At 68.6% G+C, this 109,873-nt stretch carries 104 protein-coding genes and 6 tRNA genes (2 of these 110 cut by a window edge); 68 read left to right on the forward strand and 42 right to left on the reverse strand.

The features are described from left to right. The 5 genes from AC1Q6E_RS22280 to AC1Q6E_RS22300 all read left to right on the forward strand — a co-directional run. Window positions 1-853 carry the final stretch of a YadA-like family protein gene (locus AC1Q6E_RS22280; RefSeq protein WP_492573534.1) on the forward strand. Its footprint begins 3,068 nt before the window's first position, so the window shows 853 of its 3,921 coding nt (coding positions 3,069-3,921); its start codon lies off the left edge, out of view; it ends in the stop codon at window positions 851-853. 5 nt (window positions 854-858) lie between these two features. After that, the gene (locus AC1Q6E_RS22285) at window positions 859-1,803 is read left to right on the forward strand and encodes an OmpA family protein (RefSeq protein ID WP_296559538.1); all 945 of its coding nucleotides are present in this window, start codon (window positions 859-861) and stop codon (window positions 1,801-1,803) included. Window positions 1,804-1,976: 173 nt separating this feature from the next. Beyond that, the gene (locus AC1Q6E_RS22290; RefSeq protein ID WP_152798755.1) at window positions 1,977-2,315 is read left to right on the forward strand and encodes a protein tyrosine phosphatase family protein; all 339 of its coding nucleotides are present in this window, start codon (window positions 1,977-1,979) and stop codon (window positions 2,313-2,315) included. Window positions 2,316-2,327: 12 nt separating this feature from the next. Further along, entirely contained in the window at window positions 2,328-6,086 is a 3,759-nt protein-coding gene (locus tag AC1Q6E_RS22295) for a DUF748 domain-containing protein (RefSeq protein WP_492573535.1), read from the forward strand. 208 nt (window positions 6,087-6,294) lie between these two features. Continuing rightward, window positions 6,295-7,497 (forward strand): MFS transporter, encoded by a 1,203-nt coding sequence (locus tag AC1Q6E_RS22300; RefSeq protein WP_492573536.1) that lies wholly within the window; start codon window positions 6,295-6,297, stop codon window positions 7,495-7,497. Here AC1Q6E_RS22300 and AC1Q6E_RS22305 read toward each other — a convergent pair. Beyond that, window positions 7,494-10,232 (reverse strand): bifunctional acetate--CoA ligase family protein/GNAT family N-acetyltransferase, encoded by a 2,739-nt coding sequence (locus tag AC1Q6E_RS22305; RefSeq protein WP_492573537.1) that lies wholly within the window; start codon window positions 10,230-10,232, stop codon window positions 7,494-7,496. The genes AC1Q6E_RS22300 and AC1Q6E_RS22305 overlap by 4 nt on opposite strands. 133 nt (window positions 10,233-10,365) lie before the next feature. On the opposite strand from AC1Q6E_RS22305, the gene gltX reads away from it, so the two are divergent. From gltX to AC1Q6E_RS22355, 10 genes are all read left to right on the forward strand, one after another. Beyond that, window positions 10,366-11,793 carry a glutamate--tRNA ligase gene (gene gltX, locus AC1Q6E_RS22310; protein WP_296559529.1) on the forward strand — a complete coding sequence of 476 codons (1,428 nt, stop codon included), beginning with the start codon at window positions 10,366-10,368 and terminating at the stop codon, window positions 11,791-11,793. A gap of 32 nt (window positions 11,794-11,825) precedes the next feature. Then, window positions 11,826-11,901: transfer RNA gene (locus tag AC1Q6E_RS22315), tRNA-Ala, on the forward strand. Window positions 11,902-11,936: 35 nt separating this feature from the next. Next, window positions 11,937-12,012 (forward strand) — tRNA-Glu (locus AC1Q6E_RS22320). A gap of 37 nt (window positions 12,013-12,049) precedes the next feature. After that, a tRNA-Asp gene (locus AC1Q6E_RS22325) sits at window positions 12,050-12,126 on the forward strand. A gap of 125 nt (window positions 12,127-12,251) precedes the next feature. After that, window positions 12,252-12,725, forward strand: coding sequence for a type II toxin-antitoxin system HicB family antitoxin (locus AC1Q6E_RS22330; protein ID WP_492573538.1), 474 nt, complete (start codon window positions 12,252-12,254; stop codon window positions 12,723-12,725). A 130-nt stretch (window positions 12,726-12,855) separates the two neighbouring features. Further along, a tRNA-Ala gene (locus tag AC1Q6E_RS22335) sits at window positions 12,856-12,931 on the forward strand. A gap of 23 nt (window positions 12,932-12,954) precedes the next feature. After that, a tRNA-Glu gene (locus tag AC1Q6E_RS22340) sits at window positions 12,955-13,030 on the forward strand. A 37-nt stretch (window positions 13,031-13,067) separates the two neighbouring features. Beyond that, window positions 13,068-13,144 (forward strand) — tRNA-Asp (locus tag AC1Q6E_RS22345). Window positions 13,145-13,382: 238 nt separating this feature from the next. Further along, complete coding sequence (locus tag AC1Q6E_RS22350) at window positions 13,383-14,414, forward strand: serine hydrolase (protein WP_492573539.1); 1,032 nt, start codon at window positions 13,383-13,385, stop codon at window positions 14,412-14,414. Window positions 14,415-14,432: 18 nt separating this feature from the next. Continuing rightward, window positions 14,433-15,353, forward strand: coding sequence for a LytTR family transcriptional regulator DNA-binding domain-containing protein (locus AC1Q6E_RS22355; RefSeq protein ID WP_492573540.1), 921 nt, complete (start codon window positions 14,433-14,435; stop codon window positions 15,351-15,353). A 33-nt stretch (window positions 15,354-15,386) separates the two neighbouring features. On the opposite strand, the gene AC1Q6E_RS22360 is transcribed toward AC1Q6E_RS22355, so the two are convergent. Continuing rightward, window positions 15,387-15,845 carry an ion channel gene (locus AC1Q6E_RS22360; RefSeq protein ID WP_152794141.1) on the reverse strand — a complete coding sequence of 153 codons (459 nt, stop codon included), beginning with the start codon at window positions 15,843-15,845 and terminating at the stop codon, window positions 15,387-15,389. 191 nt (window positions 15,846-16,036) lie between these two features. Here AC1Q6E_RS22360 and AC1Q6E_RS22365 point away from each other — a divergent pair, with 191 nt between their 5' ends. Next, window positions 16,037-16,855, forward strand: coding sequence for an META and DUF4377 domain-containing protein (locus AC1Q6E_RS22365; protein WP_296559105.1), 819 nt, complete (start codon window positions 16,037-16,039; stop codon window positions 16,853-16,855). 15 nt (window positions 16,856-16,870) lie between these two features. Here the strand turns inward: AC1Q6E_RS22365 and AC1Q6E_RS22370 are convergent, their stop codons facing one another. Beyond that, the gene (locus AC1Q6E_RS22370) at window positions 16,871-18,124 is read right to left on the reverse strand and encodes an Hsp70 family protein (RefSeq protein ID WP_492573541.1); all 1,254 of its coding nucleotides are present in this window, start codon (window positions 18,122-18,124) and stop codon (window positions 16,871-16,873) included. A gap of 209 nt (window positions 18,125-18,333) precedes the next feature. On the opposite strand from AC1Q6E_RS22370, the gene AC1Q6E_RS22375 reads away from it, so the two are divergent. The 5 genes from AC1Q6E_RS22375 to AC1Q6E_RS22395 all read left to right on the forward strand — a co-directional run bounded on the left by AC1Q6E_RS22375 (window position 18,334) and on the right by AC1Q6E_RS22395 (window position 23,428). After that, window positions 18,334-19,149, forward strand: a complete 816-nt coding sequence (locus tag AC1Q6E_RS22375; RefSeq protein ID WP_492573542.1) for a class I SAM-dependent methyltransferase — start codon at window positions 18,334-18,336, stop codon at window positions 19,147-19,149. 20 nt (window positions 19,150-19,169) lie between these two features. Beyond that, entirely contained in the window at window positions 19,170-20,090 is a 921-nt protein-coding gene (locus tag AC1Q6E_RS22380) for a LysR family transcriptional regulator (protein ID WP_152794149.1), read from the forward strand. A gap of 113 nt (window positions 20,091-20,203) precedes the next feature. Next, entirely contained in the window at window positions 20,204-21,181 is a 978-nt protein-coding gene (locus tag AC1Q6E_RS22385) for a Bug family tripartite tricarboxylate transporter substrate binding protein (protein ID WP_152794152.1), read from the forward strand. Beyond that, complete coding sequence (locus tag AC1Q6E_RS22390) at window positions 21,178-22,113, forward strand: amidohydrolase family protein (protein WP_152794154.1); 936 nt, start codon at window positions 21,178-21,180, stop codon at window positions 22,111-22,113. Before AC1Q6E_RS22385 ends, AC1Q6E_RS22390 begins: the two co-directional genes overlap by 4 nt. Before the next feature lie 10 nt (window positions 22,114-22,123). Next, window positions 22,124-23,428, forward strand: a complete 1,305-nt coding sequence (locus AC1Q6E_RS22395) for an LVIVD repeat-containing protein (RefSeq protein WP_296559111.1) — start codon at window positions 22,124-22,126, stop codon at window positions 23,426-23,428. 85 nt (window positions 23,429-23,513) lie between these two features. On the opposite strand, the gene AC1Q6E_RS22400 is transcribed toward AC1Q6E_RS22395, so the two are convergent. After that, window positions 23,514-23,708, reverse strand: a complete 195-nt coding sequence (locus AC1Q6E_RS22400) for a PhlB family protein (RefSeq protein WP_296559113.1) — start codon at window positions 23,706-23,708, stop codon at window positions 23,514-23,516. Window positions 23,709-23,995: 287 nt separating this feature from the next. Continuing rightward, the gene (locus AC1Q6E_RS22405) at window positions 23,996-24,886 is read right to left on the reverse strand and encodes a LysR substrate-binding domain-containing protein (protein ID WP_296559116.1); all 891 of its coding nucleotides are present in this window, start codon (window positions 24,884-24,886) and stop codon (window positions 23,996-23,998) included. A 94-nt stretch (window positions 24,887-24,980) separates the two neighbouring features. Here AC1Q6E_RS22405 and AC1Q6E_RS22410 point away from each other — a divergent pair, with 94 nt between their 5' ends. From AC1Q6E_RS22410 to AC1Q6E_RS22435, 6 genes are all read left to right on the forward strand, one after another. After that, window positions 24,981-25,811 (forward strand): HpcH/HpaI aldolase family protein, encoded by an 831-nt coding sequence (locus AC1Q6E_RS22410; protein WP_152794163.1) that lies wholly within the window; start codon window positions 24,981-24,983, stop codon window positions 25,809-25,811. After that, window positions 25,795-26,772, forward strand: a complete 978-nt coding sequence (locus tag AC1Q6E_RS22415; protein WP_152794165.1) for a tripartite tricarboxylate transporter substrate binding protein — start codon at window positions 25,795-25,797, stop codon at window positions 26,770-26,772. The genes AC1Q6E_RS22410 and AC1Q6E_RS22415 overlap by 17 nt, the downstream gene beginning before the upstream one ends. A gap of 29 nt (window positions 26,773-26,801) precedes the next feature. Beyond that, window positions 26,802-27,686, forward strand: coding sequence for an amidohydrolase family protein (locus AC1Q6E_RS22420; RefSeq protein ID WP_492573543.1), 885 nt, complete (start codon window positions 26,802-26,804; stop codon window positions 27,684-27,686). Next, complete coding sequence (locus AC1Q6E_RS22425) at window positions 27,683-28,795, forward strand: hypothetical protein (protein WP_492573544.1); 1,113 nt, start codon at window positions 27,683-27,685, stop codon at window positions 28,793-28,795. The genes AC1Q6E_RS22420 and AC1Q6E_RS22425 overlap by 4 nt, the downstream gene beginning before the upstream one ends. Then, window positions 28,792-29,976 carry a DUF5624 domain-containing protein gene (locus tag AC1Q6E_RS22430; protein WP_492573545.1) on the forward strand — a complete coding sequence of 395 codons (1,185 nt, stop codon included), beginning with the start codon at window positions 28,792-28,794 and terminating at the stop codon, window positions 29,974-29,976. The genes AC1Q6E_RS22425 and AC1Q6E_RS22430 overlap by 4 nt, the downstream gene beginning before the upstream one ends. A gap of 65 nt (window positions 29,977-30,041) precedes the next feature. Next, window positions 30,042-31,004, forward strand: a complete 963-nt coding sequence (locus tag AC1Q6E_RS22435; protein ID WP_492573546.1) for a Bug family tripartite tricarboxylate transporter substrate binding protein — start codon at window positions 30,042-30,044, stop codon at window positions 31,002-31,004. Between the two features lie 25 nt (window positions 31,005-31,029). On the opposite strand, the gene AC1Q6E_RS22440 is transcribed toward AC1Q6E_RS22435, so the two are convergent. From AC1Q6E_RS22440 to dctP, 6 genes are all read right to left on the reverse strand, one after another. Next, entirely contained in the window at window positions 31,030-31,461 is a 432-nt protein-coding gene (locus AC1Q6E_RS22440; RefSeq protein WP_492573547.1) for an acyl-CoA thioesterase, read from the reverse strand. A gap of 54 nt (window positions 31,462-31,515) precedes the next feature. Further along, complete coding sequence (locus AC1Q6E_RS22445; RefSeq protein ID WP_492573548.1) at window positions 31,516-33,033, reverse strand: indolepyruvate oxidoreductase subunit beta family protein; 1,518 nt, start codon at window positions 33,031-33,033, stop codon at window positions 31,516-31,518. Continuing rightward, window positions 33,023-35,209: a thiamine pyrophosphate-dependent enzyme gene (locus AC1Q6E_RS22450; RefSeq protein ID WP_296559133.1), complete on the reverse strand. Its 2,187-nt coding sequence runs from the start codon at window positions 35,207-35,209 to the stop codon at window positions 33,023-33,025. The genes AC1Q6E_RS22445 and AC1Q6E_RS22450 overlap by 11 nt, the downstream gene beginning before the upstream one ends. A gap of 101 nt (window positions 35,210-35,310) precedes the next feature. Further along, the gene (locus tag AC1Q6E_RS22455) at window positions 35,311-36,621 is read right to left on the reverse strand and encodes a TRAP transporter large permease (protein ID WP_152794182.1); all 1,311 of its coding nucleotides are present in this window, start codon (window positions 36,619-36,621) and stop codon (window positions 35,311-35,313) included. A 9-nt stretch (window positions 36,622-36,630) separates the two neighbouring features. Beyond that, entirely contained in the window at window positions 36,631-37,146 is a 516-nt protein-coding gene (locus tag AC1Q6E_RS22460) for a TRAP transporter small permease (RefSeq protein WP_152794184.1), read from the reverse strand. Between the two features lie 9 nt (window positions 37,147-37,155). Further along, window positions 37,156-38,160 (reverse strand): TRAP transporter substrate-binding protein DctP, encoded by a 1,005-nt coding sequence (gene dctP, locus AC1Q6E_RS22465; RefSeq protein WP_492573549.1) that lies wholly within the window; start codon window positions 38,158-38,160, stop codon window positions 37,156-37,158. 246 nt (window positions 38,161-38,406) lie between these two features. On the opposite strand from dctP, the gene AC1Q6E_RS22470 reads away from it, so the two are divergent. Beyond that, window positions 38,407-39,351: a LysR family transcriptional regulator gene (locus AC1Q6E_RS22470; RefSeq protein WP_296559139.1), complete on the forward strand. Its 945-nt coding sequence runs from the start codon at window positions 38,407-38,409 to the stop codon at window positions 39,349-39,351. A 22-nt stretch (window positions 39,352-39,373) separates the two neighbouring features. Here the strand turns inward: AC1Q6E_RS22470 and AC1Q6E_RS22475 are convergent, their stop codons facing one another. After that, window positions 39,374-40,192 carry a ChbG/HpnK family deacetylase gene (locus tag AC1Q6E_RS22475; protein ID WP_492573550.1) on the reverse strand — a complete coding sequence of 273 codons (819 nt, stop codon included), beginning with the start codon at window positions 40,190-40,192 and terminating at the stop codon, window positions 39,374-39,376. A gap of 24 nt (window positions 40,193-40,216) precedes the next feature. Between AC1Q6E_RS22475 and AC1Q6E_RS22480 the strand changes: the two genes are divergently transcribed. Continuing rightward, entirely contained in the window at window positions 40,217-40,612 is a 396-nt protein-coding gene (locus AC1Q6E_RS22480; protein ID WP_152794192.1) for a GtrA family protein, read from the forward strand. On the opposite strand, the gene AC1Q6E_RS22485 is transcribed toward AC1Q6E_RS22480, so the two are convergent. From AC1Q6E_RS22485 to AC1Q6E_RS22495, 3 genes are all read right to left on the reverse strand, one after another. Continuing rightward, entirely contained in the window at window positions 40,566-42,116 is a 1,551-nt protein-coding gene (locus AC1Q6E_RS22485; protein WP_152794194.1) for an ArnT family glycosyltransferase, read from the reverse strand. The genes AC1Q6E_RS22480 and AC1Q6E_RS22485 overlap by 47 nt on opposite strands. A 4-nt stretch (window positions 42,117-42,120) precedes the next feature. Beyond that, on the reverse strand, window positions 42,121-43,173 hold the full coding sequence (locus AC1Q6E_RS22490) for a glycosyltransferase family 2 protein (protein WP_296559145.1): 1,053 nt from the start codon (window positions 43,171-43,173) through the stop codon (window positions 42,121-42,123). Between the two features lie 108 nt (window positions 43,174-43,281). Beyond that, entirely contained in the window at window positions 43,282-44,223 is a 942-nt protein-coding gene (locus AC1Q6E_RS22495; RefSeq protein ID WP_152794198.1) for a LysR family transcriptional regulator, read from the reverse strand. Between the two features lie 127 nt (window positions 44,224-44,350). On the opposite strand from AC1Q6E_RS22495, the gene AC1Q6E_RS22500 reads away from it, so the two are divergent. Genes AC1Q6E_RS22500 through AC1Q6E_RS22515 form a run of 4 tightly spaced genes read left to right on the forward strand, consistent with a single transcriptional unit; the run spans window position 44,351 to window position 48,362 of the window. After that, entirely contained in the window at window positions 44,351-45,331 is a 981-nt protein-coding gene (locus AC1Q6E_RS22500; RefSeq protein ID WP_296559150.1) for an isocitrate lyase/PEP mutase family protein, read from the forward strand. A 46-nt stretch (window positions 45,332-45,377) separates the two neighbouring features. Then, complete coding sequence (locus AC1Q6E_RS22505; RefSeq protein ID WP_152794202.1) at window positions 45,378-46,346, forward strand: Bug family tripartite tricarboxylate transporter substrate binding protein; 969 nt, start codon at window positions 45,378-45,380, stop codon at window positions 46,344-46,346. 34 nt (window positions 46,347-46,380) lie between these two features. Continuing rightward, entirely contained in the window at window positions 46,381-47,397 is a 1,017-nt protein-coding gene (locus tag AC1Q6E_RS22510; protein ID WP_152794204.1) for a dihydrodipicolinate synthase family protein, read from the forward strand. Beyond that, window positions 47,394-48,362, forward strand: coding sequence for a Bug family tripartite tricarboxylate transporter substrate binding protein (locus AC1Q6E_RS22515; RefSeq protein WP_492573551.1), 969 nt, complete (start codon window positions 47,394-47,396; stop codon window positions 48,360-48,362). Before AC1Q6E_RS22510 ends, AC1Q6E_RS22515 begins: the two co-directional genes overlap by 4 nt. A 19-nt stretch (window positions 48,363-48,381) precedes the next feature. Here the strand turns inward: AC1Q6E_RS22515 and AC1Q6E_RS22520 are convergent, their stop codons facing one another. After that, window positions 48,382-49,506 carry an MFS transporter gene (locus tag AC1Q6E_RS22520; protein WP_492573552.1) on the reverse strand — a complete coding sequence of 375 codons (1,125 nt, stop codon included), beginning with the start codon at window positions 49,504-49,506 and terminating at the stop codon, window positions 48,382-48,384. A gap of 77 nt (window positions 49,507-49,583) precedes the next feature. Between AC1Q6E_RS22520 and AC1Q6E_RS22525 the strand changes: the two genes are divergently transcribed. Continuing rightward, the gene (locus AC1Q6E_RS22525) at window positions 49,584-50,507 is read left to right on the forward strand and encodes a LysR substrate-binding domain-containing protein (RefSeq protein WP_296560929.1); all 924 of its coding nucleotides are present in this window, start codon (window positions 49,584-49,586) and stop codon (window positions 50,505-50,507) included. 9 nt (window positions 50,508-50,516) lie between these two features. On the opposite strand, the gene AC1Q6E_RS22530 is transcribed toward AC1Q6E_RS22525, so the two are convergent. From AC1Q6E_RS22530 to AC1Q6E_RS22540, 3 genes are all read right to left on the reverse strand, one after another. After that, window positions 50,517-50,912, reverse strand: a complete 396-nt coding sequence (locus AC1Q6E_RS22530; protein WP_152794211.1) for an OsmC family protein — start codon at window positions 50,910-50,912, stop codon at window positions 50,517-50,519. Further along, window positions 50,909-51,856 carry a DedA family protein/thiosulfate sulfurtransferase GlpE gene (locus tag AC1Q6E_RS22535; protein ID WP_152794213.1) on the reverse strand — a complete coding sequence of 316 codons (948 nt, stop codon included), beginning with the start codon at window positions 51,854-51,856 and terminating at the stop codon, window positions 50,909-50,911. Before AC1Q6E_RS22535 ends, AC1Q6E_RS22530 begins: the two co-directional genes overlap by 4 nt. 139 nt (window positions 51,857-51,995) lie before the next feature. Beyond that, window positions 51,996-52,955: a Bug family tripartite tricarboxylate transporter substrate binding protein gene (locus AC1Q6E_RS22540; RefSeq protein WP_492573553.1), complete on the reverse strand. Its 960-nt coding sequence runs from the start codon at window positions 52,953-52,955 to the stop codon at window positions 51,996-51,998. A gap of 130 nt (window positions 52,956-53,085) precedes the next feature. Here AC1Q6E_RS22540 and AC1Q6E_RS22545 point away from each other — a divergent pair, with 130 nt between their 5' ends. Continuing rightward, entirely contained in the window at window positions 53,086-54,009 is a 924-nt protein-coding gene (locus AC1Q6E_RS22545) for a LysR family transcriptional regulator (RefSeq protein WP_492573554.1), read from the forward strand. Window positions 54,010-54,131: 122 nt separating this feature from the next. Here the strand turns inward: AC1Q6E_RS22545 and AC1Q6E_RS22550 are convergent, their stop codons facing one another. The 4 genes from AC1Q6E_RS22550 to yjgA form a co-directional block, all read right to left on the reverse strand. Next, window positions 54,132-54,620, reverse strand: coding sequence for a universal stress protein (locus tag AC1Q6E_RS22550; RefSeq protein ID WP_492573555.1), 489 nt, complete (start codon window positions 54,618-54,620; stop codon window positions 54,132-54,134). A 115-nt stretch (window positions 54,621-54,735) separates the two neighbouring features. After that, window positions 54,736-55,407, reverse strand: coding sequence for an alpha/beta hydrolase (locus tag AC1Q6E_RS22555; protein ID WP_152799882.1), 672 nt, complete (start codon window positions 55,405-55,407; stop codon window positions 54,736-54,738). Window positions 55,408-55,437: 30 nt separating this feature from the next. Next, a complete protein-coding gene (gene mog / locus AC1Q6E_RS22560; protein ID WP_492573556.1) occupies window positions 55,438-56,106 on the reverse strand; it encodes a molybdopterin adenylyltransferase in 669 nt (222 codons plus the stop codon). Continuing rightward, window positions 56,096-56,710: a ribosome biogenesis factor YjgA gene (gene yjgA / locus AC1Q6E_RS22565; RefSeq protein WP_152799881.1), complete on the reverse strand. Its 615-nt coding sequence runs from the start codon at window positions 56,708-56,710 to the stop codon at window positions 56,096-56,098. Before yjgA ends, mog begins: the two co-directional genes overlap by 11 nt. A gap of 116 nt (window positions 56,711-56,826) precedes the next feature. On the opposite strand from yjgA, the gene pmbA reads away from it, so the two are divergent. The 9 genes from pmbA to AC1Q6E_RS22610 all read left to right on the forward strand — a co-directional run bounded on the left by pmbA (window position 56,827) and on the right by AC1Q6E_RS22610 (window position 66,207). After that, window positions 56,827-58,218: a metalloprotease PmbA gene (gene pmbA / locus AC1Q6E_RS22570; protein ID WP_152799879.1), complete on the forward strand. Its 1,392-nt coding sequence runs from the start codon at window positions 56,827-56,829 to the stop codon at window positions 58,216-58,218. A gap of 58 nt (window positions 58,219-58,276) precedes the next feature. After that, a complete protein-coding gene (locus AC1Q6E_RS22575; protein ID WP_152799877.1) occupies window positions 58,277-59,581 on the forward strand; it encodes an FAD-dependent oxidoreductase in 1,305 nt (434 codons plus the stop codon). 117 nt (window positions 59,582-59,698) lie between these two features. Then, window positions 59,699-60,613, forward strand: a complete 915-nt coding sequence (locus AC1Q6E_RS22580; protein WP_152799875.1) for an ABC transporter substrate-binding protein — start codon at window positions 59,699-59,701, stop codon at window positions 60,611-60,613. Between the two features lie 52 nt (window positions 60,614-60,665). Further along, a complete protein-coding gene (locus AC1Q6E_RS22585; RefSeq protein WP_492573557.1) occupies window positions 60,666-61,685 on the forward strand; it encodes an ABC transporter substrate-binding protein in 1,020 nt (339 codons plus the stop codon). Window positions 61,686-61,696: 11 nt separating this feature from the next. Then, window positions 61,697-62,446: an ABC transporter ATP-binding protein gene (locus tag AC1Q6E_RS22590; protein WP_296555543.1), complete on the forward strand. Its 750-nt coding sequence runs from the start codon at window positions 61,697-61,699 to the stop codon at window positions 62,444-62,446. After that, window positions 62,443-63,234, forward strand: coding sequence for an ABC transporter permease (locus AC1Q6E_RS22595; RefSeq protein ID WP_152799869.1), 792 nt, complete (start codon window positions 62,443-62,445; stop codon window positions 63,232-63,234). Before AC1Q6E_RS22590 ends, AC1Q6E_RS22595 begins: the two co-directional genes overlap by 4 nt. Continuing rightward, the gene (locus AC1Q6E_RS22600) at window positions 63,231-64,580 is read left to right on the forward strand and encodes a cytosine deaminase (RefSeq protein ID WP_492573558.1); all 1,350 of its coding nucleotides are present in this window, start codon (window positions 63,231-63,233) and stop codon (window positions 64,578-64,580) included. Before AC1Q6E_RS22595 ends, AC1Q6E_RS22600 begins: the two co-directional genes overlap by 4 nt. 3 nt (window positions 64,581-64,583) lie before the next feature. Continuing rightward, window positions 64,584-65,078, forward strand: coding sequence for a MarR family winged helix-turn-helix transcriptional regulator (locus AC1Q6E_RS22605; RefSeq protein WP_152799867.1), 495 nt, complete (start codon window positions 64,584-64,586; stop codon window positions 65,076-65,078). A gap of 76 nt (window positions 65,079-65,154) precedes the next feature. Continuing rightward, the gene (locus AC1Q6E_RS22610) at window positions 65,155-66,207 is read left to right on the forward strand and encodes a P1 family peptidase (protein WP_152799865.1); all 1,053 of its coding nucleotides are present in this window, start codon (window positions 65,155-65,157) and stop codon (window positions 66,205-66,207) included. Between the two features lie 36 nt (window positions 66,208-66,243). Here AC1Q6E_RS22610 and moaC read toward each other — a convergent pair whose 3' ends face one another. Both moaC and AC1Q6E_RS22620 read right to left on the reverse strand, forming a co-directional pair. Next, entirely contained in the window at window positions 66,244-66,723 is a 480-nt protein-coding gene (gene moaC, locus AC1Q6E_RS22615) for a cyclic pyranopterin monophosphate synthase MoaC (RefSeq protein ID WP_296555551.1), read from the reverse strand. Further along, window positions 66,723-67,583, reverse strand: coding sequence for a sulfurtransferase (locus AC1Q6E_RS22620; RefSeq protein WP_492573559.1), 861 nt, complete (start codon window positions 67,581-67,583; stop codon window positions 66,723-66,725). Before AC1Q6E_RS22620 ends, moaC begins: the two co-directional genes overlap by 1 nt. Window positions 67,584-67,699: 116 nt before the next feature. Between AC1Q6E_RS22620 and AC1Q6E_RS22625 the strand changes: the two genes are divergently transcribed. Further along, window positions 67,700-69,199 (forward strand): M48 family metalloprotease, encoded by a 1,500-nt coding sequence (locus tag AC1Q6E_RS22625; RefSeq protein ID WP_152799859.1) that lies wholly within the window; start codon window positions 67,700-67,702, stop codon window positions 69,197-69,199. Here the strand turns inward: AC1Q6E_RS22625 and AC1Q6E_RS22630 are convergent. The 7 genes from AC1Q6E_RS22630 to AC1Q6E_RS22660 all read right to left on the reverse strand — a co-directional run bounded on the left by AC1Q6E_RS22630 (window position 69,180) and on the right by AC1Q6E_RS22660 (window position 75,209). Beyond that, window positions 69,180-69,812 carry a DUF2946 family protein gene (locus AC1Q6E_RS22630; RefSeq protein ID WP_492573560.1) on the reverse strand — a complete coding sequence of 211 codons (633 nt, stop codon included), beginning with the start codon at window positions 69,810-69,812 and terminating at the stop codon, window positions 69,180-69,182. The two genes, AC1Q6E_RS22625 and AC1Q6E_RS22630, sit on opposite strands and share 20 nt — an antisense overlap. Continuing rightward, window positions 69,805-71,490, reverse strand: a complete 1,686-nt coding sequence (locus tag AC1Q6E_RS22635; protein ID WP_492573561.1) for a thiamine pyrophosphate-binding protein — start codon at window positions 71,488-71,490, stop codon at window positions 69,805-69,807. The genes AC1Q6E_RS22630 and AC1Q6E_RS22635 overlap by 8 nt, the downstream gene beginning before the upstream one ends. Before the next feature lie 81 nt (window positions 71,491-71,571). Then, window positions 71,572-72,618, reverse strand: coding sequence for an alpha/beta fold hydrolase (locus AC1Q6E_RS22640; RefSeq protein WP_152799853.1), 1,047 nt, complete (start codon window positions 72,616-72,618; stop codon window positions 71,572-71,574). A 20-nt stretch (window positions 72,619-72,638) separates the two neighbouring features. Further along, the gene (locus tag AC1Q6E_RS22645) at window positions 72,639-73,061 is read right to left on the reverse strand and encodes a YybH family protein (protein ID WP_152800067.1); all 423 of its coding nucleotides are present in this window, start codon (window positions 73,059-73,061) and stop codon (window positions 72,639-72,641) included. Window positions 73,062-73,088: 27 nt separating this feature from the next. Continuing rightward, window positions 73,089-73,943, reverse strand: coding sequence for a formyltetrahydrofolate deformylase (purU, locus tag AC1Q6E_RS22650; protein ID WP_296555536.1), 855 nt, complete (start codon window positions 73,941-73,943; stop codon window positions 73,089-73,091). A gap of 132 nt (window positions 73,944-74,075) precedes the next feature. Continuing rightward, window positions 74,076-74,273, reverse strand: coding sequence for a zinc-finger domain-containing protein (locus AC1Q6E_RS22655; protein ID WP_492573562.1), 198 nt, complete (start codon window positions 74,271-74,273; stop codon window positions 74,076-74,078). Window positions 74,274-74,288: 15 nt separating this feature from the next. Further along, entirely contained in the window at window positions 74,289-75,209 is a 921-nt protein-coding gene (locus AC1Q6E_RS22660; RefSeq protein ID WP_152799847.1) for a branched-chain amino acid transaminase, read from the reverse strand. Window positions 75,210-75,413: 204 nt separating this feature from the next. On the opposite strand from AC1Q6E_RS22660, the gene AC1Q6E_RS22665 reads away from it, so the two are divergent. Beyond that, window positions 75,414-76,169, forward strand: a complete 756-nt coding sequence (locus tag AC1Q6E_RS22665) for an AzlC family ABC transporter permease (RefSeq protein ID WP_152799845.1) — start codon at window positions 75,414-75,416, stop codon at window positions 76,167-76,169. Beyond that, complete coding sequence (locus tag AC1Q6E_RS22670) at window positions 76,166-76,516, forward strand: AzlD domain-containing protein (RefSeq protein WP_152799842.1); 351 nt, start codon at window positions 76,166-76,168, stop codon at window positions 76,514-76,516. Before AC1Q6E_RS22665 ends, AC1Q6E_RS22670 begins: the two co-directional genes overlap by 4 nt. Before the next feature lie 13 nt (window positions 76,517-76,529). Here AC1Q6E_RS22670 and AC1Q6E_RS22675 read toward each other — a convergent pair whose 3' ends face one another. The 4 genes from AC1Q6E_RS22675 to glnE all read right to left on the reverse strand — a co-directional run bounded on the left by AC1Q6E_RS22675 (window position 76,530) and on the right by glnE (window position 81,858). After that, entirely contained in the window at window positions 76,530-77,513 is a 984-nt protein-coding gene (locus AC1Q6E_RS22675) for a Bug family tripartite tricarboxylate transporter substrate binding protein (protein ID WP_152799840.1), read from the reverse strand. A 60-nt stretch (window positions 77,514-77,573) separates the two neighbouring features. Beyond that, window positions 77,574-78,317 carry an IclR family transcriptional regulator gene (locus AC1Q6E_RS22680; protein WP_296555533.1) on the reverse strand — a complete coding sequence of 248 codons (744 nt, stop codon included), beginning with the start codon at window positions 78,315-78,317 and terminating at the stop codon, window positions 77,574-77,576. Beyond that, the gene (locus AC1Q6E_RS22685; protein WP_296555532.1) at window positions 78,314-78,880 is read right to left on the reverse strand and encodes a VOC family protein; all 567 of its coding nucleotides are present in this window, start codon (window positions 78,878-78,880) and stop codon (window positions 78,314-78,316) included. Before AC1Q6E_RS22685 ends, AC1Q6E_RS22680 begins: the two co-directional genes overlap by 4 nt. 200 nt (window positions 78,881-79,080) lie before the next feature. Continuing rightward, window positions 79,081-81,858 carry a bifunctional [glutamate--ammonia ligase]-adenylyl-L-tyrosine phosphorylase/[glutamate--ammonia-ligase] adenylyltransferase gene (gene glnE, locus AC1Q6E_RS22690; protein WP_296555530.1) on the reverse strand — a complete coding sequence of 926 codons (2,778 nt, stop codon included), beginning with the start codon at window positions 81,856-81,858 and terminating at the stop codon, window positions 79,081-79,083. 165 nt (window positions 81,859-82,023) lie between these two features. Here glnE and AC1Q6E_RS22695 point away from each other — a divergent pair, with 165 nt between their 5' ends. From AC1Q6E_RS22695 to AC1Q6E_RS22730, 8 genes are all read left to right on the forward strand, one after another. Then, window positions 82,024-86,085: a YhdP family protein gene (locus tag AC1Q6E_RS22695; RefSeq protein WP_492573563.1), complete on the forward strand. Its 4,062-nt coding sequence runs from the start codon at window positions 82,024-82,026 to the stop codon at window positions 86,083-86,085. Window positions 86,086-86,140: 55 nt separating this feature from the next. Next, entirely contained in the window at window positions 86,141-86,962 is an 822-nt protein-coding gene (locus tag AC1Q6E_RS22700) for a carbon-nitrogen hydrolase family protein (protein ID WP_152792756.1), read from the forward strand. A 49-nt stretch (window positions 86,963-87,011) separates the two neighbouring features. Next, on the forward strand, window positions 87,012-88,472 hold the full coding sequence (gene tldD, locus AC1Q6E_RS22705; RefSeq protein WP_152792755.1) for a metalloprotease TldD: 1,461 nt from the start codon (window positions 87,012-87,014) through the stop codon (window positions 88,470-88,472). A gap of 166 nt (window positions 88,473-88,638) precedes the next feature. Next, the gene (locus tag AC1Q6E_RS22710; RefSeq protein WP_152792754.1) at window positions 88,639-89,265 is read left to right on the forward strand and encodes a flavin reductase family protein; all 627 of its coding nucleotides are present in this window, start codon (window positions 88,639-88,641) and stop codon (window positions 89,263-89,265) included. A gap of 22 nt (window positions 89,266-89,287) precedes the next feature. After that, window positions 89,288-90,115 carry a cupin domain-containing protein gene (locus AC1Q6E_RS22715; RefSeq protein ID WP_152792753.1) on the forward strand — a complete coding sequence of 276 codons (828 nt, stop codon included), beginning with the start codon at window positions 89,288-89,290 and terminating at the stop codon, window positions 90,113-90,115. Between the two features lie 39 nt (window positions 90,116-90,154). Then, window positions 90,155-91,171, forward strand: a complete 1,017-nt coding sequence (locus AC1Q6E_RS22720; RefSeq protein ID WP_152792752.1) for a Bug family tripartite tricarboxylate transporter substrate binding protein — start codon at window positions 90,155-90,157, stop codon at window positions 91,169-91,171. Between the two features lie 14 nt (window positions 91,172-91,185). Next, window positions 91,186-91,605, forward strand: coding sequence for a 5-carboxymethyl-2-hydroxymuconate isomerase (locus AC1Q6E_RS22725; RefSeq protein ID WP_152792751.1), 420 nt, complete (start codon window positions 91,186-91,188; stop codon window positions 91,603-91,605). Then, a complete protein-coding gene (locus AC1Q6E_RS22730) occupies window positions 91,602-92,423 on the forward strand; it encodes a DNA-binding transcriptional regulator (protein ID WP_492573564.1) in 822 nt (273 codons plus the stop codon). Before AC1Q6E_RS22725 ends, AC1Q6E_RS22730 begins: the two co-directional genes overlap by 4 nt. Window positions 92,424-92,427: 4 nt before the next feature. Here the strand turns inward: AC1Q6E_RS22730 and AC1Q6E_RS22735 are convergent, their stop codons facing one another. Further along, a complete protein-coding gene (locus AC1Q6E_RS22735; RefSeq protein ID WP_152792749.1) occupies window positions 92,428-92,955 on the reverse strand; it encodes a MarR family winged helix-turn-helix transcriptional regulator in 528 nt (175 codons plus the stop codon). 194 nt (window positions 92,956-93,149) lie between these two features. On the opposite strand from AC1Q6E_RS22735, the gene AC1Q6E_RS22740 reads away from it, so the two are divergent. The 5 genes from AC1Q6E_RS22740 (at window position 93,150) to AC1Q6E_RS22760 (ending at window position 97,695) form a co-directional block, all read left to right on the forward strand. After that, complete coding sequence (locus AC1Q6E_RS22740) at window positions 93,150-93,677, forward strand: flavin reductase family protein (protein WP_296555521.1); 528 nt, start codon at window positions 93,150-93,152, stop codon at window positions 93,675-93,677. Next, window positions 93,674-95,185, forward strand: coding sequence for a 4-hydroxyphenylacetate 3-hydroxylase family protein (locus tag AC1Q6E_RS22745; protein WP_296555520.1), 1,512 nt, complete (start codon window positions 93,674-93,676; stop codon window positions 95,183-95,185). The genes AC1Q6E_RS22740 and AC1Q6E_RS22745 overlap by 4 nt, the downstream gene beginning before the upstream one ends. A 27-nt stretch (window positions 95,186-95,212) precedes the next feature. Further along, complete coding sequence (locus AC1Q6E_RS22750; protein WP_152792746.1) at window positions 95,213-95,599, forward strand: carboxymuconolactone decarboxylase family protein; 387 nt, start codon at window positions 95,213-95,215, stop codon at window positions 95,597-95,599. A gap of 68 nt (window positions 95,600-95,667) precedes the next feature. Continuing rightward, a complete protein-coding gene (locus AC1Q6E_RS22755; RefSeq protein WP_296555519.1) occupies window positions 95,668-96,699 on the forward strand; it encodes an isopenicillin N synthase family dioxygenase in 1,032 nt (343 codons plus the stop codon). Window positions 96,700-96,774: 75 nt separating this feature from the next. After that, the gene (locus tag AC1Q6E_RS22760) at window positions 96,775-97,695 is read left to right on the forward strand and encodes a Bug family tripartite tricarboxylate transporter substrate binding protein (protein WP_296555517.1); all 921 of its coding nucleotides are present in this window, start codon (window positions 96,775-96,777) and stop codon (window positions 97,693-97,695) included. A 32-nt stretch (window positions 97,696-97,727) separates the two neighbouring features. Here the strand turns inward: AC1Q6E_RS22760 and AC1Q6E_RS22765 are convergent, their stop codons facing one another. After that, complete coding sequence (locus tag AC1Q6E_RS22765; protein ID WP_296555516.1) at window positions 97,728-99,254, reverse strand: sulfatase-like hydrolase/transferase; 1,527 nt, start codon at window positions 99,252-99,254, stop codon at window positions 97,728-97,730. Then, window positions 99,251-100,213, reverse strand: a complete 963-nt coding sequence (locus AC1Q6E_RS22770) for a Bug family tripartite tricarboxylate transporter substrate binding protein (RefSeq protein WP_152792742.1) — start codon at window positions 100,211-100,213, stop codon at window positions 99,251-99,253. Before AC1Q6E_RS22770 ends, AC1Q6E_RS22765 begins: the two co-directional genes overlap by 4 nt. A 125-nt stretch (window positions 100,214-100,338) precedes the next feature. On the opposite strand from AC1Q6E_RS22770, the gene AC1Q6E_RS22775 reads away from it, so the two are divergent. From AC1Q6E_RS22775 to AC1Q6E_RS22795, 5 genes are all read left to right on the forward strand, one after another. Continuing rightward, window positions 100,339-101,301 carry a LysR family transcriptional regulator gene (locus AC1Q6E_RS22775; RefSeq protein ID WP_152792741.1) on the forward strand — a complete coding sequence of 321 codons (963 nt, stop codon included), beginning with the start codon at window positions 100,339-100,341 and terminating at the stop codon, window positions 101,299-101,301. Window positions 101,302-101,416: 115 nt separating this feature from the next. Continuing rightward, window positions 101,417-102,076, forward strand: a complete 660-nt coding sequence (locus AC1Q6E_RS22780) for a paraquat-inducible protein A (protein ID WP_296555514.1) — start codon at window positions 101,417-101,419, stop codon at window positions 102,074-102,076. Then, complete coding sequence (locus tag AC1Q6E_RS22785) at window positions 102,073-102,702, forward strand: paraquat-inducible protein A (protein WP_296555512.1); 630 nt, start codon at window positions 102,073-102,075, stop codon at window positions 102,700-102,702. The genes AC1Q6E_RS22780 and AC1Q6E_RS22785 overlap by 4 nt, the downstream gene beginning before the upstream one ends. After that, the gene (locus AC1Q6E_RS22790; RefSeq protein WP_152792739.1) at window positions 102,686-104,332 is read left to right on the forward strand and encodes a PqiB family protein; all 1,647 of its coding nucleotides are present in this window, start codon (window positions 102,686-102,688) and stop codon (window positions 104,330-104,332) included. The genes AC1Q6E_RS22785 and AC1Q6E_RS22790 overlap by 17 nt, the downstream gene beginning before the upstream one ends. Further along, window positions 104,329-104,946: a PqiC family protein gene (locus AC1Q6E_RS22795; protein WP_152792738.1), complete on the forward strand. Its 618-nt coding sequence runs from the start codon at window positions 104,329-104,331 to the stop codon at window positions 104,944-104,946. The genes AC1Q6E_RS22790 and AC1Q6E_RS22795 overlap by 4 nt, the downstream gene beginning before the upstream one ends. An 11-nt stretch (window positions 104,947-104,957) precedes the next feature. Here the strand turns inward: AC1Q6E_RS22795 and AC1Q6E_RS22800 are convergent, their stop codons facing one another. Genes AC1Q6E_RS22800 through AC1Q6E_RS22810 form a run of 3 tightly spaced genes read right to left on the reverse strand, consistent with a single transcriptional unit; the run spans window position 104,958 to window position 107,952 of the window. Continuing rightward, window positions 104,958-106,166 carry an FAD-dependent oxidoreductase gene (locus AC1Q6E_RS22800; protein WP_152792737.1) on the reverse strand — a complete coding sequence of 403 codons (1,209 nt, stop codon included), beginning with the start codon at window positions 106,164-106,166 and terminating at the stop codon, window positions 104,958-104,960. Beyond that, window positions 106,167-107,363 (reverse strand): amidohydrolase family protein, encoded by a 1,197-nt coding sequence (locus tag AC1Q6E_RS22805; protein WP_492573565.1) that lies wholly within the window; start codon window positions 107,361-107,363, stop codon window positions 106,167-106,169. Window positions 107,364-107,373: 10 nt separating this feature from the next. Further along, window positions 107,374-107,952: an amino acid synthesis family protein gene (locus tag AC1Q6E_RS22810; RefSeq protein ID WP_152792735.1), complete on the reverse strand. Its 579-nt coding sequence runs from the start codon at window positions 107,950-107,952 to the stop codon at window positions 107,374-107,376. Window positions 107,953-108,066: 114 nt separating this feature from the next. Between AC1Q6E_RS22810 and AC1Q6E_RS22815 the strand changes: the two genes are divergently transcribed. The 3 genes in view from AC1Q6E_RS22815 to AC1Q6E_RS22825 are tightly spaced (at most 31 nt apart) and all read left to right on the forward strand, a layout consistent with a single transcriptional unit that may run on beyond the window. Beyond that, on the forward strand, window positions 108,067-108,723 hold the full coding sequence (locus AC1Q6E_RS22815; protein ID WP_296555503.1) for a DUF4286 family protein: 657 nt from the start codon (window positions 108,067-108,069) through the stop codon (window positions 108,721-108,723). Window positions 108,724-108,739: 16 nt separating this feature from the next. After that, complete coding sequence (locus AC1Q6E_RS22820; RefSeq protein WP_296555501.1) at window positions 108,740-109,408, forward strand: GntR family transcriptional regulator; 669 nt, start codon at window positions 108,740-108,742, stop codon at window positions 109,406-109,408. 31 nt (window positions 109,409-109,439) lie between these two features. Next, a protein-coding gene (locus AC1Q6E_RS22825; RefSeq protein WP_296555500.1) for a Bug family tripartite tricarboxylate transporter substrate binding protein crosses the window boundary here: on the forward strand, window positions 109,440-109,873 show its 5' end (the start). Its footprint extends 532 nt past the window's final position; 434 of the gene's 966 nt are visible here — the first part of the coding sequence; the start codon lies at window positions 109,440-109,442; its stop codon lies beyond the right edge, outside the window.

Consider the following 109,873-nt stretch of genomic DNA (forward strand, 5'->3'; position numbering starts at 1 on the left):
CGCGCGGGACAAACCCAAGCCCACCGGCAAGGACTCGGTGGCCGGCGGCGCCGGCGCGGTGGCGGAAGGCGCCGCGGCGACGGCGGTCGGCAACGCGTCCATCGCCAAGGGCGAGAACGCGACGGCCGTCGGCAACTCGGCCCAGGCCCTGGGCGTCAATTCGACGGTGGTCGGCAACTCCGCGCTCGCGTCGGGCGCCAATTCCTCGGCTTTCGGCACTGGCGCCAAGGCCGAGGGCTCGGGCAGCATGGCCATGGGCAACGGCGCGCAGACCGGCGCCTCGGCGACCAACTCGGTCGCGATCGGCAACCAGGCCAATGCCGCCCAGAGCAATACCGTCGCGCTGGGCAACAATGCGCAGGCCACCGTGGCCAACAGCATGGCGCTGGGTACCGGGGCGCAGGCCAGCGGCGCCAACAGCGTGGCATTGGGCACGAACTCGGTGGCGAACCGGCCCAACGTGGTGTCGGTGGGAGCGGAGGGCGCGGAGCGGCAGGTCGTCAACGTGGGCGACGGCACCGCGGACACGGATGCCGTCAACCTGCGGCAGTTGCGCAGCGCCACGTCGGACTTCACCAGCAGCATCAACAACGTGCGCGACGACCTGCGCAAGGTCGAGCGCAATGCCAATGCCGGCGCGGCGTCGGCCATGGCGGTGGCGGGCCTGCCGCAGGCGTACACCCCGGGACGCAGCATGGCCTCGGCGGCGGCCAGCCATTATCTCGGCCAATCCGCCATCGCCGTGGGGCTGTCCACCATTTCCGAGAATGGCCGCTGGGTCTACAAGATCGCCGGCAACGTCAACTCGCAGGGCAAGCTGGGCGCCGTCATCGGCGCGGGTTACCAGTGGTAGCGCGCATGAACGAATCATCGGAGGTCAGGATGCAAGAAAAGAACCCCCATGCCCGCCGCGCCGGCCTGGCCGGCAGGCGCCTCGCGCTGCTGACCGCATGCGTGGCTTCGCTGGCCGTGATGAGCGGCTGCTCGATGTTCCGCAGTTCGAAGGAGCCCGCATCACCGTCTTCGGCGGCCGCGGCGAACGGGGCCAGCCCCCCCGCGGTGGAGTTTCCCGCCCGCGAGTCCGCATCGCTCAAGGAGGGCACCTTCGTCAACCTGGACAATCTCAGGCAGATGATCCCGGGCATGACCAAGCCCCAGGTCTACGACCTGCTCGGCCCCCCGCATTTCAGCGAGGGCGTGTTCGGCGTGCGCACCTGGAACTACATCTTCAATTTCCGCACGGGCAACGGCAACGAGTTCATCACCTGCCAGTACCAGTTGCGCTTCAACAAGGACATGCAGACCGAAGCCGGCAACTGGAACCGGCGCGAGTGCGCGGATTTCGTGTTTCCGCGTCCGGTGGCCGCCCCGCCGCCGCCACCTCCGCCGCCGGCGCCCGTGCCGGTGAAACCGGCTCCCAGGCAGATCACGCTGGGCGCCGACGCGCTGTTCGCGTTCGACCGGTCCGATCTGGCCAGCATGTCGCCTGAAGGGCGCCGCCGCCTGGACGAGATCGGCAAGGAACTGCGCAGCGTGGATGTCGAGCGGGTGCGCGTGATCGGCCATGCCGACCGGCTGGGCAGCGCGAGCTACAACGACAGGTTGTCCCGGCAGCGGGCCGCCACGGTGGTGACCTATCTGGTCAACTCCGGCGTGCCGTCCAACCTCATCAGTTCGGACGGCAGGGGCTCGCGCGAGCCGTTGGTGCAGTGCGACCAGCGCAATCGCAACGACCTGATCGCCTGCCTGGCGCCGAACCGCCGGGTCGTCATCGAGATCCAGGGCAAGGCCGGCAGTTCGTGAGGCCATCCGCGCCGCCCGGGCGGCGCGGAAGCCCGGCGCATTCTTCGCATTTCGTTTGTCTGGCGGTCGTCTCCGAGTTAGGATTACCCCTTATCGATCTCCCGCAACGCGCGGGCCGCAAGGCTCTTCCGGGAGCGCGCGCGGCGCGCGGGGGGATCCTTCCGGAGACACGCATGTCCGCATTCACTTCCCTGACCGAAAACTTCGCCGTGGCGCCCCAACTGGCCCCGGACGACATGGCGGCCGTCGCCGCGGCCGGTTTCAAGAGCGTCATCAACAACCGGCCCGATTTCGAAGGCGGGCCGGCCCAGCCGTCCAGCGAGCAGATGCAGGCCGCGGCGCAGGCGGCGGGGCTGAGCTACGTCCACCAGCCGGTCAACGGGGCGAATATCCAGCCGGGCGACGTTGCCACGTTCGCTTCCCTGCTCAAGACCCTGCCGGGGCCGGTCCTGGCCTTCTGCCGCAGCGGGGCGCGCTCGACCAAGCTGTTCATGTCGGCCAGTTCTCTCTGACCGGGCCGCGCCGTGGCTTTCACGCTGGCGGGAGCGGTCGATGGCGTCAGGCGGCGGCGCAAGCCCCTGCTGCGCATTCTCATTGTCCTTCTGGCGCTCTGGCTGCTGTTCCTGGCCCTGGCCGCCTGGGGCATCCCCCGGCTGGTCCGGAGCGTGGCCCTGGCGCAGGTGCCGGAGGTCCTGGGCCGGACGGCCCGCATGGGCGAGGTATCGTTCAATCCCTTCAAGCTGCGCCTGCGCATCCATGATTTCGCCATCCTCGACCGGGCGGGCGCCAATCCGGATTTCTCGGTATCGCAGGTCGAGGTCAATGCCTCCATTTCGTCGCTGTTCCGGTTCGCGCCGGTGGTGGACGGGCTGACGGTCACCGCGCCGCGCGTCTCGCTGGTCCGCGAGGGGCCGCAGCGCTTCAATATCAGCGACATCCTCGACCGGCTGGCGGCCAAGCCTTCGGAAGGCGGCCCGCCGCCCAGGTTCTCGCTGAACAACGTCAAGCTGGACGATGGCGAGATTACCGTCGACGACAAGGTCACGGGCCGCCAGCACACGGTGCGCGACCTGCAGGTGGGCATCCCGTTCCTGTCCACCCTGGCCTATGCCACCGACATCGACGTGCAGCCCCGCTTGTCGGCCCTGGTCAACGGCAGTCCGTTCAACCTGGATGGCACCGCGCGGCCTTTCGATACGCCGCGCACGTCCTCGCTGCATCTCAAGATCGATGACCTGGGGCTGGATGCGCTGGCCGATGCCGTCCCGGGCGCGATGCCGCTGGTGGTCAAGCATGCGCGGCTGGACAGCGATGCCCAACTGGTGTTCGAGGAGGGCGGGGCGGCAGCGCCCAAGGTGCGCCTGGAGGGCAATGCCACGGTGCGCGAGGTCGACGTGCGCGACCAGGGCGATGCCGCGCTGCTGGCGTTCAAGAGCCTGGCGCTGGAGAAATTCGCGCTGGAACCGTTGGCGCGCCGTTTCCAGGCGGAACGCATCATCCTGGCCGGCCCCTCGATCCATGCCAGCCGCGCGGCCGACGGCCGCGTGAACCTGGCCGAGGTGGCGGCCCGTTTCCAGCAGCCGGCGGCGCCAGCCACCGCCGCTCCGGCCGCGCCGCTTCCATCCGCCGGTCCGTCCCCATCGCCGTCCCCGTCCCCGTCCCCGTCTTCCCCGCCGGTTCCCGTACCCGCGGCGCCGGCTTCCGGCCAGGGCGATGCCTGGCACGTGTCGGTGGGGGCCGTGGCGCTGCAGGATGGCGAGCTCGCCTGGCACGATGAGCAGGCCCGCTTCGATTACCGGATTTCCGAGTTCTCGGCCGAATTGCGCGACCTGAGCCTGCCCGTCGCCCATGCCCAGGCCGCGCCCCTGACCCTGGCCGCGCGCGTGGGTGAGGCGGGGCGCCTGGATGTGAGCGGCCCGATCCGCCTCCAGCCTTTCTCCGCGGATCTGGACCTCAAGCTGGACGCGCTGGCGCTGCCCGCGCTGGCGCCGTTATGGAAGCCCTACCTGGCACTGCGGATCGACGACGGCTCGCTGGGCGCGGCGGCGAGGCTGCACGTGGAGCAGGGGGAGTCCATGGCGGTGCGCTGGAGCGACGGCAGCGTCGCGCTGCGCAGGCTGGCCGCCGCGCCCGCCTCGGACAAGGCAGCCAGCCTGAAGCTCGAATCGCTGGACGTCGGCGGGCTGGCTGGCGACCTGGCGGGACGCACGGCCCGGATCGAGCGCATCGCCATCGACGGCCTGGCACTGGCGGCCACCCGGTCGGCCTCGTCGGCCGTGAGCTGGGCGGATATCGCCGTTCCCGCCGCGCCCCAGGCCCGATCCGCCGGCAAGCCGGCTCCGGCTTCTTCCGGGGCGGCCCAGGCCGCCTGGAAGGTGACGGCGGGCACGCTGGCGGTCGCCAGGAGTTCGCTGAGGCTGACCGATGAGTCGGTATCGCCCCGCGTGGCACTGCGCCTGGACGGTTTGCAGATGGAGGCCCGCAACCTGGGGTCCGACCTGCGCGCGCCCATCGATTTCTCGCTGCGGTCGTCCGTCCAGGGCCGGGGCACCGCCGACATCAAGGGAACGGTCGTGCCGGAACCCCTTTCGGTCAAGGCCCAGGTGCGCGCCGACCGGCTCGACCTGACGGCGCTCGCCCCCTACCTGGCCGACCGGCTCAACGCCACCGTGAAAAGCGTCGTGGCCGGTGCCGACGGCAGGCTGGAGTTCGCGGCCGCCACCGGCAGGCAGCCGCAGCGCGCGGCCTGGAATGGCGCCGCCGAGATCTCCAGCCTGGACCTGATCGACAAGCTCAACTCGGCGGATTTCCTGAAATGGAAGCGGCTGGCGTTCAAGCGGCTGAATGTGGTGAGCGCGGGCGATACGCTCAAGGCCGATCTGGGCGACATTTCACTGGAGGATTTTTTCGCGCGCGTGATCCTGAGCGAGCAGGGACGCCTGAACCTGTCGCAACTGATCGTCCAGCCCGGCGAGCAGGCGGGTTCCATCACGGCGGACAAGCCGGCCGAGCCGGCGGCGAAGGCGGAAAGCAAGCCCGCCGAGCCGGGCGCCAGGGAGGCGGGGGCCGCCGCTCCCGACGCGGGCGGCATGCCGCGTGACATCCGCGTGGGTACGGTGCAACTGGCCCGGGGCCAGATCAATTTCACCGACAACTTTGTCAAGCCCAACTACCACGCCAACCTGACCGACATCGCCGGCAGCATATCGGCCGTGTCGTCGGCCGACAGCGAGCCGGCCGATGTGCAGGTGACGGCCAAGGTGGACGGCGACGCGCCGGTGGACATCACCGGCAAGCTCCATCCCTTCGGGCCGCGGCTGTACACGGATATCCATGCCAGCGCCAAGGGCGTGGAGCTGCCGACGCTGACGCCCTACGCGGCCAAGTACGCCGGCTACGCCATCGAGCGCGGCAAGCTGTCGATGGACGTGCACTACCTGATCCAGGACGGCAAGCTCCAGGCCAGCAACAAGATATTCCTCGACCAGCTTACCTTCGGCGAACGCGTCGACAGCCCCGATGCCTTGAAGCTGCCCGTGTTGCTGGCGGTATCGCTGCTCAAGAACAGCCGGGGCGAGATCGATATCGAGCTGCCCATTTCGGGCTCGTTGGACGATCCGCAGTTCTCGGTGGGCGGCATCATCTTCCGGGCGCTGGTCAACCTGATCGTGCGGGCCGTGACGGCGCCGTTCTCGCTGTTGGCCTCGGCCTTCGGGTCCGGTGAAGAACTGTCCCACATCGACTTCGCCCCGGGCCGGGCCATGCTCGACGACGACGCGCGCAAGCGCATCGAGACGCTGGTCAAGGCGCTGAACGACCGGCCGGCATTGAAGCTGGACGTGGCTGGCCGGGCCAACCCGTCCGTGGACACCGATGGCCTGCGCAAGGCCGGGGTCGAAGCCTTGATCCGGGCACAGCAGCGGGAAGACTTGAGCAAGAAGGGGGGGGACGCTGTCGATGGGAAGGATTTGCCGCCCCTGGACGCCGCGCAGCGGGCCCGCTACCTGGAAAGCGCCTACAAGGCCGCCAAGATCGACAAGCCGCGCAACGTCATCGGCTTCGCCAAGTCGCTGCCCGGACCCGACATGGAGGCGCTGCTGGCCGCCAGCGTGAACGTGGGGCCCGACCAGCTGCGCGAACTGGCCGTGCGGCGCGCGCAGGCCGTGATGGCCGTGCTGCGCGAGGCCAAGCTGGGCGAGCGGGCCTTCGTGGTCGCGCCCAGGGTCGAGGCCAAGGCCGCCGAGGGCAGCAAGCAGACGGGGGTGGATTTCAGCTTGAAGTAGGCCCCCCCCCTACGCCCTTCGGGCGCCCCCCAGGGGGCGATGCGGGTGGACCGGCGGAGCCGGATCTACCGCATCCTGGGGCTGGTGCCGGTTTCTTGGATGGGATTACCGTTGCCATCGCTGGCGAGTTGGGGTTTGTTTTGTTTTTATTCTGGATATAAGATGTCCAGAATTGAGGCGTCGCCTCGCTCTTGTCGAGTTCTTCATCATGACGCGTAGCTCTTCTTCGCCTGCCGGGGCCTTGCCGGCGCAGGGCTTGGGGTCGGTTGCCATTCTTGCGCTGGGGACGTTCGCGGTGGGAACGGATGCGTTCATCGTGTCGGGGTTTCTGCCTTCGATCGCGCAGTCGTTGCAGGCGTCGAATTCGGTGACGGGGCTGTCGGTCACGGTTTTCGCGGCGACTTATGCGTTGCTGGCGCCCGTGCTGGCGACGGCCACGGCGCCGTGGCCGCGCAAGCGGGTGCTGGTCGGGGCGCTGGTGGTGCTGGCGGTGGCCAATCTGCTGTCGGCGCTGGCGCCGGATATCGGGACGCTGCTGGCCAGCCGCGCGTTGGCGGCGGTGGGGGCGGCGGCCTATACGCCGACGGCCACGGCGGCGGGTGGGGCGCTGGTGCGGCCGGCGTTGCGGGCGAGGGCGTTTTCGCTGGTCACGGGCGGGTTGACGGTGGCGACCGCGCTGGGGGTGCCGCTGGGCAATCTGGTCAGCCATTGGTTCGGCTGGCGCACGGCGCTGGGCATGGTGGCCGCGCTGGCGGCGCTGGCCTGTGCCGGGGTGGCGCTGATCATGCCGGCTTTGCCGGGGCAGGCGCGTTCGCCGCTGCGCGTGCGCCTGGCGGTGCTGCGCCGGCCCGCGGTGGCCTGGGTGCTGCCCTTGACGGTGGTCGGCATGACGGCCTGCTACATCGTTTACGCCTACAGCGTGCCCGCGTTGCAGGCCCTGGGGGTCGCCGACGGGCGCATCGGCATGATGCTGCTCTGCTACGGCGCCGGGGCGGTGCTGGGCAATCTGCTTGCGGGGTACGGGGCCGATCGCTGGGGACCCACTCCGGTGTCGATCGCCGCCTACGTGGCCATGGCCGCGTCATTCGGCACCATGGCGTGGCTGGCCGCGGCCGGCGCCGGGCATGACGCGGCGGTGGGGCTGCTGGTGCTGGTCTGGGGCATGAGCAGTTGGGGACAGACGCCGCCGCAGCAACTGCGCCTGACCAATGCCGCGCCGCAGGAGGCTCCGCTGGTGGTGGCCCTGAACGCTTCCTGCATCTACCTGGGCATCGCGCTGGGAACCGCGCTGGGCGCGGGGCTGCTGACGCACGGCGCGGCGCTGGGTTTTGCCGTGTCAGGGCTGGTCGCGCTGGCCGCGCTGGGATTCGTCGCCGTCCTGGCGACGCAGGACGGCGGTGGCCCGCGCTAGCCCGCCGGGCCGCCCGCCGTGGCGCCGTCGCTCTGCAGGCGCAGCCACACCCGCCGCATGCTGAAGTCGTCGGGGTCCATGTCGATATGGAACCCGAGCCGGTCCATCAGCGCCAGCATCGGCCGGTTGTTGCCCAGCACCACGCCCTCGATGACGGCCAGCCCCTGCTGGCGCGCGGCATCCACCAGCGTCGTCATCAACTGGATGCCCAGCCCCCGGCGTTGCCAGGCGTCGCCGATGACCAGCGCGTACTCGGCGCTCTCGCCGTCGGCGTTGAGCAGGTAGCGCGCCACGCCGATGACGGTCTCGCGCAGTTCGCCGGGGTGGTCGGGATCGGCTTCCCAGATGGTGGCCACCAGGGCCAGTTCCCGGTGGTAGTCGACCTGGGTGTAGCGCGCCAGCGTCCGCGGCGAGAGTTCGCGCATGAACGAGATGAAGCGCATATAGCGCGTGTGCTCGGACAACTCGCGGGTGAAGTCCTGTAGCGGCGCCGCGTCCTCGGGCCGGATGGGGCGGATGGTGTAGGGCGAGCCGTCCTTGAATTGCAGGTGCCTGACCAGGCGGGCGGGGTAGGGATGGATGGCCATGTGGGCATAGCCGCCCAGGCCCGCGTCGGCCTCGCCCGCGGTCTCGCGCGTGAGGGTGATGCGGGTGTCGGCCGCGACGACCCGGTCGCCGTCGATCATGACCGGATCGATGTCGATGGTCTCGATGTCGGGCAGCGCGCAGACGATTTCCGATATGCGGACCAGCACGTCTTCGAGCGCGTCGTGGGCGCGTGGCGAGAGCTGGTCCGCCAGCGCGTAGCGCCATACCGGCGAACGTTCCATCAGGCGGCGCGCCAGGAAGCCGTTGAGCGGCGGCAGCTCCAGGCTGCGGTTGGAGGGGTTTTCGCTGCGCGAGCGCGCGGATCCGAAACGGATCACCGGCCCGAACAGCGCGTCGCGCGCCACGCCCATGGAGACCTTGGCCGAACCGGGAGGTCCGGCCATGGCTTCCACGGTGATGCCTTCGATGTACGCCTGCGGCGCGGCCGCATGGGCATTCGCCAGCATGCGATGGTAGGCCGTGACGAGCTCGGTGCTGTTGCGGATGTCCAGGTGCACGCCGCGGACCGCCGACTTGCGCACCACGTCGGGCGAGTCGATCTTGATGGCTACCGGAAAGCCGATCTGCTGGGCGGCGATCACGGCTTCGGCCGGCGTGCGGGCCAGCAGGACCTGGACCACCGGAATGTGGAAGGCCGCCAGCAACGCCTTGCTCTCGGGTTCCGTCAGGGTCAGCCGTCCCTCCCGGCGGGCGCCGTCGAGCAGGATGCGCGCGCCGGCCAGGTCGGGTTCCTGGCCCGGTGGTTCGGGCGGCGGGGTCTGCAGCAGCAACTGCTGGTTGTAGTGATAGGTGGCGAGGTTGCCGAAAGCGTCCACCGCCGCCTCGGGCGTGCGGAAGGAGGGCGAGCCGGCATCGTCCAGGATGCGGCGCAGCGGGCGCATGGCGGCATCGCCCATGAAGCAGGTGATGACCGGCTTCGGCGCCTTGGGGGCGGTGGCGGCCAGGGCCTGCGCCACCGCGCGCATGTCGGCCTCGGGATCGGGCGACAGCACGGCCAGCACGCCGTCTACCCCGGCGTCGGCGACGATGGCCTGCACGGCCCGCGCGCAGGCCTGGGGGTCGGGCGCCGAGAATTCGACCACGGGATTGTCGGTCCAGGCATTGGCGCTGAGCGTGGCCGCCAGTTGCCGGCGCGTGTCCTCGCCCAGTTCCGCGCGCATGGCCGGCCGGCCCGGTCCCAGTTGGTCGAGCGCCAATTGCGCCGGGCCGCTGCCGTTGGCCAGCACCGCGATGCGCCGGCCGCTGGGCAACTTGGCGAAACCCAGCGCCTTGACCGCCGAGAACAGTTGCACGAAATAGCGGACCCGCACCGCGCCCGCGCGGCGCAGCGCGGCGTCGAAGACCATGTCGGGCGATATGGAGGGCGGTCCCGCCGGCACGGCGGGGGCGGCATCGTCCGTGCCCAGCGGCCGTACGCTGGTGCGCTCGCGGCCCGGGTGGCCCGCCTTGAGCACCACCACCGGCTTGACGCTGGCGGCGGCGCGGATCGCGCTCATGAACTCGCGGGCATCGCGCACATCCTCCAGGTAGAGCGCGATGCTGTCGGTGCGCGCGTCGGCCACGAGGAAGTCCAGCACGCGGGGGACATCCAGCGCCGCTTCGGCTCCCAGGGAAACCACGGTCGAGAAGCCGGTCCGGTTGTCGTCGGCCCAGTCCATGACTACCGCCATGATGGAGCGGGACTGCGTGACGAGGGCGACGCGGCCCGAGCGCCCCAGCAAGGGATGCACGCTGGCGTTGAGGCCGGCGTGGGGCCGTTGCAGCCCGAAGCTGTGCGGCCCCAGCAGCACGCAGTCGTGGGCCGAGGCCCAGGCGCGGCAGAAGTCGTTGTCGTCGCGCGAGGGTTCGTGCGTGAGGACGGCCACCGCCCGCGGCCGGGCGGGCGCCAGCGTCTCCAGCGTGGTCCGCAGTGCGTCGCGGGGGACGGCGACCACCGCGAGATCGGGCCGCTCGGCCGCCTGGGCCAGTTCCGCGGGCAGGACGCAGGCCTGCCGTTCGTCCAGCCGCAGCTCGGTGGTCCGGGCGCGCAACTCGGCGGGCAGGGACGCCATCAGCGGCAGCGGCCGGACGCTGACGGTGATCAGCGAGCGGGGATCGAACAGCGGAGACAGGGCGTGCCGGGACATGGCCCTCCTTTCAGGACGAGGACGCGGCGGTTCGTGGCGGCTCGGGAGCGTACGGATCGGCTGCAATACAATACTACCCCGGTCGAGCCCCTCGCGCGCCCAGTATTCACATCAGGACAAGAGCCGTTTTCCTATGAGCACCGATTCCTCGTCGTCCGGCCGCAACTCCGCGGTCCGCACTCGTTTCGCGCCGTCGCCCACGGGCTTCCTGCACCTGGGCGGCGCGCGCACGGCCCTGTTCTCGTGGGCGTTCGCGCGCCATCATGGCGGCACCTTCGTGCTGCGGATCGAGGACACCGACCTGGAGCGTTCCACGCCCGAGGCGGTGCAAGCCATCCTGGACGGCATGGAGTGGCTGGCGCTGGAGCACGACGAAGGCCCGTTCTACCAGATGCAGCGCATGGACCGCTACCGCGAAGTCCTGGCGGGCATGCTCGACGCCGGCACGGCCTACTACTGCTACTGTTCGCCCGACGAACTCGAAGCCATGCGCGAGCGCGCCCGCGCCGAAGGGCGCAAGCCGCGCTACGACGGCACATGGCGGCCCGAGCCGGGCAAGACCCTGCCGCCGGTGCCCGCGGGCCGCAAGGCCGTCGTGCGTTTCCGCAATCCGCTGGACGGCGACGTCACCTGGAACGACCTGGTCAAGGGCCCCATCACCATTGCCAACGCCGAGCTGGACGACCTCATCATCGCCCGGCCCGACGGTACGCCCACCTACAACTTCTGCGTGGTGGTGGACGACTGGGACATGGGCATCACCCACGTCATCCGCGGCGACGACCACGTCAACAATACGCCGCGCCAGGTCAACATCCTGAAGGCCCTGGGCGCGACGCTGCCGGAATACGGCCATGTGCCCATGATCCTGGGGCCCGACGGCGAGAAACTGTCCAAGCGCCATGGCGCCGTCAGCGTCATGCAGTACGACGACCAGGGCTACCTGCCGGAAGCCATGATCAACTACCTCGCGCGCCTGGGCTGGAGCCACGGCGACGACGAGATCTTCACGCGCGAGCAACTGGTCGAGTGGTTCGATACCCGCAGCCTGTCGAAGTCCGCGGCGCAGTGGGATCCCAAGAAACTCAACTGGGTCAACGCCCACTACATCAAGCACAGCACCGACGCCGACCTGGCCGCGCGCGTCGCGCCGCGCATCGCCAGGCGCGGTGGGGCAGTCGACGGCGGGGACCTGCCGGCCATCATGGCGCTGCTCAAGGAGCGGGCCGAAACGCTCGAGCAACTGGCCGACGACGCCATGTTGTTCTGCGGCGAATTCGATGCCGCCGCCACGCCGCCAGAACTGGTCGCGCAGCACCTGACCGATGGCGCGCGCGCGATCCTGCGCGACTTCGCGCAGGAGGCCGGCAAGATCGAATGGACCCGCGAGCAGATTTCGGCGCTGATGAAGGCAACCCTGGCCAAACACGGCGTCAAGATGCCGGCGCTTGGCATTCCGCTGCGGGTGGCCGTGACGGGGCGGGCGCAGACGCCGGCCATCGATGCGGTCCTGTCATTGCTTGGTCGTGAGAAAGTGCTGGCCCGCTTGCACGCGGTTTAAAAACCGTGCATAATCTCGCTTCTTCGCAGGACGGGGGTATAGCTCAGCTGGGAGAGCGCTTGCATGGCATGCAAGAGGTCAGCGGTTCGATCCCGCTTACCTCCACCAGTCCAAGAAGAAGTTGTGCAGTACTGTAGTTCCGGGTCCCCTTCGTCTAGAGGCCTAGGACATCACCCTTTCACGGTGAGTACAGGGGTTCGAATCCCCTAGGGGACGCCAGCCGAACAGGCTGGCAGCAGTAAAAATATGCCGCTGCGGAGCGGTAGTTCAGTTGGTTAGAATACCGGCCTGTCACGCCGGGGGTCGCGGGTTCGAGTCCCGTCCGCTCCGCCAAGAATCAGAAAACCCTGCTAAATCCCGTGTTTAGCAGGGTTTTTGCTTTTCCGCTCCGACATTCTTGGGGCCCATCAAGCTTTCGAGTCTTGGGTTTTGGTACCAAAATGTGGTACTTCCCATAAATGAAAGCCAAGCATCGGCGCACGCTGGAACTGATCTTCTCCCGTCCGACCCCAGGCGGAGTGAAGTGGTCGGCCATAGGGCAAAGGCGCTGTTGCTTCCATCCGCAAATGGCTCGAAGAATCAGGCGTCAAGCCATGAAGAATGTGATGAACATCGACGGCTATCAAGCAGTTATCCAATTTGACCCGGAAATCCAGATGTTCCGGGGAGAGTCCGTCGGACTCAATGGTGGGGCCGACTTCTACGCGTCGGATGTTCCCGGCCTCGTTCGCGAAGGGAAGGCATCGCTCAAGGTCTTTCTCGATATATGTGAGGAGCGTGGCATTGAGCCGCGCAAGCACTTTTCAGGGAAGTTCAATCTGCGTGTTTCCGCGAAGGTACACGAAGCCGCGAGCATTGCCGCGGCGGCGGAAGGCGAAAGCCTCAATCAATGGATTGCGAAGACCATCGAAGAGGCTGTGTCCACGCATTGAGAACACGGGTGAGATGCTTGGGTTCGAGTGCCGCCCTGCGTGGACTCGCAAGCAGAAATATGGCTATAATCCAGGTCCCGCTTGAAAAACGTTTCTGCGGGCATCCACCCAGGTGGATGGCAGTGACCGTGGGGGTATAGCTCAGCTGGGAGAGCGCTTGCATGGCATGCAAGAGGTCAGCGGTTCGATCCCGCTTACCTCCACCACGAAGTCGTTGCTGTAGTTCCAGGTCCCCTTCGTCTAGAGGCCTAGGACATCACCCTTTCACGGTGAGTACAGGGGTTCGAATCCCCTAGGGGACGCCAGCCGCCACGGGTTGGCAGCAGTAAAAAATGCCGCTGCGGAGCGGTAGTTCAGTTGGTTAGAATACCGGCCTGTCACGCCGGGGGTCGCGGGTTCGAGTCCCGTCCGCTCCGCCAAGGAATTCCAAGGGTTAGTGCGCTAGCAGCCACTAGCCCTTTTTCATTTCCCGCGTCTCTTCGCATGTCGATTCGTCGGCTGAAAATGTCGATTGGGCTGCGATCGATTGACAATCCCCGTAGCGACTTTCAACATCCACGCCGTACACGAGCATTCCGCATGGTGCTTGCCGGCGGGCCGCTTCCTTTCTTGCCGGTGCTGGCACCGGGCCCGTCATCCCGCGGAGTGTCATCGATCATGCGATTTCCCATTGACCCAGCCGGCCTGCAGCGCCGCCGGCTTTTCAAGTTCACCGCGTCGGCGCTGGCGATGCAGGCGGTTGCCGCCTGCGGCGGCGACGCCAATGCTGCCGGCGGCAATGCCAGCGACGCGGTGCGCGAGGCGGTGGCCGGCTTCGGCGCGCTGGCTCCCGAGGGCACGCATTGCCTGGTGCGCGCCGACGTTCCCAATGCGCCCTGGAGCGCGAGCTACAACCCGGATCGGCAGCTGTTCATCGGTAGCGCGGTCAAGACCTTCATTCTTGGCCAGTTCGTGATCGACGCGGAAACGTCGTACAACGGTATTTCCGGGAACATGCCGCAGACCATCAGCGATGCGGTCCGCTCTCCCGGCAGTCCCGTATTCGGCAACCTGGACGGTACGCTGCCCGCCAAGTACGCTCTCGAGGCGATGATCGCCCACAGCGACAATACCGCCACCGACATGGCCTACGCCGCGGTCGGGGCGGACCGGGTGCGGCAGTTGATCGCGCGGGCCGGACTGACGCATACCCGGATCCCGGACTCCACGCGCCGCCTGTTCTCGTACCTGACCGGGGCCCCGGACGGCGTGGACCTGGGCTGGGAGGCATTGATGGCGGAACTGGCGAAGCCTTCCCTGCCGAATGCGCGGCAGGCGATCAACGACAAGCAGTCGATGCTCAGCACGGCGACCGAACTGGTGGAGTGGTACCGGCAGTCGCTGTCGGGGAAGTTCTTCACCCAACCGGCGACCATGACGGAGTTCAAGCGGATCCTGGCGATGGCCGACGCCATTTCCCTGGTGGTGCCGGCGGACATCATCGCTTATGGCAAGGGGGGCAGCATCGACTGGCTCGATTTCCATACCATCAGCTTTCCAGGCCAGATGATCGTGGACCGGGTGCCGGTCACGTTCTGCTTCACCTACAACTGGCGGGGCCCGGAAAGCAGTACCGGCGCGCCTTTCCAGGCGTTCGTGAAGGCCGTCCGCCCGGTGCTGCAGGCTTGTGTGGACGCCATTCGCAAATAGGGCGGGAAGAGGCAGGATATGGATACCGCGGCATCGTTCGAAAGCCTGGGGCGCGATCAATGCGCGGCGGCCCCCGCGCCGGGGGCCTGGGTCCACCAGGTTGCCCTGGCCCTGATGAGCCGGCCCCAGGACGAGGCCATCTTTCTTGCGTTGCAGGCGCTGGGCGCGATGGCCCAGGTCGATCGCGCATGGATGTTCGAGTACGATGCCCGCGCCTTGCGCTTTCGCAACACCCATGAATGGTGCCGGTCCGCCATCCCGTCGCATGTGAGCGATCTGCAGGATGCGCCGGTCACCATGATCGCGTGGCTGCATCGCGCGCTGAGTCTGCAGCGCGCGGTCATGATCCACGACGTGGGGCGGCTGCCGCGGGCGGCAAGGTCCTTGCGGGCGGAGATGCAGCGCCAGCAGGACCGCAGCGTGCTCTGCGTGCCCGTGTTCCATGAAGGGCGCCTGCGCGCGTGCATAGGTTTCGACGCGACGCGTGAGCCCGTGCGCTGGCAGCCGGCGCAGGCGCTGGGCCTGTTCTTGTGCGCGGACCTGATCGCGCAGGCCCGCTATGGCGGCACGGATGCCGGGTGCGGTCGGGCGCAGGCGCAGTTCTACGAGCCCTTGCTTTACCTGCGGCAGGGGCACGGGACGCGGGGGTTGGCCCCGGCGGACATCCTGGGCGTCCGTTCGGCGCGGGATTATTCCCTGATCTGGCTGGCGGGCGGCGATTCGGTCAAGGACATGCGGCCCCTGTCCGCCTGGGCGGCGCTGCTGCCCCTGGAGAGTTTCATGCGTATCCACCGCACGGCGCTGATCAACCTGGGGCACGTGAAGGTGCTGGAGCGGGGCGCTTCCAGGCCCTGGACCGTCCAACTGCGCGGACTGGGCCAGCCGTGGTCGGTATCGCGTCCCTATCGCCAGGAGCTGCGTTCCAGGCTGGGGGTCTGACGCGGCGGAAACCGGCGCGGCGGGGGGGGGCGGTCAGCGCTCGTCGCCGCCGTCCCGGCGCTCTCGCCAGTTGCGCCGCATGAGAATGAACGTGAACGAGGTGGACCAGCCGATCAGGATCAGGCCGACCAGGGGTTCCACCGAGGCCAGCAGGCGCAATGGCCCGGTGGGAAAGATGTCGCCCAGGCTCTGGGTGGTGAAGGTTTCCAGCCCGAAATAGATGTAGGCCAGCGGACCCGCGCCGGCCGCGCCGGTCAGGTGTCCCAGTCCCAGCCATTCGGCGCCTATCCAGTAGCCGGCTCCGAAAAGCAGCCCTTCCAGACAATGGGCGGCGATGATGGCGCAGATCAGTACGCCTATGTTCGCCCGTCCGCTCCATCGCCGCGGATGGATGGAGGAGATGAAGCGCAGGGCTTCGTAGTGCAGGGCGACGGTGCCGATGGAGAAGGCCACGGTCAGGCCGATGGCCAGGAAGTAGTGCGAAGGAGCCATGTCCGGGATCCAGCAGGAGGGGATGCGTAGGCGTTAGAGGCGTGCGGGGGGCCGCCGGCATCGCCTCTTTGTCAGCACTTGTTGCGGGCGCGCGGCGATTATTGCAGTTGTAGCACTCCCCGGACCGCGGCCGTTCGTGACGGCGCGGAGGGGTGCTACGCTTGATGGCCCCAAGAAGAAGGAGAATATCCATGAAATTGAACTGGAAAATCCTGATCGCGGCGGCCGTGGTGCAGGGGCTGGCGGCCTGCGCCCAGCAGGGCGGCGCGGCGGGCGGTCCCGGCGCCAAGGCGGATGCCTCGATCCTGACGGCCTATCACTGGCGCCTGCAGCAGGCGCTGAATGCAACGGGCGCTCCCCAGCCCGATGCCGTGAACACCCATGGCGGCCAGGCGCTGCAACTGACCTTTGCCGGCGAGCGCGTGTCCGTGGCCGGCCTGTGCAACATGCTGGGCGGCGGCTACCGTGTCGACGGGGCGCGGATGTCCATTACGCAGATGGTCGGCACGCTGCGCATGTGCGCCGATCAGGCACTGATGAGATACGAGCGGGACGTGGCCGAACGGCTGCCGACGGTGTCGGGCTGGGAGATCCTGGACGGTGCCGCCCGGCCGGAAGCGGGGACGTCGCCCGCCCTGAAGCTGACCTTTGCCGACGGCAGCCAGTGGCGGCTGGCTGGCACGCCCACCGACCAGACGCGCTATGGCTCGGCGGGCGAGACCATGTTCCTGGAGGTGGCCCCCGACCTGGTGCCGTGCAGCCATCCCCTGATCCCGAACATGAAGTGCATGCGTGTGCGCACGGTCAGCTACGACGCCGCCGGCATCAAGCAGGGCTATGGCGACTGGGAGGCCTTCTACGGCAATATCCAGGGCTACACCCACACGGCGGGCGTGCGCAACGTGCTGCGGGTCAAGCGCTATACCGTCGCCAACCCGCCGGCCGACGCGTCGCGCCATGCCTACGTGCTCGACATGACCGTCGAGAGCGAGCAGGTGCCGGGGCGCTGAGCCCCGGCCGGCGCTTCACCCCAGGCGCCGCGCGGCGTCCAGGGCCAGGCCCGTTCCGATGCTGCCGAACGTGTCTCCCTGGACCGCGCGCGCCGCGGGCAGCAGGGCGGCGACCCGGTTGCGCAGCAGCGGCACGCTGCTCGATCCCCCCGTGAAGAACACCGTATCGACCGCCCGCGCGGCAACGCCGGCGGTGTCCAGCAGCCCCGCGATCGTCCCGCCGATCCGGTCCACCAGGTGTTCGATGGCGGCATCCAGGTCGGCGCGCGTCGCCACCTGGACCAGTCCGGGCTCGACGCGGCCCAGGTCCATCCGGGCCTCGGGCTCGGCGGCCAGCGCGATCTTCGCTTCCTCGACCTGGAAGGCCACCCAGTGGCCCGCGCGCTCCTTGACCAGTTCCAGCAGCCGGGCGAGCTTGTCCTTCTCGGCCGATTCGTGGAACAGCTCGGCCAGCATGGTGGCCGACTTGCGGGCATAGACCTGGTTGATGGTGTGCCAGGAAGCCAGGTTGAAGTAGGGCGTCGAAGGCATCTCCTTGCCGCTGGCCAGGCGGCTGCCCAATCCCAGCAGCGGCATGACGGTGCGCAGGCTCAGGTACTTGTCGAAGTCGGTGCCGCCGATGTGGACCCCGCCATTGGCGAGGATGTCCGCGCGCCGGTCGGCATCGGCCGCGCGCGCGGGGTTCAGGCGTATCAGCGTGAAGTCCGACGTGCCGCCCCCGATATCCACCACCAGCACCAGTTCCTCGCCCGTGATCTGCGACTCGTAGTCGAATGCGGCCGCCATGGGTTCGTACTGGAATTCGACATGGCGAAAGCCCACCTCGCGGGCGATGTCGGCCAGGGTTTCCTGGGCCTTCGCGTCCGCCCGCGGATTGTCGTCGACGAAGAAGACGGGACGGCCGAACACGGCCTGGTCGAAGGTCCTGCCGGCCGCGCGCTCGGCGCGCCGCTTGAGTTCCCCGATGAAGCGGGCGAGCAGCAGGCGGAACGGCAGTGCCCGGCCCTGGACCTCGGTATGGCCCTCCATGAGCGGCGTGCCCAGCAGGCTCTTCAGGGCCCGCATCAGCCGGCCGTCATAGCCTTCCAGGTAGTCGCGGACCGCCGCGCGCCCGAAACTGGTGTCGATATCCTCGGCGTGGAAGAAGACCGCGGAGGGAAAGGTGGGCTGGCCGTCTTCCAGCGGCAGCAGGGAGGGGGCGGAGGGCCGGTGCCAGCCGACGGTGGAGTTGGACGTCCCGAAATCGACGCCGCATGCGTTTGAGATCATGAGGGGAAAGGAAAAAGGCGCCGCGGCCCCGGTGGGGACTGCCTTTCGGCCGCGGGGTGGGCCCGCGGTGGAAAATGCAGATCGATATGCGGGCTTGGCATGGCCCGCCTGGGCGGGCCGGTGTTAAAACGTGGAACGACGCCATTGTATGCGCAGCCACGGATTGTGCTCCCTCCGGTGCATGGTCCTCGTCCACAGGAGTCTTTCGCATGTCATTCAAAGCCCTTGTCGCGGTCGTTGGAGTGTCGCTGGCCGGCGCCGGATGCGCCGTCGCGCCCGTGGGGGAAGACGCGGCGCTGAAGCAGGCCATCGCCAGCCCGGCGCGCACGCCGGCGTTCGCCGCCCGCGATTCCGCCCGCAAGCCTTACGAGGTGCTGCATTTCTTCGAGCTGCGGCCGGACGCCGCCGTGGTCGAGATCTCGCCCGGGGCCGGCTATTGGACCGAGATTCTCGCGCCGTACCTGAAGCCGCGCGGGACCTACTACGCGGCCCAGTATCCCCAGGACGGCGGGGGCCGCGCCTACTACCAGGAGTACTACCGGAATTTCCGCGCCAAGCTGGATGCCGATCCCGCCCGGTACGACCGGGTCCGGGTGACGGCTTTCGGCAAGGGCCGCTACGACATCGCCCCGCCGGGAAGCGCCGATATCGTGCTGACTTTCCGCAACCTGCACAACTGGATGAACGACGGCTATGCCGAGGACGTGATGGCCGCCTTCTACCGGGCCCTCAAGCCGGGCGGCATCCTGGGCATCGAGGCCCACCGGGGCCGGACCGACAAACCCCAGGATCCGCGCGCGGCCGACGGCTACGTGCGGCAGGACTATGCGATACGGCTCGCGCAGCAGGCGGGCTTCGTCTTCGCCGGCAGTTCGGAGGCGCTGGCCAATCCCCGTGATACCAAGGATCATCCGGCGGGCGTCTGGACGCTGCCCCCGACCTTCCGGCTGGGCGACAAGGACCGCGAACGCTACGCCGCGATCGGGGAGGCCGACGGGTTCGTGTTGAAATTCCGCAAGCCCTAGCACCCAGCACTTCGCCGGCCATGCTCGATCTCAACGAATTCGTCACATTCGCTGCCATCGTCGAAGCGGGGAGTTTTTCCCGGGCGGCTGAACGGCTCGACGTCTCCAAGGCGCTGGTCAGCAAGCGTGTGGCCGCCCTTGAGCACACGCTGGGCGTCAAGCTGCTGAACCGCACCACCCGGAAATTGGGGCTGACGCCGGCCGGGGCGGTTTTCTACGAGCGCTGCCAGCAACTGGTATCGCATGCGGACCTGGCGCGGCACGAACTCGAACACTTTCGCAGCACGCCGGGAGGGCTGATCAAGGTCAGCGCCTCGATTGCGTTCGGGCGCCTGCACCTGGTGCCGGCCATCAGCCGATTCCTGGCCAATCATCCGGACATCTCGGTGGAGCTCGAATTGAGCGAGAAATTCGCCGACCTGATATCGGGCGATGCCGATGTCATCGTGCGCCAGGCCGAGGAGCCGCGGCTGATGTCGCTGGTGGCACGCAAGCTTGCGCCGCTGCGGCAGATCGTCTGCGCCAGCCCGTCGTATCTGGCGCGCCACGCCGCGCCGCTGCGGCCCGATGACCTGGCCAGCCACAATTGCCTGGTCCGCACCGCCAACCCCCGCAATGAATGGGTTTTCCACGACCAGGACGGCGCCCGGCATGCGGTCCGGGTGCAAGGCAATTTCAAGGCGAACAATGCCGACGGCGTGCTGGTCGCCACATTGCAGAGCCTGGGCATCGGCGCCATGCCGTCGATGGTGGCCGCCGAATACGTGCGTTCGGGCAAGCTGGTCCGTCTGCTTTCCGGCTACAGCCTGGCGCCGCTCGTGCTCTATGCCGCCTATCTTCCCAATCCCACCCAGCCCCAGTGCGTGCAGACCTTCGTCAACTTCCTGTGCGCCGAATTCGGAGATTCGCCCTATTGGGACAAGGGCTTGAGCTTCGTCTGATCGGTTCTCCTGGTGAACAGTGTGTTCACCGCTGCGCGTTGCTCGCGTCCCGGGCTTGGGCCACCATAGATTCGCGTCCCCATTCCTAAAAAACCGGCGCGAGGAGACTCCCAATGCTATTGAAGCGATATGCGGCGCTGACGCTGTTCGTGGCCCTTCCCGCGGCACAGTGCCTCGCCCAATCCGCGACCGCCTGGCCCAGCAAGCCCATCAGCCTGGTCGTGGGCTTTACCCCCGGCGGGCCCAGCGACATCCTGGCGCGAGCCATGGCCAAGCAGATGAGCGAGCGCCTGGGGCAGCCCATCGTCATCAACAGCCGGCCCGGCGCCGGCGGCAACATTGCCGCGGCGGCCGTGGCCGGCAGCCCCGCCGATGGCTATACCTGGCTGTTCGGCAACAACTCGATTCTTTCCACCAACGCCGCGCTTTACGCCAATCTTCCCTTCGACCCCGAGAAGGATTTCGCCGCGGCGGGGCTGGTGGGAGTCCAGCCCAGCATTCTCGTGGTCAACAGCAACGTTCCGGCCAGGTCGGTGCGCGAGCTGGTCGCGCTCGCACGGTCCAAGCCCGGCGAACTGAACTATGCGTCGTCGGGCGCCGGAGCCGCCGCGCACCTGGTGGGGCAATGGCTGGTGACTTCGGCCGACCTGAAGATCGAGCACGTTCCGTACAAGGGCGCCCAGCCGGCCCTGACCGACATGATCGCCGGCCAGGTGCAGCTGATGTTCGCCACGGCCGCTTCGGTGGTGCCATACATCAACCAGGGCCGCCTGCGCCCCCTGGCGGTGACGAGCGCAAAGCGCATGCAAGAGTTTCCGGATGTGCCGACCATGATCGAGGCGGGTTTCGACGGTTTCGTGGCCGAGACGTGGCACGGCATCGTCGTCCCGGCCGGCACGCCTCCCGCCATCGTCGAGCGCATCAACCAGGAGATAAGGCACGCGCTGGACAGCAAGGAGATCCGGGCCCAGTTCCGCGAGCTGGGGGTCGAGCCCGCGCCCGGCACTACCCAGGCCTTTGCCGATTTCATCAAGTCGGAAACCCCCAAATGGACGAGGCTGGTCAAGGATTCCGGGGCCCGCGTCGAATGAGTTCGCATGCAGCCGATACCGGCGATGCCCCGCTGTGCGCGGCCGCCGACCCCCATACGCGCCGGCCGGCGTTCCGCCTGCCCGCCGCCAGCTGCGATACCCACGCGCACCTGTTCGGGCCGGCGCATGCCTACCCCTACGATCCCCGGCGCGTCTACACCCCGCCCGCCGCGCCGCTGGAGCAGTACCGGCGCATGCTGGACACCCTGGGCGCAAGCCGGGCGGTACTGGTCCAGCCCAGCGTATACGGCACGGACAACCGGCTGCTGCTGGATACCCTGCGCGCGGCGGGGCCGGACCTGCGCGGCGTGGCGGTCATCGATCCCGACGATACCGGCGTGGACCTTGCCGGCATGCACGAACTGGGCGTGCGGGGCCTGCGGGTGAACATCGTCGACAGGAAAGACGGCAAGGGCGAGCTGCCCCTGCCGGCATTGCGGAGGCTGGCCGACCGCATTGCGCCATTGGGCTGGCATCTGGAACTGCTGATGCACGCCGACGAATTTCCCGGCGTCGAGGCGCTGCTGGACGACCTGCCCACGCCATTGGTATTCGGGCACATGGGCTATCCGCACCCGGGCAGCGGGCCGGATGCGCCCGGCATGGCCGGACTGATACGCCTCATGCGGCGCGGCAAGGCCTGGGTGAAGCTGACCGGGCCCTATCGCATTTCGCACCAGCCCCTGCCTTACCGCGACGTCGACGCGCTGGCGGCGGAAATCGTCGCCCAGGCTCCCGATCGCGTGCTGTGGGGCAGCGACTGGCCCCATGTCATGGTTCAGGGACCCATGCCCAACGATGGCGCGCTCTGCGACCTGCTGCGAACGTGGGTCCCGGATGCCGCGACGAGGGAAAAAATTCTTGTGCACAACCCGGCGCGGCTATACGGCTTCGACGACGCCGGCGGTCAATCGCGCACGACAGCGTCATAAGGGGAAGTCTGTGTCAGATCCGGTACAACTCTCGAAAAACATCGCCCGTCTTTCCCGCCTGGAGCTGCCAGGCGCCGGCCAGGTGTGCGTCGCCGGCAAGTATGCGTATGTCGGCCATATTCCCAACAAGGCGCAGCTGGGAACCTCCATCGTCGATATCTCGGATCCGCGCAAGCCCGTGGTCGTCAGCCAGATCCACCTGGACGACCCGGAGTCGCACACCCACAAGGCGCGCGTGGTGGGCGACATCATGATCGTCAACAACGAACGCAACATGACCCGTATCGGCCGCAAGGCGGAAGAGCTCCCCGGCCTGCGCGCGCGGCTGCGCGAAACGCTGGGCCGCGACGCGACCCATGCCGAGCTGGCCCATGCCCTGAACGTGGACGCGGCCGACATTCCCAAGGTCGAGGAAGCCGAACGCCGGCCCTACGACCGCGGCGGCTTCAAGGTCTACGACATTTCGGACAAGACCCGGCCCCGGCTGCTCGTCCACCAGAAGACCGGCGGCATAGGCGTGCACCGCTTCGACATGGACGAGAACTACGCCTACATTTCCACCGAGATGGACGGCTACGTCGGCAACATCCTCGTCACCTACGACATACGCGACCCCAGCCGGCCCGAGGAGGTCTCGCGCTGGTGGATACCCGGGCAGCACATCGCCGGCGGCGAAACCCCGGCCTGGTCCGGGCGCAGGAACCGGCTGCACCACGCGCTGCGCTACGGGGACGAACTGTGGGCGGGGTTGTGGCATGGCGGCGTGGCGGTGATCGACGTCAAGGACATCCGCAAGCCGGCCACCCTGGGCAGTTTCAACTATCACCCGCCTTTTCCCGAGCCCTCGCATACCTTCATGCCGCTGGAGCAGCCCATAGGTGGACGCAGGATCGCGCTGGCCATCGATGAAGAGGACCATGCCCACGACGACGAGGAACTGGACCGGCGTCGAGGCCGGCCTCACGGCTGCCTGTGGGTGCTGGACGTAACCGACCTGTCGAATATCAAGGCCCTGTCGAGCTACGAAGTCAGTGAACTCGACTCACCCTGGAGCCGCGCCACGCCAGGACGCTTCGGCGCGCATCAGTTCCAGGAGCAGCGGCGGGGGACTCTGGTCTATTGCGCATGGTTCGCAGGCGGCCTGCGCGTGGTGGATGTCGCCAATCCCATGTCGCCGCGCGAAGCGGGGTACTTCATTCCTCACCCGGCGGCGGGCAAGGCCGCGCCGCAGACCAACGATGTATTCGTCGACGACCAGCATCGAATCTACATGGTCGACCGCTACGCCGGGTTCGACATCCTGGAGCATACCTAGCCCCGGCTCGCCCCGCCCCACCGGCCAGGGACCGCGGCGGTACCCGGCGGCGGTCGCGGGCCAGGACGCCGGATGTCGATTCAGCCTAGGTCCTGGAGGCCGGCAGCCGGGCGTAGCAGTGCTTGCAGATGGCCGCGGCGGGGTGCACATATTTGCCGCAGCCGGGGCACTGCTTGCCGTATCTTTCACGGGCGGCTTCACGCGACTTCGCCCGCTGGCGAACCTTGATGACGAGGATCCCTACGCCGATGACAGCGATGATGGCAATGAAAACAATCATGCTCTTCCCGTTGTAATTGCGCGAGCGAGTATAGGTGGCGTGTGTTATCGGAAGTTTGCAGGATGTCTCAGTTGTTAGAAAGGGCTTATCTTTTTTTTCGCAAAAAAGCGGCATGCCCGGGAAAAGGGAGTCGCCTCCGGTACAACAAAGGCTCCCGAGCCGCGGCTGCGTGCGGGATTCGGTTCCCTGGGGAGCGGGAAGAAAAGGCCGCGTGGCCCGAGTAGAAAAAACTGCCTGCTAGCGAACGGATACACATGGCTGGCGGATGGCAGGCAATGACGGCCGCGTTACATTTTCCGGCGTGCGCGCAGAAGAACGAGTAACTTGCGCAAATGGGCGCCCTGATCGGCCTCGCGGTAGGCCAGGTGCAGCGGCGATACCGCGTCCTTGTCCAGGATGCGCTGATAGACCACTCCTTCCAGCGCGATGCACTGCGTGTGCGAAGGCACGATGGCGATGCCCACGCCGGCCGCGACCAGCCCGATGATGGTGGAGGCCTCGCGGGCTTCCTGGACCATGCGCGGCCGGAATCCGGCTTTCGCGCACAGGTCCTGGACCTTCCAGTACAGGCCTATGCCGGCCTGGCGCGGATACATGACGAGCGGGTGGTCGCGCAGGTCGCCTATGTGGAGCGGCGCGGCCGCCAGGGGATGGCCGGCGGGAATCGCGGCCACGAGCGGCGAGCGCAGCCATTCCTCGATGGCGATGCCGGCCGGGATTTCCACCCCGGGATGCCGGAGTATGGCCAGGTCCAGCGTGCGCGCGTTGACGGCATCGAGCTGATCGACCGAGGTCATCTCGTGCAGGTCCATGTGCACCCGCGGATGGGAGAGCTGGAAATCCCGCAGGATGGACGGCAGCGAGGACAGCATCGACGATGCGGTATAGCCCAGCGAAATGGCGCCGATCTCGCCGGAGGCGGCGCTGCGGGCCTCTCCCTTCGCATCCTCCACTTGGCGCAGGATGCCGCGGGCGCGCTCCAGGAAATGCCGGCCCGCCTGGGTCAGCGCCACGCGCCGCTTGTCCCGTTCGAACAATTGCACCTTGAGTTCTTCTTCCAGCGCGCGGATCTGGATGCTGAGCGGCGGCTGGGCCATGTGCAGCCGCTGGGCGGCGCGCGTGAAGTTGAGTTCTTCCGCGACGGCGATGAAGTAGCGCAGGTGACGCAGTTCGATCATATCTTCAGGATATCAAAAACCCCCTATAAATTGTATTTCAGAATATCAAAAAGGAGGCATAGGATGCGGGGCATCGAGGAGGCGAGAGCAAAAAATGGATCAACGAGACAACTCCCCGGCAGGCGCCGTCCACCCCGTCATCGACAGGTTGGCGCGCCGGCTGCCGGTGGCCGCGCTGGGTTTGCGGTGCGCGCGCACGCCCGATGTCGTGCGGTGGGCCCGGGCCACGGGGCACCATGCCGTCTGGGTGGACCTGGAGCATAGCGCCATGCCCGTGGACGTCGCGGGGGCGCTTTGCGGAACCGCCGCGGACCTGGGGTTGACGGCGCTGGTCCGGGTGCCCGAGCGCGAGTACGGCGTCGTGGGGCGGCTGCTGGACGCGGGAGCCTCGGGCATCATTTTTCCCCGGGTGGAGACGGCCGGGCAGGCGGCGGACCTGGTGGCCGCCTGCCGTTTCCCGCCCCTGGGGCACCGGTCGGCCATCGCGACGCTGCCCTGCGTGGGATACCGCCGGGTGCCGGCGGCGGAGCTCTATGCCACCGCCAACCGTGCCACCCTCGTCAAGGTGCTGCTGGAAAGCCCGCTCGGCATCGAGAATGCCGAGGCCATCGCGAGCGTGCCCGGCGTGGACCTGCTGGCGATCGGCACCAACGATCTGTGCGCGGAGCTGGGCGTGCCTGGGGAGGCCACGCATCCCCTCGTGCGCGAGGCGCACGAAGCGGCGTTGCGCGCATGCCTGAGGGCGGGCAAGCCGCTGGCCATAGGCGGCGTCGCCGATGTCCGCTATGTGGCGGATTTGATCGCGCGCGGCGCCGCGCCGTTCATGATGACCGGCATAGACAGCGATCTGCTGGCCGCGGCGATGCGGGAGCGCGTCGACCTGGCCCTTGCTTCCCTGGAGACTGGCGATGCGGCCCGGGCGTAGAGGGTGCGGGGCACTGGCCCTGGCACTCGCATTGATGGCGGGGGGCCTGCCGGTCCATGCCCAGCGCGCGGTCACCATCGTGGTGCCGACGCCGCCCGGCGGGCCGATAGACCGCGTGGCAAGGGTGGTCGCCCAATATCTGCAACCCCGGCTCGACGCGCCGGTGGTGGTCGAGAACCGCCAGGGCGCGGCGGGCAAGATCGGCGCCCAGGCGGCGCTGCGCGCGCCCCGGGATGGCCAGACGCTGCTGGCGGTTTCGCCGTCCATCCTGACCGTGAACCCGGTGGTGGACCGCGCCGTGGGCTACGACCCGCTGAAGGATTTCACGCCCCTGGCCATCGTGGCGGCGAACTCGGGGGTGCTGGCCGTTCGCGCGGGCCTGCCGGTGGCGGATCTCGCGGGGCTGGTCGATTTTGCGAAGGCCCATCCCGACGGGCTGACCTACGCTTCCTTCGGCGTGGGCACCAGCCTGCACCTGCAGAGCGAGGAACTGTTGCAGACGCTGGGGATCACGGCGCGGCACGTGCCCTACAAGGGCGAGGCGCAGGCCATGAACGCGCTCGTGGCCGGTGAAGTCGACATGATGGTCTATGTCACCGCACCCATCGTGCCCTACGTCCAAAGCGGCAGGGTTCGCGCCCTGGCGGCGACGGGCGCGCGGCGATGGGAGTTGCTGCCCGGCGTGCCGACCTACGCCGAATCGGGTCTGCCCGCGCTGCGCGGCTACACCTATCGCTCATGGGTGGGGCTGGCCATGCCGGCGGGCGCGCCCGCGGCCCAGCAGGACGCGGTCGGGCGCGCGCTGCGCGACGCGATGGCCGAGCCGGGGCTGCGTCTGGCCCTGGAAGGCCAGGGCTTCGAACCCCAGGCCTACGACCCCGCGGCGATGCGCGAGGCGATTTCCTCCGAACTCGACCGCAACCGGCGCGTCGCCGCGAGCGGGCGCGTTCATCTCGATTGATCCACCACGGTTCCGCCATGACAGATTCCATGCTTGTCTCCACGCCCATGCGCGCGTCTTCCACGTTGGAGCGTCCCCGTTTCGACGTGCCGGCGGGCGCCTGCGATGCCCACGTGCACGTATTCGGGCCGGCCGACCGCTATCCGCGCGTTCCGCATCCTCATTACACGCTGCCAGACGGCGCGCGATCGAAGCTGGAAGAAGCGCTGGAGGCGCTGGGCGTGGAACGCTACGTGATCGTGCAGCCCAGCTACTACGGCACCGACAACCGCTGCATGCTGGATGCGCTGGAGCGCCGCGGCGACCGCGCGCGCGGCGTGGCCATGATCGACGACGACATCGAGGACGAAGCGCTGGCGCGCATGCACGAGCGAGGCGTGCGCGCGCTCAGGCTGGACCTCTTCCTGCGCGCCCGGTTGCCGGGCAGGGAACTGCGGGCGTATATCGAGCGCAGCGTGCGCCGCGCCTCGCGCCTCGGCTGGCACGTGCAGTTCTATACCCCGGGATCGGTGGTGCGCGACCTGATTCCGTTCCTGCCGTCGATCGACGCCGACTTCGTCATCGACCACATGGGATACATGCTCGAGGCCGATGGCCTGACCCGCGAGGATTTCGACCGCCTGCTGCGGGCGGCGCACGAGGGGCGCGGCTGGTTCAAGCTGTCCGGTCCCTATCGCCTGGCCAAGGACCGCAACTACGCCAGACTGCGCCCGCTGGCCCGGGCCATCGTCGAGACCCTGCCCGACCGCGTGATCTGGGGCAGCGATTGGCCGCACATTCCCGACGGCGACCTCGATACGGGGAGTCTGCTGAACCTGCTGGCGGACTGGGTCCCAGAGCCGGAGGGGCTGCGGCGCATCCTCGTCGACAATCCCGCCAGGCTGTTCGGCTTTCCCGCGGCGAGACGGCCATGATCGGATTGCGCTGCATCCAGGAGCTGGATACGTCGGGGGCGCGGGCCGCGGCCACGTTCGAGCACGAGGGGGCGCGCTACCTGGCCGTGCCGCAATTGGCGCGCGACGTCGAAGGCAGGCCCGCCGACATGACGGCGGGGGACAGCGATACGCAGGTGCTGGTCTACCGCTGGGAGGGGGGCCGCTTCGTGCCGCACGCGACCCTGGACGCTCCGGGGGGCGAGGACGCGGAGTTCTTCCGCATCGGCGAGCGCGCCTTCCTGGCCGTGGCCTGCCTCCGGTCCGGCTCCGGCCCCTACGACATGCGGCCGGGGTCGATCATCTTCGAAGTGGAAGGCGGGCGTTTCCTGCCTTTCCAGCGGGTGCCGAGCTTCGCGGCCAAGCAATGGAAGCACGTAGGGATCGGCGCGCGGCATTTCCTGGCGCTGGCCCAGTGCGTGGCCGGGCCGGGCGAGACGCCGGCCCCGGAGGACATGTCGACCCTGTACGAATGGAACGGCCGGGACTTCTCCGTCTTCCAGCGCATCGATTCCGCCTGGGGCTACAACTGGGCCGGCATCGAAGTCGACGGCCACCAGCTGCTGGCCTACGCCGACCATGTCCGGCCGTCGCGGCTGCTGCGTTGGAACGGCACATCGTTCGAGCACTTCCAGGACCTGGACGGCAACAGCGGGCGTGCCTTCTGTCATTTCGTGACGGGCGGGCGGCATTGGCTGGCCTTCTGCAATCTGCTCGGCGACACGCTGTTGTACCGGTGGACGGACAACCGGTTCGTGCCCCATCAGGTGGTGTCCGGTCCAGGCGGCCGGGAGTTCGCGTGGCTGGACGACATCCAGGCGCTGGTGGTGGTGAATTTCCTGCGCGGCACCCGCGAGGCTCCCGTCACGGACCTGGCGTCCGTCATCTACCGGTTCGCCGATGACAGGCTGGTTCCCGCCGTATCGTTCGCCACCCGTGGCGGTACCGACGCGGCGTACTTCCACCGCGACGGCAAACGCTATCTCGTGGTGGCGAACAGCCTGTCGCCGGACGTGCGCTTTCGCACGCCGACCCGGATCTACGAGATCGACCCGGCCGCGCCGGGCGGCGATGAAAAGGAAAAGACATGAATCCGTCGTACCAGAATCCCGACTTCCTGCGCCTGTATGAAACCTACACGGCCGCGGCCGACAGCCTGGGCGCGAAGCTGGCCGCGATGACGGGCGCGGCCATGGCGGGCGATCCGCTGATCGTCGCCACCAGTACCGACATCGTGCTGTATCCGGGCGCCGGGCGGGCGCCGGAAGTCCAGGGCTATCGTCTGTTCAACCGGGGGTTCAAGGAACTGGCGGCGGTTTCGCACCTCGGGCCGGCGGTGGCGTCGCTGCTGAAGATGCGGGAACTGGATCCCGATGGCCAGGCGTGGCAGGGCGAGGCGCGGCGCATGATGGCGGCCACGCGGGCGGTCCGGGCCGCCAACTCGGCGGCGCTGTGGCGCGACGAGATCGCGGTGGCGGCGTATCGCGGGCGCGAGCAGGCCATCGCCGACATGGTGGACTACGCGTGCGCCATGACGCTGCGCTACCTGGAACGGGCCTTGCGCGAACCGGCCGGCTTTACCGCGCAGGACATGCGCGAGCACTATCTCGAGGCGAAGGGCGGGGCCATAGGGGCGACCGAGCCCATGAACGCGGTCATGATCGCGACCTTCTTCCTGGTCGGCCTGGATACCGGACATCGCATCATCGGCTGGTTCGACCGGCACGCGATCGACTGGGACCGCGGCATGGCGCTGATCGTCGGCAAGCAGGGCAGGCCCACCGCCGGCGTCACCTGGACCTCCAATTCGGTGTGCGCGTCGATACGCGCGGCCTCGCGCTACCGGCTGCCGCTGGAGCGCGTGCTCATCGCGCCCCACGTGCCCAGTCCCGAGCTGCCGGCCGATCCGGCGCAAGCCGCGGCGGCGGCGCGCGCGTTCGAATCGCCGCTGCGGCAGCTGTGGTCGCGCACGCGCACGGTCAGCGACCTGGGGCCCCTGATGTACGACGGCTACCCGCGTTTCGCCCCCGCGGCGGCCGCCCATCCGCGCCTGACGCCCGGAACCACCGAAGTGGCCGAGTTGCCGGCGATCGCCGGGCCCGACGACTGGCTGGCGATGAACACGCGCCTGCGGGTCGTGCTGGAAGATCCCCGGCAATTGTTGTCGGGGTGCGTGGCCGACTACGCCGTCGACCAGTTGCAGGCCCATGGCAACGATCCGGCGCGCGTCGTCGTGCCGGGGCTGGATGGTTGCGCCTATCCCCGCGCGTAGGCGCGTTGTTGGCCGATGCCCGGCCGGAGAGCCGGGACGCCTTGAAACGACATCAGGAAACACCCATGCGTACATTCGTTCCGTTCCTGCTTGCCGCGGCCCTGCAAGCCGTCGCGACCCCCGCGCCGGCGCAGGCGCCCTGGCCCGGCCATCCGATCAAGATCATCACGCCGAGTCCGGTCGGCGTCGGGTCGGACCTGTTCGCGCGGGCCTATGCCGAGCGCCTGTCGGAAGCGCTGAATACGCCGGTCTATGTCGAGAACAAGCCCGGCGCCTTGTCGGTGACCGGGACCGATGCCGTCGCCAAGTCCCGGCCGGACGGCTATACCGTGCTGTTCTCGACCAGCAATCCGTTCGCCATCACGCCCTTCCTGTTCAGCCGGCTGCCCTACGATCCGCAGGCCGATTTCGTCGCGGTGACGCAGGCGCTGCGCGGGGGCTCGTTCATCGTCGCCAACAACGCGGTGCCGATCAAGAGCGTGCCGGACCTGGTGGCCGCGGCGCGCCGCGAGCCGGGCAGGATCTCGTACGCTTCGTACGGATCGGGCAGTACCGCCCACCTGGGGTTCGAGCTGTTGCAGGATGCGTCGGGAGCACGGCTGCTGCACGTCCCCTACAAGCGCGCGGCCTTGCCGGACGTCATGGCGGGGCACGTGATGCTGGGATTCGAGCCGCCGGTCTCGGCGCTGCCGGCCATCCGGTCGGGCAAGCTGACCGCCATCGCCTACACGGGCAACCGGCGCAGCGCGGTGCTGCCCGACGTACCGACCGTCGCGGAGTCCTATCCGGGCGTGGAGATATTCACGTCGCTTGGCTTCTGGGTGCCGGCCGGGACCCCGGCGTCCATCGTCGAACGGCTGAACCGGGAGATCCAGGCCGTCACCCATTCGGCTGGCATGCAAAGGATGATCGCCGAGGCGGGGCTGGAGCCGATGTCGACCACGCCGGCGGAGGCGGCCGCGGCCATACGCAGGGAGACCGAGGTCATGGGCCGGCTGATCAAGGCCAAGGGCATCACGGTCGACTGACGCGCGCGGCGTCCGGTCGGGCCGCTCAGGCCTGCCAGTAGCCGCCCGTCTCGATGGCGCGGCGGACGTCCTCGGGCACCTCGATGGGCCGCATCGTGTGCATGTCGACGAACACCAGGACCAGCGCGGCGCGCAGCCGGACCGGCTCGTCGTGGCCGGCGCGGCGCAATTCGATGGTGATCTTCAGCGAGGTGCGGCCCACGCCGTCGATCCGCAGCGCGCAGGCGAGGTCTTCCCCCAGCCTGCTGGGAGCAATGAAATCGACCTGCAGGTTGACGATGGGAATGGCGATGCGCCGCTCGCCGTGCAGCGTGGCGAAGCCGGTGCCCAGGCCGTGCCGGAGCCAGTGCTCCACGGCGTCGTTGAGTATTTCGACATAGCGCGGATAGAACACGATGCCGGCGGGATCGCAGTGCTTGAAGCCGATCTCGACCGGCATGACATGGATGGTTCCCATGCGGTTTCCTCGATGGATGGAAAGGGCGGGCGCGCAGATGGCCGCGGTCCTCAATTAGACCTCATGCGCGGCCGGCTCGATGTCCGCTAGCCGCCGGGCCAGCCGTTCGCCGCTATCGTCGGCCAGCGCTGCCTCGCGCAGGCCCGCCACGGTGCGCGCGGCATCGTCCCGGCCGAGCAGGGCGGGCAGCACGGCGATGATCTTCCGGTAGCTGCCCAGGCCGCGCGCGTGGGTGTCGCCGTAGCCCTTGATCAGGCGTGGGCACTCGGCGATTTCGCAGGCCAGGTCGTAGTCCACGGGCGCGAGCTGCGCGACGCGGTCCAGCCAGTCCAGCATGCCGGCGGTCTCCCTTTCCTGACGCAGCGACCGCGGCCGCAGGCGCTTGAAGGACGCGACCCCGTACAGCAGCAGGAATCCCCGCAGGCCGGAGGTGCGCACGACGCGGCCGCCACGGGTGGCGCGCGCCAGCAGCGGGCCGGCCCAGCGCGATGCCAGCAGCCATCGCCCGAGGGCGGCCGGCAGCATGTCGGCGATCTCTTCCGGACGGGGGTGGAAGAATTCGTTGATGCGGAGCGTCTGTCCGGCGCGGGCGCCGTGCTGCTGCCGGACCCGCTCGAAACGGGTGGCGCGGATCTTCAGCTCGGCGACCCGGACGGTGTCTTCGTAGGTCATCCACAGGGCGAGGTAGCGCGCCGTCTCGCGCAGCAGGCGTGCGCCGGCCCCGTCCGCGCCCCGCGCGGCGTCCAGCAGGGGCCGCAGCCGGTCCAGGTACAGGGCGGCGTAAGCCGGGTCCTGGTAGTCGGCGGCGCGGACGATGCCCGCCCGCAGGATGTCTTGCAACGGAGCGGGAAACTCGCGGCCGATGCGGGCGTCCAGCGGCGCGAGCCGGGCGTCGATGGCCGTTTCCGCCGGGGGCGGGGCGGATGGCGGCCCGGAGGCCCCGGCCTGGGCGCGAAAGCCCGCGTCGAACGCCTGGAGACTGGCGGCCACGCCTATCCCGCCGCGTTCGATGGCGGCCTCGAAGGCCTGCCGTTCCCAGGGCAGCGTTCCGGTGGCGGCCAGCGCGCCGAACAGCGTCGCGCTGATGACGCTGCCGCTGCGTTCGGCCAGGGCCGAGAAGTCGTGGCAGATGAATTCCCGGGCGGCCGAGCGCCCGGCCTCGTACAGCGAGGCATAGTCCTTGCGCCCGTCGCCCATGGCCATTTTCTCGGGCAGGGCATAAACGCGATTCGACGAGGCGATCAATACCGTCCTGTCCGGGGTCACGAGTCCCCGCTGCACCGCCCTGGCCGCCTCCATCAGTTCGGAGGCGATCACCACGTCCACGTCGCCGGGGACGGGCATCAGGCCGAGCACGGGCGTGCGCGTCCGGTCGCGGGGGCCGGGCAGGACCTCCACGTAGTAGATCGTGGCCCCGGTGCGCTGCGCGACGCCGGGGACGGAGGTGGACTGGGCATGGAAGCCCGCGTGCTCGGCGGTGGCCACGATCCAGTCGGCCAGCACGCCGCCGCCTTCCCCGCCCATGGCGAGGATGGCGATCTTGATCGGGCGCGGGGTTGCCTCAAGCGGCATGGCGATACTCCTGCTTGGCAAGGCGGCGCTGCAGGAATCCGATGATCTTGCCGGCCAGGCGCGCGCCCAGGGTTTCGAGGCGGGTGGGATTGGTCACGACGTCGGCCCGGTAGAAGGACGGACACAGCACGGCGGCGTGCGAGACCTCCCCGCACAGGCCGCAGCCCACGCAGCTGGGCAGCACGGTGGCGACCGGGTCGCGGCGCAGCGGGTCGGGGTTGTCCTTGATCGATAGCGAGGGGCAGCCGGACAGGCGTATGCACGAATGGTCGCCGGTGCAGGTGTCGTGGTCGATGCCGAACTGTTCCTTGACGACCCGCCGGCCTTCCCTGGCCATCTGGCGCTGCCGGGGCTTGATCCGCCGTTGCTTGTTGAGCATGCATTCGGACTGGGCGATCACGACCTTGGGGCCGGGTTCATCGGTCGTGAGCGCCTCGGTCAAGACCGACTGCATCTGCTGGAGGTCGTAGGTATGGGTGACGGTGCGGACCCACTCGACGCCCACGCCCCGCACCGCGGCCTCGATGCCGTGATGGGTCGAGCGGGTGGGCGTGTCGGCGGCGGACGAGAGGATGTCCTGCCCGCCGGTCGCCGCCGAGTAGCCGTTGTCGACGATGACCGTGACGTTGTCGCTGCGGTTGAAGACCGCGTTGCCGATGCCGGAGGTCAGGCCGTTGTGCCAGAAGCCGCCGTCGCCCATGATGCTGACGGTGCGCCGGTCGGTCTCGCCGGTGTTCAGGGCCGCCGCGCCGGCGGCGCCCAGCCCGTAGCCCATCGAGGTCGCGCCGATGTTGAACGGCGCGAGCGCGGCGAACTGGTGGCAGCCGATGTCGGCGCTGACATAGTGCTTGCCGATGCGCTGCTCCACCATCTTCATCGCGGTGAAGATGGGGCGTTCCGGGCAGCCGGTACAGAAGGAGGGCGGCCGCGGCAGCACCTCGTCCACCTTTTCCAAGGCGACGCCGGGCATGGACGGCACGATGGGCGGGATCCGGGGTTCCAGCATCCTGGCCACGCCTTCGGGCAGGGGCCGCCGCCCGGCCAGCTCGGGCGCGTGGCGGTCGAGGAAGCGGCGCAGTCCCTTCATCACGACCCGCGGCGTGTATTCCCCGGCGCGCGGCAGGATGTCCTTGCCGTGCAGCACGGTCGCGACGCCGGCGCGGCGCAGGATGGTGTGCAGTGCCTGCTCGATGAATTCGGGCTGGCCTTCCTCCAGCATCAGGACCGCGTCCTTGCCCTGGCAGAAGTCCAGCACCTCGTCTTCCACGACGGGATAGACGACGTTCATGACATAGATGGGGATGTCGGTGTCGCCGTAGATGTTGGCCAGCCCCATCAGCTCCAGCACCCGCATCAGGGTGTTGTACAGGCCGCCTTGGACGATGATGCCGACATGGCGGGCCTCGCCGTCGAAGCATTCGTTCAGGCCATGCTCGCGCACGAAATCCTCGGCCGCTTTCCAGCGCCGCGTGATCTTCTCGTGCTCGTGCACGAAAGTGGCGGGGGCCAGGGCCATCCGCTCCACGTCGCGCCGGGGCTGGTCGATGGCCTCCTTCAGCGAGAACGCCGGGCGCCTGTTGTCGTCGGCGGCGAAGCGGCCGTGGGCGTGGCAGGCGCGGATGCGCAGCGTCAGCATGACCGGCGTGTTGCTGGCCTCGGACAGATCGAAGCTCTGTTGCACGGCGCGCACCAGCGAAGGCAGGTTGGGCCGGGGATCCAGCAGCCACATCTGCGACTTCATCGCGAAGGCGTGGGAACGCTCCTGGATGATGCTCGATCCTTCCCCGTAGTCTTCGCCCAGGATGATGAGGGCGCCGCCGGTCACGCCGCCCGAGGCGAGATTGGACAGCGCGTCCGAGGCCACGTTGGTGCCGACGGTGGACTTGAAGGTGATGGCGCCGCGCAGCGGATAGTGGACCGAAGCCCCCAGCATGGCGGCCGCCGTCGCCTCGCTGGCGCTGCTTTCGAAATGCACGCCCAGTTCGTCCAGGACCTCGCTGGCATCGGCCAGGACGTCCATGAGATGGGAGACGGGCGAGCCCTGGTAGCCGCCGACGTACGAGACGCCGGACTGCAGCAGGGCCTTGGTCACGGCCAGGATGCCTTCGCCTTCGAATTCCTGGCCCGCGCCCAGGCGCAGTTTCGTGACTTCCTGTTTGAATGATCGCTCTGCCATAAGCGTCCTGGAAAAAAGATGAAAAGGGCCCTGGCGGCTGTCGACGGACAGCCGGCCATGGGAAAGGAAAGGTCGGAGCGCGCGGGCTGGGGCCTGCCGGTTCAGAATCTCGACGGGAGCCAGGTAGCGATCGACGGCCAGAAGAAGATCGCCACCAACAGCAGCATGGTCATGGCCACGTAGGGCGTGACCGCCTTGAAGATGTCGGTCATCCTGACCTCGGCCGGCGCCACGCCGCGCATGGTCATCAGCAGCATGCCGTGGGGAGGCAGCAAGAGGCCCAGCTGCATGCAGATCAGGTACATGATGCCGAACCAGACCGTGTCGATCCCCAACTGGTTGACGATGGGCATGAACACCGGCAGCGTGATCATCATCATGGAGATCTGTTCCACGAACAGGCCCAGGAAGATCAGCAGCGCCAGCATGCCCGCGACGATGGCGACCGGCGACAGGCCCGTGCCCGTCACCGTCTGCACCAGGCCGTTGGTGGCGCCGGAGAAGCTCAGGATCTGGGAGAAGGTGGTGGCGCCCAGGATGATGAACAGGATCATGGCCGAGATCACCAGCGTGCCCTTGAGCGCCGCGAACAACCTGCCCGGGGTCAGCGCCCGGTAGCAGGCGGTGACCAGGATGGTCGCCATCGACCCCAGGGCCGCGGATTCCGTGGGTGTGGCCCAGCCGGCGATCATCGAGCCGACGACCACGCCGAAGATCGTCGCCAGCGGCAGCACGTAGACCAGGAACGGCCGCACGCGCTCCCAGCCCCGGTGTTCGTCCAGCGCGCCGTTGGGCGCGATGGCGGGCCGCAGGCTGGCGCGGACCACGATGTAGGCGATGAACGACAGGCTCAGGATGAAGCCAGGCGTGACGCCCCCCACCAGCAGCTTGGAGATCGAGATGCCGGACAGCGAACCCAGCAGCACCGTGATGGCCGAGGGCGGGATCAGCATGTCGACCGCGCCGATGGCCATGATGGGGCCGCAGGCCATGGTCGGGTGATAGCCGCGCTGGAGCATGAGCGGCAGCATCAGGCTGCCCAGCATGGCAGTGGTCGCGATGGTGGACCCGGAAATGGCCGAGAAGATCGTGCCGGCCACGACCGCGACGACAGCCAGCCGGGCCGGCATGCGCCGGATCAGGCGTTCGATGCCGTCAATGACCTTGAGCGCGACGCCGGTGTGGAACAGGACCTCGCCCATCAGGACGAACAGCGGGATGGGCGTGAGCGAGAAGCTGGTGATGGAGGCCGAGCCGTTGCGCACCAACTGGCCCAGGCCGGGCTCGCCGCCCAGGAACAGCAGCGCGCCGGCCAGATTGATGACCAGGAAGGAGAAGGCCACGGGCAGGCCGAGGAAGAGCAGCGCGGTGGAGCCGCCGAACAGCAGCAGCGAGGCTTGTTGCCAGGTCATTGAGGTCTCCTAGCTTGCCGACACGGCATCGTGCCGTGGCCGGTGCTCGGCCCGGCGCAGCCGGTCCATGCGAAACACGAATTCGACCGACAGCAGGGAGAAGCTCAGCACCCAGGGGGCGGTCGCCCACCATTCCGGCGTCACGAGCGTCTTGGTGATCATGCCGCCGCCCAGGTAGCTTTCGTGGGTGACCAGCCAGCCGTGATAGGCCAGGGCGACGCTGCAGGCGAAGCCGAGCAGGTCGGCCGCCCATTCGCAGGCCCAGCCGGCGCGCGCCGGCAGCGCCTGCAACAGGATGTCGACCCGGATGTGCTGGCCCTGGCGCAGCAGCCAGGGCGCGGCCAGCATGGTCATGGCCGACAGCATCGTTTCCGAGATCTCGTTGCTCCAGGACAGGTCGGCCAGGCCGGTGTTGCGGGTGAACACGTCGGCGCAGATCATGACGGTCATCGCCAGCAGGATCAGGCAGGCCAGGGCGAAGCAGAGATAGAGCAGATGCCCGTATGCGCGTGAAATCGTCTGCATGGCGGTGTATCAGCGGCTGGCGAAGAGCGACTTCAGCCTGGCCGCGTGAGCCGGGCTGACCTCGGCCATCCGCTTCCAGGCGGCGTCATGGGCGGCATCCAGCAGCTTGCGGCTGTCCTCAGGCGAGAGCGCGATGGTCTTGACGCCCGCCTCGGCCTGCCGCTTCGCCTCGGCAGCGACTTCGTCCTTGTACGTCACGTTCTGCTCTTCCGCCCAGGCGAACTGTTTCTGCAGGAACTCGCGCTGAGCCTGCGTCAGGTTCTTCCACGACGACAGGTTCATGAGGATGCCGTTCTCCGAGCCATAGAAGCCGGGGTCCACGCGGTATTTGGTTTTTTCCTGCCAGCCGAGGTCGAAGATGCCGGCGATGGGCCAGCCGTAGCCGTCGACCACGCCGCGTTCGAGGGCCGTGTAGAGTTCGCCCGGCGCGGTCTGCACCACCGTGCTGCCCAGGCCGAGGAAGAGATCCCGGTAGACCGGCGTGATGCGCATCTTCTGGCCCTTGAGATCGCCGGTGAAGCCCTTGTTGGTGTAGATGTGATAGGGCACGCCATCGCTCAGCCGGGCAAGATAGGTCAGGCCCTTGGGCGCCAGCAGCGTGTTCATGTAGTCGATGGCGCCGTTCGCGCGCAGCTCCCGGGTCGTCAGGTCGGTGTAGGACATGGCGATGGCCTCGGGCACGATGTTGGTGTAGAAGACGCCCGTCACATTGGCGAGGTCGACCACCTTGTTGCGCACGGCATTGCCTACCTCGAACGGCGGGATGGCCTTGGGGCCGCCGATGTAGTTGATCTGCACCAGGCCCTTGCCTTCCCGGTTGACCTTCTCGACGAAGCGCTCGAAGTGGCGGGAGAAAAAGGTCTTTTCGTCGAAGGAACTGACGGCGCGGAGGGTGACCTGCTGGGCCTGTCCCAGGGCCGGCGCGGCCAGACAGGCGAGCGCGGCGACCGCGAGGACGGCGCGGCGCTTTCTTTGCAGGGAGCGGGAACCGGCGTTGACGAGGGACCTGAGCATGTTGTCTCCATTGCCGGCTTCTTTCGCTGGCCGTGGGGCTGGCGAAGGCGGCGATAAGGGGTTGGATGGATGGGATGGCGAGGCGGACCGAGGTTAGAGGGCGGCCGCGAGACCCGTCAACGCGATTTCCTGCGGCATGCGATGAATTCTTTTCATGCACGGCGGCGGTGCGCCCGTGGGGCGCGATCGGTGCCAAAATGCCGGTGCGCGCCATGCGCCTCTCCGGACGACTTTCGCGACATCGCCATGGAATTGAAGCAACTCAGAGCGCTGCAGGCCATCGCCGACACCGGCAGTTTCGGCGAGGCGGCGGCCCAGCTCGGCCTGACCCAGTCGGCGCTCAGCCACCAGGTGCGCCACCTCGAGGCCGAACTCGACGAAACCCTGTTGATCCGGGCCCGGCCCAAGGTCTATCCCTCGCCGGCGGGACTGGCGGTGCTGGCCTCGGCGCAGAAGATACGGGCCGAGATCATGGCGCTGGAAGCGCGCTTCGAGCGCTCGAAGACCGGGCCGGTCACGGGCACGCTGCGCATCGCCGCCACCACGCTGTCCATCGTCTACGTGCTGGGCGACCTGTGCGAGGCCTTCATCGAGAAGTATCCGGGCATCGAACTGATTTTCACCGCGACCGAAAGCGCCGAGGCCGCGGTCAGGCGGGTGCAGGTCGGGACGGCCGACGTGGCGTTCGGACCGCTGGCCGACGGCAGCAGCCAGATGGTCAGGGTGGCGCTGGGCAGCACCGAGCACGCGTTCATCGTCCGCAGCGGCCATCCGCTGGCCAAGCGGGGGACGGTTTCCCTGGACCAGTTGCGGGAATTTCCGTTCGTCCTGTTCCAGCCGGGCAGCGGCACGCGGGCCATCACCGACGAACTGTTCCTGCCGGATGGCGGCTACCCGTCCATTCTGACCGAGTCCAACGACGCCCAGTTCATCAAGCGCATCGTGTCGATCAGTTCCGGCATCGCGCTCATGCCGGTCTATGCGCTGGCCGACGAGGTGGCCAGCCGCAGGCTGAGCCTGTTGCGTTGCGCGGGCCGGCCCATCCTGGTCGATATCGGCATCGTCCACAAGAAGAACGTGCTGATGAACTCGATCGAGCTGTTCAAGTCGCTGTGCCTGGACCAGCGGGGACCGTCGCCCATCAGCATCACCATCGAGAACGCGCGCAGCCTGCCGTTCGCCAGGCGCTGAGCCAGGAGGAGCGCGGGGCGCCTCAGGCCAGAGGCCCCACGCGCAGGCCTTCTTCGTCCAGCCAGCGCATGAAGGCCGGGCCGGCCAGGACCCGGTACTCGGCCACGCGCTGCCCGCCGGGCGGGTCGTCCGCCACGGGCGCGACGGACGGATGGCACATCAGCACGTCCCGGTCGCCGGCGTGCCGCAGCCACTTGCGCATCAACGCGGCATAGTGCTGCTCCCCGCCTTCGAAGCCGTATACGCCCAGCAGGCGTTCATTGGTCCGCAGCCCATGGCCGCGCGCAAGCCGGGCCAGCCCTGGGGCGCCCAGGGCGGCGATCACGCGGGCCTTCAGGCGAGGCGGGCGCGGCATGCCGGGAAGGGGGGCCGCGCGCGTGGAACGCAGCCACGGCAAGCCATCGGCATAGCGCCGTGTCAGCAGCGCGACCAGGCGGGCACGGATATGGGGCAACTGGTGCACGTGCTGGTGGCCGTCGACGTAGTCGGGCCGGCGGCCGAAGGCCCGTTCAAAGGCATCGAACTGCCGGGACAGCCGGGCATCGATCCAGGCGCCGTCCAGCAGGCCCGCATAGCTGCGGGCGATGAGCGCGGGCAGGGAAGGCCGTTCGGCAGGCGTGTCGAAGAACGCGGTGAAGTCGAGGTGCAGGCCGATCTCGATGCCTGTGCCGCCGAGCTGGCTGGCGTAGGTGCCGAAGCTGGGCCCCAGCGTCATGCAACTGGCGGCGCTGATGCGTTCGCGCGCGGCCAGGGCAAGGATGGCCAGGTCGACGGACGCGTCCATGCCGAAGTCGTCCGCACACACGACGATGCGCCTGCCGGATAATGGCGTTCCGTTCATCACATTTCCGTTGGATGGCCATCCATGCGCCTGCTTGCCGGACAGATCCTTCGTTTCGTCGCCGTCGGTTGCCTGGCGGCCGCCACCCATTGGGTCGTGGCCGTGGCGTGCGTCGAAGCGCTGCACCTCGTGCCCCTGTGGGCCAACGTGGTGGGCTGGCTGGCCGCCTTCTGCGTATCGTTCGCGGGCCATCTGCTGTTCACGTTCAGACATCCGCTGCACGCGTGGCGTCACGCCGCCGCGAGATTCTTCCTCGTATCCGCCGGCGGCTTCGCAGTCAACGAAATGGCCTATGCCTGGCTGCTCCATGTGTCCTCGGTGCGTTATGACGTTTTGCTGGCAGCGGTGCTGGTGGGGGTCGCCGTGGGTACCTTCATTGCAAGCCGGCTATGGGCGTTTCGCCGCACTCCCGGCGCATGAGTTCGTCTCCCGCCTCGATCAGCCACACCCTGCTGCGGCCTTCGGCCAGCACGGCTTGCCGCTTCGCCAGCAGCGGCTTGCGCGTGGCTTCGTCGGCGGTGCCCCAGATCCAGTAGCGTGCCCCGGCGGGCGCCTCGCACAGGCGCTCGCGCAACAGCCGGTCCGACAGCAGTACCTGCTGGCCCTGGGCCGGGTCGAAGTGCGCGGCGTCATACAGTTCCTTGCGCCAGTTGTCGCGCTGGGGGATCTGCGGGTCGAGCCAGTCGTCCACGACCCAGATAGGGGCGGGGGAGCGGGCATACAACTGCAATTGGAAGGGGTACTCGTGCAGCGCCACCAGCGTGTCGCCGGGCTTGAGCCGCGTGCCGATCTCGATGGCCAGGGATCTGGGCGCCTGGTGCGAGTAGGCGGCGGCCGCGGCCATCGCCGCGCCGCACAGCGTGGCCGCGGCGATGACGGACAGCGGGAACAGCCGCTGCCAGCGCAGGCCGCGGCCGCTGCGCCGGACCGACATGACCACCTCGGCCAGCAGGAAGGAGAAGGCGGGCAGCGCCGGCACGATGTAGCCGATGAGCTTGGAACTGGGAATGGAGAAAAAACCCAGGATCACGAGGAGCCAGATCAGCATCAGCCGCCGGAGCCCGCCGTCGGGCGCGCTCCAGAAGCGCTTGCTGAACAGCCCGGCGGCCCAGGCCGACCAGGGCAGCGCCAGCGCGGCAAGCACGGGCAGATAGAACCAGGCCGGCTGCACGTTGTTGAATCCGCCGGCGGAGAATCGCTCGAACTGCTGGTAGACGAAGAAGTAGTGGAAGAATTCCGGATAACGCAGTTGCATCAGCCAGAACCACGGTACCGCCACGAGCAGGAAGACCCCGATGGCGGGCGGCCACAGCAGTACCCGCAGATCGCCCCAGCGGCGTGCCGACGCCACCCAGATCAGCAGGACGGCGGCCGGCAGCGCGACGCCTATCAGGCCCTTGGCCAGTATGGCCAGGCCTGCCAGCACCGCGCAGGCCAGCATCATGCCGCGGGGAGAGGCTCCTTCCCGCTCGCGCAGCAGCGCCTCCGCGCCGGCCAGGATGCACAAGGTGATGAGGCTGGCCACCAGCATGTCGAGGTTGGCGAATTGCGCGGCGCCGTAGAAGAAAGGCAGTGTGGCCAGGATCAGCGCGGCGACCGCGGCGGTGCCGGCGTCGCGCCGCCGGCGCACGAACAGGTAGAGGCCGACCGTGGCCAGCCAGGCCGCCAGCACCGAGGGCAGGCGGGCAGCGAACTCGTTGACGCCGAACACCGAGAACGAGGCCTCGGCCAGCCAGTAGAACAGCGGCGGCTTGTGGAAATAGGGCATGCCGTTCAGCAGCGGGACGGCATGGGAGTGGCTGCGCAGCATTTCCCACGCGACGCCGGCATAGCGGCCTTCGTCGGGCAGCATCAGGGGCCGCACCCAGGACAGCATGGCGAGCCAGGCCGCGATGGCGGCGAAGAACAGGCCGGTCTTTTTCATCGTTTCATCGCGTGCCCGCGCGGCGGCTGCGCGTTCCCGTGCCCTTGCGGGACCTGACCACGTACAGCGGCCGGCCCTTGACCTCGTCGAAGATGCGGGCCACGTACTCGCCCACGATGCCCAGCGAGATCAGGTTGAGGCCGGCGAAGAACAGCACCGCGGCGACGATGGTGGTCCAGCCCGCGACGATGTTGCCCTTGACCAGGTATTCGCCCACCACGTAGCAGCCATAGGCGATCGACAGCGTGGCGAAAAGCCCGCCCACGAGACTCGCCATGCGCAGCGGCCAGGTCGTGAAGGCGGTCAGTCCGTCCAGGGCCAGGCGCCCCAGCTGGAGCGGCCGGAAGTGGCTGCTGCCGTGCGCGCGGTCGGCCGGGACGTAGGGCAGCGGCTCGGACTTGAATCCCACCCACGCATACAGGCCCTTCATGAAACGCGTGCGTTCGGGCAGGGCGATCAAGGCGTCCACGACGCGGCGGTCCATCAGCCGGAAGTCGCCGGCATGCGCCGGAACCTCGACGCGGCCATGCGAGCTGAGCAGCCGGTAGAACAGATGCGAACCCAGGCGCTTGAGCGCGGGCTCGTCGTCGCGATGGCTGCGTACCGCGTAGACCATGTCCGCGCCGGCGTCCCACCTGGCCAGCATCCTGTCGATCAGGTCGGGCGAGTGTTGCAGGTCGGCGTCCATGCTGATCACGACGTCGCCGTCCGCCGCTTCCAGGCCGGCGCTGAGCGCGGCTTCCTTGCCGAAGTTGCGCGAGAGCTGCAGGTAGCGGAAGCCGGGGACCTGGCTCCAGCGGGCCATGAGTTCGGGGGTTTCGTCGGTGCTGCCATCGTCCACCACGATGATCTCCCAGCTTCGGCACAGCGTGTCGAGGCGGGCTTGCAACAGGGGCAGAAGCTCGCGCAGGTTGCGAGCCTCGTTCAGGCAGGGAAGGACGCAGCTGACGTGGACATCGTGGAAGGCGGAATCCCTGGGAGCGGCCGCCTCGGGAAGAGGCAGGACCACCCCGGGCAGCGCCGGGCCGAAGCCATCCAGATCGTGTTGGACATCCATGGAACACTCGGAAGTAACGACAGGAATGGCGCCAGTATGGTCGGACGTGCGTCGAATTTTCGTTGAAGGGATGTCGAGTTTCCGTTCTCCGGATCGTTCAGAAAAATGTCAGGTTCCGGGCGGTCCGTAGGTGCGTTCCCCGCGCTCGGCGATGACCTCCAGCAGCGCGCCGGTGAACGCTTCCAGGACGGCCGGCTGTTCCCGCCCGCGCTTGGTGATGAGGTGGAAGCCCAGCGACAGCACAGGGTCGGTCAGCAGCGCGGTGACGACCGGCACGTCGGGTCCGACCGGCGCGGCGAACGACGGAATGATGGTGGGACCGACGCCGGCCGCCGCCATGCCGATCAGCGATTCCAGGTTGTTCATCCGGATGCCGCCTTCCGGGCGCAGGCGTTTCGATGCGGTCTTGCGCTTGTCGATCAACTGCTGGAGTTCCGAGGTGGGATGCAGCTCGACGAAGGGAACGTCGGGCAGGTCGTCCCAGCGTATGCGCCGCGGCCTGCCGGGCGCCTTCAGCCTCAGCGGCGCCGTGCGGCATTCCATGTACAGGAAATCGAATTCGAACAGGGGGCGCCGCGAGACCTCGGGCACATGCCGCGGGAAGATGCCCAGCCCGCAGTCGAGTTCCCCGCTGCGCACGCGGCGTTCGACCTCGGGCTTGGGCAGGTCGAACACGTGCAGGTCCAGCGTGGGCTGGGTGACGCGCAGCTTCATGTATACGTGCGGCATCACGCTGGCGGAAAAGATGGGCGTGGCGCCCACACGCAGCGTGCGCCGCCGTTCTTCCGACAACTGGCTGAGGACGGGCGCGATGGTTTCCACTTCATCCACGACATGCTGGGCGACGGGCACCAGCCGCTGGCCGGCCGCGGTCAGGTGGACCGACCGGGTCGTGCGTTCGAACAGCCGGCACGCCAACTGGCCTTCCATGTCCTGCATCATCAGGCTCAGGCCAGGTTGGCTGATGTGCAGCTGTTCGGCCGCGCGCGTGAAGCTGCGCGTATGCACCACGGAAAGAAATGCCTTGAAGTGCCGGATCGAGAGATTCATAAGTAACGTAAATCAATAGATATAAGAGATATATTAGACAAATTAAACGACTCTTCCTAGAATTTCCCGCAAGCAAGCACAGATGCACCCGCCGGCCAGGCCGGACGGGGCGACAGGAGACGGGACGATGAACGAGGCGACAGCCAAGCGGCGCCAATTCCGCGAACTACTGGCCAGGGATGAACTGCTGGTCATGCCGGGCGGCTTCAGCCCCCTGCTGGCCCGCATCGCGCAGGACGCGGGGTTCGAAAGTTATTTCATCGCCGGTTCGCAACTGTGCGCGTTCCTGTACGGATACCCGGACACGGGCGTGATGGGCCTGCGCGACGTGGTCGACCATGCGCGGCATGTCGCCGCCCGGACGGACATCCCCATCTTTCTCGACTTCGATACTGGCTTCGGCAACGCGGTGAACGTCTGGTTCGCGGTGCAGGAGGCGGTGCGGGCCGGCGTGGCGGGATTGCAGATCGAGGACCAGGAAGCCCCCAAGAAGTCCGGCACCAGCGCCGGCCGCCGCTGCATTCCCGTGGACGAGGCCGTGGGCAAGTACCGCGCGGCCGTCGCCGCCCGCGACGAGATCGACCGGGAGTTCGTGGTCTGCGCGCGCTGCGACGCGCTCGGGGCCGCCGGCGAAACCTTCGAGTCCGCGCTGAACCGCTGCATCGCCTATGCCGAGCAGGGGGGCGTGGACCTGGTCTGGCTCAATTCGGTGCAGAGCCGCGAGCAATTGAAGATCGCCTGCCGCGAGATCCCGGTGCCGGTGCTGACCATCTGGGGCGGGCAGGGGCCGGCGCCGACGCTGGAGGAGTACCGCGACCTGGGCCTGCGGGTGGTGTTGTATCCGACCATCGCGGCCTCGTCCGGGATGCAGGCCGCCTGGCGCGTGCTGCACGATTTCCGGCGGCGCGGCCAGGCCGCGCTGGCGGACTGGGCAGCCCAGGTCAACGCCTGCCCGGACGGGCCGGCCGACTACAAGACCCTGTCGGGCATCCCGAAAGTGATGGAGCTGGAACGCCGGTTCCTGGCGGCGGACAGCCGTCCCGACTACGAAGGCACCTGGGGCCACGGCGGCACGCTGGAGCAGAGCGGCAGGCAACCCCCGAAGTGACCGGAGCCGGCGCGGCCGGTACCCATTCTTCCACCTGGAAACGAACATGGATCGACGTCAATTATTGAAGGTCGCGGGCGGAGCCTTGCTCGCGCCCACCGTGGCACGCGGCGATAGCTACCCCAGCCGCCCCATCCTGCTGCAGGTGCCTTTTCCGCCGGGCGGCGCGGCCGACGTGATGGCACGGCTGGTCGCGCGCAAGATGAGCGAGTCGCTGGGCCAGCCGGTGGCGGTCGAGAACAAGCCCGGCGCGGGGGGCATCATCGGCGCCGCGGCGGTGGCCCGCGCGGCGCCCGATGGCTACACCCTGCTGCTGTCCACCACCAGCACCCACTCGCTGGCCGCCGCCATCAAGTCCACGCTGCCCTACGATCCGGAGAAGAGCTTCGTGCCCATCGTCGAGATCGCCAACGGCAAGAGCGTGCTGCTGGTGTCCAGCGCTTCGGGCATCCAGGACGTCGCGTCGCTGATCAAGCTGATGAAAAGCCGCGGCGCCAACAACAATTTCGGTTCGGCCGGCGTGGGGACCCTGGCGCACCTGAACGGCGAGGCCTTCAAGCGCGCCGCCGGCGTCGAGATGACGCACATCCCCTACAAAGGCATGTCGCTGGCCGTGCAGGACCTGATAGGCGGCCAGTTGACGATGATGTTCGACAGCGCCGTGTCCGCGCTGGCGGTGCTCAAGGGCGGACGCATACGCGCGCTGGCCGTGGCGGGGCGCAAGCGCACGCCGGTGCTGCCGGACGTGCCGACGCTGATCGAGGCCGGCGTGCCGGGGTTCGACATGGAGGCCTACTTCGGCCTGTGGGCGCCGGCGGGCACGCCCGCGCCCATCGTCGAGCGGCTCAATGGCGTGCTCAACGCCGCCATCGCGTCGCCTGACCTGCGCACCGAGATCACCAATCTGGCGGCCGACCCCGCGGGCGGCACCAGCGCGGCTTTCGCCGAACGCGTCGCCGGCGACCGGCGAAAGTGGAAACAGATCATCACCGACGCGGGCATTACCCCTGAGTAGTGCCCGGTCCCATTCATTGCTTCAGGAGTCCACGTTGAGCAATTCCCCGTTCCATCCCCTCGCGCGCCGCCTCTACACGGCGCTGGTCCTGCCCTTGCAGGACGATTTGAGTATCGACGAGCCGGGCCTGCGCCGGCTGGTGCGCTATTACCTGCAACAGCCGCGGTTCGCCGCCGAGGGCGGTCTCATCGCCAATCCCGAGGCAGGGGAAGCCTTCTACCTGACCCGCGAGGAAAAGCAGCGGGTATTGGAGATCGTCATGGAGGAGGCCGCGGGCAAGATGCCGGTGCTGGCCGGCACCTTCGCATGGACCACCGCGGAAACCGTGCAGACCGCGCTCGACGCGAAGGAACGGGGCGCGGACGGCATCTTCGTGGTGCCGCCGGCCGGCTCCATGGACGTGGCCATCGCCTGGGACTCGGTGCGCTACCCCGAGGTCTGGCTGGACCAGATCAAGGCCCAGGACCGGGCCGTGGACCTGCCCATTTTTACGCATCCCATCACCAACGCGTCGCAGCCGTGGGGGCTGGGACTGCCGCTGGAGCCCACGCTGAAGTTCTGCCGCGAGGTGCCCAACATCGTGGGCTGGAAAACGACCTACGCCTACCAGGGGCACCGCATCCTGGCGCGGGCCATGCGCGACCAGGCACCCGGCGTGGCGCTGCTGTGTTCGAGCGCGCATTTCTTCCACGAGTACCTGGCCAGCGGCAATTTCGACGGCACCATCAGCGGTTCGTGGAACTACGCGCTGGAGCCCATGCTGGACCACATCGAGGCGATGCGCGCGGACGATCTGGCTGCCGCCCGCCGTCTCTGGAATGCAGGCCTGGCGCGGCTGCACGAATACATCTACGCCGAGCCCGGCCGGCTGCATGTGCGCTACAAGATCGCGACCTGGCTGCGCGGCCTGATCGAGTCGCCGCGCATGCGTCCGCCCATGCCCGAGCCGCGCGCCGAGGAGATCCGCCGCATCGATCAACTCATGCGCGGCGCCGGCATCGAGGTTGTCCGGGAGCCGGCGCAGATGGCCGCCGCGGGGAGAGAGGCATGAAGGGCGCGTACCGCATCGCCGCGCTGGCGCTGGGAGCGTTGCTGCCCGTGGTCGGTCTCCACGCCCAGGCGTATCCGACGAAGCCCGTCAAGATCGTGGTGCCCTTTCCGCCGGGCGGCTCGACCGACGTGGCGGCCCGGATTCTCGGCGCCAAGCTGGCCGAGGGTTTCCGGCAGGCGGTCTACATCGAGAACAAGCCCGGTGCGGGCACCACGATCGGCGCCGCGTATGTCGCCACGTCGCCACCCGACGGCTATACCTTGTACGTGACAGGACCGATCACCCACGCCAGTTCGCAGGCGCTCTACAAGAAGCTGCCCTACGACGCGCTGCGCAGCTTCGCGCCGGTCGGCAACATGACGGCTTCGCCGTTCATCGTGGTGGTCCATCCCGCCTCGCCGGCGAAGTCGCTGAAGGACCTGCTGGAAGCCGCGCGCAGGCAGCCGGGGCGCCTGAGCTATGCCTCCAGCGGCAACGGCGCCGCGCCGCATCTCGTGACCGAGATCATCGCGCGCGCCGCCGGGGTGTCGTTCACGCACGTGCCGTTCAAGGGCGTGGGGCCGGCGGTGGTCGCGCTGCTGGGCAACCAGGTGGACTTCATGATCGCCGACGTGGCCGTCGTGCCGCAGATACGCGAAGGCAAGCTGCGTGCGCTGGCCCTGACCACGGCGGCCGAGTCGCCGCTGGTGCCGGGGGTGCCGTCGATGGTGGCGGCCGGCATGCCCGGGGTCGACGTGCCCAGCGGGCTGGCCCTGTTCGCCCCGGCGGGCACGCCCGAGGCGGTGGTCGCGCGCGTCAACGCGGCGATGAACCAGGCGCTGCAGGACGCGGATGTCAGGCAGAAGTTCGCCGCGCAGGGTTTCGACGTCCAGACCGGCACGCCGGCCGAACTGGGCGCGATGATGGCCCGGGAGATCGAACGCTACGGCCAGGTCGTGCGGCAGACGGGGATCAGCATCGATTGAGCCGGCAAGCGGCGCGGGGTCAGTCGCCGCGCAGGCACGCCAGCGCGGCGGCCGACAGCAGCAGGGCCGCCCCGCCGTAGATCAGGATGGGGGGCGCGGCGGGCAGCAGCAGGCCGGCCAGCATCGGTCCCGCGCCGGCACCGATGTCGCGCCAGATCGAGCGCGCGGCCAGTGCCTGGATGCGTTCATGGCCAGGATGCCGCCGCGCCACGATGGGCGCCAGCAGCGGCAGTTGCAGGGCGCGCAATACGACGATGACGAAGGCGCAGGCCCATAGCCAGCCGGCGCCGAATCCGACCAGGGCGGCCGAGGTCGCCAGCGACAGGACGACCAGCATGCGTTCGGCGCCCAGGCGGTCGGCGAGGCGCCCACCCAGCGGACTGAGCAGGATCTCCGACAGGTAGCGCAGCGCCATCAGCACGCCGGCGGCCAGCAGGGCCCATTCGGGCAGGGCATCCTGCGCGAGCAAGGCCAGGCCGATGATGAACAGGCCGTCCAGCGTCAATCCTTCCATGAACGACCACGCATCCAGGCTGCCCGGCGGCCGTATGCGGCGCGCCGGCGGCGGCGCGGCCTGGGTCCGGCCGTGCGCCGGCAGGCGGCGCGCCAGCGGCAGGGCCAGCAAGGCGAGGGCGGCCAGGATGAAGAAGATGACCCGCGGTCCGGCCACCTCCGCCAGCCAGGCGGCCGCCGGCAGCGCCAGCATCGGGCCGGTCGCGATCAGGGCGCGCGAGCGGCCCGTGCGCTGCGCCGCGCCGGACAGGCTGGCGGTGGCCAGCGCCTGGGTGGACAGGTTCAAGGCCGCGAAGGACAGGCCCCACAGCAGCCGGGCCGCGAGCAGCAGCCAGAAGCCCGACAGCAAGGCATAGCTCAGTGCGCAGCCGGCCGACGCCAATGCCGCCAGCGTGCAGATGTCGCGGTCGCCGCGCGCGGCGTACCGGCGGGCGACCCAGCCGTAGCCGGCGATCCGGATCAGTCTGTTGGCGGCCAGCAGCACGCCGGCCTGGGCGAGGCTCACGCCGAAGTGCCCGGCATGGGCGGGCAAGAGCAGGTAGAGGACGACATCGGCGGGCAGGGCCAGGCTCAGGACCAGGGCGGCATCGCGCGAGTGGCGGTCGGTGGAGGACGCGGCGGGATCGGACATAGGCCGACATGGTGACGCCGGCGTGCCCGGCGCGACAAACGATTTAAACTGGCGCCACACGTGAGAAAATCGCACGCATGAACCATCGACCGCCGCCGCTCAATGCCGTCCGGGCCTTCGTCGCCGCCGCCCGCCACCTCAGTTTCACCCGCGCCGGGCTGGAGCTGGGCGTGACCCATGGCGCGGTCAGCCGCCAGGTGCGGCAACTGGAGGATTACCTGGGCGTCGAGCTGTTCGAGCGCCGGACGCGGCAGATCGTCCTGACGGCGGCGGGCGCGCAGTTCCTGGCCGATACCGCCCCGGCGCTGGCCAGCATCTCGGCCGCCGCGGAAGCCTTCGTCGGGCGCAATGCCCCGAGTGTGGTCCGCATCAACGTGCGTCCCAGTTTCGCCGTGCGCTGGCTGATTCCGCGCCTGCCGGATTTCGTGGCGCGCCATCCGCAGATCAAGCCGGAAGTGGTGACCAGCACCCTGGCGCCCGAGAAGGCGATCGAGAGTTTCGACGTGGCCATCCGGCGCGGACGCCGCGGCTGGCCGCCCTCGATCGAGGCGCGCGCGTTCATGCAGGACGAGGGACTGGTCGTCGCCGCACCGGAATTGCTGCGGGCCCGGCCCGTGGCGCGTCCGGCGGACCTGGCGGGGCATGTCCTGCTTTATTCCCGCTCCCGGCGCGGGGACTGGGAAGCGTGGTTCACCCAGGTCGGCCGTCCGCGCGCCCGCCAGCAGCAGACGCTGCAGTTCGATCATCTGCACTTCGTGATGCAGGCGGCGCTGGACGGACTGGGGCTGGCGCTGGCCCCGGTTTCGCTGCTGGGCCACGATCTGGCCAGGAGCCGGCTGGCGGCACCCCTGCCCGACCTGCGGCTGGCGCTGGACCGCTATTACTACGGCGTGGCGCCTGACGCGGGGGCGCCCGCCCAGTTGTTCGCCGCCTGGTTGCGGGAAGTGGCGCAGGCTGAAACGCGGCAGCAACTGAAGCTGGCGGGGATCGTCGCCGGCTGAGCCGGCCCGTCAGGCTCGCGTGATCTCGCTGTCGATCTTGATGGTGGTGGTCGTCATCAGCTTGTGGATGGGGCAGCGGTCGGCAACGGCGTGCAGCTCCGCCACCTGTTCCTCCGTCAGGTCGCCGTTCAGCACCAGGCGCACGGCCAGCCGGTATTCGCCGCGCCGTTCGTCCTTGTCGTCGCGGACGATTTCCACGTCGACGCCATCCAGGGGGATGTTCTTGCCCTTGGCGTAGATCATCAGCGTCAGCGCCTTGCAGCCTCCCAGGGCCGCGTCGAAATAGTCGTGCGGGGAAGGCCCCTCGCCTTTGGGGGCGGGCATGTCCAGGGGCACGTCGTGCGCGCCCAGCGAGATGGTGTAGCGCATGCCGCCGGGCATGTTCGATTTGACGTGTACGCTCATGATTGCTCCGTTGCCGGGGAGGCGAGTGGGGATGCGGGCACTTCGCGGTAGGCCTGCCAGGCATCGTGGCCGCCCAGCAGCGCCCAGGTATTGGCGTAGCCCGCCGCGCGCAGCTTGGTGGCCAGCATGGCCGCCGAGATTTCATTGGGACAGGCGCAGTACACCACGATGTCGGTGTCGTAGGGGCCGAGCTCCAGGCCGTCGAGCGGCGCATGCACGTCCACCGCGATGGCGCCGGGCAGGGGGTCGTCGGGCTGGGGCCGCACGTCCAGCAGGACTGGCCGGCGGCCCGCGTGCTCCCAGGACACGAGTTCGTCCACCGGCAGGCGAGGCACCGTGCGCAGGTGCTTGACGACCCGCCACCGCTGGATCATCCGGTAGGCGATGTACAGCGCCAGCAGCGTGCCCAGGAACAGGATGCCCATCTGCCCGTACTGGTCGATGGCCAGCAGGATATCGGCCACCACGGGATGGAAGATCGCGCCCAGCAGGACCGCCGAGCCGCCCCAGATCAGCGTGCCGGCCAGTTCGTAGCCGACGAAGGTCCGGTAGGGCGCGCGGGTGAGTCCGGCCATCACCGTGCTCAGGGCGCCGGCGCCGGGCAGGAACTTGGCCACCAGCAGCAGGCGCGGCCCCACCAGGAGGTAGCGGCTCTGGGTCTGGCGTATGCAGGAGTCCTGCGACAGCGAAACGCGACAGATGATGCTGAGCAGCCGCGCGCCGTGGCGCTGTCCGGCCACGTACCAGGCGCTGTCCGCGATCAGGCTGGCCGCGACGGTGCCGGCCAGGATCAGCGGCCACGAGAGCTGGTCCTGCGCGGCCAGCGCGCCGGCCACGACCAGCAGCGGATAGGCGGGTATGGGCAGGCCCGCCTGTTCCAGCAGCACGTTGAAGAAGACCAGCCATGCTCCGTAGAGCACGAGCAGCGTCTGTAGATCGGCCAAGGGAGCCTCCTGGATGGGTATTCTAGGAGAGGATAGGGTCGATCGCGGCCGAAACAAGCCCGCTGGCCGTGGGGGATTTCGTTCCGCGCCGATCCACGTTACCACAGGCTCCGGCGGGTCTCCGTGGCTGCCTGCCGGCTCATTCGGCGGTGATGTTCGCCGCCTTGACCACGTCCGCCCAGCGCTGGGCATCCTTGGCGACGAGCTTGCCGAATTCGGCCGGCGAGGAAGTGGCCGGCACCATGCCCTGCGCCTCGAACGCGGACGCCGTGGCGGGCGATTGCAGCGCCTGCGAGATCTCCTTGTTCATGCGGGCGATGATCTCGGGCGGCGTGCCCTTGGGCGCGAAGACGCCGTACCACATGTCCACGTTGCCGCCCCTGATGTCCGCTTCCTCCAGGGTGGGGACGTCGGGCAGCTGGACCAGGCGTTTCGCGCTGCCGGTGGCGATGGCCTTGAGCTTGCCGCCCTTGATCTGCGGCAGGGCCACGTGCACCGGCAGGAACATCGCGTCTATGCGTCCGCCCAGGATATCGGTGACGGCGCCCGCCGTGCCCTTGTAGGGCACGTGCATCATCTGGGCCCCGGTCTGTTGCAGGAACAGCGCCATGGACAGGTGGTGGGGCGTGCCCACGCCGGGGGTCGCGTAGGTCAGCTTGCCGGGCTCGGCCTTGGCCGCGGCCACCAGTTCGGCCACGGTCGCGGGCTTGCGCGAGGTGGGCGATACCAGCAGCAGCGTGCCCCACGAGGTCAGCGCCACGGGGTCGAAGTCGGCCACCGGGTCGTAGGGCAGCGACTTGTACAGGCTGCGGTTCATGACCAGGGTATTGACCTGCACCATGAAGGTATGGCCGTCGGGCGCGGCGCGGGCGGCGCGTTCGCTGCCGATGTTGCCGCTGGCGCCGGCCACGTTCTCGACCACGATGGGCTGGCCCAGGGTCTTGCCGAGCTGGGTGGAGAGCTGGCGGGCCACGAGGTCGATGCCGGTGGCGGGGGTGTAGGGGACGATGAAGGTGATGGGGCGGTCGGGCCAGGCGTAGGCGCTGGCGCACGAGCAGGCCAGGGCGAGGGCGCCCAGCGCGCGCAGGGGTCTAAGCATCTCGATGTCTCCTTGGTATGGTCTCCTGCCAGTATGCGGAAAGCGATATGCTTTGGAAAATGAATTTTTGTTCTCATCCATATCCGGTGCGATATGGCTGGGATGACCCTTTCGCTCCCGGTTTCCGCCCATGGATTGGACCCACCGCCTGCGGCTGCGCAATCTCCAGATGCTGCTCAGCCTTGCCCAGACCCGCAACATCAGCCATTCGGCCGCCGCGCTCAACACCACGCAGCCCGCATTGTCCAAGTGGCTGCGCGAACTGGAGGACGACATCGGCCTGCTGCTGTTCGAGCGGCACGCGCGCGGGCTGCGGCCCACGTCCCATGGCGAGGCGCTGATCGCCCATGCCCGGCGCATCGAGGCCCAGCTGGACCGTGCCCACAGCGATATGGAGGCCATGCGCGAAGGGGGCAGCGGGCAGGTGCTGATCGGCACCTCGGGCGCGGCGGCGCCGGATACGGTTCCCCTGGCGATGCTGGGGTTGCTGCGGCGCATGCCGCAGGCCCGGATCCGGGTGGTCGAAAGCACGATGGACCAGTTGATGGGGCAATTGGCGCAGGGGGAACTGGACATCGTGGTGGGCCGCTCCGCCCCTGAGCTGCACGATCCCGCCATCCGGTCGGAGGCGCTGTACCTGGAGCCCATCCATTTCGTGGCGCGGCCGTCGCATCCGTTGTTCGAGGGCGGCGAGCCGACGTGGGACGCGGTGATGGGGCATCGATGGATCCTGTGGCCCCGGGGCACGCCGATACGCAATGCGCTGGATGCCGCGCTGGCGGCCGCGGGGCGGGATCTGCCGGTCGATTACGTGGAGTCGAATTCGGCCACGCTGAACATGACCTTGCTGGCCCACAGCGACATGGTGGGGGTGGCGTCGCACCGGGCGGCGATGCGGCTGGTGACGATGAGCGCGGTGCGGATCGTGCCGTTGCGCCTGTCGGGATTCGGGTCGGTGGAAATGTATTGGCGCAATGACGCGTTGCGGCCGGCGGGGGTGGAGACGGCGTTGGAGTGCCTGAGGGAGGTGGTGCGGGGGCAGGGGGAGCCCTGAGTCCTTGAGACGGCGGCGCGTGGGGCGTATCGGCCCCAGGATGCGGTGGATCCGGCTCCGCCGGTCCACCCGCATCGCCCCCTTGAGGGGACGCCCGAAGGGCGTAGGGGGTGGGCTTCCCTTCAGCGCGTAGGGGGGGGATTCTTCTTTTCTTTCTCTTCTTTCACGCGGTAGACGAGGACCGCGACGTGGGCGAGGGACAGGACCTTGGCGGTGACGCTGCCCAGCAAGAGGCGCGAGAGGCCGCTGCGGCCGTGGCTGCCGATGAAGATGAGGTCGCAGCCGGCTTCGGCGGCGGCCTGGACGATGCCGTCGGCGACGTTGAAGTTGGAGACGGACAGGGCGGTGCTCTTGACGCCCGCGGTGTCGGCGCGGCTGGTGACGGCGTCGAGGTACTTGGCGGCCTGTTCGGCCGAGGCTTTTTCGTAGGCGTCGTCGGTGATGGCGTAGGCGGCGGCCATGCCGTCGAAGCCGATGGTGGCGGCGAAGGGCTGCGTGACGTGCAGCGCCACGATTTCCGCGTTGACCGAGCGGGCGAAGCTGACACCGGCGTTGGCGGCCTGGGCGGACAGCGGCGAGCCATCGGTGGGGATCAGGATTTTCTTGAACATGACGTTTTCTCCTTGAAGATCGCGAAGATGACAGCTCGAACGCCGGTGTGGTGGCGCGGGCGTTTTCGTTACCGAGCAGTACACCACATCTTGGGCGGCTATGTCTTGATCGGCGTCAAGCCAGCACCTTGCGCAGGAAGGTCGAGATGTCCCCGAGTTCCGGCGCGCAGACCGAATGGGGCATGGGATAGGCATGCCATTCGACGTCGTAGCCTTCCTGCCGCAGCAGGTCGCGCGAGGCGGTGGCGCGGTCGAGCATGACGATGGGGTCGGCGGTGCCGTGGCCCATGAAGATGGGCGTGCCGGCGTTGGCGGGGCTGTGTTCGGCGGCGAAGGTGGCGGCCAGGGGCAGGTAGCCCGACAGGGCCACCAGCCCTGCCAGTTTCTCGCGGTGGCGCAGGCCCGTGTGCAGGGTCATCGCGCAGCCTTGGGAGAAGCCGGCCAGCACGATGTGTTCAGTGGAAATGCCGCGCTGGTTCTCGCGCGCGATGAGGTTCTCGACGTGGCGCTGCGAGGCGCGGATGCCGGGATCGTCCTCGCGCCGGACGAGGTCGCTGACGATGATGTCGTACCAGGCGCGCATGGCCATGCCGCCGTTGATGGTGACCGGCTGCACGGTGGCGTGCGGGAAGACGAAGCGCACGGGCGGCAGGCCGTGCAGGTCCAGTTCGGGGACGATGGGTTCGAAATCGTGGCCGTCGGCGCCCAGGCCATGCAGCCAGATCACGGCGCGGGTCGGGTTCGGGCCGGTTTCGGTCTCGACGCAGTCGAGCAGGGTGTCAGTCATGGCGTTCTCGATAAGTGGGCGTGCCGGCGGTCAGGGCGCGGGACGGATCGCCGTCTTGGGGCGGAACGCCTTGCACACCGTCTCGTGGGTCTCGACGTACGGGCCTTCGATGAGCTGGATGCAATAGGGCACGGCGGCGAAGATGCCGGGGACCACCAGCTTGCCGTCGGCTTCGCGCAGTCCTTCGAGGGTCTCGCGTATGGCCTTGGGCTGTCCGGGCAGGTTGATGATGAGCGCGGCGCCGTCCGCCGCCGACGCGCCGCGTTCGCGGATGACGGCGACCTGGCGCGAGAGGATGGCGGTGGGGACGAAGCGCAGCGAGATCTGGCGCATTTGTTCGCCGAAGCCGGGCATCTCCTTGGAGGCCACCGCCAGCGTGGCCTCGGGCGTGACGTCGCGCCGCGCCGGGCCGGTGCCGCCGGTGGTCAGGATCAGGTCGCAGCCGAGTTCGTCGCACAATTCGGCCAGGGTGGCGGAGATGGCCGGCGCGTCATCGGCGATCAGCCGCTCGACGTAGCGGACCGGTGTGCGCAGGGCGCCGTCGAGCCAGGCCTTGAGCGAGGGGATGCCCTCGTCGGCGTAGACCCCGCTGGAGGCGCGGTCGCTGATGGACACCAGGCCGCATAGCAGTTCGTCGGGATGGTTGCGCACGAGGCGCTTGGCGGAAGTCGTCATGGCGGCGGGGGGATCAGTGTTCATCTTCGTCGTCGTCGGTCGGGGACGGCGACCCGGCATCGGGCGCGGCCTGCAGCCGCTTGATTTCCTGGAACAGCGCGCGATAGTGCTTGCGCTGCGGTTCGCGCCCGGGCAGCAGGGCGGCGTTGGCGGCCTGTTCCTTGCGGGCGCCGCGTATCAGCGCCCGCAGGGGCTGGGCCTGGGCATGGGGGTAGCGGTCCATGAAGCCCGTGAAGTGTTCGTCGCTGGCCAGCAGCCGGTCGCGCCACAGTTCGAGCTGGTGGAAGGCGGCGATCTGCTCCATGGATTCGCCGTCCCATTCGGCCAGCATGGCCTGGATGGGGTCGACGTGCGCTTCGCGCATCAGCTTGCCGACATACTGCAATTGCCGGCGCCTGCCTTCGTGGGAGGTGATGCGCTGCGCCTCGCGTATCGCGTCGTACAGGCGTTCGGCCAGGGGCAGCTGCCGCAGCTTGGTGTCGGGCAGCCCGACCAGGCGTTCCCCCAAGTCCTGCAGGGCGGTCATCTGCCGCTTGAGCTGCGACTTGCTGGGGGACTGGTATTCGCTGTCCGGATCGGCTGCTTGCGCCGGGACCAGTGGCGATGGACTACGTTTGGAGCGAGACATGGAAAATGGCGTGCTTCGACGGTAAGAAGGCTGACACCAGCTATCATAAAGCCTTGCCTTCCTGCCCGGGCGGCCTTGCCGGCATGTCCGGGCCGCCTCCTTCCCGAAGAAACTCCATGGCCACTTCCCCGTCCCGCAAGAAAACGACCGCCGCGCCCACCCGTCCCGCGCTCGACACCGACCCCGCCGCGTTCCGCCAGTTGATCGAGCGGGTGCTGGACGAGTCCAGGCGCGTCGGCGCCACCGATGCCGCCGCCGAGGTGTCCGAAAGCCAGGGGCTGGCCGTGTCGGTGCGCCGGGGGTCGCTGGAGACGGTCGAACAGACGCGCGACCGGTCGCTGGACATCACCGTGTACGTGGGACAGCGCCGGGGCTCGGCCTCGACCTCGGATTTCTCGGACCAGGCGGTGCGCGACACCGTCCAGGCCGCCTACCACATCGCCAGCCATACCGCCGAGGATCCGGCCGCGGGCCTGCCCGACGCCGATCTGCTGGCGACCGAGTTCCCCGACCTGGATCTCTATCACCCGTGGAACCTGCCGGCCGAGGCGGCGGCCGAACTGGCGCTGCAGGCAGAGCGCGCGGCCCTGTCCACCGACAAGCGCATCACCAATTCCGACGGCGCATCGGTATCCTCTTACGAAGGCCACTTCGTGATGGGGAATACCCGCGGCTTCCTGAACGGCTATCCGTATTCGCGGCATTCGCTGTCGGTATCGCCCATCGCGGGACGGGGCGGCAACATGCAGCGCGACGACTGGTACACCAGCGATCGCGATTGGGCCCGGCTGGCCGATCCCGCCGGCGTCGGCCGCTACGCGGCCGAACGCGCGCTGTCGCGGCTGTCCGCGCGCCGCATCCCGACCGGCAGGTATCCGGTGCTGTTCGAGGCGCCCCTGGCCTGCGGCCTGCTGGGCTCGCTCACGCAGGCCCTGAGCGGCGGCGCGCTGTACCGCAAGTCGAGCTTCCTGGTCGACAGCCTGGGCCGGCCGGTCTTTCCCGGGCACATCGACGTGTTCGAGGATCCCGCCATCAAGGGCGCCCAGGGCAGCGCCGCGTTCGACGACGAAGGCGTGCGCACGCAGGCGCGCAAGGTCGTCGACGCCGGCGTGGTCCAGGGCTACTTCCTGTCCAGCTATACGGCCCGCAAGCTAGGCATGCCCACGACCGGCAATGCCGGCGGCTCGCACAATCTGGTGCTGGCCTCGCGCAAGACGCGCCGCGGCGACGATTTTCGTGCCATGCTGCGCAAGCTGGGCACGGGCCTGCTGGTGACCGAGCTGATCGGGCAGGGCATCAATTACGTGACCGGCGATTATTCCCGCGGCGCGTTCGGCTACTGGGTCGAGAACGGCGAGATCCGGCATGCGGTGCAGGAGATCACGATCGCCGGCAACCTGAAGGACATGTTTGGCGGCATCGTCGCGGTGGGGGCGGATACGCTCACGCGCGGCACCAAGACGACCGGGTCCATCCTGTTGCCGGAAATGTCGATCGCCGGACGCTGAGCGCCACGTCGTCGCCGCGCGGACGTCCGGCGCTTCGAGCGCCAGCCATGGAGAGTCTATGAACGCCAAGCCTTCGCATCGCATCGTCATCGCCGGCGGCGGCGCGGGTGGTCTCGAACTGGCCGTGCGCCTGGGGCGGCGCCACGGGCCCGAGCACGTCACGCTGATCGACGCCGTGCCTTTCCATATCTGGAAACCCTCGCTGCACGAGGTCGCGGCGGGCACGGTGGACATCCACCGCGACGGGCTTTCCTACGCCATGCTGGCGCACGACAACGGTTTCCGCTTTGTGCTGGGAGAGATCCAGGACGTCGACCGCACGGCGCGCGCCGTGCGGGTGGCGGCCTTGCGCGACACCGACGGTACCGTGATCCTGCCCGACCGGGACGTTCCGTACGACACGCTGGTGCTGGCCGTGGGCAGCCTGGGCAATTTCTTCAACACGCCGGGCACCGATCAGTATGCGATTTCGCTGGACACCACGGATGCGGCCGAGCGGTTCCGGCTCGCGCTGCTCAAGGCCATGGCGCGCGCGTCGGCCGGCGTCGAGGAGGCCGCCCCGGGCATCGTCAACGTGGTGATCGTGGGCGGCGGCGCCACCGGCGTGGAGCTGGCCGCCGAACTGCACGAGGCGAGCGGCACGATCTCCGCCTACGGGCTGCCGGGCATGACGAAGCAGAACCTGCGCATCACGCTGATCGAGGGCGGGCCGCGCATACTCGGACCATTGCCCGAGCGCGTCGCCAAGGCGGCCGAGGAACTGCTGGAGGAGCGGGGCGTGAGGGTGGTGGTCGACTGCCGCGTTTCCGAAGTGACGCCGCGCACCGTGGTGGCCCAGGACAAGGTGTTCGACGCCGACCTGTGCGTCTGGGCGGCGGGCATCAAGGCGCCGTCGCTGCTGTCCCGGCTGGGGCTGCCGCTGAACCCGATGCAGCAGGTCCTGGTGGATGACACGCTGCGCACCGGGGATCCCGACATCTATGCCCTGGGCGATTGCGCCGCGGCGCCCTGGCGCGAAGCCGGCAAGACGGTGCCGGCGCGCGCCCAGGCGGCCCACCAGCAGGCCTCGTATCTGTTGCCGCTGTTGTCGGCGCGCATACGGGGGGCGTCGGCTTTCGCGGCGCCGTTCCGCTTCCGCGATTTCGGCTCGCTGGTGTCCATCGGCCATGCCGAGGGCGTGGGCAGCCTGATGGGCAATCTTTCCGGCCGCAAGCTGCTGGTGGAAGGCTGGATCGCCCGCATGATGTACGCGGGCACGCACTGGTCGCACTATGCCGCGGTACTGGGCTGGTGGGGTGCCAGCGTGCGTTCGCTGAGCCGCTTCCTGAGCCGCCGTTCGCAGCCCCGCGTCAAGCTGCACTAGTTCCCGCTACCCGTCCGCCAGTCCAGGGTTTATCCCTGCCCCGGGTTCCATTGACAGCCAAAATTTGCATGATAAAGTCATGCAAATAGTCATGACCCGCACGGCGGCTGGAACGACATGAAACTCAGAATCGATGCCCATCCCGACCCCATGATGGGGCTGGTTCCCCTGTTCACCGCCATCGACGCCGGCCTGTTCGCCAAGCGCGGCATCGAACCCGTTTTCGTCCAGCGGTCGGCGGTGCAGGCCATCGAAGACATGCGCGCCGACCGCATGGACCTGACCTTCTCCGGCCCCACGCTCACCATCATGGCGCGCGAGCGCTTCGGCCTGCCGTCCCGCTTCGTTTCGGCCGCCGCGCTGCGCGGCACCTATGCCGGCCGCAGCGCCGATTTCATGAATCTCATCGCCCGCCACGGCGTGGCCATCGAGCGGCCTTCGGACTTCGAGGGCAAGCGCCTGGGGGCCTTCGCGCTGGACGGCGGCATCACGCATTCGGCCCCGCTGTATCTGTTCAACCAGCATGGCGTCGACGTCTCCCGGGTGCAGTGGGTACCGATGCCTTTCCACAGGATGCCCGACGCCTTGGCCGCGGGCGAGATCGATGTGGCCATCTGCGTCGAGCCGCTGGTCACCCTGATGCTGCGGCGCGGCCTGGGCCGCGCCGTGGACGAGGTGCTGGGCGAAGGCTCGCTGGCGATGTCCAGCACGGGCAATCCGTCGCTGGTGTCGAACTGGTGGACCACGCAGGCGGCCTACGCGCGCGCCCCGGAACTGTTTACCGCCGCCGCCGATGCGCTGGCCGAGGCCGTGGGCGTCGTGTATGCCGATCCGTCGGCCGCGCTCGACGCGATGGCCCGGCATACCGGCCAGGATTCCGCGCTGTTGCGCGAGATCGGCTTCAACACCACGCTCTTCCACCCCTTCGGCATGGACGATCCCGAGGTCAAGGCCATGTACCGGGGCTGGGTGGCCGTGCTGCGCGGCGCCGGCCTGCTCGACCACGACATCGACGTGGAGCAGTTCTTCTGATTTTCGGGGCCGCCGCGCGCGGATGGGTGTTTGTCACTGTCGGGAGATCGTCATGAAGCAGTCCAATTCCAGGGTTCGCCGCGCGCTCTTGTTCTGCACGGCACTGGCCTGCGCGCAGCCGGGACTCGCCGGCGCCCAGCCGGCCGGCGCCGCGCCGGAGAAGGCAGTCATGTTCATCGGCTGGCGGGCCGAGGCCGAGTGGGGTGGTTTCTTCCAGGCCGTGGCCAAGGATATCTACCGCAAGCACGGGCTGGATGTCGAGATCCGCCTGGGCAATCCGCAAAGCAATCCCACGCCCATGCTGCTGGCCGGGCGCGTGGATTTCACGGCGGGCAGCAGCGGCACCTCGCTCAACGCGGCGCGCGAAGGCGCGCCCCTGATGTCGGTGGCGGCGATCTTCCAGAAGGATCCGCGGGTGCTGATTGCCCACCCCGGCCAGGGCGTGGAGAAGATCGAGCAGATCAAGGACCGCACGGTGCTGGTGGGCGCGCTGGGCATGGCGACCTTCTGGCCCTACCTGCGCGGGCGCTTCGGCTTCACCGACGACCAGGTCAAGCCCTATACGTTTTCGCTGGCGCCGTTCCTGGCCGACAAGAAGGTGGTACAGCAGGGGCTCATCACCAACGAGCCGCTGGCGCTGAAGAAGGCCGGCGTCGCGAACCCGGTGTCCTTCCTGCTGGCGGACTACGGCTGGGATCCCTACATGACCACCATCGTCACCACGCGCGACAACGTCGAGAAGCGTCCGCAGTTCGTGCAGAAGTTCGTCGACGCCTCCATCGAGGGCTGGTACAGCTACCTGTACGATGATCCGTCGGCCGGCAACGCGCTGATCAAGCGCAACAACCCGGAGATGACGGACGAGCAGATCGCCTTTGCGATCCAGGCCATGAAGGAACGGGGCCTGATCGATTCCGGCGACGCGAAGCGCCTGGGCATCGGGGCGATGACCGATGCGCGCTGGGAGCATTTCTACAAGTCCATGGTGGATGTGGGCGTGCTGCCCACCGGCGTGGACGTGCGCAAGGCCTATACGCTGAAGTTCGTCAACAAGAAGGTCGGCATGCGATGATGGAAACGGCCATGGATACCGACCGGGTGCTGGAACTGCGGAACATTTCCAAGCGCTTCGGCAATGGCACGCTGGCGGTCGAGAACCTCGGCCTGTCCCTGGCGCGGGGAAGCTTCGTCAGCCTGCTCGGACCGTCGGGGTGCGGCAAGAGCACGGTGCTGCGCATGATTGCCGGGCTATCCGAACCGACGTCGGGCGAGGTCGCCCGGCAGGGGGCCAGGGGGGCGGTCGGTTTCGTCTTCCAGGAGCCCACGCTGATGCCTTGGGAGACCGCGCTGTCCAACACCATGCTGCCGCTGGACCTGGCCGGGGTGCCGCGCGAGGAGGGCCGGCGGCGCGCGGCCGAGGCGCTGGATAAGGTCGGGCTGAAGGGGTTCGAGCATGCTTTGCCGCGGGAGCTGTCCGGCGGCATGAAAATGCGCGTGTCCATTGCCCGGGCCATCGTGACCCGGCCGCAGATCCTGCTGCTGGACGAGCCGTTCGCGGCGCTGGACGAGATCACGCGGTTCAAGCTCAACAACGACCTGCTGCGGTTGTGGCAGGACCAGCGCTTCACCGCCGTGTTCGTCACGCACTCGGTGTTCGAGTCGGTGTACCTGTCCCAACGCGTGATCGTCATGGCCGCGCGTCCGGGCCGACTCCATGCCGATCTTGCCATCTCCGCCGACGCGGAGCGCGGCGAGTCGTTCCGCACCTCGGCCGAATACGCGCACCTGTGCAGGCAGGCCTCGGAAGCCCTCGAACAGGCGATGCACGCATGAATCCCACGCTTCGTACCGCGCGCATCGTCCTGCCCGTCGTCATGGGCGTCCTCTGCCTGGTGCTGTGGGAGGCGGTCGTGCGCGGCCTGCGCATCTCGCCGCACATCCTGCCGGGCCCGGCCGACATCGGCCGGGCGCTGGTCGAGGATTGGCCGCTGCTGTCGGCGGCGCTGTGGGTCACGCTGAAGATCACCGCGTCGGCCTTCGTCAGCGCCGTGCTGGTGGGCGGCGCGATCGCCATCCTGTTCAGCCTGTCCAAGTGGATAGAGCTCACCTTCTTTCCCTACGCGGTCATCATGCAGGTCACGCCGGTGGTCGCCATCGCGCCGCTCCTGATCATCTGGGTGGACAACGTGCAGGTGGCGCTGCTGATCTGCGCGTGGCTGGTGGCCTTCTTTCCCATCCTGTCGAACACCATCGTCGGCCTGAACAGCGCGGACCACAACCTGCGCGACCTGTTCCGGCTCTATGGCGCCACGCCGGGCCAGACGCTGCGGCGGCTGCGCATTCCATCGGCCATGCCGTATTTCCTGGCGGGCGTGCGCATCTCGGGCGGCCTGTCGCTGATCGGCGCGGTGGTCGCGGAATTCGTCGCCGGCGCGGGCGGTCAGGGGTCGGGGCTGGCCTATCGCATCCTCGAGGCTGGCTACCAGTTGAAGACGCCGCGCATGTTCGCGGCCCTGTTGATGATTTCCTGCGCCGGGGTGGTGATCTTCCTCGCGACCTCGTGGGTGTCGCAGCGCATCCTGCGCCGCTGGCACGAAAGCGCCATGGAGCGCGAATCGTGAAATCGCTGGCGGCGCGGCTCGAACTGGCGGGGGGGGCCTACGTCCTGCGCGGCGCGAGGGTGCCCGCGGCGGTGCTGCCCGCCGCGCTGGCCGGCCTGGCCGACGCGCAGGGCCTGGCGGGTGTGGACCTGGCGGTCGAAGGGGGCCGCCTGGGCGCGGTCGCCCCCGCCGGAACGCTTCATGCCGGCGCCGCGCTGGACCTGGCCGGCAGGCAGGTCTGGCCCGCCTTCCACGACCTGCATACCCACCTGGACAAGACGCATACGCTGGCGCGCGCGCCCAATGCCGACGGCACGCTGCTGGGGGCGGTCAAGGCCGTCATGGCCGACCACGCGCGCTGGCGTCCGGGAGAACTGGAGGCGCGCGCCGATTTCGCCTTGCGCTGCGCCTGGGCGCACGGCACGGCCGGCCTGCGCACGCACCTGGACGCGGCGGGGCCGCAGGCGCGCATGGCCTGGGAGGCCATGCTGGCGCTAAGGGAGGGATGGGCGTCGCGGGTGCGGGTACAGATGGTGGCCATGGCTCCCATGGAAACCTACCTGGACGACGGCGCCGAGGATTTCGTGCGCCGCGTGGCCGAGACCGGCGGCGTGCTGGGCGGGGTGACGCGCGTGCCCGGCCTGCCGCCGCCCGCCGCGCGGCAGCGCCTGGCGCAGGCCCTGGGCGCGCTGTTCGATTGGGCCGTGCGCTACGGCCTGGACGTGGACCTGCACGTGGACGAATCCTGCGAGCCCGAGGCGGACTCCCTGCTGGAGGTCGCGCGGCATACCCAGGCGCGCGGCCTGGGCGGGCGGGTCGTCTGCGGCCATTGCTGCAGCCTGTCCGTCCAGACGGACGAGACCCGCGAGCGTATGCTGGATGCTTGCCGCGCGGCCGGGCTCGCCATCGTCGGCCTGCCGCTGGTCAACCTCTTTCTTCAGGACCGGGCGCCGGACCGCACGCCCCGGCTGCGTGGGCTGCCTCCTTTGCAGGAAATCGCGGCCCGCGGCATTCCGGTGGCGTTATCGAGCGACAATTGCGCAGATGCGTTCCACGCCTACGGAGACTACGACATGCTGGAGGTATTCCGCGAAGCCGTGCGCAACGGCCACCTGGATCGACACATCGGCGGCTGGCCCGCCAGCGTGACGGCGACGCCGGCGGCCTTGATGCGCCAGGCCGGCTCGGGGCGGATCGAGGAGGGCGGGGCGGCGGATTTCGTGATCTTCGATGCCCGCGGCATTCCCGAACTGCTGGCCCGGCCCCAGTCAGATCGCCTGGTCGTCCGGGCAGGCCGGCCGCTGGCCGTATCGCCGCCGCCCTTCGACGAGCTCGACGCGGCGCTGGCGCGCGCCGGGGAGGCGTAGGCCATGGCGCGATCCTCGTCGGCGAGCCCGCCGCGTCGCCCGGGGCAGTCCCAGGCTTTTCCGGAAGGGAGGCTGCTGGCGCCGCGGGTCAGCACCCTGAGCAAGGCGCTCACCCGCAGCGCCGTCCAGTTCGCCAAGGCGCAGTACGGCCTGTCCCAGGTGGAGTGGCAGGTGGTTGCGCTGCTGGGCGTCTTCCAGCCGGTGTCCATACGCGAACTGGCCTACCATGCGATGCTCGATGCCGCGCAGATCAGCCGCGCCGTGTCCTCGCTGGTCGCCCGGGGCGATGTCAACCGCGCCCGCAGCGCGCGCGACAGCCGCGAGGTGGAGCTGTCGCTGACGCCGCAGGGGCTGGCCATGCAGGCCGAACTGACCGAGGCCGCCCAGGCCCGCAACCGGCATGTGCTGGACGGGCATTCCGCGGCCGATGTGGCCAGGTTCTTCAGCATGCTGGACAGCTTCATCGCCCGCGCCAGGCAATTGAGCGACCAGGAATGAGCCTTCGGGCGGGTGGCCGGCCAGCCGGCCGGTCCCTACAATAGCCCCCACTTCATTTCCCGGACGGAGTTCCAGCATGGATGCATGCGACGCAATGGCCGGCCGCCCCGGCGGGCGCAATCTGATCACCGATGTCGCCGGCCTGCGGGTGGGGCAGTCGCACGATGCGCGGGCCTGCACCGGCGTCACCGTGATCCTGCCGGACGAGCGGGCCATGGCGGCGGTGGACATCCGCGGCGGCGGACCGGGCACGCGCGAGACGGACACCCTGGGTGCGTCCAACCTCGTGCGTTCGGTCGATGCCATCGTGCTGTCCGGTGGTTCGGTCTACGGCCTGGCCAGCGGCGACGGCGTGGCCGCGTGGCTGGGGGCGCAGGGGCGGGGCTTCACACTGCTGCACCAGCCCGGCGTCCCGCCTTCGCCCATCGTGCCGACCGCGGTGCTGTACGACCTCGCCAACGGCGGCGACAAGCAATGGGGCGAGACCCCGCCCTATCGCGACCTGGCCATGCGGGCCGCCCGGCAGGTCCGGCCCGGCTTCGATCTGGGCACGCAGGGTGCGGGCTTCGGCGCCTCGGCGGGGGCGCTCAAGGGAGGACTGGGATCGGCGTCCTACGTCACGCACGACGGCATGACCGTGGGCGCCATCGTGGCCTGCAACAGCTTCGGCTCGGTCGTGGCGCCGCAGGGCAGGCGCTTCTGGGCCGGCGCCTTCGAGATCGGCGAAGAGTTCGGCGGCCTGGGGCCGGCCGATACGCGGGCCGAGGGCGAGAACTGGGAGTACGCGAAACTGGATCCCCGCCCGCGCGCCAATACCACCATCGCCTGCATCGCCACCGACGTCGCGCTGTCTCCCGACGAACTGCAACGCGTGGCCACCATGGCGCAGGACGGATTGGCCCGCGCCATCCGCCCGATCCACGCGCCGTTCGACGGCGACACTGTGTTCGCGATCTCGACCGCGCGGCGCGAGGCGCCGGTGATGGACGGTCCGGTGGACCCGCGGCCCTTCATTGTCTGCCGGCTGGGCGCGCTGGCCGCCGACGTGCTGGCCCGCGCGATCGCGCGGGGTGTGTACAGCGCCGTCACGCCTGAGGGCATGACGACGCCCGCGTGGTCCAGCCTGTGAGGCGTCCGGGATCCGGTCCGGGTCCCGGCGCGGGACCTACCGGGTCCAGTGTCCCGACTTCCCGCCTTTCTTCTCCATCAGCCGCACGTCGGTCATGACCATGCCGCGATCGGCGGCCTTGCACATGTCGTAGATCGTCAGCAGCGCGACGTTGACGGCGGTCAGCGCCTCCATCTCGACGCCGGTGCCGCCCACGGTCTCGGCGCGTACGGTGCAATGCACGGCGCCGGCCCCGTCGTCCAGGGTGAAGTCGCAGGCCACGTGCGTCAGCGGGATGGGGTGGCACAGCGGGATCAGGTCCGAGGTTTTCTTCGCCGCCATGATGGCGGCGATGCGCGCGATGCCCAGCACGTCGCCTTTCTTGGCGCTGCCGTCGCGGATCAGGGCCAGCGTGGCCGGCTGCATGCGTATCGTGCCGGCGGCGACGGCCACGCGCGCGGTGGCCGGCTTGGCGCCCACGTCCACCATGTGGGCCTGGCCGGCCGCGTCGAAGTGGGTCAGGGGGGATGGCGCCATCATGCGTCTCCGGTGGCGATGGGCGAGTCCGGACGGCTGCTCCATTCGCTCCACGAGCCGGGATACAGCACGGCCCCGGTCAGGCCCGCCACTTCCATGGCAAGCAGGTTGTGGCAGGCGGTGACGCCGGAGCCGCATTGGCTGATGACCCGGTCCGCGGGCGTGCCGCCCAGCACCGCTTCGAACTCGGCCCGCAACTGCGCGGCGGGCTTGAAGTGTCCGTCGGGCTGGAGGTTGTCGCGCAGGAAGCGGTTGGCGGCGCCGGGGATGTGGCCGCCCACGGCATCCAGGGTCTCGTTCTGGCCGCGGAAACGGTCGGGCGCGCGCGCATCCACGACCAGGCGCGGGGCCGGCGCGTCCAGGTTGGCCAGGACGTCTTCGTAGGTCGTGGTCGCGACCCGCGGCGGCCGCAGGGTGAACGTGCCCGGAGCGGGCGCGGCGGGCTGGCCGGCCTCCAGCGGGTAGCCGGCGTCGCGCCAGGCGGCCAGGCCGCCGTCCAGGACCGCGACGGCGCCGTGGCCGGCCCAGCGCAGCAGCCACCAGAGACGGGCTGCCATGGCGCCGCCAGCGGTGTCATAGCACACGACCTGGGTGGCATCGGAGACGCCCAGGCGGGCCATCAGGGCCGCGAAATCCTCGCGCCGGGGCAGGGGATGGCGGCCGTTGCCGCCGGTCTTGGGGCCGCTCAGGTCGCGGTCCAGGTGGACATGGAAGGCACCGGGGATATGTCCGGCCGCGTGGGCGCGTTCGCCCGCGCCGATATCCGACAGGTCGAAGCTGCAATCGAAAACGACGGCCGGCGAGGGAGATTGCAGCAGCGCGTGCAGCGCCTGTGCGGAAATCAGGGTGCTGAAGCTCATGACAGGTCCTGTAAGCGTTGCCATGCGGCCGGTTGGGGCGTGGCCGGTATTGGTAAATTTTTCACGTTTCGACAAGGGGGCGGGAACCCGTCGCCCAAGCTGGCTATCATACCGGTATGCCGAATTCCGAACGTTTCCCGCCGCTGCGCCGCAAGGCCGCCGCGCTGCTGCTGCCGGCCCTGCTGGCGGCGGCCGCGCCGGCGCTGGCGCCAGCCCAGCCGGTCGGGCTGCCCGACCTGGGCGATTCGGCGTCGCAGGAGCTCTCGCCCAGGCTGGAGCAGAGGCTGGGCGATGCCATCATGATGGAGTCGCTGCGCGATCCGGCGTATATCGACGACCCCGATCTCACCCAATACCTGACCGGCATCGCGGGGCAACTGTCGGCCCAGGCCCCGGCCGGCACGCCCAGTATCAACGTGTTCGCGGTGCGCGATCCAAGCATCAACGCGTTCGCGATGCCGGGCGGATACATAGGCGTGCATACCGGGCTGGTGGTGGCCGCGCAGTCAGAGTCCGAACTGGCCGGCGTGCTGGCGCACGAAATCGGCCACGTGGTGCAGCGGCACATCGCCCGCGGCCTGGTGCAGCAGAAGCGGGACAGCCTGATCATGGTGGCGGCGCTGCTGGCGGCGCTGGTGGCCGCGCGCGGCAATTCGCAGGCGCCCGAGGCGGCGATGGCCTTCGGCCAGGCCGCCGCCATCAATTCGCAGTTGGGATTTTCGCGCGAGGCCGAACGCGAGGCGGATCGGACCGGGTTCCAGATGCTCGAGACGGCGGGCTACAACGTCAACGGCATGGCCGCGTTCTTCGGCCGCCTGATGCAGGCATCGGGGCTGAACGAAAGCACCAGCCAGGCCTTCACGCGCACCCACCCGCTGTCCATCGAGCGTATGTCCGACATGCAGAACCGGGCGCGTGGCGTGGTCATCCATGATCGCTCGAATTCGCCGGACTTCTATTTCGTGCGTGCCAAGATGCGGATGGTGCAGGCCAGCAGCGGCCAGGATGCCCGGGAAGCCATCCGCTATTTCGAGAGCCGGACCGCCGATCTCCAGGGCATCGAGCGTTCCGCGGCCTACTACGGCGCGGCCCTGGGCTATATGCGCCAGCGCGAGTATGGCAAGGCCAACGATGCCTACCTGGCCGCCACGTCGGGCGCGCGTACCCATTTCATGCTCGAGCGGCTGGCCGTCGATCTGGCGCTGGCCCGCAACGACACGCAGCAGGCCATCGCCCTGGCGCGCGGCGCCGTCGCGCGCTGGCCCGAGCAGCGCGGCCCGGCCATGGCGATGGCGGAAGCGCTGCAACGCGCCGGCCGCAACCAGGAAGCGGTCGAGTTCCTGAAAGAACAGATGCTGAAGTGGAGCGACGAACCCCGCTTCTACCAGATGGCCGCGGTCAGCTACTCGCGGCTGGGCAGCGCCGTGAACGAACGCCGCAACATGGCCGATTACTACGCGATGACCGGTGCCCTGCCGGCCGCGGTCGAGCAGTTGCAGCAGGCGCGCGCGGCGTCCAAGGACTTCTACGAGCAGTCGCAGATCGACGCCAAGGTGCGCGAATACCAGCGCAGGCTGAAGGAAGAGCGCGACCTGCTCAAGCGTTTCCAGAGCTGACGGGCTCGGGCCTGTCGACGAAGCCCAGGGCCTTGCCCGCCGGGCCGCGTAGCGGCGCCAGCGGCGCGGGAGCGAGGGAGACCGGGGGGTAGATCACCGGGATGGCCGGGGTCGCGTCCGGTGCCTGACCCGGATCGGCCAGCCAGCCGGGCGCCGCGTCGAGCAAGGGTTGCCCCGATGTCAGTTTCATGCGCTCCAGCACGTCGGGCAGATGGCGATCCTCCACCATGGCGGGGCCGTGTTCGGTCGCGGCGTAGAGCCTGCCCGCGGCGTCCAGCGCCCAGCGGTCCACGCGGGAAACGGCGTGGCCGGCGTGGGTCGCCAGGGCGCCGGCCGCATCCGCCTGGCGCAGGATCAGCGGTGCCGCGTCCAGCCTCACGAACACGCGCTGCGGGCCGTTCTGGAAGAACCAGCGGCCCTGGCCGTCGTGTCCGTAGTTGCGCGCGATGAAGGCCAGGATTCCGGGATTGGAGATCGAAACGCCCGGCCCGCCCGCCAGGGCGTCGCCGGCGGGATGCAGGCGCCAGCGGCCCCGGGCGTCCAGCGACAACCAGCCATGGGCGTCCGGCACGTCGGGCCAGCGCGCCATGGCGGCAAGGACATCGCTATCCATGCCCCGCCAGCCACGACTGCGGCGTGATCTGCCGGGGATCCGTGCGCAGTTCCAGCAGCGCCGGGCGGCCGGCCGCGCGGGCGCGCTCGAACGCGGCGGGGAAGGCATCGGCGCTTTCCACCCGCTCGGCATGGGCGCCGAACGACAGGGCCAGCGCGACGAAGTCGGGGTTGCGCAGGTCGGTGGCGCTGACCCGGCCGGGGAAACGCTTTTCCTGGTGCATGCGGATGGTGCCGTACATGCCGTTGTTGACGACGATGACGACCACGGGGGAATCGAATTGCAGCGCGGTGGCCAGTTCCTGGGGATACATCAGGAAGCAGCCGTCGCCCGCCACGCAGACCACGGTGCGGTCGGGGTGGCGCAGCTTGGCGGCTATCGCCGCGGGCAGGCCGTAGCCCATGGCGCCGCAGGTGGGGGCGATTTCCGTGCGCGGCTGGCGGTAGCGGTAGAACCGGTGCAGCCACACCGCGTAGTTGCCGGCGCCGTTGGCAATGATGGCGTCGTCGGGCAGGGTGCGGTCCAGATGGGCGATGACCTGGCCCAGGTCGATGCCGCGGGCCTCGGCATGCGGCGCCGGCACGACCTGGTAGCGCGCGTGCAGCTCGCCGGCCCGCCGGGTCCAGTCGTCCCAGGCGCGCGAGGCCGGGGCTTCCAGGCCGCGCAGCAGCGCGGCGGCGGGCGCGGCCGCCGACTGGATGGCCAGGTCGGGTTGGTAGACGCGGCCCAGCTCGGCCGCGTCGGCGTGCAGATGGATCAGTTTCTGGGCGGGGCGGGGCGGCGTCAGCAGCGTGTAGCCGCCGGTGGCGATTTCGCCCAGCCGCGTGCCCACGGCCAGGATGAGGTCGGCATCGCGCACCAGCGCGGCCAGGTCCGGATTCATGCCCAGGCTCAGGTGGCCGGCGTACTGGGGCAGGCGGTTGTCGAAGATGTCCTGGCGGCGGAAGGCGCAGGCCACGGGCAGGTTCCAGGCCTGGACGAAGGCGGAGAAATCCGAGGCGGCGCGTTCGCTCCAGTTCGATCCGCCCAGGAGGACCAGCGGACGGCGGGCCTGGGCCAGCATGTCGCGCAGGCGCGGGGCCGCATCGTGATCGGGGCCGCTGGAGGCCGTGGGGGCGACCGCGGCCGGCGCGGACGGGCAGGCGGCGCTCAGCACGTCCTCGGGCAGGGCCACCACCACCGGGCCGGGCCGGCCCGAGGTGGCGCACGCGAAGGCTCGCGCCACGAGTTCGGGAATGCGGCCGGCATCGTCGACGCTGACGACCCATTTGGCGATGCCGCCGAACATGGATTGGTAGTCGATTTCCTGGAAGGCCTCGCGGCCCAGCTCGCGCGTGGGCACCTGGCCGACGAACAGGATGAGCGGCGTCGAGTCCTGCTGGGCGATGTGCACCCCTATGCTGGCGTGGGTGGCGCCCGGGCCGCGCGTGACGAAGCAGATGCCCGGCCGCCCGGTCAGCTTGCCGTCGGCTTCGGCCATGTTGGCGGCGGCGCCTTCGTGCTTGGCGACGACGACGTCGATGTCGGCGTGGGCGTGCAGGGCGTCCAGCACGTCCAGGTAGCTTTCGCCGGGGACGCAGAAGACGCGGTCGACGCCGTTGGCGGTCAGCGCGTCGACCAGGAGGCGGCCGCCGGTAGTGGCGGTGGCAGCGTTGGAAACCGAGGGAGTCGAGGCCATGGAAGGATCCGTGTCGTTTTCTCCATTGTCGAAGAAAACGCCAGGGATGTCAGCGGGGGCTTGCCCCGATGCCGGGTGCGGCTAGCGCCCGGTACGGAAGAAATCGGCCAGCCTGCGCGGCAGCCAGTTCAGGTTGCTCGGGAAGTTTCCCGTGGGAAAGCCCGCGTGGCCGCCCTGTGCCGGCTGGTGCAGGACCACGTGGTCGGAGGCCTGCTGGGGCGTGGGCAGGTAGCGGCCCGGAAGAAAGGGGTCGTTGCGGGCGTTCAGCACCAGCGTCGGGATGGCGATGTCCGTCAGCAGGGGTTTGCTGGAGGCGCGCGTCCAGTAGTCGTCGACGTTCCGGAAGCCGTGCGCGGGCGCGGTATAGGCGTCGTCGAATTCGTACAGGTCGCGCGCGTTGGCCACCCGCAGCACGTCTATGGTGCCGGGAAACTGCTGCGCCTTCTGCAGCGCCTTGGACTTCAGCGTGCGCAGGAACATATGGGTGTAGATCCGGCGGTTGATCAGCCCGGTACCCAGGGTGCGCCCGCCGGCCATGAGGTCGACCGGCGCCGAGACGCCCGCCGCCGCCGCGAGCCAGCCGGCGGTGCCGCCGGCCTCGCCCAGGTGTTTCAGCAGCGCGTTGCCGCCCAGCGAAATGCCGGCGGCGTGCCAGCGGAGCTGCGGCAGGCGCAGCCGCACGGCGTCCAGCATGAAGCCGACGTCGGCGGAGTCGCCCGAGTGGTAGGCGCGGGGAAGGCGGTTCGGTTCGCCGGAGCAGCCGCGGAAGTGCGGCACGACGACGGTCCAGCCGCGCGCCCGGAAATACTGCGAGATGGCCTGCGCATAGTGGCTGGCGCTGCTGCCTTCCAGGCCATGGAACAGGACGAGCCCGTTGCGCGACGCGGCGGTGCCGGCGGCCGTCCCGGCCAGCCGTGCGAACGACTCGGGGCCGATCGCCGTACCGGGGGCGAGGCCGGGCGCCGTCCAGTCGAAATCGAGGAAATCGCCGTCGGACGTGTCCACCCGTTCGCGCTGGAACGAGGTGTGATGGTGCGACGAGAGTTGCGACGCGAAGATGGTCTGGCTATGTCCTTCGGGCAACCATGCGGGAGTGGGGCAGGGGGTCGTGTCCAGGTAGGCGGGCATGCGGGATCGGGCTGGGCGACTCAATGCAAGAGGTCGGGAACGTCCTGAAGCTCGGTCGGACCGAGGTCGGCAGGGGCCTGCGACGAGTGGTGCAGGACCAGCCGCCAGCCTGTGGGACCTTTGTGGAAGACATTGGTTGCATAGCAGTTGACGATCTGCTTGCCCTGGGAGGTGTCGACCATGAGCTGTTCGACCACGGTGTGGACCGAACTCATCATGCTTTGCACGGCGTGGACCCGCGTGGGCCGGATCGGCACCGGGGAACTGGCGAGGATTTCGCGCCACGATTCCATCACGGCATCGTGCCCGATCAGCCGGGGGCCGCCCGGATGGATGCAGACGATGTCCTCGTCGTCGGCCCAGACCGCCATCAACTGGGCGAGGTCGCCCTGCTCCAGGGCGTCGTAGAAGGCCTGCCCGGCTTCTTCGGAGGTGGCGTACAGCGGAGCGCCGCGGGATTTGAGCGCCATTTATGCGAACACGATGGTCTTGTGGCCGTTCAACAGGATGCGATGCTCGACATGCCAGCGGACGGCGCGCGCCAGCACCAGGCATTCGACGTCGCGCCCGACCTGGGTCAGGGTTTCCGGCGACATGCTGTGGTCCACGCGGGCGATATCCTGCTCGATGATGGGGCCTTCGTCGAGATCGGGCGTGACATAGTGGGCGGTGGCGCCGATCAGCTTCACGCCGCGGTCATGCGCCTGGTAGTAGGGGCGCGCGCCCTTGAAGCTGGGCAGGAAGCTGTGATGGATGTTGATGGCCCGGCCGGCCAGCGCCCGGCACATCTCGGGCGACAGGATCTGCATGTAGCGAGCCAGCACGACCAGGTCGACGTTCTCGCGCTCGGCGATCTGCAATACCTGGCGCTCCTGCTGTTCCTTGCCGCCCTGCGCCACCGGCAGGTGGTAGAAGGGCACGCCGTACGAGGCGGACAGCAGCGCGAAGTCGGGGTGGTTGGAGACCACCGCGGGAATGTCGATGGGCAACTGTCCGCTCTTGGCGCGGAACAGCAGGTCGTTCAGGCAGTGGCCGTGCTTGCTGACCATCAGCAGCACGCGCGCGCGCCGGTGCGGGTCGCGGATCTGCCATTGCATGGAGAAACGCTCGCCCACGGCGGCGAATTCCTTGCGCACGGTGTCGGCGTCCAGGCCGTCCGGCGCCGAGAAGTGCACGCGCAGGAAGAACAGCCGGGTGTCCTCGTCCCCGAACTGCTGCGAGTCCTGGATGTTGCAGCCGCGCTCGAACAGGAATCCCGACACGTGGTACACGATGCCGGTCGTATCGGGGCAGGCGAGCGTCAGGATGTAATCGTTGTGCTGCACGGGGAGGTCCTGTGAATAAAAAAGCAAACCCCGGCGGGCCGGGGCAGCGTCATCGGTGTCCCCCTCCGGGGACACCGCGGATCCGGCCAGGCCGGTCCGCCCGTGCCGCCCCTCGACGGGGCGCGCAAGGGATCAATGGTGATGTACCTTGGCGCCCGCCTTCAGCCGGTATTCCGCGCCGCAGTACGGGCACTTGGCTTCGCCCGTGGTTCCGATGTCCAGGAACACCTTGGGGTGCATGTTCCACAGCGGAGTATGCGGCCCCGGGCACGAAAGCGGAAGCGTGTTGGCATCGACTTCGATGATGGCGTTGGCGGCTTCGGTGGTCATGGCCGTTTCTCCCGATCAGACGTGCGTGAGCCAGTGGCCGTACTTGGCGTTGCGGCCCGCGACCAGGTCGAAGAAAGCCTGTTGCAGGCGCGCCGTGACCGGGCCGCACTGGCCGGCGCCGATCTTGCGGCGATCCAGTTCGCGGATGGGCGTGACTTCCGCCGCCGTGCCCGTGAAGAAGGCTTCGTCGGCGATGTAGATGTCGTCGCGGGTCAGGCGCTTGGTGACGACCTTGATGCCCAGGTCGGCGGCCAGGCTGTGGATGGTCGAGCGCGTGATGCCGGTCAGGGCCGAGGCGATCTCGGGCTCGACCAGGACGCCGTCCTTGACGATGAAGATGTTCTCGCCCGAGCCTTCGGCCACGAAGCCTTCGGTGTCGAGCAGCAGCGCCTCGTCGTAGCCGTCCTCGGTGGCTTCCAGGTTCGCCAGGATGGAGTTGGCGTAGGTGGAGGCCAGCTTGGCGCGGGGCATGGTCACGTTGACGTGGTGGCGGGCGAAGGACGAGGTCTTGACCCGGATGCCCTTCTGCAGCGCCTCGGCGCCCAGGTAGGCGCCCCATTCCCAGGCGGCGACGGCGACGTGGACCTTGGCGCCCTTGGGCGAGACGCCCATCTTTTCCGAACCGTAGAACGCGATCGGACGCAGGTAGCAGGATTCCAGCTTGTTGACGCGGACCACTTCCTTCTGCGCTTCCATCAGGGTTTCCCGGCTGTACGGAATCTGCATCTGGTAGATGTGGGCCGAGTTGACCAGGCGGTCGGTATGTTCCTTGAGCCGGAAGATCGAGGTTCCGATGTCGGTCTTGTACGCGCGCACACCCTCGAATACCGCCAACCCGTAGTGCAGGGAGTGTGTGAGCACATGGGTGTTGGCTTCACGCCAGGGCACGAGCTTGCCGTCGTACCAGATGAAGCCGTCGCGGTCTGACATCGACATGATGAAGATCTCCGAAATGAACCTGATATTGTACCAATCTGCGACGGGATCCAACGAAGAAGCGGGCGCGCAGAAAGACACGCCCGCCGCCGCCCGGGGATCCAGGGAGATTCGGGTAATCACTTACAATAGCTGCAAGCCATAACTTTACTCCTTCCCGGCCGGCTGCCGCCGGGAGCCAGCCGCCGTCCCGTCCCATCCCCCATGTCCGCCACGCGTCCGTCCGCCGCAGCGCCCCCCCTGTCCCCGCAGGAACGCCGGGCGGCCATCGTCGCGGGCCTGAGGGCGCTGGCGCCCACCACGATCGCCATCGGCGTCTGGGGCATGGTCAGCGGCGTGGCCATGGTCAAGATCGGCCTGAGCCAGTCCCTGGCGCTGGCGATGACCTTCCTGGTGTACGCGGGCTCGGCCCAGCTGGCCGCCTTGCCGCTGATCGTGGCGGGGGCGCCGGTGTGGCTGGTGTTCGCCGCGGGCTGCGTGGTGAACCTGAGGTTCGTGATCTTCGCGGCGGCCTTGCATCCCTATTTCCGCCGCTTCTCCCGCTGGCGCCGCCTGGGGCTGGGCTTCCTGACGAGCGACATCGGCTTCGTGCTGTTCATGCCCCGCTACGGCGACGCGGCGGTCAAGGGCACGCCCGAGCAGACCTGGTTCTTCCTGGGCTCGGCCCTGGGCAATTGGCTGACCTGGCAGGTGTGTTCGGTGGCCGGCATCCTGCTGGGCGCCGTGGTGCCGCAGTCCTGGTCGCTGGAATTCGCCGCGGTGCTGGCGCTGATCGCCATCGTGGTGCCCATGGTGGCGACCTGGCCGGTGGCCGCGGCGGTGGGGGCGGCGGCCCTGGTCGGGTGGGCCGGCCAACCGCTGCCCTTGCGGCTGGGGCTGGTCCTGGCGGTCGTGGCGGGCGTCTGGGCCGGCGTGGCCACGGAGCGGGCGCTGGAGCGCCGCAAGGAGGCGGGGGCATGAGTCCGTCCACCCTGCCGCCGGTATCCGATTCCCTGTACGTCTGGCTGGTGATCGTCGCGCTGGCGCTGTGCACCGTGCTCACGCGCGCCGGCTTCCTGCTGCTGGGCGACAACGTGCCCCTGCCCGAGGGCGTCAGGCGGGCGCTGCGCTACGCGCCCGCCGCGGCGCTGGCGGCCGTGATCGTGCCGGACCTGCTGCCCTGGGCGCAGGGCGGCATGCCGGTGTTCGACTGGCGGGCCCTGGCCGCGGTGATCGCGGTGGCGGTCATGGTGACCACCCGCAACACGATCGCGATGATCGTGGCGGGCATGGCCACGCTCTGGCTGCTGAGGTGGCTGGCGGGCTGACGGCCCGCATCCCTCATTCGGCCTGGATGTTGCGCTGGACCACCACGGCGCGCAGCCGCCGGATGTCGTTCTCGACGCGCGCCTGGAATTCGTCGGGCGTGGAAGCCTTGGGCGAACCGCCCCAATCGACCAGTTGCTGGTGCACGGCGGGCATGTCCAGGACCGCCCGCAATTCGCGGTTCAGGCGCGCGACCACGTCGGCGGGCGTGCCGGCCGGCGCGGCGATGCCCAGCCACGATTCGAACACGACGGCGGGCAGCGTGTCGGCCACGCTCGGCACGCCGGGCAGCGCCTGCACGCCCTTGGGCGCGGTGGTCGCCAGCAGGCGTACGCGCTGGGACTTGAACAGCGGCGCGGTATTGGTCATGGTGTCGATCATGACGTCCACGCGTCCGGCCAGCAGCTCGGTCATCGGGCCGGCCCCGCCCTTGAACGGCACGTGCAGCGCGCTGCCGCCGCTTTCGGCCATGATCCATTCGCCCACGAGGTGCATGGCGGTGCCGACGCCGACCGAGGTGTAGGTGTAGCGGTCCTTTTCGGTCTTGATGCGGTGGACGAAGTCGTCGAAGGACTTGATCGGCGACGACGGCGCCACCGCCAGCGTCAGCGGATACGTCGTGATCGTGGAGACCCAGGCAAAGCCCTTGACCGGCTCGAAGGGCAGGTCCTTGCGCATGGCGGCGTTGGTGCCGTGGCCGCTGGTCATCAGCACCAGCGTGTAGCCGTCGGGCTCGCTCTTGGCGACCTGGGCCGAGGCGATGTTGCCGCCGTCGCCGGCGCGGTTCTCGACGATGACGGGCTGGCCGACCCGCTCGGACAGTGCCTTGCCGACCAGCCGGGCGACGACGTCGCTGCCGCCTCCGGCCGCGAAGCCGACCAGCAGCTTGATCGGCCGGTTCGGATAGGTGTTCTGCGCGTGCGCGGGGCCGGCCAGTGCCGCGGCCAGGATGCCCGCCGCGGCAAGAGCGTGGCGGCGGCCGGTGATGGTGTTGTTCATGGTGGGTCTCCTCTTCGTCCCTGTTTTCGTGCGGCCCCGTCGGGGCACGCGTGGCGCCGCTCAGTCCGCCGTCTGCAGGCGGGCGGAAATCTCGCGGCTTTTCTGTTGCAGCACGACCCCCAGGGCAGCGCCGTTGAGGAACTCGCCCCGCTGCTTCGAGCAGACCAGGGAGATCGTTCCTATGACTTCATCCTCGACGATCACGGGCACGCCATAGCCGATGACGTCGGGATCGAGCCCGGCGTGGCTGATGGCGTATCCCGCCTTGCGTATGGCCTTCAGGTTGGCCCAGGTGGCGTTCCATGTCTGTTCGTCGGCGCCGGCGTGGGTCTGCTCGAACAGCTTGCGCACGCGCGCCCGCGGCCAGAACGCCAGCACCGACAGCGAAGGCGCGCCGCGGAACCACGGCAGGCTCTTGCCCCGCATGTAGGTCAGTTCCAGCGGCTCGATACCGGGTTCGTGCGCGACGTTCAGCAGGTGCTCGCCGTAGACGTTGGAAAGCAGCACATGGCAGCCGGTCTCCTGCGCCAGTCCGCGCAGGATGGGCTGGCTGGCGCGGGTGAGCGGGTCGGTTTCGCGGATCAGCGATTCGAGTTCGACCACCCGCGCGCCCACCACGTAGACGCCGCGCGGCAGCCGTATCAGCAGGCCGGCCGCGCACAGTTCCTTGACGTAGCGGTAGGTGGACGAGGGCGTGAAGCCGAAATGGCTGGCCAGGTCGTCCACCGTCCAGGCGTACCGGTCGTGGGTGTAGGCGTCGAGCAGCGTGAGCATGCGGCCCAGGCTGGAAGCGCTTTCCGTCATGCCGGCGCTTGCTCCACGCCCATGCGCCGGGCCATGTCGGCCCGCCATTCCTGGCGGCTGCGGAAGCCGGGCAGGGCGCGCGCGTGCCGCTCGGCCCAGGCCATGAGCTCGGCCGGCGGCAGCTCGATGGGCATGGGGACGCGCATGGGCTGCGAGACGTACCAGGGCGTGTCGATGTACAGCTCCAGCCGGTTGCCCTCGGGGTCGCGGCAGTACAGCGACAGCGCGTTGCCGTGCGTGACGGGCGCGAGGTCCGCGACGCCCGCCTCGACAAGGCGGCGGTGATAGCGCTGCAAGGTTTCCAGGGAATCGGCGGTGAGCGACAACTGGTTGATGACGTTGAAACGGACATCGGCGGGGCGGCCCGACACCAGCACGATCTGGTGATGGACGTCCGGGTCGCGGCTGGTGAACACCAGTTCGATCGGGCCATGGGGGCCGTCGAGCAGTCCGCGGTCCGTGATCGTGAAATCCAGGACCTGGGAATAGAAATCGGCCATCCGCTGGATATCGGTGACGAAGATGCCGACGTGGCTGAAGGAAAGACCGGGTCTTTGGGTCATTATGAAAATAAAGCCTGATATGTGGCGATAAACCGCCATAGGAAAATTAAGTTTTTTGCATATTACGCAAAAAACTCAAAATTAAGACCTATGTGAAACCCTAGGTGGGAATATCGCGGACAGGCGTGCGCGAGCCGTGCCCGGGCAGCGGGCAGACCGCGGGGGAGGGGAAGGCGGGGGCGGCAAGCCCCCGGGGGAGTTCAGGAACGGGGGCCCAGCACCCGCTCCCAGAGTTCGATCACGGCGGCGCGCTCCGCCGTCAGCGCGTCCTGCGGCACGCGCGCCTTTTCCACGTCCTGCAGGCGCAGCGCGTGCTGCTCCCGCCGCAGCGTGCGATAGGCATCGCCCACCCGCCGCGCCAGGTCGGCGGGGATCAGGCCCGCCTCGGCGGCCAGGCGCAGCAGCGCGATGTTGCCCAGGTTCTGCACCAGGATCTCGTGTTCGCGGGCGTGCAGCAGGACCAGGTACTGGGTGACGAACTCGACGTCCACCATCCCGCCCGGATCGTGCTTGAGGTCGAAGTCCGGCGTGCGGTTGGGATGGCCTTCGCCGATCTTGCGGCGCATGGCGATGACTTCGTCGGCCAGTTGGCGGGCGTCGCGCGGCATCAGCAGCACCTCGCGCCGGATCCGTTCGAACTGCCGGCCCACCTCGGGGTCGCCGGCGGCGAAGCGGGCGCGCGTGATGGCCTGGTGCTCCCAGGGCCAGGCGTGTTCCTTCTGGTAGCGCTCGAAGGCCTCGGTCGAGATGACCATCAGCCCGGCCTGGCCGTCGGGGCGCAGGCGCAGATCCACTTCGTACAGGCGTCCCGAGGCGGTCATCGAACCGAGCCACGACAGGATGCGCTGGCCGAAGCGGGCGTAGATCTCGCCGGCGTCCTCGCGCGGGTCGTCGAACAGGAACACCAGGTCGAGATCCGAGGCGTAGCCGAGTTCCTTGCCGCCGTGCTTGCCGTAGGCGATGACCGCGAAACGGGCCGGCGTGCGGCCCTCGTCCCTGGATACGCTGTACCAGACGCGCTTGAGCGTTTCCTCGAGCATGATGTCGGCGACCATGGACAGGTAGTCGCCCAGCCGCTCGACCGTCAACTGGCCTTCGAGGTCCTGCGCCAGCAGATGGAAACCCCATTGGCGCTGCGTGTCGCGCATCAGGTTCATCTGCCGCTCGACGTCGGGCGCGCCGCTGCCGTCGATCACGCAGGCATCCAGTTCATCGCTGAGCTTGCGGGCCATGGCGGGCAGGTCGGGCTCCACCATGAGCGTGCGCCAGTCCAGCAATTCGTCCAGCAGCAGCGGGTGCCGGGTCAGGTAGCCCGCGGCCCAGTCGCTGGCCGCGAAAACGCGGGCCACGCGGGCCAGGGTGTCGGGATACTCGGCCAGCAGGGCCATGTAGGCGCTGCGCTGCGCGATGTGTTCGATCAACCCGAACATGCGGAGCAGCGCGGCGGCGGGCGCCTTGGTGCCGGCGCAGGCATCCACCGCCGCCGGCAGCAGGGCCGCCAGGCGCCGCCGGCTGTTGTCGGGCAGGCTGCGTATCCGGGGGCTGTCGAGCAGCGCGGCGGCGCGTGGCAGCAGGTTGTCGGCCTCGGCGGGAAGGGTCGCGCGTATGCGTTCGACCAACTGGTCCTCGGGATCGCCCGCGCCGCGTCCGCCGGGGGACGGGTCGCCGTCGTTCTGGCCGAACACGCCCCGGAAGGTGGTCTCGACGAACTCGCGGTGCGCGGTCAGCGTGCGCTCGAAGGCGGCGGGGTCGTCGAAGCCCAGCGCGCGGGCCAGTTCGGCGCGCCGTTCGTCGTCCTCGGGCAGTAGATGGGTCTGCTGGTCCTCGCGGTATTGCAGGGCGTGTTCGACCCGTCGCAGGAAGCGGTAGGCGCTTTCCAGGCGCCCGGCGTCGTCCGGCTGGACCAGGCCGGCCTCGCGTTCGGCGTGCAGCGCGGCCAGCAGGCCTCGCTCCTGCAGCGTCGGCGTGCGGCCGCCGCGTATCAGTTGCGAGAGCTGGACCACGAACTCGATCTCGCGGATGCCGCCTTCGCCCAGTTTGACGTTGTCGGCCTGGGTGGCCTGTTCGCCCCTGCCGTTGTACGAACGGCGGTTCCAGTCCTCGCGTATGCGCTCGCGCAGCGCGCGCAGCGCCGCCAGGGCGTCGAAGTCGAAATACTTGCGGTAGACGAAGGGACGCCGCAGCGCCTCCAGTTGCGCCGCCTGGGCGGCGGGGTCGCTGCCCTCGAAGGCCTGGGCCTCGATGCGGCGCGCCTTCAGCCAGGCATAGCGTTCCCATTCCCGGCCCTGCGAGATCAGGTAGTTCTCGAAGGCGTCCAGGCTCCAGGCCAGCGGTCCGGCGTCGCCATCGGGCCGCAGCCGCAGGTCGGTGCGGAAGACGTGGCCGTCGGCGTCGATCTCGGAGATGACCGGCATCATGCGCCGCGTCAGTCTGCCGTAGAACTCGTGGTGGGAAATGGGCCGGCGCCCGTCGGTCTCGCCCTCGTCGCCGTACAGCATGACCAGGTCGATGTCGGACGAGACGTTCAGTTCCTCGCCGCCCAGCTTGCCCATGCCCACGATCAGCATTTCCTGGGGCAGGCCGGAGCCGTTCTCGCGCGGGATCCCGTGCACCTCCGCCAGTTCGGCCGCGACGCTGCGATAGGCCTGCTCGATCGCCAGGTCCGCCAGCCGGGTCATCGCGCCCACGACTTCCTCGAGCGGCGCCAGGCCCGCCAGATCGCGCGCCATGACGGCGCAGAACACGCGTTCGCGCAGCCTGCGCAGCACCGCGCGGCAGTCGGCGACCGGCAGCGGGCCGGCCGCGGCCGCGCCGCGGGCCGTGCGCAATTCGTCGAACCAGGCGGCCAGGGCCTGGGCGTCGACCGGGCGGGAGACCGCGTCGGCCAGCCATCGCCCGTAGTCGGGCTGGGCGTCTATGCGTCGGCGCAGGTGGCCCGACCAGGAAAGCGCAGGAGTGAGCAGCGAAGTGTCTGACATGGCGAAAGTTGTGGCAGGACGTTACAGAATTGTGCGCCACGAAGAAGTTTTGCGCATAAGCCAGCATAAGACATGCGGGCCGGTATAAGCTTCCATTTCCCTATTCATCCATCCACAGGCCACAGCGGCCGCTTCGACGGAACGACGGCGTTTCGCCGTTTCTTCGTGCATATCGACCTAGCCTATCTCTATCGCCTTGTCGTGCGGCCCCTGGTCTGGGTGATCCTGGCCGTCTATTTCCTGTTCGTGGTTGCCCTGGTGGTCGTGCGGTACGCCGTGCTTCCCGCCATCGACGACTACCGGCCGGGCATCGAGCGCATGGTCGGCAGGGCGATGGGCGCGTCCGTCACCATAGGGAAGATCGATGCCGAATGGCTGGGCCTGCATCCCAGCTTCGAGCTGTCCGGCGTCCAGGTATCGGATCCGTCCGGCCAGCCCGGCCTGAGCCTGCCCCGCGTGTCGGCCATCCTGTCGTGGCGCAGCCTGCTGGTGCTGGAGCCGCGCCTGCTGCGGCTGCAGCTCGACGCTCCCGAAGTCGAGGCACGGCGCGACGCCCAGGGGCGCTACTGGATCGCGGGCTGGGAAGTCGATCCCCAGGCCCGGGGCGGATCGCGGGAGGGGCTGGATTGGCTGCTGGCCCAGCGCGAAGTGGTCGTGCGCGGCGGCCGCCTGCGGTGGAACGACGCGTTGCGCGAAGCGCCGCCGCTCGAGATCGCCAACGTGGCCTTCGTGATGCGCAATGCCGGTCGCCACCATCGCGCCGCGCTCCGGGCCGAACCGCCCGCGGCCCTGGGGTCCGCGCTGGACGTGCGCGCCGATTTGACGCATGGCTGGTTCACGCTGGATGCCGCCGATCCGCAACAATGGCGCGGATCGTTGTACGTGGCGCTGGACGGCGTCGATCTGGCGGGATGGCGGCCCTGGCTGGACCTGCCGGGCGAGCCGAGGCAGGGCATGGGCGCCGTGCGGGCCTGGGTGGACTACGACCGCGGACGCGTCCGCGCCGGTACGGCGCAACTGGCCCTGCGCGACCTGAGCGTGCAGTTCGGGCCGGACCTGCCGCCGCTGGACATCGCCAGCCTGGCGGGCCGGGCCGATCTTGCCCCGGCGGCGCATGGTGGCTACAAGCTGGACCTGGCCGGGCTGGACGTATCGACCCGCGACGGGTTGGCGCTGCATCTCCAACGGCTGGCCGCTGCCTGGACGCCCGGGCGCCAGGGCATGCCGCCGGCCACGCAGGTCGAGGCGGATGGCTTCGACCTGACCACGGGCCTGCGCCTGGCCGACAGCCTGCCCTTGCCCGGGACGCTGCGCAAGGAACTGGCCGACCTGCGGCCCGCGGGCCGGATCGAGGAGCTGCGGCTGGGTTGGCAGGGGCCGCCCACGCAGCCATCGGCGATATCGGGCCGCGCGAGGTTCTCGGGCCTGTCGATCGCCGCGGCGCCGGAGCCGGCCGTGAACGACGGCCATCATCCGCAGCGGCCGGGCTTCACCAATCTGCAGGGCAGCATCGAGATGGACGGCCAGGGCGGGCGCATCGACGTCGCCGCGCGCGACGCCGTGCTCCGCTTTCCGGGCGTGTTCGCCGAGCCCGACCTGCCCATGGATGTCTTCAATGCCCGGGCCGCGGCGCGCAAGGGCGCCGATGGCGCCTGGACGGTCGACGTCGAGCATCTGGATTTCAGCCGCCGCGGCGTGGAAGGCCGCTTCAGCGGCAACTGGAGCAGCCATGGCCGCGGTCCCGCCGGAACGCTGGATCTGCGGGGCACGCTGGTGCGCGCCGACGTGCGCGAGGTCTACCGCTATATCCCCATCGTGGTCGGCGCGGATGTCCGCACCTGGCTCCAGCACGCGCTGGTCTCGGGACAGGCCGAGAACGTGGACGTGCGCGTGCGCGGCGACCTGGACACCTTTCCCTATGGCGCGGACAAGTCCGGAGAGTTCCGGGTGGCGGGCAAGGTCGGCGGCGTGACCCTGGACTACCTGCCCGAGCCCCTGGCCCAGGGCGACGCCTGGCCCAGGCTGGAAGCGCTCGTGGGGGATCTGGTGTTCGACCGGGTGTCGATGGGGGTGGATGTCCGTTCCGGCCGCGTGCGGGTCGACCGCTCGACCACCGTGGACATGGGGCGCACGCGCGCCGCCATCGCCAACCTCGAGCACGGCCCGTTGCTGGAGATCGACGGCGAGACGCGGGGAGCGGCCCCGGCGTTCCTGGCCTTCGTCAAGCGTTCGCCCGTGGGGCGCATGATAGACGGCGCGCTCGATGAAGCCTCCGCGAGCGGCAATTTCGTGGTGCCCCTGTCCTTGCGCATTCCGCTCGACCATCATGACGCGGATCCTGGCCATGGCGAGGTGCAGGTCAAGGGGGAGGTCCGGCTGTCGGGCAACGACTTCGCGCTGGCTTCCACGGTGCCGCCTTTTTCGCAATTGACCGGGACGGTGGCGTTCGACCAGCATGGCATCGCCTTGCGCAACGTGGCGGGCACCGCCCTGGGCGGCCCGGTGAAATTGTCCGGCGGCCCGCAGCCGGACGGCGGCGACCTGCTGCGGGCCGAGGGCACCGCATCGGCGGCCGCCTTGGGTTTCTGGTGGCAGGCTCCGGGCATGGCGCGGCTGTCCGGCCGTACTGCCTACAAGACCACAGTCCGGATCCTGCCGGGCAAGATGCCCACGGTGCTGGTGGAGTCCGACCTGGTGGGGCTGGCGGCCGACCTGCCCGCGCCGCTGGGCAAGACCGCGCAGGAGGCGCGCCCGTCGCGGCTGGAGTGGAGCGGTACCGCCGCCACGGCGGACCAGCCCGGAATGGACTGGTTCGCCGGCAGCCTGGGGCCCGCCGTCAACCTGCACGTCGAGCGCGACCATGCCGCCGGCGGCGCCGTGGCCGCCCTGCGCGCCGCCATCGGTATCAATCGTGCCGCCACGATCAGCGGTCCCGGGCTGAGTGTGAGCGCCTCCCTGCCCGAAGTGGATGTGGACGGCCTGCGCAAGGTGGCGGCGGAGTTCGAGCCGCCCCCGGGCACGGCGCCGGGGTCCGGCCAGGGCGGCGGCCTGAGCGTTCCGCTCAACCGCCTCAGCCTGTCGACTCCGGTACTGCGCGTGCATGGCCGCCAACTGGACAAGGTCTCGCTGTACGTCGTGCGGCAGGAGAGCGGCGGCAACGCCAACTGGCGGGCCGACGTGGAGTCGACCCAGCTGGCCGGCCGGCTGTCGTGGGCGGAAACCCGCGGCGGCGCGGGACCCAACCGCCTGAACGCACGGCTGTCGCGGCTGGTGATCGCCGGCGAGGACGCGGACCGCGCCGGCGCGCTGGACGAGGCCGCCGTGGAGGACCAGGACGTGCCGGAAATCGACCTCGTGGCCGAACACTTCGAACTGTTCGGCAAGGCGCTGGGGCGGCTGGAGGTGCTGGCCCAGAGTTCGGACCGGGGCCGCGAATGGCGGCTGCGCCGGTTGAATGTGAAGAATCCCGATGCCGAGCTGGACGGCTCGGGTGTCTGGAAGCTGGAGGCCGGCGCCCAGGCGGGAGGCCGGCGCACCATGTCGCTGGATGCCGTGCTCAAGCTCGCCGACACCGGCAAGTTCCTGGAGCGCATGGGCGTGCATGGCACCATGGCGGGCGGGTCGGGCAGCATGTCGGCCCAGGTGTCGTGGCGAGGGCTGCCGTACACGCTGGACCTGGCTACCCTGTCCGGCAAGGTCGAGCTGTCCCTGGACAAGGGGCAGTTCCTCAAGGCCGAGCCGGGCATCGCCAAGCTGTTGGGCGTGCTGTCGCTGCAATCGCTGCCGCGCCGCGTGACGCTGGATTTCCGCGACATCTTCAGCGAAGGCTTCGCCTACGACACGATACGGGCGCATGCGTCCATCGCCAACGGCGTGGCCCATACGGAGGACTTCAAGATGAACGGCGTGAATGCCACCGTCGTCATCGCGGGCGACGCCGACCTGGCGCGCGAGACCCAGCGGCTGCAGGTGGTCGTGGTGCCCAAGCTCGATGCCGGCGCCGCCTCGCTGCTGTACGGGCTGGCGGTCAATCCGGCCGTGGGGCTGAGCGTTTTCCTGGCGCAGTTGCTGCTCAAGGACCCGTTGTCCAAGGTCCTGGCCTATCAGTACGAAGTCACGGGCACCTGGGCCGATCCGCAGGTGGCCAAGGTCGGAAGCACCAAGGTCGACGCGGCGGGCAAGGAGCCGGCGCCGCCCGTGGCCGACCCGGCGGCGCCTCATCCGTGATTCTGCGCGACAATAGCCGGATGCCCGTGCAACACCTCGCCAGGAATTCCCGCCCATGACCGTTTCCGACGCCTCCGCCCCCGTGCGCGTGGCGGCCATCCAGATGGTTTCGACACCGGATGTGGACCGCAACCTCGCCGACGCCGAAGCCCTGATCGCCGAAGCCGCCGGCCGGGGCGCCAACCTGGTCGCGCTGCCCGAGTATTTCTGTTTCATGGGGCATGGCGACCGCGAGAAAGTAGCCATCCGCGAACGCGAGGGGCACGGTCCGGTCCAGGAGTTCCTGGCCACCCAGGCGCGCCGGCACGGCATCCACCTGGCGGGGGGGACCCTGCCGCTGGAATGCCCGGATCCCGGCCGGGTCTACAACACGGCCTTCGTCTACGGACCCGACGGCCGGGCGCTGGCGCGCTACGACAAGATCCACCTGTTCAATTTCAGCCGCGGCGCCGAGTCCTACGACGAGGCGCAGAGCATCCGGCCGGGCGTCTCGCCCGTGGGTTTCGACGCCCCCTGGGGTCGGGTCGGGCTGTCCACCTGCTACGACCTGCGGTTTCCCGAGCTCTACCGGGCGCTGGGGCCGGTGGACTTGATTTTGGTGCCGGCCGCCTTCACCTACACCACAGGCCAGGCGCATTGGGAGATCCTGCTGCGCGCCCGCGCGATCGAGAACCAGTGCTACGTGCTGGCGCCGGCGCAGGGCGGTACGCACCCCAACGGACGCCGGACCTGGGGCCACGCGATGCTGGTCGATCCCTGGGGCGCGGTGCAGTCCGTGCTGCCCGAAGGCCCGGGCGTGGTCGACGGCCTGCTGGACCCGGCCCGTATCGCCGACGTGCGCGCCGCGCTGCCCGCGCTGCGCCATCGTGTACTGTAGACCTCGTGGCCTTCGCCGCGTTTCGCAACGATTTCCTGATCACCCATCCATGCAACTCGTAGAACCGAACATCCAGTCCCTGGCCACCGCCAAATCCCTGCTTCTGGACCCCTGGGGCCTGGACGAGGGGGACCTCGCTCGCGCGCTGGGCGAGATCTTCGCCCACAAGGTCGACTATGCCGACCTGTATTTCCAGTACACCCGCAGCGAGGGTTGGAGCCTGGAGGAGGGCATCGTCAAGACCGGCAGCTTCTCCATTGAACAGGGCGTGGGCGTGCGCGCGCTCAGCGGCGAGAAGACCGCCTTCGCCTATTCGGATTCGCTGTCCCAGGATGCCCTGTTGTCGTCGGCCCGCGCGGTGCGCACCATCGCGCGGCAGGGCGCTGGCCGGGTCAAGGTCGCCAGCCGCTATCGTCCCACCGAGGGGCGCTCGCTCTATCTTCCGCAGGACCCGCTCATCTCGTTGCCGGCCCCGGACAAGGTCGCGCTGCTGGAGCGCGTGGAGCGGATGGCGCGGGCCAAGGATACGCGGGTGGTCCAGGTCATGGCGGGCCTGGGCGCCGAGTACGACGTCATCCTGGTGGCGGGCAGCGACGGCCGGCTGGCCGCCGACGTACGGCCGCTGGTGCGGCTGTCCCTGACCGTGATCGTCGAGCAGGACGGGCGGCGCGAAGTCGGGCACGGCGGTGGCGGTGGCCGCACCGGTTTCGACTATTTCAGCGACGAACTGCTGCGGCAATACGTGGACCACGCCGTGCACGAGGCGCTGGTCAACCTCGAGGCGCGCCCGGCGCCGGCGGGCGAGATGACCGTGGTGCTGGGCTCGGGCTGGCCGGGCATCCTGCTGCACGAGGCCGTGGGCCACGGGCTGGAGGGCGATTTCAATCGCAAGGGGTCGAGCGTGTTCTCCGGCCGCGTCGGCGAGCGCGTGGCGTCGAAGGGCGTGACCGTGGTCGACGACGGCACCATTCCGGGCCGCCGGGGCTCGCTGAACATCGACGACGAGGGCAATGTCTCGCAGCGCAACGTGCTGATCGAGGACGGCATCCTGCGCGGCTACATGCAGGACTCGCTGAACGCGCGGCTGATGAAGACCCCGGTGACCGGCAATGGCCGCCGCGAATCGTTCGCCCATCTTCCCATGCCGCGCATGACCAACACCTACATGCTGGCCGGCGACAAGGATCCCGAGGAAATCGTGCGCTCGGTCAAGCGGGGCCTCTATGCCGTCAACTTCGGCGGCGGCCAGGTGGATATCACCAACGGCAAGTTCGTCTTCTCGACTTCCGAGGCCTACATGATCGAGGACGGCCGGATCACCTATCCGGTCAAGGGCGCGACGTTGATCGGCAACGGTCCGGACGCGATGACCCGGGTCGGCATGATCGGCAACGACATGAAGCTCGATTCCGGCGTGGGTACGTGCGGCAAGGACGGGCAGAGCGTGCCAGTGGGCGTCGGCCAGCCCACGCTGCGGATGGAAGGGCTGACGGTGGGCGGCACCGCCTGAGCGGCCGCGCCCGTGGAAAGCCCGGCGCCGGCCGAGCTTTCCACTGGGAGAAAAGTCGGGAAATGTCGATGGACAGTACCGCGCGCGGGTTCGTATATTTTTCACGAACCGCACGCGGCGAGGTATCGCCGGTGCGCCCGTCACCCGATTTTCCCGTCCCGCCGCCATGTTCCTCGATCCCGAAACCTCGTCCGGTTTCAAGCGCAGCTTGTTCAACGCCATCGTCGCGCCGCGACCGATAGGCTGGATCAGCTCGCTCAGCGCCACGGGCGTGGCCAACCTCGCCCCGTTCTCGCATTTCAACCTCGTCTCCACGGCGCCGCCGGTGCTGATCTTCTCGTGCAACGCGGCGGGCGACCGCCCCGAGAAAGACACCCTGGCCAACGTCCGCGCCACCAAGGAATTCGTCGCCAACCTGGTCACCTGGGACCTGCGCGACGCGATGAACCAGACCTCGCTGAACGTGCCGCCCGGCACGGATGAATTCGCGCTGGCGGGGCTGGAAAAGCTCCCCAGCGTGAAGGTGCGCCCGCCGCGCGTGGGCGCCTCGCCGGCCCATCTCGAATGCACGTTGCTGCGCATCGTCGAGATCGAGCCCGAGCGGCCCGGCGAGACCCGCAGTTCGGTGGTGTTCGGCCGCATCGTGGGCGTCCACCTGGACGAGGCGTTCATGACGCCCCAGGGCCATTTCGACGTGGCCCGCACGCGCCCGCTGACGCGTCTCGGCGGTTCGCAGTATTCCTCCGTCGGCGAGCTCGTCGAGCTGCCCCGTCCCAGTCCTCCGCTCAACTGAATGACACGCTACGAATCCAACCATGGCAAGCGATAACGACTTCACGGTGCTGCGCGACGCGGCGCTGATCGACCTGGATACCCCGGCTTCCCGCCGGCGCATCGGCCGGGCCCAGAATTTCTCGGTCGAATGGATAGACAGTACCCAGCCCCACGCGGCCCGCAGCGCGCATGAGCTGCTGCTGTTGCTGCCGGGCGCGGGCGCGCATATCGAATACGAAGGGGGCCGGGCCGACGCGCCAGGGCGTTCGCTATGCATCGTTCCGGCGGGAACCTGCACGATCACGCTGGATGCCCCGGGTCCCGGCATCCTGATCGCCAGTTCACGCGCCGACCTGGCGCAGCAGGACTATCTGAACAGCGCGGAGCACGACCCGCGCATCGTCGCCTCGACCCCGGCTTTCCGCCGGGTGCGCAAGGCAGGCGAGCTGGTCGTCATTCCCGTCGACGACATCATCCCGCCACCCGACAAGAAGCGCCTGAAGATGCTGCAGACCGATACGCTCAGCATCAACTGGGTCGAATACGACGGCCCGCGCGACCGCACCCAGCTCAGCCCCCACAGCCATGCGAGCTTCGAGCAGGGCTCGCTCGCCATCGAGGGCAAGTTCGTGCACCACCTGCGCACGCCGTGGGGCGGCGATGCGACGCGCTGGCGCGAGGACGCGCACATGCAGGCCGATCCGCGCACGCTGCTGGTGATTCCGGTCAACCTGGTCCACACCACGGAAGGCGTCGGGCCGGGCTACCACCTGCTGATCGACGTGTTTTCACCGCCCCGACGCGATTTCATCGCGAACCACTGGGTTTGCAACTCGGCCGACTACGAGGATCCGGCCGCCGGCGGCTGAGGCGCGTCGTCCCATAACGATTCATTCCTGGAGACATCCATGTTCCGTTCCGCCATGTTGGCGGCGCGCGCCCGTCCGCGCGCCGTCCGTACCGTCACAAGCCTGCTGGGAGCCGTTTTCACGTTGCTGGCCGCCGCGCCGTCGCAAGCCCAGGGCACGTATCCGAGTCAACCCGTGACCATGCTGATCGGCTATCCGCCCGGGGCCATCGTCGATACCGTCGCGCGCCAGTTGTCCACCGTGCTGGGGCCCATGCTGGGGCAGACCGTCGTGCCCGAGAACAAGGGCGGTGCCGCCGGGCTTGTCGGCGCCAGTCTTGCCTCCAAGGCCAGGCCGGATGGCCATACCATCCTGTTCACCGCCTATACCTCGCTGCAGATCGCGGCGGCCACCAACCAGGGGCTCAGCTTCGATCCGGTCAATGGCCTGCTGCCGGTGGCCTCGGTGGGGCGGCCGACCACGCTGTTGCTGGTCGGCGCCGATTTTCCCGCCAAGACCTTCGAGGAGTTCGTGGCGCTCGTCAAAAGCCGGCCCGGCATCTACAACTTCGGCACCAGCGGCATAGGCTCGCCCAATCATTTCGCGCTGGAGCACCTGAACGCGGCCTTTGGCCTGAAGATGACCGCCGTGCCCTACAAGGGGGCGGCGCAGATGCTGACCGACATGCTGGGCGGCCGGGTGCAGGCCATCTTTGGTTCGTCGTCGCTGGCCGCAGGCCATCTGCAGAGCGGCACCGTGCGGGCGCTGGCCATCGGTTCGCCCGATCCCAGCCCGGCCTTTCCCAAGCTGCCGGTCATCGCCCGCAGCGGCGCGCCGGGCTTCAATGCCAGCGGCGCATTGGGCGTGTTCGCGCCGCCCGCTACGCCGCCCGAGGTGGTCGAGCGGCTCAATACGGCCATCAATGCCGCGCTCAGGGATCCGGCGGTCCAGAACAAGCTGGGGGAAGAGGGGATCATCCTGGACGTGCAGAGCGCCACGGCCTTCGGCAAGAAGTATCGTGGCGAGGCGCAGGACATCGCCGGGTTCATCCAGCGGCATCAGCTGCGCATCCAGTAAAGCAGGGGACCGACATGCCGCATCTGTGGATGGAGTATTCCGACAATCTGGAGTCGCACGTCGAAGTCGATGCGCTGCTCGGCGACGTGCACCGCGAGGTGGTGGCCGATGGCGTCTTTCCGCTGGCGGGGCTGCGCACCCGCGCGGTGCCCGTCCGGCGCTATCGCATCGCCGACGGCCACCCCGACAACGTCTTCGTGCATTTTGTCCTGCGCACGCTGCCCGGCCGGGATCCGGCGGTCAAGAAGGCGTCGACCGACCGTTTGTTCGCGGCCATCCTCGCACGGTTCAAGCCGTTGTCCGACCGTCTGCCCATCGCGATCTCCATGCATGTGGAAGAAGCCTCCCCCGACCTGGGCTATCGCCTCAGCACCTACCGCCAGCACATGGCGGCGCGCACCGCCGGCGGCGGAGCCGGGACGCCGCCGGCATGACCCGGCCGCCTCCGGACCGGCAGGACGAACGTGCCCGCGCGGGCATCCGCAGCGTGGAGCGCGCGATCGAGCTGTTGCAGGCGCTGAACCGGCAGTCGGTGTCGAGCCTCGACGATCTGCATCGGCGCACTGGCATACCCAAGTCCACGATCGCACGGCTGCTGCGCACGTTCGAAGCCAAGGGGCTGGTGGCGCAGTCGGTGCGGTTCGGCGCGTACTACCTCGCCTCGGGCGTGGCGTCGCTGTGCTGCGGCTACAACCACCAGCCGCAGGTGATCGAGGTGGCCACGCCCGTGTGCGACGCGCTGACGCGCGAATTCAAGTGGCCGGTCACGCTGGCGCTGCTGGACATCGACGCGATGGTGGTGCGCTACAGCACCATTCCGCAGTCGCCGTTGTCCCTGTTGCATTCGTCGATCAATCTGCGGCGCAGCCTGGTGGGGCGGGCGTTGGGCCTGGCCTACCTCGCGTTCTGCGATCCGCAGGAGCGCGAGTTCATCCTCGACGTGGTTCGCCGCAGCGGCCGCGAGGAAGACGCGCTTGCGCATGATCCGGATGGGTTGGAGCGGCTGCTGGAGGAGACCCGCCGCCAGGGCTATGCCTTGCGCGTGCCCGAACTCAGCCAGCAGTCCTGCACGCTGGCGATCCCGGTCTTCCATCGCGGCGGCATCGTCGCCACGATGGGCCTGACCTGGTTTTCGTCGGTGATGACGTCGGCCGAGGCGGTGGACCGCTATCTGGCCAGGCTTACCGAATCGGCCAGCCAGGTTGCCGGCGCGCTGGGCCGGCTCAAGCCGGACCCCACCCAACGGGCTTGAGTGTTCAGAGCGGTGCGTCGCTGGTGGACGATTCGATCGACGTTCCCACGTAGAACAACAGGATGGACAAGGCCTGCTCCTTGTCCTCTTCACTCAGGCTCTCGGTGAACGCGTCCACGTCGGCCTGCACCGCGGTATCGATGCCGGTCAGCAGGGCGATGCCGGTCTCGGTGACCGTCACCCGCGTCTCGCGCTTGTCCTCGCCTTCCCGGCTGCGGATCGCGTAGCCGTTGTCGACCAGCACGCGGACCAGGCTGGACGCGAATGCCTGGGAAATGTCGAGGCGGTCCGCGACATCCTTGACGCGCAGGCTCTTGCCCATGCTGCCGTAGATCTGGATCAGCGCCTGGTGCGCGAGCGGATCGATATGGGCGCGCTTGGCCCTTTCCTCGACCATGCGGAACACCTTGCGCAGCAGGTAGCGTGCGTTGGCGACACCCTGGAAGTAGACGTGCTTGTCCTTTCTGGAACGGGACCGGATCGTCGCCTGGCGGCGTTTTTCCAGCCTGTGTGCGTCTATGGTGTCTGGCACCTTCTAGTCTCCTTCCCGGGTCCGGTGAGCGCTGCCGAACACGGCACGCCCGTCTGCGCCGTCATTGTAATCAGCCCTGCCGCTTCTCGCATTTATATTAGTTAACTAAACTAGTTGACAAATATATATCGGTATAACTAGGATGCCGGAAACGGCTTGGACGAGCCGTTGCAGCACCGACGACGGAGCCGTGCATGAGTTGCGATGCGAACGATTTCAGGTTGGGCATGAGGCGGCTGGCGGCCGGGGTGACCGTGATCACCAGTTGCCTGGAACAAGAACGCACCGGCATGACGGCCACCGCGGTCTGCTCCTTGTCGGCGACGCCTCCCCGGCTGCTGGCTTGCGTCAATCTCCGCGGAGCCACCTACCGTTTCGCCAGCGCGAGCCGACGCATGGCGGTGAACGTCCTGTCGTTGCATCAGGAACAGGTGGCCCGCGATTTCTCCAGCGCGGAAAAATGCCTGGGCCAGCTCTTCGCCGGTGACGGTTGGCGCGACGCCGGCGGACTGCCTGTCCTGGACAACGCCGCCGCGGTGTTCGAGTGCTCGGTCGAACAGATACTGGCCATGGATACCCACGCGGTGCTGATCGGATCGGTCGTCCGCGTCCATATCTCGGATGCGGCGGCGCCGCTGCTGTACGCCGACGGCGCCTATGCCGCGCTGGGCTCATCTTCCTTTGTTTCCACGAACGATCGCGTCATCCGGAGAACCGCATGAACATGCTTGTCTCGAGGTCGCCCGCCATGTCCGGCGGCTTGCGCACCGGGGCCGACTATATCGATGCCATACGCGCCGACGGCCGCACCGTGTACTACAACGGCGAAGTCGTCCGCGACGTAACCCGGCACCCTGCTTTCCGGGGGGCCGTTGCCTCGGTCGCGTCGCTGTACGATCTGGCCGCGCACCCCGACAACCGGGAACGCATGACGTACGAAATCGACGGTTCGGGCCGCCGGGCCCTGCACTGCTATCGCATTCCCCGATCGGTGGAGGATTTGCGGGCCGCGCGTGGAATGTCCGCGGCCTGGGCCGAGGCGACCTGCGGACTGATGGGCCGCACGCCGGACCACGTGGCGGGATTCCTTTCGGGATTCGCCGCGAAGCCCTCGTTGTTCGCCGCCGGCGGGGCGGCATACGCCGACAATGTCCAGCGGTTCTTCCAGTTCGCGCGCGACCGGCATCTCTATGTGTCCTACGCCATCGTGCCGCCGCAGATCGATCGCAGCAAGCCGGCTCACCAGCAGTCCGATCCGACCCTGTACGCCGGTGTCGTGGCCGAACGCGACGATGGCATCGTGCTCAAGGGGGCGCAGCAACTGGCCACGGGCGCGGTGTTGTCCGACTACGTCTACGTCAGTTGCATCCATCCGCTCCAGCCCGGGGACGAGAATCATGCGTTCGGCGTGGTCATTCCCATGAACGCGCCGGGCTTGAAGGTCTACAGCCGCAAGTCCTTCGCGCTGGCCGGCGACGCGCGCGACTACCCGTTGTCCGCCCGTTTCGACGAAACCGACGCCTTGCTGGTGCTCGACGATGTGTTCGTGCCCTGGGAGCACGTATTCATCCACCGGAACCTGGACGTGTGCTGGAACCAGTGGTGGAAGACACCCGCGCATTCCTACGGCAACTACCAGGCCCAGGTGCGCTACGCGACCAAGCTGCGTTTCCTCCTGGGCCTGGCCAAGCGGGTGACCGAGATCACGGGCGTCGGCGCCATGCCGCCCGTGCGCGTGCAGTTGGGCGAACTGGCTGCCCACGCGACGATCGTCGAGCTGATGATCGACGCGCAGGAGACCCGGGCCACGACCGACGGCGAGGGCGTGGTCTGGCCCGCCAAGTCCGCGCTGTACGCGGTCATGTCGCTGCAAGGCGAATTGAACTCCCGCATGGTCGATATGTTGCGCGAACTGTCGGGCGGTTCGATGATCATGCTGCCGCCGTCGCTGGCCGATTTCGACCATCCCGACGCGGCGCGCGACCTCGAGCGCTACATCGCGTCGCCCGGCTATCCCGCCCGCGACCGGGTCGCGTTGCTGAAGATGGCCTGGGACCTGATCGGCAGCGAGTTCGCCGGCCGCCACCAGCAGTACGAGAAGTTCTACGGCGGTGCGTCCTTCCTGGTCAAGCAGAACATGTTCCGAATCTACGATTTCGATGCGGCCACGTCGCTGGTCGATCGGGCGCTTGCCGGCGTCGAACTTCCGGCGGACCGTGCCGCGGCCTGAGCCACCGGCCTCTATCTGGAGATATCCATGAACGAACGTTTCGACAAAGGCCTGGCCGTGCGCAAGCAGGTGCTGGGCGAAGCGCCGGTGGCGCAGCGGGTGACCTCGGCGCAGGGCGAGCTGAACGCCGATCTGCAGACATACCTGACCGAGTTCGCCTGGGGGGATATCTGGTCGCGCGGCCAGCTCAGCCTGCGCGACCGCAGCCTGGCGACGATCGCCATGCTTGCGGCCCAGAATCGGCCTACCGAGTTGAAGACGCACATCGACGGAGCCATCAACAACGGCATGACGATGGAAGAGGTGGCTGAGGTCTTCCTGCATGCGGCGGTCTATTGCGGCTTTCCCGCCGCGATGGCCGGCATGCGGCTCGCCAGGGAGGTGGCGGCCGCGCGCCAGGGGGCGGCGGACTAGGGGCGGCGTCGCCCGTGCTTCTTGTGTGGTCGGCGCGGGCGGATGCCCGCATTTGATTGGGGATGATCATGGCTTTACCAGAGTTCAAGAAAGTCTTTGCCCACGAAGTGCCCGTCATCGACTTGTCCGTGCTGCAGTCCGGCGATCCGGCGGTGTATCGCGATATCGCCCACCGTATTGCCGAAGCCTCGCACACCATGGGCTTTTTCTATGTCGTCAATCACGGCATGCCAGCCAGCCGCATCGACGCCATGTTCGAGGTGGCCCGGAGGTTCTTCGCGCTTCCCCTTGAAGAGAAGATGGCCATCCGGCTGGCGCTGTCCGACAAATACCGCGGCTACCTGCCGTTCAAGATGATGGGCGCGGATCCGAGCCTCAAGGGCAACCTGCACGAGGCCTTCCAGATCCATGCCGAGCTGCCGCCCGATCATCCGGCCGTGCTGGCGGGCAAGCCTCTGCACGGCGCCAACCAGTGGCCGGCGTCGCTGCCCGGACTCAGGACCGCGATGCTCGACTACTTCCGCGATATGTCGGCGCTGTCCCAGACCTTTCTGCGCATGTTCGCGGCAGGCCTGGACCTGCCGCCCGATTCGTTCACCCGCTATTTCCAGAATCCGATGATGCAGTTGCGCATCATGCACTACCCGCCCCAGGAGCCCACGGAGTCGGGCGACCACCTGGGCACGCGGCCCCACACGGATTCCGGCGCGTTCACCTTCCTGGCCCAGGACGAGGTCGGTGGCCTGGAAATCCTCAGCCCGGCGGGCGACTGGATCACCGTGCCGCCGCTGCGAGGAAGCTTCGTGATGAACATCGGTGAAATGATGAAGATCTGGACCGATGGCATGTACGCCGCCACGCCGCATCGTGTCATCAATCGCTACGGCCTGGAGCGCTACTCCATGCCTTTCTTCGCCACGCCGGATTTCGATGCGGTGATCACGCCGCAGTTGTCCAATCCGGACCGCGAGAAAGCGGCCGAAATGCCCAGGTTCGCCACCTCGGTGGCCGGAGACCGCCCGATCACTTGCGGCGAGATCCTGACATACCTGTATGGCCGCATCTGGCCATCGACCAAGGTGCAGCGCGTCGACGCCTAGCGGGCGAGGATAGGACAAATCAACTACGGAGTGGGTCGCATCATGAGAAGCGTCAAATGGGCAGGGTTGTTCGCTATGCTGTTCTCTCTTGGTGGAACGGCGGTTGCGCAGGACACGTACCCGGCACGGCCGGTGCAGTTGATCTATCCGTTCGGCAGCGGCGGGACGGACGCGTTGTTCCGGGTCTTTTCCATGGCCATGAGCAAGATCGGGGGAGAGCAGTTCGTCTACATCAACCGCGAGGGCGCATCGGGCGCCATCGGCGCCGCTTCCGTGGCCCGCGCGCAGCCCGACGGCTACACGTTGATGATCGGTCCGTCCATTGTCATGACGAACCTGCCCTACACGCAGAAGGACTTGTCCTATACGTTCGATTCCTTCGACTTCGTCTGCCAGCTCAACGTCAATGCCTTCGTACTGGCGGTCCGCGCCGACTCCCCCTACAAGAAGCTGGAGGACCTGGTGGAAGCGGCACGCAGGCAGCCCGGGAAATTCAACTATGGGCATTCCGGAACCTATACCGACGTGCATCTCAACATGCTGACCCTGGCCAGGCAGGCGGGCATACAGGTGCAGGACATCGCCTATCGCGGTGACGGTCCCAACCTGCTGCGGCTGCTTGCCGGCGACCTGGAGTTCACCATCAATTCGGTGGTGTCGGTGGCATCCCGCAATGATGTCCGGCCGCTGGTGGTGTTCTGGGACCGCAGGCATCCCGCGCTGCCCGACGTGCCTTCCGTGGTCGAGCTGGGCTATGCCAGTTTCTTCACCGGCTACCAGGGGCTGTATGCGCCGCGCGATACGCCCCGGCCGGTGATCGCCAAGCTCGAGAACATGTGCATGAAGGCCGTGCAGACCGAGGAATACCAGGCCGCGGCGCAGAAGCAGGGCGCGGCGGTCGTCCCCATGAGAAGCGCGCCCTTCGCCGCCGAGGCGCGCAAGAGCTACGAAACCAAGGGCGCGCTGTTTGCCGAGCTTGGCGTGAAGCCTCAGTGAACGCTCCGGGCGTGGCCTGAGCGGCTACGGCCTCAGGCCACGCCCGAAGCCGGCAGCCGTCGCGGCATCTGATCTGCGGGCCGCTCGCTCAGCATGTCCAGCAGCTCTCGCCGCCGGAGCGCGTAGCCCGGGTCGTCGAACAAGTTGTCCATTTCTTCCGGATCGTCGGCCAGGTTGTACATCTCGCCCGCGCCGCTGCCCAGTTCGTGCGTGAGTTTCCAGTCGCGGGTGCGCACCGTGCGCAGCTTCAGTTCCACGCCGCAGCGCGAGGCCGCCACGTCCCATTCGCTCAACGCGTAGTCCCGGCCGGCGTCCGCGCCCTCCAGCAGCGGCCGCAGGCTGCGGCCGTGCTGCGGCCCCAGCGCGGCGGCGTTCGCGTAGTCGACCATCGTGGCCGCGAGGTCCAGCGTCGAGACCGGATCGCGCACCTGCGCGCCGGCCCGTACGCCCGGCCCGCGCGCCACCATGGCCACGCGTAGCAGGCCTTCGTAGGCCATCGGACCCTTGAGCATCAATCCGTGGTCGCCCAGCCATTCGCCGTGGTCTGAAGTGAAGACGACCAGCGTGTCCTCGTCCAGTCCGTATTCGTGCAAGGCTTTCAGGATGCGGCCCACCTGGTGGTCCACCAGGGAGATCATCCCGTAATAGTTGGCGATGATGTTGCGCAACTGGGCATCGGGCTGGGTCGGGATGCGCGAGAAGTTCTGCCGCAGCGCCTGGACCTCGGCGCTGCCCACCGGCCGGCTTTCCATGCTGGCGCGGTGCCACCAGGGGCGGCGGTCGTAGTCGGTGGTGCGGTGGCGGGGCAGGTCCACGTCGTCGGGATGATGCAGCCGGGACCACGGCTCCGGGCAGTCGAAGGGATGGTGCGGGTCCGGGAACGAAGCCCACAGGCAGAACGGCTCGTCGCGGTGCGCGCGCAGGTAGTCGATGGTCCGGTCGCCGATCCAGGTCGAGTTGTGCCAGGCCACGGGCAGGGCCGAGTGGAAGGTCTGCGGTGCGCCGCTGGGCGGGCCCAGGTCGGTCTGGTAGAGGCGGTTGCGCATTTCCCCCAGGCCGTCGCCGTAGTGCCAGCGCGAGTGGTGCAGGCCGCCGGGCGGCGGCGTGGGCAGCCAGTAGTTGTGGCCTTCGACGACCAGTTCCACGTGGCCGAAGCCCATGTAGGGACCCGACCAGTCGGGCCCCAGTCCGGCCTCGGTGTGCTGGCACTCGGGCCGGCCGGTGCGGGCGAAGGTGTGGTGGGTGGAAAAATGCGCCTTGCCGATGAAGCCGGTGGCGTATCCCGCCGCCGACAGGCTGCCGGCGAAGCCGGCTTCGCCGGTCCGCTCGTCCAGGTCGATGCCGTTGTCGCGGACGCCATGGGTCAGCGGCAGCAGGCCGGTCAGGATGGATGCCCGCGACGGCTGGCACACCAGATTGGGCGTGATGCACGACGAGAAATGCGTGCCGGTGCGGGCCAGCTCGTCGATGTGGGGCGTCTTCACGCGCCGTCCGGCAAAGCCCAGGCAGTCGCCCCGGTGCTGGTCGGTGGTGATGAGCAGGATGTTGGGGCGCTTCATGGTTTGTTCTGCTGGCTCTTGATCTTGGCGATGACGGGGGCGAGGCGGCGGGTGTCCGCGCCGATGCGCTCGCGCAGCTCCCGCGGGCCGCCTTCGCCCGCGGCCAGGCCCTGGGCCTGCAGCTTGTCGCGCACCTGCGGGTCGCGCAGCACCGACTGGACCGACGCGGTCAGCTTGTCGACCACCGCCGGCGGCGTGCCGGCCGGCGCGAACAGGCCGAACCAGCTGTCGAAGGTGAAACCCTTCACCTTGTCCTTGAGCATGGGCAGGTCCGGCAGGTCGGGGATGGGCGTGGCGGCCGTGTTGGCCAGCCCTTGCACCTTGCCGCCCCGGACCGGCTGGATGGCCGTGCTGGCCGCCAGGAACATCATGTCGATGTGCCCGCCCATCACGTCCACGAAGCCCTGCGGCGCCGCCTTGTACGGTACGTGCTTGAACGACACGCCGGCCTCCTGTTCGAGCAGCGCCATGCCCAGGTGGTGGGTGGAGCCTTCGCCGCCGCTGGCATAGGTGATCGTGTCGGGGCGGGCGCGCGCCTGGGCCAGCAGTTGTTCGACCGACTTGAACGGGGCCGTGGGCGAGGCCACCAGCACATAGCGCAGGGTGGACAGCGTGGCGATCGGTTCCAGGTCCTTCTGCGGCTGGTACGGCATCTTCTCCATGAGGAAGGGCACCGCGGCGAACGAGGCATCGATGCCCAGCAGCAGGGTATAGCCGTCGGGGGCGGCCTTGATCACCGCCTGGGTGCCGATGATGGTGGCGCCGCCCGGCTTGTTCTCGACGATGATCGGCACGTTCCATTGTTTGCCGAGCTGCTCGGCGACCAGCCGGCCCACCATGTCGGCGGCGCCGCCGGGAACGGACGGCACGACCAGCGTGACGGGGCGGTCGGGATAGGCGGCCTGGGCACCGGCCGCGAAGGCAAGGGCGGCCACGAGGCCGGTCGCGGATTTCAGCATGGGTTGTCTCCTTCGATGCGTTCGTTCCTGGCGGTCGGCGCGGAATCTGCGGCAGATGATGGCCGATCTGTCTCATTGCGGTCCAATGATATATTTGGCCATTGTCATATCAGGTTTGGTATGTAATGTCCGATACGTCCGAGGCCGCGCTGCGCGCGGACTGGTACTTGCGGGGCCGCCTCCGGCTGCGCCACCTGCGCTTGCTGGTGGTGATGGACGACGTCCGCAACGTGGGCGAGGCCGCGCGCCGCATGGCCACGACCCAGCCGGCGGTTTCCCGGATGCTGGCGGAACTCGAGGACATGGTCGGGGCGAGGTTGTTCGAACGCACCTCGAAGGGGACCTTTCCGACGGTCCATGGCGCATCCATGATCCGGCATGCGCGCTGGGTGCTGGGCGATCTCGAACGCATGGGGCGGGAATGGTCCGAGCCCGGCGGCCTGGGCGTCGAGACCCTGAGCCTGGGCATCAATTCGTCGTCCGCGGCCTTCCTGGTCCCGCGCACGCTGCTGCGGCTGGAGGAACGGGCCGCCGGGATCAACGTGCTGGTGCGCGAAGGCTCGATCGAGGCGCTGCTGCCCGATCTGCAGACCCGCAAGCTGGACCTGGTGGTGGCGCGGCTGGGCGCGGGGACGGCCGGCCCCGGGCTCGCCACGCGCATCCTGTGCGAAGAACCGATGTGCGTGTGCGGGTCGGCCAGCCACCCGCTGGCCTCCAGGAAGCGGCCGTCCTGGAAAGAACTGGCGGCCTACCCGTGGATCATGCCGCCGCGCGGCAGTCCGGTGCGGGCGGGGCTGGACATGCTGTTCCAGCGCGCGGACGTCCGCCCGGCCTCGCGCGTGGAATCCGCCTCGGTGTTGAACAACATGGTCCTGATGGACAATAGCCATGCGTTGTCGGTGATGCCGCGCGCGGTGGCCGCCTACCATGCGCGCAGGCACGCGCTGGCGATCCTGGCGGTGGAGTTGCCGCCGGTGTTCGGGCCCATCGGGGTGATACGCCACGACAGCCTGGAGCCTTCGCCGGCCATGCTGGCGCTGGTCGATTGCCTGGAAGAAGAGGCCAAGGCCTTGTCCCAGGCGCCGTGAACCGATGCGCGCGGGCGTCAATCTGCGATATCATGGCGCTGGCATATACATACACAGTTGTCTGTAAATGCCGTCTTGCCCAATCCGTCCACGGCGGAAGCGGACAGCCATCTCCATGTCCAATTATTCCGATCCTCGCGCCGACACGTCGCTGAAGCTGTGCGAACACTGCGATGCCGTGTTTCGCCGGATCCGGCTCGACCCCGGGGAGCGGGCCTACTGCCCGCGCTGCGGGACCGAACTCTACCGGAACAACGACCGGCGCTACGGGGCCCTGCTGCCCGTGGTGCTGGCCAGCCTCATCGTTTTCATCTGCTGCAACGCCTTTCCCATCGTCACGATGGAGATCCAGGGCGTCAGCACGCGCACCACCGTCTGGGGCGCGGTCCGGGTGCTGGCGTTGGAAGACATGCTGTCGGTCTCGACCCTGGTCTTCGCAACCACCATCCTGGTGCCGCTGATCGAACTGGGCCTGCTGGCCTACCTGCTGGTGCCGCTGTGGCTGGGCCGGATCCCGGCCGGCTTCGGGCCGGTGGTGCGCATCGTCCGCATGGGCCGGCCCTGGGGCATGATCGAGGTCTTCATGCTGGGCATCGTGGCTTCGCTGGTGAAGCTGTCGGCGATGGCGACCGTGGTTCCCGGCGTCGCGCTATGGGCGTTCGGCGCCCTGACCGTGCTGTTGGCCGTGGTGGTCAGCTTCGATCCCGCCGACCTGTGGGAACACGCCGAGGCCATCGAGACCGGCCAGGGCGTGGCCGCCGGGGACGCGCCATGAGCCCCGTGCGCACGGCTGCCCAGGCGGGCGTGGCGGAGTGCCCGCAGTGCGCGGCCATCCATCCCCGCTGGCGCGGCGGTACCGCGTGCGATCGATGCGGCGCCGCGCTGAACCTGCGCAAGCCCGACAGCCTGCGCCGCACCTGGGCGTTCCTGCTGGCCGCCATGGCGCTGTACCTGCCGGCCAACATCCTGCCCATCATGACCACCGGCACGTTGCTGGGTTCGCAAACCAATACCATCCTGAGCGGCGTCCTCTATCTGTGGCAGGACGGCTCCTATTTCGTCGCCGCCGTGGTTTTCTGCGCCAGCATCGTCATTCCCATCTTCAAGCTCGTCGTGCTGCTGATGCTCGTCATCACGACCCAGGCGCGCTCGACCTGGCGGCCGGTCGAGCGCACCCGCCTGTACGGCATGGTCGAAGCCGTGGGGCGCTGGTCCATGGTGGATGTCTTCGTCGTCGCGCTGCTGGCTTCGCTGGTGCGCCTGGACGCGCTGGCCACCGTCAGGCCCGAGCCGGGCGCCATCGCGTTCGGTGCCGTGGTGGTATTGACCATGCTAGCCTCGATGAGCTTCGATCCTCGCCTTATCTGGGACCCGGTAGACACCCATGACAACCAAGCCTGATACTTCCCCCGACTCGGCGCCGGGCGAGCCGGTGCGCCGCCGGCCCAGCCGCTGGCTGCCATCGCTGGTCTGGCTGATTCCCATCGTCGCTGCCATCGCCGGGCTGTCATTCGCGATCAACAGCTGGTATGCCCGCGGGCCGACCATCGACATCACCTTCCGTTCGGCCGAAGGCATCGAGGCGGGCAAGACCAAGGTCCGCTACAAGGACGTCGATATCGGCCTGGTGAAATCCATCCGCCTGGCGGCAGACCGGTCGCACGTCATCGCCGAGGTCGAGCTGACCTCCGATGCTTCCAGCTTCGCCGTCGAGGACAGCCGCTTCTGGGTGGTCAAGCCGCGCATCGCCGCCAGCGGCGTCAGCGGCCTGGGCACGTTGCTGTCGGGCGCCTATATTGGCGTGGACGCCGGACGTTCCCAGGAACGCGAGGACTCGTTCACGGGCCTGGAAGTGCCGCCCATCGTGACCGCCGACACGCCGGGCAAGCAGTTCGTGCTGCATGCCGGCGACCTCGGTTCGCTCGATATCGGCTCACCGGTGTATTTCCGCCGCGTCAACGTGGGCCAGGTCGTGGCCTACGACCTGGACCAGAACGGCAAAGGCGTGACCGTGCGCGTGTTCGTCCGGTCGCCTTACGATACCTTCGTCACCACCAGCACCCGGTTCTGGCATTCCAGCGGCGTCAACCTCAAACTGGACGCCGATGGCCTGAAGCTGCAGACCGAATCGATCTCCACCGTGCTGCTGGGCGGGGTCTCGTTCATCGACTCGCCCCATCTGCCGCCGGGGCGGGCGGCCCAGGACGACGCCGTGTTCCAGCTTGCCGGCAACCAGGACGAGGCGCTCAGGGTCGAGGACGGTCCGTCGACCAGCACGGTGATGTATTTCGAACAGTCGGTCAGGGGGTTGTCGCCGGGAGCGCCGGTCGACTTCCGCGGGGTGGTCATCGGCGCCGTCCGTTCGATCGGCATCGAGTTCGACCGGGCCACCAATTCTTTCCGCCTGCCGGTGGTGGTGGACTTCTACCCCGCGCGCCTGGGCCTGCGCCGGCCCGGCGAGCCGGGCGCGCTGAGTGCCGACGCGGAGCGCCGCCTGATGGACGCGCTGGTCCGCCGTGGCATGCGCGCCCAACTGCGCAACGGGAACCTGCTGACCGGACAGATGTACGTCGCCATCGATTTCTTCAAGGGGGCGCCGCTGCCGGCCGGCATGGGCCGTGGCCAGGGCCAGGGCCTGGACGAGTTCCCGACCATACCCGGCGCCTTCGATGAGTTGCAGGGCAAGCTGGCCGACATCGTCGACAAGATCGGCAAGATGCCGTTCGATACCATCGGCCGCGACCTGTCGACGGCCCTGGCCGGCATGCGCGAGACCATGGCGTCCGCCGACAGGCTGGTGAAGCGGCTGGACGGCCAGGTCGCGCCCGAGATCATGGCCACGATGGAAGACGCGCGCAAGACGCTCAAGGCCGCCGAAGGCACGTTCTCGGCGGACGCGCCGGTGCAGCAGGATCTGCGGCGCGCGTTGCAGGAGCTGATGCGCACGGCCAATTCGCTGCGCCAGCTGACCGATTACCTGGAAGAGAACCCGCAGTCGCTGCTGCGCGGAAAGCCCGAGGAAGAACGATGAAGACATTCGTGCTGGCCATGGCGGCGCTGGCCGCGGCGGGCGGGTTGGCGGGGTGCGCCGCCCCGATCGTTCCCGACGTCTATACGTTGCAGGTTCCCGCCCGGGAAGCGGCCGGTCCGGCCGTGTCCGGACCGGCCATGATCATCGATCTCGCGCCGGTGGCCTTGCCCGAGCGCCTGCGCCGCCGCCAGATCGTGCTGCGCGAGGAGGGGGCGAGGGTGCAACTGCTGGAACGGCAGCGCTGGTCCGCCTCGCTGGGCGACGAACTGCAGGATGCCTTGTCCACGGCCCTCCAGGGCCGGCTGCATGCGGTCGACGTGGCCAAGGGCGGCGTGGCCGGCAAGCCCGACTATCGCATCAACGTCGAGTTCTCGCGCCTGGATGCGCGCCTGGGCGGACCGGTCGAGGCCGTGGTGGCCTGGTCGGTCAAGCCGGCGGGCGCGGGCCGGGGACAGGTATGCCGGGGCCGCTTCGAACAAGCCGCGGCGGGGGGCTCGGTCGCCGACGTGGTCGCGGCCCACCAGGGGGTGGTCGCCCTGGTGGCCGATGCCATTGCCGCCAGCGTGCGCGAGGTGCCCCGGGGCGGCCAGGCGCCGTACTGCACGGCGGGCTGAGCCGGCAGGTCTCAGGCGATCGTCCTGGCCTTGCGTACGCTGTCGATCAAGGAGCTGCGCAGCAGGAACTGGCGGTGCCGCAGCGGATCGTCCGCCGTGCGGCGGATGTCGTCCAGCGCCTGCGCGCGCACGGCGAGGTCCTTTTCCTCCAGGCGCTTCTTGTTGTTCACCGTCTGCTGCTGCACGAACTCGATGTTCATCTGCCGGCGCCGGCGCTCGTAGCGATCGAAGACCGACGCGTCTTCCTCGCCCCGCTCGACTGACGTCAGCATGTCCACCAGTTCCATCGCATCGTGGATGCCGCAGTTCAACCCCAGGCCGCCGATGGGGTTGTTGACGTGCGCGGCGTCGCCAGCCAGGAACACCCGGCCCTGCCGGAAGCGCGCCGCCACCCGCTGGTGGACGCGGTAGATGCTACGGTGCAGCACCTCGTAGGGCTCGGTCCTCGGGAACACATGGGCGAGGCGGCGGGTGACCGCGGCGTCGCTCAGGGCTTCTTCGTCGGTCTCGTCGACTCCCGAGGGAAAGACCGCGCGCCACCGTCCCTGCATGTCGTCCCCGGAGATCTTGAACAGATTGGTCCAGGCGTCGGGGTGGGCAAGATAATTGCGATAGCAGCAGCCCATCAGGCGTTCGAAATCATCCTTGACCGTGATGACGATGAAGCGCTCGGGCCAGGTCATGCCTTCGAACGGAATGTCCAGGGCCTTGCGCAGCGCGCTGCGGCCGCCGTCGGCCGCGATGACGTAGTCGGCCTCGATGCGCACCGGTCCGTCGGGCGTCTCGGCGGTCAAGGTCACGCCGTCCGCGGATTGCGCCACCCCCGTGATGCGATGCTCGAAGTGGACCGCCGCGTCCGCATGCGTGCGCAGTTTCTCGATGCCCATGTTGCCGAGCTTGTGCTGCTCGGTCTGCACGACGAAAGGATAGGGGGTCTCGTCCTTCAGGATCTCGTGGTCGAACTGGGCGACCATCTTCTGCGCGGCCTGGTCCCAGAACTGGAAGTAGCGCGCCGTCAGCCCTTCCCCGATGAAGCGGTCGATCAGTCCCACGCGGGCGATCATCTCCAGGGTCGAGCTGTGCGTCGTGGCGGCGCGGGGGCTGTCGTCCACGCGCGACTCGGCCTCGTACAGCGAGACGCGGAAGCCCTGCTGCACGGCGGCCAGCGCCGCGACGACGCCGACCGGCCCGGCGCCCACGATGGCGATGTGCTTGTTCATTCAATGGCCTCCGCTCGTGTAGTCCTGGGGAATGTCGCAGCGGGCGACGCGGACCGGGCGATTGCCGGCCGGGGTGTTGCGGCTCTTGCCGACGAAGCGCGGCACGCCGTCGGTCACGACGGCCGACACGGCGGCGATGTCGCCGTTGCGCAGGGCGTCCAGCGGATCGTTCTTGGAACCGCCGACGCAGGCGTCCAGCAGGACCACGTCGGCGTCCTTGCCCGGCTTGATGAAGCCGCTGTTGATGCCATAGACCCGGGCGTTGTTGCCGGTGGCCGCGGCGATGGCCCATTCCACCGGCATGTCGGTCAGGCTGGCCAGGTGCGTGATGGTGTACATCATGCCCAGCGGCATGATGCCGCTGCCGGTGGGCGTGTCGGTGGCGATCAGGAAGCGGTCGAACTGGTCGGCGGCGCGCACCATGTCGCCCAGCATGAGCGTGGTCCGCAGGTTGCCCGCGGTGCAGACCTGCAGCGCGATTTCCGATTCGTGCACCATCTTGGGAAAGCCCTCGTCGGGCATGGCCACGGGGCCGCCGTTGACGTGGAACGATACATGCGGGTTCATGGCGATCAGGTGCTCGGCCCAGATGCCCGACGAACCGGGAATGGAGGAGCCGCCGGTATGCACGGTGGTGATCATGCCGTGCTTGCGGGCCCAGCCTATGGCCTGTACGTAGTCGTAGGGGGTCTTGACCGCGCCGAAGCCTGCCTTGGCCAGCCACACGCCCTGCGCGGCGATGTCGGCGAAGTCCTGTTCCACCAGGCCGGGTTCGATGATGATGGAGCCGGCGTACACGCGCATGCCGCCGGGGCGGTAGTCCTGGAAACATCGCTGGGCGGCCACCGCCAGCGCCTTGACGCCGGCCGGGTCCTTGGGGCGGCCGGGCGTGTGCACTTCCGAAGCGGTGACGCCGGTGGTGACCCCGCCGTGCACGTAGCTTTCCAGGAAGCCCACGGTCTTCTGCCGCGGCGTGTAGTCGCCGAAGGTGTTGTGCACCTGCGAGTCGATCAGGCCGGGAATGGCGGTGGTGCCGGCGGCGTCGATGACCACGTCGGCGCTTTCGACTTCCGCCGCGCTCAGCGTGCCGACCTTGGCGATCAGTCCGTCCTGCATCAGGATGGCGTCGCCCGAGGCATAGGGCTCGCGCCATTCGCCGGTGAGTATCCGGCCCAGGTTGACGATGGCGAGTTTCATGGTGTGCTCCTCAGACAAGTCCGTCCTGGCCCTGCACGTCCCGCAGCCGCAGGCCGCCCACGCGGGCGTTGAGCCGCTCGCGGCTGGAGACGGCGAATACCAGCGCGATTTCGTCGGGCAGGGGGCCATCCGCGAAATACAGCGTCATGGCGTTGTAGAGCGACCGTACATAGAGCGCGTCCTTGGAGGCAAGCGGCACGTCCAGCACCGTGCCCGGGCCGCCCACCTTGGTCACCGACGAGATCCAGGCCTTGCCGCCGCCGATTTCCTTGCGCAGGGGTTCGGCCGAGGCGGTGGTCAGCAGCGCGTTGGCGTGTTCCTGCTCCCCGCCCAGCCCGACGACGCCCGCCTTGCCGTACGAGAGGATGGGATGGTCGCCGTAGGCCGCGCGCAGCCGGGCCGCCATGCGGGCGCCCAGTTCGGGGCTCGCTTCGATCATGGGCGAGAGGTCTTCCACGTACCGGCCGGCATAGGGGTTTTCCACGAAGGCCACGATGGCCGCCTTGCGCAGCGCTTCGTCGGCCGGCCGGCCGGCTTCCTCCAGCTTCTCTTCCACGATTGCCTGCCACCTGCGTACTTTCAATTGCATGTGTCGCTCCTGACGTCAGCCACCCTCGGGGAGGGTTCAAATTCTTGTTGAACAGAATGTTTGACGATGTTATTGTCATACAATCATAAAGTCAATGAATGCCAGGAGAGCTCCATGCGCGGACGCGCCATTCTGTTCTCGGAGATGACGCCGGCCCCCGAGTGGGAAGAGACGTTCAATCGCTGGTACGACACCGAGCACATTCCCATCCGCATGGGCCTGCGCGGTTTCGTCAGCGCCCAGCGGTACGCGGCTTCCGAACGCAACTACCTCGCCGTCTATGAAATGGACGATCTCGCCGCGCTTCGCACCGTCGCCTACCAGGCCATCAAGCAGCATCCTTCCGAGGAAACGGCCTGGATGCTGCGCAACGTGTCCGGATTCACGCGTTACCTGTGCGAGGAAATCGGCAGCGCCGGCGATGCCTCGCCCGAAGCCATCGATGCCCCGGTGCTCTATCCCGTCTGGTTCGACGTGCCCCAGGAACATCTGGCCGATTTCGACGCCTGGTACGAGCAGGACCATGTGCCGCTGCTGCTGGAATGCCCGCAGTGGCGCGCGGTGCGGCGTTTCCATGTCAGGGATGGCGACCCGGGCCGCTACAACCGGCTGGCGCTGCATTACCTGGACGATGTCGCGGCGCTGGAGTCGCCGGCCCGCGCCAAGGCGCGCGCCACGCCCTGGCGCGAGCGCCTGGCCGCCCAGCCCTGGTTCAAGGGGGCCTACGACCTGTTCGACCGCCGCGGCGCACGGCAACTGCCGCCGCTGTAACCGGAGACACGATTCCATGGACCTGAAAATATCGCCGCGTTCGGTGCAACAGGAAACGGTGCGCCTGGTCCGCGAGGCCATCACCAGCGGCTACTTCAAGCCCGGCGAGCGGCTGGTCGAAGCCAAGCTGTGCAGCCTGCTGGGCGTCAGCCGTACTTCCGTGCGCGAAGCGCTGCGGGTGCTGGCGACCGAAAAGCTCATCACCATCGTGCCCAACAAGGGACCATCGGTGGCCGAACTGAGCTGGGCAGAGGCCGAGAGCATCTATCACCTGCGCGCGCTGCTCGAAGGCGAAGCCGCCGCGCTGGCCGCCGGCCGGGTCCGGCCGGACGACCTGCGCCGCATGCGCGAGGCCCTCGACACCTTCGCCGACGCCGTCGACCAGCAAGACTGGAAGACGCGCATCTCGGCCACGGCGGATTTCTACGAAGTGATCATCCAATGCTGCGGGAACGCGGTCATGGGCGAAGTGCTGCATGGCCTGCTGACACGCATCAATTTCCTGCGGGCCCGGACCATGGCCAGCCCCGGCCGCGCCAAGCACAGCGTGCGCGAGCTCGAGAGCATCTACGACGCGCTGGAAAAAGGCGACGCCCGCGTCGCGCGCGCCGCGGCCGTGGCGCACGTGAAGGCGGCCGAGGCCGAAGCATGCGACGTCTACCGGGAAATGAATCACGCAGCCTGATTTTTCAACCACACGTACGGCGGGGATGGGCATGAAAACGAAGTGGCGATCTTTTGCAGGGGTTCTTCTTTCGTTGGCCGTGACGGGCGCCGCGCAGGCGGCATGGCCCGAACGCGCGATCACGCTGGTCGTGCCTTTCGCCGCCGGCGGCAATACCGACAGCATCGCGCGCATCACCGCCGAATGGCTGACCGCCAAGCTCAAGCAGACGGTGGTCGTCGACAACCGGCCTGGCGCCAATGGCGCGATCGCCGCCGATTACGTGGCGCGGGCCAAGCCGGACGGCTACACCTTGTTCATGGCGACGGCGCCGCAGATGGCCATCGTGCCGTACTTGCAGAAGGTGCGCTACGACCCGATCAAGGATTTCGCGCCGGTGTCGATCGTGGCGACCAACGAGTTCGCGCTGGCGGTGCATCCGAGCTTCGCGGCGAAGACGCTGCCCGAGCTGGTGTCCTACGTGAA

The sequence above is a fragment of the Pigmentiphaga sp. MLSB6-MA01 genome (assembly GCF_058793475.1).

What these genes read in the sequence shown, in the direction of transcription:
- AC1Q6E_RS22285 (WP_296559538.1), top strand. Translation starts at nt 859, where the DNA reads ATGAACGAATCATCGGAGGTCAGGATGCAAGAAAAGAACCCCCATGCC.
- AC1Q6E_RS22290 (WP_152798755.1), top strand. Translation starts at nt 1,977, where the DNA reads ATGTCCGCATTCACTTCCCTGACCGAAAACTTCGCCGTGGCGCCCCAA.
- AC1Q6E_RS22300 (WP_492573536.1), top strand. Translation starts at nt 6,295, where the DNA reads ATGACGCGTAGCTCTTCTTCGCCTGCCGGGGCCTTGCCGGCGCAGGGC.
- AC1Q6E_RS22305 (WP_492573537.1), bottom strand. Translation starts at nt 10,232, where the DNA reads ATGTCCCGGCACGCCCTGTCTCCGCTGTTCGATCCCCGCTCGCTGATC.
- gltX (WP_296559529.1), top strand. Translation starts at nt 10,366, where the DNA reads ATGAGCACCGATTCCTCGTCGTCCGGCCGCAACTCCGCGGTCCGCACT.
- AC1Q6E_RS22330 (WP_492573538.1), top strand. Translation starts at nt 12,252, where the DNA reads ATGAAAGCCAAGCATCGGCGCACGCTGGAACTGATCTTCTCCCGTCCG.
- AC1Q6E_RS22350 (WP_492573539.1), top strand. Translation starts at nt 13,383, where the DNA reads ATGCGATTTCCCATTGACCCAGCCGGCCTGCAGCGCCGCCGGCTTTTC.
- AC1Q6E_RS22355 (WP_492573540.1), top strand. Translation starts at nt 14,433, where the DNA reads ATGGATACCGCGGCATCGTTCGAAAGCCTGGGGCGCGATCAATGCGCG.
- AC1Q6E_RS22360 (WP_152794141.1), bottom strand. Translation starts at nt 15,845, where the DNA reads ATGGCTCCTTCGCACTACTTCCTGGCCATCGGCCTGACCGTGGCCTTC.
- AC1Q6E_RS22365 (WP_296559105.1), top strand. Translation starts at nt 16,037, where the DNA reads ATGAAATTGAACTGGAAAATCCTGATCGCGGCGGCCGTGGTGCAGGGG.
- AC1Q6E_RS22370 (WP_492573541.1), bottom strand. Translation starts at nt 18,124, where the DNA reads ATGATCTCAAACGCATGCGGCGTCGATTTCGGGACGTCCAACTCCACC.
- AC1Q6E_RS22375 (WP_492573542.1), top strand. Translation starts at nt 18,334, where the DNA reads ATGTCATTCAAAGCCCTTGTCGCGGTCGTTGGAGTGTCGCTGGCCGGC.
- AC1Q6E_RS22380 (WP_152794149.1), top strand. Translation starts at nt 19,170, where the DNA reads ATGCTCGATCTCAACGAATTCGTCACATTCGCTGCCATCGTCGAAGCG.
- AC1Q6E_RS22385 (WP_152794152.1), top strand. Translation starts at nt 20,204, where the DNA reads ATGCTATTGAAGCGATATGCGGCGCTGACGCTGTTCGTGGCCCTTCCC.
- AC1Q6E_RS22390 (WP_152794154.1), top strand. Translation starts at nt 21,178, where the DNA reads ATGAGTTCGCATGCAGCCGATACCGGCGATGCCCCGCTGTGCGCGGCC.
- AC1Q6E_RS22400 (WP_296559113.1), bottom strand. Translation starts at nt 23,708, where the DNA reads ATGATTGTTTTCATTGCCATCATCGCTGTCATCGGCGTAGGGATCCTC.
- AC1Q6E_RS22405 (WP_296559116.1), bottom strand. Translation starts at nt 24,886, where the DNA reads ATGATCGAACTGCGTCACCTGCGCTACTTCATCGCCGTCGCGGAAGAA.
- AC1Q6E_RS22410 (WP_152794163.1), top strand. Translation starts at nt 24,981, where the DNA reads ATGGATCAACGAGACAACTCCCCGGCAGGCGCCGTCCACCCCGTCATC.
- AC1Q6E_RS22415 (WP_152794165.1), top strand. Translation starts at nt 25,795, where the DNA reads ATGCGGCCCGGGCGTAGAGGGTGCGGGGCACTGGCCCTGGCACTCGCA.
- AC1Q6E_RS22420 (WP_492573543.1), top strand. Translation starts at nt 26,802, where the DNA reads ATGCTTGTCTCCACGCCCATGCGCGCGTCTTCCACGTTGGAGCGTCCC.
- AC1Q6E_RS22425 (WP_492573544.1), top strand. Translation starts at nt 27,683, where the DNA reads ATGATCGGATTGCGCTGCATCCAGGAGCTGGATACGTCGGGGGCGCGG.
- AC1Q6E_RS22430 (WP_492573545.1), top strand. Translation starts at nt 28,792, where the DNA reads ATGAATCCGTCGTACCAGAATCCCGACTTCCTGCGCCTGTATGAAACC.
- AC1Q6E_RS22435 (WP_492573546.1), top strand. Translation starts at nt 30,042, where the DNA reads ATGCGTACATTCGTTCCGTTCCTGCTTGCCGCGGCCCTGCAAGCCGTC.
- AC1Q6E_RS22440 (WP_492573547.1), bottom strand. Translation starts at nt 31,461, where the DNA reads ATGGGAACCATCCATGTCATGCCGGTCGAGATCGGCTTCAAGCACTGC.
- AC1Q6E_RS22445 (WP_492573548.1), bottom strand. Translation starts at nt 33,033, where the DNA reads ATGCCGCTTGAGGCAACCCCGCGCCCGATCAAGATCGCCATCCTCGCC.
- AC1Q6E_RS22450 (WP_296559133.1), bottom strand. Translation starts at nt 35,209, where the DNA reads ATGGCAGAGCGATCATTCAAACAGGAAGTCACGAAACTGCGCCTGGGC.
- AC1Q6E_RS22455 (WP_152794182.1), bottom strand. Translation starts at nt 36,621, where the DNA reads ATGACCTGGCAACAAGCCTCGCTGCTGCTGTTCGGCGGCTCCACCGCG.
- AC1Q6E_RS22460 (WP_152794184.1), bottom strand. Translation starts at nt 37,146, where the DNA reads ATGCAGACGATTTCACGCGCATACGGGCATCTGCTCTATCTCTGCTTC.
- dctP (WP_492573549.1), bottom strand. Translation starts at nt 38,160, where the DNA reads ATGCTCAGGTCCCTCGTCAACGCCGGTTCCCGCTCCCTGCAAAGAAAG.
- AC1Q6E_RS22470 (WP_296559139.1), top strand. Translation starts at nt 38,407, where the DNA reads ATGGAATTGAAGCAACTCAGAGCGCTGCAGGCCATCGCCGACACCGGC.
- AC1Q6E_RS22475 (WP_492573550.1), bottom strand. Translation starts at nt 40,192, where the DNA reads ATGAACGGAACGCCATTATCCGGCAGGCGCATCGTCGTGTGTGCGGAC.
- AC1Q6E_RS22480 (WP_152794192.1), top strand. Translation starts at nt 40,217, where the DNA reads ATGCGCCTGCTTGCCGGACAGATCCTTCGTTTCGTCGCCGTCGGTTGC.
- AC1Q6E_RS22485 (WP_152794194.1), bottom strand. Translation starts at nt 42,116, where the DNA reads ATGAAAAAGACCGGCCTGTTCTTCGCCGCCATCGCGGCCTGGCTCGCC.
- AC1Q6E_RS22490 (WP_296559145.1), bottom strand. Translation starts at nt 43,173, where the DNA reads ATGGATGTCCAACACGATCTGGATGGCTTCGGCCCGGCGCTGCCCGGG.
- AC1Q6E_RS22495 (WP_152794198.1), bottom strand. Translation starts at nt 44,223, where the DNA reads ATGAATCTCTCGATCCGGCACTTCAAGGCATTTCTTTCCGTGGTGCAT.
- AC1Q6E_RS22500 (WP_296559150.1), top strand. Translation starts at nt 44,351, where the DNA reads ATGAACGAGGCGACAGCCAAGCGGCGCCAATTCCGCGAACTACTGGCC.
- AC1Q6E_RS22505 (WP_152794202.1), top strand. Translation starts at nt 45,378, where the DNA reads ATGGATCGACGTCAATTATTGAAGGTCGCGGGCGGAGCCTTGCTCGCG.
- AC1Q6E_RS22515 (WP_492573551.1), top strand. Translation starts at nt 47,394, where the DNA reads ATGAAGGGCGCGTACCGCATCGCCGCGCTGGCGCTGGGAGCGTTGCTG.
- AC1Q6E_RS22520 (WP_492573552.1), bottom strand. Translation starts at nt 49,506, where the DNA reads ATGTCCGATCCCGCCGCGTCCTCCACCGACCGCCACTCGCGCGATGCC.
- AC1Q6E_RS22525 (WP_296560929.1), top strand. Translation starts at nt 49,584, where the DNA reads ATGAACCATCGACCGCCGCCGCTCAATGCCGTCCGGGCCTTCGTCGCC.
- AC1Q6E_RS22530 (WP_152794211.1), bottom strand. Translation starts at nt 50,912, where the DNA reads ATGAGCGTACACGTCAAATCGAACATGCCCGGCGGCATGCGCTACACC.
- AC1Q6E_RS22540 (WP_492573553.1), bottom strand. Translation starts at nt 52,955, where the DNA reads ATGCTTAGACCCCTGCGCGCGCTGGGCGCCCTCGCCCTGGCCTGCTCG.
- AC1Q6E_RS22545 (WP_492573554.1), top strand. Translation starts at nt 53,086, where the DNA reads ATGGATTGGACCCACCGCCTGCGGCTGCGCAATCTCCAGATGCTGCTC.
- AC1Q6E_RS22550 (WP_492573555.1), bottom strand. Translation starts at nt 54,620, where the DNA reads ATGTTCAAGAAAATCCTGATCCCCACCGATGGCTCGCCGCTGTCCGCC.
- AC1Q6E_RS22555 (WP_152799882.1), bottom strand. Translation starts at nt 55,407, where the DNA reads ATGACTGACACCCTGCTCGACTGCGTCGAGACCGAAACCGGCCCGAAC.
- mog (WP_492573556.1), bottom strand. Translation starts at nt 56,106, where the DNA reads ATGAACACTGATCCCCCCGCCGCCATGACGACTTCCGCCAAGCGCCTC.
- yjgA (WP_152799881.1), bottom strand. Translation starts at nt 56,710, where the DNA reads ATGTCTCGCTCCAAACGTAGTCCATCGCCACTGGTCCCGGCGCAAGCA.
- pmbA (WP_152799879.1), top strand. Translation starts at nt 56,827, where the DNA reads ATGGCCACTTCCCCGTCCCGCAAGAAAACGACCGCCGCGCCCACCCGT.
- AC1Q6E_RS22575 (WP_152799877.1), top strand. Translation starts at nt 58,277, where the DNA reads ATGAACGCCAAGCCTTCGCATCGCATCGTCATCGCCGGCGGCGGCGCG.
- AC1Q6E_RS22580 (WP_152799875.1), top strand. Translation starts at nt 59,699, where the DNA reads ATGAAACTCAGAATCGATGCCCATCCCGACCCCATGATGGGGCTGGTT.
- AC1Q6E_RS22585 (WP_492573557.1), top strand. Translation starts at nt 60,666, where the DNA reads ATGAAGCAGTCCAATTCCAGGGTTCGCCGCGCGCTCTTGTTCTGCACG.
- AC1Q6E_RS22590 (WP_296555543.1), top strand. Translation starts at nt 61,697, where the DNA reads ATGGATACCGACCGGGTGCTGGAACTGCGGAACATTTCCAAGCGCTTC.
- AC1Q6E_RS22595 (WP_152799869.1), top strand. Translation starts at nt 62,443, where the DNA reads ATGAATCCCACGCTTCGTACCGCGCGCATCGTCCTGCCCGTCGTCATG.
- AC1Q6E_RS22605 (WP_152799867.1), top strand. Translation starts at nt 64,584, where the DNA reads ATGGCGCGATCCTCGTCGGCGAGCCCGCCGCGTCGCCCGGGGCAGTCC.
- AC1Q6E_RS22610 (WP_152799865.1), top strand. Translation starts at nt 65,155, where the DNA reads ATGGATGCATGCGACGCAATGGCCGGCCGCCCCGGCGGGCGCAATCTG.
- moaC (WP_296555551.1), bottom strand. Translation starts at nt 66,723, where the DNA reads ATGGCGCCATCCCCCCTGACCCACTTCGACGCGGCCGGCCAGGCCCAC.
- AC1Q6E_RS22620 (WP_492573559.1), bottom strand. Translation starts at nt 67,583, where the DNA reads ATGAGCTTCAGCACCCTGATTTCCGCACAGGCGCTGCACGCGCTGCTG.
- AC1Q6E_RS22625 (WP_152799859.1), top strand. Translation starts at nt 67,700, where the DNA reads ATGCCGAATTCCGAACGTTTCCCGCCGCTGCGCCGCAAGGCCGCCGCG.
- AC1Q6E_RS22630 (WP_492573560.1), bottom strand. Translation starts at nt 69,812, where the DNA reads ATGGATAGCGATGTCCTTGCCGCCATGGCGCGCTGGCCCGACGTGCCG.
- AC1Q6E_RS22635 (WP_492573561.1), bottom strand. Translation starts at nt 71,490, where the DNA reads ATGGCCTCGACTCCCTCGGTTTCCAACGCTGCCACCGCCACTACCGGC.
- AC1Q6E_RS22640 (WP_152799853.1), bottom strand. Translation starts at nt 72,618, where the DNA reads ATGCCCGCCTACCTGGACACGACCCCCTGCCCCACTCCCGCATGGTTG.
- AC1Q6E_RS22655 (WP_492573562.1), bottom strand. Translation starts at nt 74,273, where the DNA reads ATGACCACCGAAGCCGCCAACGCCATCATCGAAGTCGATGCCAACACG.
- AC1Q6E_RS22660 (WP_152799847.1), bottom strand. Translation starts at nt 75,209, where the DNA reads ATGTCGATGTCAGACCGCGACGGCTTCATCTGGTACGACGGCAAGCTC.
- AC1Q6E_RS22665 (WP_152799845.1), top strand. Translation starts at nt 75,414, where the DNA reads ATGTCCGCCACGCGTCCGTCCGCCGCAGCGCCCCCCCTGTCCCCGCAG.
- AC1Q6E_RS22670 (WP_152799842.1), top strand. Translation starts at nt 76,166, where the DNA reads ATGAGTCCGTCCACCCTGCCGCCGGTATCCGATTCCCTGTACGTCTGG.
- AC1Q6E_RS22675 (WP_152799840.1), bottom strand. Translation starts at nt 77,513, where the DNA reads ATGAACAACACCATCACCGGCCGCCGCCACGCTCTTGCCGCGGCGGGC.
- AC1Q6E_RS22680 (WP_296555533.1), bottom strand. Translation starts at nt 78,317, where the DNA reads ATGACGGAAAGCGCTTCCAGCCTGGGCCGCATGCTCACGCTGCTCGAC.
- AC1Q6E_RS22685 (WP_296555532.1), bottom strand. Translation starts at nt 78,880, where the DNA reads ATGACCCAAAGACCCGGTCTTTCCTTCAGCCACGTCGGCATCTTCGTC.
- glnE (WP_296555530.1), bottom strand. Translation starts at nt 81,858, where the DNA reads ATGTCAGACACTTCGCTGCTCACTCCTGCGCTTTCCTGGTCGGGCCAC.
- AC1Q6E_RS22700 (WP_152792756.1), top strand. Translation starts at nt 86,141, where the DNA reads ATGACCGTTTCCGACGCCTCCGCCCCCGTGCGCGTGGCGGCCATCCAG.
- tldD (WP_152792755.1), top strand. Translation starts at nt 87,012, where the DNA reads ATGCAACTCGTAGAACCGAACATCCAGTCCCTGGCCACCGCCAAATCC.
- AC1Q6E_RS22710 (WP_152792754.1), top strand. Translation starts at nt 88,639, where the DNA reads ATGTTCCTCGATCCCGAAACCTCGTCCGGTTTCAAGCGCAGCTTGTTC.
- AC1Q6E_RS22715 (WP_152792753.1), top strand. Translation starts at nt 89,288, where the DNA reads ATGGCAAGCGATAACGACTTCACGGTGCTGCGCGACGCGGCGCTGATC.
- AC1Q6E_RS22720 (WP_152792752.1), top strand. Translation starts at nt 90,155, where the DNA reads ATGTTCCGTTCCGCCATGTTGGCGGCGCGCGCCCGTCCGCGCGCCGTC.
- AC1Q6E_RS22725 (WP_152792751.1), top strand. Translation starts at nt 91,186, where the DNA reads ATGCCGCATCTGTGGATGGAGTATTCCGACAATCTGGAGTCGCACGTC.
- AC1Q6E_RS22730 (WP_492573564.1), top strand. Translation starts at nt 91,602, where the DNA reads ATGACCCGGCCGCCTCCGGACCGGCAGGACGAACGTGCCCGCGCGGGC.
- AC1Q6E_RS22740 (WP_296555521.1), top strand. Translation starts at nt 93,150, where the DNA reads ATGAGTTGCGATGCGAACGATTTCAGGTTGGGCATGAGGCGGCTGGCG.
- AC1Q6E_RS22745 (WP_296555520.1), top strand. Translation starts at nt 93,674, where the DNA reads ATGAACATGCTTGTCTCGAGGTCGCCCGCCATGTCCGGCGGCTTGCGC.
- AC1Q6E_RS22750 (WP_152792746.1), top strand. Translation starts at nt 95,213, where the DNA reads ATGAACGAACGTTTCGACAAAGGCCTGGCCGTGCGCAAGCAGGTGCTG.
- AC1Q6E_RS22755 (WP_296555519.1), top strand. Translation starts at nt 95,668, where the DNA reads ATGGCTTTACCAGAGTTCAAGAAAGTCTTTGCCCACGAAGTGCCCGTC.
- AC1Q6E_RS22760 (WP_296555517.1), top strand. Translation starts at nt 96,775, where the DNA reads ATGCTGTTCTCTCTTGGTGGAACGGCGGTTGCGCAGGACACGTACCCG.
- AC1Q6E_RS22765 (WP_296555516.1), bottom strand. Translation starts at nt 99,254, where the DNA reads ATGAAGCGCCCCAACATCCTGCTCATCACCACCGACCAGCACCGGGGC.
- AC1Q6E_RS22770 (WP_152792742.1), bottom strand. Translation starts at nt 100,213, where the DNA reads ATGCTGAAATCCGCGACCGGCCTCGTGGCCGCCCTTGCCTTCGCGGCC.
- AC1Q6E_RS22775 (WP_152792741.1), top strand. Translation starts at nt 100,339, where the DNA reads ATGTCCGATACGTCCGAGGCCGCGCTGCGCGCGGACTGGTACTTGCGG.
- AC1Q6E_RS22780 (WP_296555514.1), top strand. Translation starts at nt 101,417, where the DNA reads ATGTCCAATTATTCCGATCCTCGCGCCGACACGTCGCTGAAGCTGTGC.
- AC1Q6E_RS22785 (WP_296555512.1), top strand. Translation starts at nt 102,073, where the DNA reads ATGAGCCCCGTGCGCACGGCTGCCCAGGCGGGCGTGGCGGAGTGCCCG.
- AC1Q6E_RS22790 (WP_152792739.1), top strand. Translation starts at nt 102,686, where the DNA reads ATGACAACCAAGCCTGATACTTCCCCCGACTCGGCGCCGGGCGAGCCG.
- AC1Q6E_RS22795 (WP_152792738.1), top strand. Translation starts at nt 104,329, where the DNA reads ATGAAGACATTCGTGCTGGCCATGGCGGCGCTGGCCGCGGCGGGCGGG.
- AC1Q6E_RS22800 (WP_152792737.1), bottom strand. Translation starts at nt 106,166, where the DNA reads ATGAACAAGCACATCGCCATCGTGGGCGCCGGGCCGGTCGGCGTCGTC.
- AC1Q6E_RS22805 (WP_492573565.1), bottom strand. Translation starts at nt 107,363, where the DNA reads ATGAAACTCGCCATCGTCAACCTGGGCCGGATACTCACCGGCGAATGG.
- AC1Q6E_RS22810 (WP_152792735.1), bottom strand. Translation starts at nt 107,952, where the DNA reads ATGCAATTGAAAGTACGCAGGTGGCAGGCAATCGTGGAAGAGAAGCTG.
- AC1Q6E_RS22815 (WP_296555503.1), top strand. Translation starts at nt 108,067, where the DNA reads ATGCGCGGACGCGCCATTCTGTTCTCGGAGATGACGCCGGCCCCCGAG.
- AC1Q6E_RS22820 (WP_296555501.1), top strand. Translation starts at nt 108,740, where the DNA reads ATGGACCTGAAAATATCGCCGCGTTCGGTGCAACAGGAAACGGTGCGC.